Below are 115343 nucleotides of genomic sequence, written 5' to 3'. Positions count from 1 at the left end.
CAAGCTCTTCTTTTCCCAAAACAGCACCTCTGACTGGGTGCATAATGCAGTTCCGTAGATAATTCAGCTTTCTAAAGTCCTCTTTTAAGTGCCTCTTGTTCGCAGCTAACACCTGGGGTAGAACTTGTGTAAAGAGTGACCAGTTTTGGTCCATGATATCAAAGAGGTCAATAAAAGTTGTGTAGTTGTAAGGGTTATCCATAGGGACCACATCTTCCTCACGCTTCGAAATGCATTGCTTTCGAATCTCCGTTGGAACGCCCTTTCGCCACCAGCCCAATTCGTCGGGGCCATATTCTGTGACGAGAATCGTCCTGATCTTAGAATGCAAAAACGTTTCAAGGTCTGCTACAGATACGTACAGGTCTCCTCGAGGTGCATCACAGGAGATGCGGAATAGATCAAGCTCGCCCGGGTCTAGACGGCGGGCGATAGCACTTCGGTGCATTGCGGACTTTGTACTGAAACGCTGAACTATATCCTTGTATGCCTGCCTCCTGTCGGGCGGAATACTGTAGAGGATGTTAGATAATCGGAGTTCGTGCTCACCCACCTGGAGAAGTAGAAAACGTTTTATTTCGTCGGTTTTCTTCCCCATCTTACGAGCAATTTCTAATGGGGACATACCCTCCATCAATAGTTGGGCCGCTATTTGGCGGACTGACATTTTATTGGCACCTCTGGTCCCAAGGTTGTCTGATTAAGTCTAAGCTTCCTTCTGATAAATGCGTTTAGAAAGAAGCGTAAACATTGTTACGATTACAGAATGAACTTTGCATTTGTTCTATTTCTATAAGTGCGCGAGTTTCAGGGAGTACTCTTCGTTTGAGTTTTACTATCTTTACGTGGATTTCAGTATCGTTTCAAGGAATGTTTCTTTTTTGCGGGATTCCAGTTCTTCCTGAGTATAGCCGAGAGCCTCGATTGGTTCAAAGTCCCTGCCTGCCGCGATACCCAGAAGCTCAAGCCGTTCTCTCAGGTTCATGGCCTTGAAGTCATCGGCTATCACAATAACGTCGATATCGCTGCGTCTGAATATTTTGACCAAACTTGTTGGCGCTATCCGCTGCCGGGATAAACGGTAAAGCGTCCGTATTGCCTGAAATGTTCATCAAAAGCGAATGCAGCGCGGATTTTGAGCCGTTCCATGACAGCAAACGAAGTGCAATCGGTAAAGCTGAATCCCTTATCTTTATACTGCTGAAGGATTCTCCAAGCGCGGGCGATGTCCTCGTCCGATACTTTGATTACATCGGTGACCGCCGGATCAAACAGCTTTTTGCCGATCTCAACTGCCTGACGGTGGCCAAGACGCTGGTTGACCAGATTCAAGGTTTCAATAATGATGAGATCAGTAGTTGCTACCGGGGATTCGTTTGTCTGAATAAAAAGAAGGGCGAGCGTATGAAAGGCATCATCCTTGTCCTTAAGGGCATAATAGGCGGACGTGTCAACAAGGATCGTTGGGGCCGGAGCCATCTATTTACTCCCACAGGGTTTGCCATAGAGGTATTTGTCATGATTCGCGCTTACATCGCTGAGGCCGCCGGACGCTGTTCCCGCGATTGCAAGAAGCGCTTTTTTCTGTTTCTCAGTATGTTTTTTCGCAGCTCGTTCTTCCTCTTCAATGGACGTGATGACAAGTTTGAACCGCTCATGAAGTGGGAGCTTCAGTTTTTTTACCGGTTTAAAGACGCCGTGTTCATATATGGCCTCGATGGTTTTTGTCATTCTTAACCCTTTCTCAGCATGCTGATTATTGTGTAATGATAGCTATTTCAACGCGGGCCGTCAAGCGAAAAAAGGCTGAGCGGAACTCGTATGGTGAAAGAACTCATGTAGCCTCAGGCACGTAATCATCAAGTCTATTCCATTGCATTTCCATCTTCAACAACAATGATGGTTTCGTTAGAAGTCGTCATACCCGCGAAAGCGGGTATCCAAGGGTCAAGCATATGCCTGAAAAGACTGGATTCCCGTTTGCACGGGAAGGACGGAATTTGCGAGATTTCGACTTTATTCGAGTTCAACAACGATAGCCCGGGATTATTTTAATGAGTGCGGTCACTTTTCCAAAAGCTCTCGTGCGCTTTTGAGAAAACGTTCCGCGGCGCTTGCTACACGGTTGGCGTCGGCCTTTGTCGGTTCTCCCTGGGGCAATAGCCCTTCGTCAGTCGGATACCGCCCTTTATAAATGCTGTTCAATAATACCGCATCATCCATCGGAAGAGCGACTTCATAACCAAGGCGTTGGACCCTGGACAGCATTTCTACAATGTCGTGGGTCTTATCCGGTTTGTCTCCCTTTTCGAGGATCAACGCTTTCAGACCTTTTTCGACGGACTGCTGGCAGTGGTAGCATGCAGCTTTATATTTTCCATGATCTAGAAGTATGGAGGCTGATGAAAGTTCCTCTTCAGCTTCACGTATCCAGCTTTCAGTGGCTTTTCTCATGTAGAGTACCCTCCCGGTTTCAATAACTTCCTCCACAAACGGACTGCCGATGGAAAACAGATAGTTCATTTCCTGCGGTGTGTAAACCACGATATCGATCGGGACGGCGCGGTCGGCGAGCAGTGTTTCCACCTGAATGCGGCGATCGAGCGGCCTGTCCCTGGTGTCTTTCAGGATAAGGAGGTCAATATCGCTGGTTTCTGTTGCCGTACCTGTCGCGCGTGACCCGAAAAGAATGATCCGATCCGGCTCATATTTGCTGATAATTGTGTCTCGTATTTCGTCGATGGTTTTCAGCATGTAAAAAGTGTATCTGAAAGGTATGGGAGAGTCAAGAAGTTGTTTCGGTTCGAACTGTTGCTCATGTATGTGGCCGAGTTCATCTTTGCGAAGAAGTAGTCGTTGGGTAGAACCCTCGATATAATCATTCGAGGGCAGGCTTAGTGAAACCCAACAGAATCAAAATAATTCTTCGTAAAGATGGTTCAACGTTGATGCATCGGGTTTTGCACAGCCTGCCCCAGCATGCCTAAGGCAGGGGCTCTATCCGACCGGCTGAACAGCCAGACCCGGTAATTTGCTTATTGAATACTTCTTTGGTAGTCGCAGGAGGGGCACCGCCAGGCCTTCTCGATCTCATGCCAATCCATTCTCTTATTTTGATTCCTCGTATGCGCAGGAATAACACTGCCATATTCCCTCATGAAGGCTGAAGTCCATTCGCCCCCCGCACATAGGGCATTTTTTCTGCAATTCCGTATCCTGCGGTGCCGAAGACTCACTGATCTCACTTTTCTTCCCGCCGCCTTTCTTTTTCTCGCCGGGAATCGTACTTTTCATGGGATCTCTGGGCGGGATTGGCTCAGAGGCCGCACTTTCAGCAGTAAATTCCTCTATTCTATTTTTGATAGTGGTTATCTCCGCCCCGATATCCGTGAAGATCTCCCCAACTGCCTTCTCGACGAGTTCCATTTCCTTTTCCCGTGCCGCCATACTACTGAGGATCCCTTTTTCTTCGCTCTCAAGCCGCCCTATTTTATCGCGCAGTTTCGATATCTCGTCTCTCATCTCCCTCGATCTGGTTTCCATGGCCTTAAACTCGTCGCGCCAGCCGGGTGGCAGTAAACCCTTCTCGAGTATCTTAAGCTCCTCAAACTGATCGTTGACGGCCTTAACAATCTCTTGCCGGCTTAGCTTCGAAGTCGTCGACAACGCTTTGATAGCGGCATTATAACGCTGCTTCTCCTCAGGAATGATTTCCTCAAACGATGCCATGAGCTCACTGAATTTTCCGAATATTGTATCCTTACCTTCGATCACTTTTTTAACTTCATCGCGGAGACGCTCGATTTTGGATGACAGTTCTTCGCCACCTCTCGTTTTCACAAAGAGATCGGCGGCTATCCGGGAAAGGATTTCATTCCTGTTTTTCTTCTCAACGCCCATTCATTTTCTCCTTGTAAAGCCTAATAAAAAACGGAATTAGCGGAACGGCAATACGTTTAGTCATCTGAAACGAATATATGCCTGATTCGAGGCGATGTCAATAACCGTTAATGTATATTTTTATGGTAGAAGCTGATAGTTCCCGAATGAAATGTTAATGAGTCATCTCCTCAGCCCGATAAAGCAAAAGCAAAATTCCTTAACTCTGCGTCGGGAAAATCGCTTCCGCGCGCTTCTCTTCTTTACATCCTCCATCCCTTTTGCTACACTACCCGCCTTATCCCGCCCAAGAAGGAACACCATGACAACAGGACATATCAGTATCATTGCCGCGGAACTCAACGTACACGAAAAACAGGTGCAAGCCTGCGCGGCGCTTCTCGACGAGGGCGCCACGGTGCCGTTCATCTCACGCTACCGGAAGGAAGCCACGGGTTCGCTTGACGAGGTCGCGGTATTCGCGATACGCGACAGGCTGGAACAGCTTCGGGAACTGGACAAACGGCGTGAGGCTGTTTTGAAGTCCCTTGAAGAGAGGGGTTTACTCACCGAGGAACTGAAGGCGAAGGTCCTTGGAGCGGATACCCTGACGGTGCTTGAGGACATCTATCTTCCCTACCGGCCCAAGCGGCGCACAAAGGCGACGATCGCCCGGGAGAAGGGGCTTGAGCCGTTGGCCCTGCGGTTGTTCTCGCAGGAGGCATCCGTGGACCCCGCTGCCGAGGCTGTTGCTTTCGTGGACAAGGAGAAGGGCGTTGAGACCGCTGACGACGCCCTGAGCGGCGCGCGCGACATCATCGCGGAATGGGTGAACGAGGACCAGAACGCCCGCGCGAAGATGCGCGAGTTGTATGCTTCCAAGGGTCAGTTCCGGACCAGGGTACTGACGGGAAAAGAAGAAGAGGGGATCAAATACAAGGACTACTTTGAATGGCAGGAGCCGATCTCGTCCGCTCCGTCTCACCGGGTCCTTGCGATGAGGCGGGGAGAGAAGGAAGGATTCCTGATCCTGCGCGCCACTCCGCCCGAGGAGGACGCCCTTGCTTTGATCGAGGACCTGGTGGTAAAGGGGGACAATCCTGCTGCGCAGCAGGTCAAGCTCGCGGTCCATGACTGCTATAAACGGCTCCTGTCGTTGTCCATGGAAACTGAGATTCGGGTCGCGACCAAGGAACGGGCCGATGCAGAGGCGATCCGTGTCTTTGCGGAGAATATACGGCAGCTTTTGCTTTCCCCGCCCCTGGGCCAAAAGAACATTCTTGCCATTGATCCGGGGTTCCGCACGGGGTGCAAAGTGGTCTGCATCGACCGGCAGGGAAAACTGCTGCACACTGATGTCATCTATCCGCATTTCTCTGAAAAGAACACGGGAGAGGCGGGAACAAAGCTCATTGAACTTTGCAAAAAATATGAAATAGAAGCGATCGCTATCGGCAACGGGACCGCGGGCCGCGAGACCGAGGCCTTTGTAAGGCAACTCGGCCTGTTGGCCTCGATCCAGATCGTGATGGTGAACGAGAGCGGCGCATCTATCTATTCAGCATCCGAGGTCGCGAGGGAAGAGTTCCCTGATCAGGACCTTACGGTACGCGGCTCTGTATCGATCGGCCGCAGGCTCATGGACCCGCTGGCGGAGCTGGTAAAGATCGACCCCAAGTCCATCGGCGTGGGGCAGTACCAGCACGATGTGGACCAGCCTGCGCTCAGGCGGAGCCTCGATGATGTGGTGATGAGCTGCGTGAACTTTGTCGGCGTTGAGGTCAATACCGCGAGCAAACAGCTGTTGATGTACGTTTCCGGCCTTGGGCCGCAGCTTGCCGGGAATGTCGTTGAACATCGCAATCAGCATGGCCCGTTCCAATCCCGCGACGAATTGAAAAATGTGAGCAAGCTGGGGCCGAAGACCTTTGAGCAGGCGGCAGGTTTTCTGCGCATCCAGGGCGGCATCAATCCGCTTGATGCGAGCGCGGTGCATCCTGAAACCTATCACATCGTGGATGCCATGGCAAAGGACCTGAACTGCGCAATGCCGGACCTGATGCGGAATGATGCACTTCGCAAGAAGATCGATCTCAACAAATATGTGACCGATACAATCGGCCTGCCGACGTTAAAGGACATCATGGCAGAGCTTGCCAGGCCGGGCAGGGACCCCCGGGAACAGTTCGAGAGCTTCAGTTTTGCCGACGGCGTGGAGAAGATCGAGGACGTGCTGCCCGGCATGAAGCTGCCGGGCGTGGTGACGAACATCACCGCGTTCGGAGCGTTCATCGATATCGGCGTGCACCAGGACGGCCTCGCGCATATCAGCCAGCTATCTGACCGGTACATTAAAGATCCGAACGAGGCGGTGAAGGTCAATCAGAGGGTAATGGCAACGGTGCTTGAGGTCGATATAAAGAGGAAAAGGATATCACTGTCATTAAAGAAGAACCCGGATAGGCCGAGGCAGGACCAGCCGCAGACACAGCCAAAGCAGAAAAGTCAGCCCCCAAAACCGCAGCCGGATATCAACGACCTGAAGCAGGCTTTTATGAAGAACCGGACATGATGGCAGAGAAGATCGTTCCAAGTTGATGCGTCGGATTTCGCACAGCCTGCCCCAGCATACCTAAGACAGGAGTTCTACCAGACCTATCGACTTTAAGGTTTTGATTTAACTCTGCGTTCTCCGCGAGCTTTGCGAGAGACGCCTTTTCGGTTTTAAGCTTGTCCGGGTTAGGGAATCGCGGCGGGCACCCGCACTTTGCGGAAATCCGCCCAGATGTCCACGATGCCGAGGGCGATCACGAACACGATGGACGGCATGGCCAGAATGAGCGCGAGCAGCAGTCCCCGGCCAAAGGCCCTGATGCCCGCTTTTCGGAGATAGTGTTCCACGATAGCGATCCCCTGTACGAGATAGAGCACGGCAAAGAGGATCGCGAGGTTCCATCCGATGAGCCTTGCCGTCTCCTGGGGGACCACGATGAGGGCGAGGGCCGCGATGAGGCCCCATACCCACGAGTCCGGCGCGTGCCAGAGAGCGAGCGAGGGCTGCGCGGTCAACGGTTCCGTTCCCGGTTTTCGCAGGAGGATGGCGCGGGCAATGCCGAAGCAACAGGCGGCTTGCGTCACCGAGGTGGCGATGGTGATGCTGGGGAGGAGCCTGGAGAGGTAATAGATAAAATTGTCCGGGATCGATGAGACCATGGCCGCCATTTCCGTGAGCCCCATGGTTGTGTAGGTTTTCGCAGAACTGGTAATGATCTCCCGGAGATAGACCTCGACTTCCGTGATCGGGTTCTTGCCGACCCGGACCAGATAGAAGACGACGATACCCGCCAGCACCGCTATCGGCAGGAGCCCGCCCAGAAGAGAGGTTTGTTCGGGTTTCAGGCTTCTGCGCATGCCTTCCGCCGTGCCGATGGCCATCAGACCGAAACTGAGAAAGAGAATGGCCGCGGCCTGCCAACCGCCGAGGACAGCCATGATGAGGCTTGACGCGACAAGCGTTATAAATCCTGCCCGCTCGCCATTCCGGAGGTAGACGAGGATAAGCGGCACGGGCGTGAACAGAGCGAGCATCTGGCCAAGCAGGGGAATGACGAACCCAGCAACAAAAAGCCCGAGGGTCTGTGCGGTGGCGATGAGAATGGCGCGGTAGTTCATGATGATCTCCAGAAAGCCAATTTTTCACACGAAGGCATCCCCGATGAAAGCAGTCGAGGACAGGCGCCGGCACGAAGAAAGGCATAATGAAAACATTCAGGTTTCTCTTTGTGGCTTCGTGGCTTTGTGTGAGACAGGACTTTTTTCGATTTTATCAAAAAAAGGGAAACTCAAGGTCACTGATGAGTAACCCCTGAGTTCCCCTGTTCAAGGTGTCAAACTGTATGCGCCGACGCGCGACTTACTTCTCGCCCGAGAACGGCAGGAGTGCGATGTTTCTGCACCGCTGCACCGCGACGGTGACCTCGCGCTGATGCCGCGCGCAGTTGCCGGAGATGCGGCGGGGAAGGATCTTGCCGCGCTCGGTGATGAAGAATCTGAGCGTCTTGATGTCCTTGTAATCTATGAAAGGCGTCTTGTCAACGCAGAACCGGCACACCTTTTTCCGGACCTGAAAGCGTCTCTTGTTCGGTCCGCCGGCGCCTCTGCTGTCTCCTCTGCTGCCTCTCGAGTCAGAAGACCGTTCTGATGATCTTGCTGGGTACTCTGCCATAGTATTGAACTCCTCGTGTAATAGTTTTTAATAACAGGTCGTGCCGCCTTAGAAGGGGATCTCTCCCTCATCCACGGGTGTTTCGGACACGGGCTCGGACTGGCTGGGAGCGCCGCCCGGGCCGGACGCCGAGCGCTTCGGCATGAAGTGCACCGACTGCGCCGCCACTTCGATCTTGCTCCGCTTCTGGCCGGAATCTTTGTCTTCCCACCGGCGCTGCTGCAGCCTGCCTTCGATCAGTGCCCCGTCTCCCTTATTGAGATATTGCCCGCAGTTCTCAGCCTGTTTGCCGAAGACCACGATATCAAAGTAGCTGACCTCTTCCTTGGTCTCTTCGCCCTGCTTGTACTTGCGGTTGATCGCGACGGCAAAGCTCGCGACCGCGGCACCGTTCGGCGTGTAGCGCACCTCGGGATCGCGGGTGAGATTGCCCAACAGGATCACTTTATTAAAGCTTGTCATGGATTACCTCGATTTTCCATCCTCCTGTATCTGTTCCAGAGCAGGAGGGGGAGTCGTACGATTGTGACCCCGCCTGGGCGGGGCTACGCCGCGGGACGTCCTGCCTCTGCCGCTGCCTTGGCGAGGTCCTTCTTTTTCGGTTTGGGGGCCGGCCTGGTGCGCAATTCCTTTTCGAGCTTTACCGTCAGGAACTTTATCACCGAATCGGTGAGCTTGAACGTGCGCTCGAGTTCGCTTACCGCGACGGGCGCCGACTTGAACTGGAAGAACACATAGTGGCCGCGCTTCTGCTTCTTGATCTCGTAGGCAAGTTTCTTTTTGCCCCAGTCCTCAAACTTGATCATTTCTCCGCCCTGTTTCGCGACCACGTCCTGCATCTTCTTGATCACGTTGGCGATCTCTTCGTCGGTCTGGTTGGCGTTGATGATGAATATTGATTCGTACAGCTGCATTGTTGTTTGCCTCCTCATGGGTTATAGCCCCCTGCTGAAGCACAGGGAGCAAGGAGTAATCCCGTTTCGTAATCCTGTCCGGGAATCGACCTTACTCAATTTTTTAGAGATGAAACATTATCACAGGCGGGCTGATAAATCAAGCTTTTTCTTGGAGGTCCCGGCTTCAAAAGTCCTTGCTGACCGTGTTCTATAAGTATTTTTTATTGACAAAAGGTACATAGTGTTTTATTATCAGTTTCACTTTTTTAATAAATAGGGTTGGAAAAATTTCTTTGAAAAAGAATGGGTTAGAATGAAGTCTTTGTTTCTCTCATCACTATCATCTCTGGGAAAGGGGATCAGAACTTGACCAAGAAATCAATCAACGTAGGTATCATCGGTTTCGGCACCGTGGGCACGGGTACGGCGCGCATCCTGATCGAGAACGCGGAGATTATTAAACGAAGGCTCGGCGCCCCTGTTGTCCTGAAAAAGATATCGGACCTCGATCTCAAACGCGACCGGGGTATTACATTGGGCGACGTGAAGCTCACGAACGATGCACAATCGCTGATCAATGATCCTGACATCGACATCGTGGTCGAGCTGATCGGCGGGTACAAGCCCGCCAGGGAATTCATTCTCGAGGCGCTCAGGAACAAAAAGCATGTGGTGACGGCGAACAAGGCCCTCCTTGCAGTGCACGGCGAGGAGATCTACGCGGCGGCGGAGAAGGCCGGCGTCACGGTCGGGTTCGAGGCCTCGGTTGCCGGCGGCATCCCGATCCTTGCGGCCATCAGGAACGGACTCGCCGCGAACAATATAAAGTCAATCTACGGCATCGTGAACGGCACCTGCAACTACATCCTGACGCTCATGACGAACGAGGGCAGGAAGTTCGATGAGGTTCTGAAAGAGGCCCAGGCCAAGGGTTATGCCGAGGCTGATCCCACGTTTGATATCGAAGGCATCGATTCGGCTCATAAGCTGGCGGTGCTCACCATGCTTGCCTACGGCACGCCGGTGAAGTTCAACGATATCTATACCGAGGGGATCTCGAAGATCACGCCGGTGGATATTGATTTCGCAAAAGAGCTCGGTTACAAGATCAAACTGCTGGCGATCACCAAGATGGTGAATGGCGAGGTAGAGGCGCGGGTGCACCCGACCATGCTTCCCGGGGAGTACCCCATTGCCGCGGTGGATGGTGTTTTCAACGCGCTTTCGATCGTGGGCGACGCTGTTGGTTCCACGATGTTCTATGGGCGCGGCGCGGGCGACATGCCTACGGGCAGCGCGGTGGTGGGGGATATCATCGATATCGGCAGGGACATTCTCGCGGGCAGCGCGAACCGGGCGCCGCTCACGGCCTTCCGTGAACGATCAGAGCTCAGGATTCGCAAGATGGACGATATCACCTCCTGCTATTATTTGCGCTTCTCGGTCATGGACAAGCCCGGCGTTCTGTCGCGGGTCTCCGGCGTGCTCGGCAAGAACAATATCAGCATTTCGTCGGTCATACAAAAGGGCCGTGGCGCTGCCGAGGCCGTTCCCCTGGTAATGATGAGCCATGAGGCGGTTGAGCGAGACGTAAACAGGGCGCTCGCTGAGATCAACAAGATGGACTGCGTGGCGGGGCCGACGATGGTGATCAGGGTGGAAGAGGGGAAACAAGGATAGTTCGGAGTGTGGAGTTCGGAGTGCGGAGCGCCCCTCTCCCCAGCGGGGAGAGGATAAAGGTGAGGGGACGTTAGATTTTTTACTCCGCAATCCGCAATCGTCACTTCGCACTTGTATTGGGGATCTCATGACTGACGACATCAAAATAGACAAGACCATCGACCTCAAGGGTCAGGTTTGCCCGTACACCTTTGTGCGGTCCAAACTCGCGATCGAGAAGATGAACCTCGGCGAGGTGCTCGAGATTATTTTTGACCACCAGCCGGCGATCGAGAACGTGCCCAAGAGCATGGAGAACGAGGGACAGAAGGTCCTGAGGATCGACAAGACCGGGGAAAAAGAGTGGCACGTGTTTATCCGCAAGGACAAGGAAAAGAAAAAACCGTAAGGGGTAAGGGGGAAGGGGTGAGGGGATAAGCGGGAGAGAAAGTTTCCTTTTCGCCTTACGCTACACGCCTCACGGAATCAATATGGATTTTACTGAAGACCAGATACTGCGATACAGCAGACATATCCTGCTCCCCGAAGTCGGGGGAGAAGGCCAGGAGAAGATACTGAAGGCCAAAGTTGTGCTCGTGGGCGCCGGCGGTCTTGGCTCTCCGGTGGGGTATTATCTCGCCGCGGCAGGCGTCGGCACCATCGGCGTGATCGACAATGACCACGTGGAGCTCTCGAACCTGCAGCGCCAGATCGCGCATAACACCAGCCGCATCGGGGTGTCCAAGGCCGATTCGGCAAAAGAGACGTTCGAGACGCTGAACCATGATGTCAGGGTCGTGACGCACAAGGAGCGGCTTTCGTCTAAGAATATCATGGACATTATCAAGGACTATGATATCGTGGTGGACGGAAGCGACAATTTTCCGACCCGCTACCTCGTGAACGATGCCTGCGTGATGCAGGGGAAAACGCTGATCAGCGCGGCGGTCTTCCGGTTCGAAGGCCAGGTAATGAGCATCTACCCCGGTGACGGACCGTGCTACCGCTGTTTGTTCGAGGTCCCGCCGCCGCCGGGCATGGTGCCATCGTGCCAGGAGGCGGGCATCCTCGGCGTGGTCACCGGCGTCGTGGGGACGCTCCAGGCCACCGAGGTGATCAAGGCGATCCTGGGGATCGGGCAGCCGTTGAAGGGCAAGCTCCTCTTATGGAATGCGCTTGATATGAGCTTCCGCACGGTGAAAGTGCCCCGGAACAAAGAGTGTCCCGTGTGCGGTGAGCATCCGACGATCAAAGAATTGATCGATTATGAGCAGTTCTGCTCGATGAGCCATTAGGAAGTGCGGAGTGCGGAGTTCGGAATGATGAATAGCAAAGATCAGGGAAGTGGAAAAAATTCTTCTTGCGTCTCCTGAGGTAAATGGCATGGAATTGATCGTTAAAAAATCAGATTTGCAAACTATTTTCAACCACTGTCTTGCGGCAGTGCCGAACGAGGCATGCGGGATGCTGGGCGGCAAAGACGGCAGGGTGGAAAAGGCCTACTGCATGAAGAACGCGAAGCCGGGCACGGACTATTATGAAATGGACCCGGAAGAGCAGTTTCGCGTGATGAAGGACATCAGGGATTCGGGCCTCAACATGATCGGACTGTTCCATTCCCATCCGCACAGCCAGGCCTATCCGTCGAGCGTGGATGTGGATCAGGCGTACTGGCCCGGAACACAGCTCCCGAACTATCCCGATGCCGTGTATGTCATTGTGACCCTGATGGACCGGGCGAAGCCGGTCGCAAGGGGTTTTTCGATCGAAGAGGGAAAAGTAACAGAGATCACGGTGACGGTTGTATAGCAGGCTGTTGAAAAATACCATTCTACCGTCAGTCATCCTGAACGGAGTGAAGGATCTCAAGTCTCCGGAAAAGCAGGATTCTTCGCGGAGTTTATCCTGAGTAACTTCGAGATCCTTCGTTTCACTCAGGATGACGGGCGAAGGACTCAGAATGACATTCTTGGTGTTTGTTGAATTTTTCAATAGCCTGACGGGGGCGAATATCGGTCACGGGGGAATTTGAAAGACCGCTGAAACAGACACCATTAAGAAGAATGAAATCAGGAGGAGTGATATGGCGATCACCGTGAGGATTCCCACACCGCTGCAGAGGCTGACGGACGGAAAAGCGGAAGTGGAGTGCAGTGTAAAGAATGTCAAAGAGCTTGTTGACGCGCTCGAGAGGGACTACCCTGGCATGCAGGAGCGGCTTTCGGAAGGCGGCAAGATCCGGAGATTCATCAACGTCTATGTGAATGACGAGGACATCCGTTTTCTCAACAAGGAAGAGACCGTGCTGAAGGACGGCGATACGATCTCGATCGTACCGGCTATCGCGGGAGGATCGTAAGACCACAAAGTCAAATTTCAAAATGCACATTGCAGAATGAGGGTCAACGACGGTGCGCTCAATAATTTTGCATTTTGCACTTTGCCTTTAGCATTCCGCGAAGCGAGGAGCGGTCTATGGCGACGAAGAGGGTTAAACTGACCTTTCCGAAGGACCTGATCAAGGAGCCTGTGATCTTCACCATGGCAAAGAAGTTCAACGTGATGCCGAATATCAGGCACGCCAGGATCACGGACTCGATGGGCGAGGTGGTGCTGGAGTTCGAAGGCACGGAGAAGCTGCTCGAACAGGGAATCGCGTATCTCAGGGAACGCGGCGTCAAGGTTGAAGCCATTGAAGGTGATTTTGAAAGCCTTTAAAGAGATGACCAAGGGTCAAGCAGCAAAGGTCATGGTATCTGCTCAAGAATCTTAAAACCGACCTCTGATCCTTGCTCCATGATCTATAAGGCCTACGTGTCGGCCGGGACTTCGCCCGGCAGACATGGCCCCTTCGGGGCAGTTCGAATTTAACGTTTTTGTAGGGCAAGGCTTCAGCCTTGCTGATACCGAAAATCCGCAACCCTGAAGGGTTGCCCTACAACTCAATGAAAACATAAAAAACCCAAACATCGACAATCTTTTGTCGATGTTATAGGCGTAAGCACCTATTATGAAATACATTATTCTCCTTGGTGATGGAATGGCCGACAGGCCGAATGCGGAACTTGGGGGCAGGACGTGCCTGCAGGCGGCGAAGACGCCGAACCTCGACCAGCTCGCGACACTCGGACAGGTGGGCATGGTGCACACGGTGCCGGAAGGATTTCACCCGGGCAGTGACGTGGCCAACCTCTCGGTGATGGGCTATGACCCGCGGAAGTATTATACCGGCCGGTCTCCGCTCGAAGCGGCAAGTATCGGCGTGGAACTCGCGCCGGACGATATCGCGTTTCGCTGCAATCTCGTGACCTTGCGCATTATCAGCAGCAAGTCGTCCGCAACAGGCAAGGGACGGCGCGCGATCATGGAGGACTTCAGCGCCGGTCACATCACAACGCAGGAGGCACGGCTGCTCATTGAGGAGATCGACAGCAAGCTCGGCAGTGACTTTATCCGTTTCTATCCCGGTGTAAGCTACCGCCATCTCATGGTATGGAAGGGCGGGAAAGAAAAGATCGAATGTACTCCGCCCCACGATATTCTGGACAAGGACATCCAGGACTATCTTCCGAGCGGCGAAGGCGATGAAACCATCAATGCACTGATGGATGCGTCCCTCGACCTGCTTCTCGCCCATCCGGTGAACAAGGCGCGCCAGGAGAACGGGAAACGGCAGGCGAACAGCATCTGGTTCTGGGGGCAGGGAAAGCGGCCATCCATGCCGACCTTCAAGGAGAAGTACGGCCTCGAAGGGTCCATGATCTCGGCGGTCGACCTTACGAAGGGCCTCGGTATTTATGCCGGATTTGATGTCATCAACGTACCGGGCGCCACGGGCTGGATCGACACGAACTACGTGGGCAAGGCTGAGCACGCGCTCTGGGCGCTCAAGACCAAAGACATTGTTTACCTCCACGTAGAGGCGCCCGACGAAGCGGGCCATACTGGCGATCTTAAGAACAAGCTCAAGGCCATTGAGGATTTTGATGAATTCGTGGTCGGCAACATCATCCATGGCATGAAGCAGTTCGACGAATACCGTATCCTGTCGCTTCCGGACCACCCCACGCCGGTCGAGCTCAGGACCCATACGGCGGATCCCGTTCCGTTCGTGATCTACGATAACACCGCGGAGCGCAAGGGCGGACCCGTTACCTACGATGAGAAGATAGCGGACCGCAAAGATACGCTGGTGTTCAAAGACGGTTATACGTTGATGGATTATTTTTTGAAACGTTAAAGAATTTACCACAGAGGACACAGAGGAAAGCACGCAGTATTTTAAGATCATGCATTAAAATTTTCATTTTTACTCTCTGTGATCTCTGTGGTTAAAACAGTTTAACTTTGCAACGGAGGGAAGTAAGTGCTTATCGTTCAGAAATACGGCGGTACATCCGTGGCGAACCCCGAACGGATCAAGAATGTGGCAAAGCGTGTTGTTCGGACCAGGGAAGAAGGCAATGATGTGGTGGTGGTCCTGTCGGCCATGAGCGGAGAGACCGACAAACTCATCAACCTGGCCAGTCAGGTGAGCGAGAACCCTGACCCCCGGGAGATGGACATGCTGGTGTCCACGGGCGAGCGCGTGACCATCGCGCTCCTTGCCATGGCGATCCAGTCGCTGGGGCACCAGGCGCAGTCCTTTACCGGCAGGCAGGCGGGGATCATTTCCGACTGCGTCCATACCAAGGCGAGGATCGAAAAGATCAGCGGTGAACGCATCAAACACGCTCTCAAGGAAGGAAAAATCGCGGTGGTGGCGGGCTTCCAGGGGATCAACGAACGGGACGATGTGACGACCCTGGGTCGCGGCGGGTCGGACCTTTCAGCCGTGGCGGTCGCCGCCGCGCTCAAGGCGGACCTCTGTGACATCTACACGGACGTTGACGGTGTATATACCACGGACCCGAACATGGTTCCCCAGGCCAGGAAACTGGACAAGATCTCATATGAGGAGATGCTTGAATTGGCGAGTCTCGGGGCCAAGGTTCTCCAGACCCGGTCCGTCGAGTTCGCAAAAAAATATAATGTTCCGCTAAGGGTGCTCTCGAGTTTCAACGACAACCCGGGGACCCTCGTGACCAAGGAGGATTCTGATATGGAAAGAGTGGCGGTATCCGGCGTGGCATACGACAAAAACCAGGTAAAAGTGACGGTTACCGGTGTACCGGACAAACCCGGTGTGGCAGCGAAGATATTCAATGAAATATCGACAAACAACATCATCGTTGATATGATCATCCAGAACATCGGCGAGGGCGGGCTCACGGACATGTCCTTTACCGTACCGAAGACCGATTCCAAAAAAATAGCAGAGCTCATGAAGAAGGTCGTTGCCGAGATCGGCGCCAGGGGGGTGACCGTAAAGGAGGATATCTCCAAGATCTCGATCGTCGGTGTGGGTATGCGTTCCCACTCGGGTGTGGCCGCCAAGATGTTCTCCTCCATGGCCAAAGAGGGGATCAATATCATGATGATCAGCACCTCGGAGATCAAGATCTCCATCGTGATCGAAGCCAAGTACACGGAACTCGCCGTTCGGGTGCTGCACGAGACCTTTGAGATGGATAAGGCGGCGTAGGAAGTGCGGAGCGGCGAGTGCGGAATGCGGAGTATACGAACAACCTTGTTCCAAGGGTTTTCATTCCGCACTCCGCATTCCGAATTCCGTACTACCGTATTTGAAAGCCAGAACGGATAATTTACTGCACGTTATGAAACCAATTCTCTTCATATACGACACCACGCTCCGCGACGGGGCGCAGGCCGAGGACGTGAACTTCTCGGTCGAGGACAAGGTCCGTGTCGCCCGGAAGCTGGACCAGTTCGGCGTCCATTATATCGAGGGCGGCTGGCCGGGTTCGAACCCGCGCGATATCGATTTTTTCAAGGAGATGAGGCGCGTCAAGCTCAGGAAGGCGAAGCTTGCGGCTTTCGGGTCGACCCGCCGCGCGAAGATGAAGGTCTCCGACGACCCGAGCATGAAGGCGCTGGTCGCGTCCGGCGCGCCGGTCGCGACCATTTTCGGCAAGACCTGGGACCTGCATGTGCTCAAGGCGCTCAAGACCACGCTCGGCGAAAACCTCGATATGATCGAAGAATCGGTAGCATTCCTCAGGAAGCGCATGGATGAGGTGGTGTATGATGCCGAGCATTTTTTCGACGGGTATAAGGCAAATCCCGATTATGCTGTTCAGACGCTTCTTGCCGCGGAGGGCGCGGGCGCGGATTGTCTTGTCTTGTGTGATACAAACGGCGGCACCATGCCTCATGAGGTCGAGGAGATCATCAGCCGGGTGAAAAAAACGATCGCCATCCCGTTCGGGATCCACGCGCACAATGATGCGGAGCTCGCAGTGGCGAACTCACTGTCAGCGATCAGACTGGGAGCGGTCCAGGTCCACGGGACGGTCAATGGCTACGGTGAGCGCTGCGGAAATGCCAATCTCTGCTCTCTGATCCCGACCCTGAAGCTCAAGTTGGGGATAGACTGCGTCTCGGACGCCAATCTGGCGAAGCTCCGTGACGTGTCCCGCTATGTGGACGAGATCGCCAATATGCAGCATCGCAAGCGGCAACCCTACATTGGCGACAGCGCCTTTGCGCATAAGGCGGGCATCCATGTGGACGCAATGTCGAAGAATGCTCTCACCTATGAACATGTCATGCCGGGATTGGTAGGGAACCGAAGACGCATTCTGGTGTCCGACATGGCGGGGAAGAGCAATATCCTCCAGAAAGCGGCAGAACTCGGAATCCCGCTCACCCGGGAAAGTCCGGAACTCGGCGTGATTCTCAAGAAGATCAAAGAACTCGAGAACGAGGGATACGAATTCGAAGGAGCGGAAGGGTCGCTTGAACTCCTCATGCTGCGCGCGGGTCACAGCTACGAGTCGGTGTTCTCCATGTTCGACCGTATCGACTATCGTATCCTGACGGAAAAGCGGAAGGTAGACCCCAATCCGGTGAGCGAGGCCACGGTCACTGTCGAAGTTGGTGGAAACGTGGAGCACACAGCCGCATGGGGGAATGGCCCGGTGAATGCGCTCGACAAGGCGCTTCGCAAGGTCCTGCCCAAGTACTTCCCGGGCAAGGGCCTGGAGAATGTCCGGCTCCTCGATTATAAAGTGCGTGTTCTGACCGCGGCGGAGGGCACGGCCGCGCGGGTGCGGGTGCTGATCGAGTCCGGCGACGGCAAGAACAAGTGGGGCACGGTGGGTGTGTCCGAGAACGTGATCGAAGCCAGCTGGCAGGCGCTGGTGGACAGCATCGAGTATAAGCTGTTAAGATCGAAGAAAAAAAGCTAACATAAAAACGGTTTACCACAAAGACACGAAGGCACGAAGAAATAAAAGAACGGATTTTTTTACTTAGTGTCTTGGTGCCTTAGTGGTAAGAGTATTTTGAGGTTGCATCGTGATAGAAGAAGAAGGCATCGTGGCTGAAGTGATAGGCGACATCGCCAGGGTGTCCATTGTGGCTAAGAGCGCGTGCGAGAAATGTTCCGCATCCGGGGTATGCCATCCCGGGGAGCAGGAGTACATGGAAGCGTCGAACCCGCTCGGGGCAAAAAAGGGGCAGAAGGTGAAGGTGGTGCTTGCCCCGCAGGTATATCTGAAGGCGTCCATCATTCTCTACGGCATCCCGATGACGGTCTTCGTCGCGGCGGCCATTCTCGGCAAGAACCTGGGTCTGTGGTATGGGACGGAATCTTCTTCCGATCTCTGGGCATTCATCGCAGGGATGCTGAGCATGGTGGTATCTTTTCTCTTTATCAGGATGTATAATAAAAAAGTTGAAAAAACACAGCAGTATAAACCGATAATCGTCGAGATACTGGACTAACATAACCGGACAAACAGCGCCAAATCACAAGAAACAAATGGAAAATAAATTCCAAAGCACCAGGGACCAGGCTTCAATCGTTGCGGAAATTGAAATTATTGTATTTACATTTTATTTGGGATGTGCCTGTTTAGAGAGCATCTGATATTTGGAATCTGGTCATGGTAACCTGGCCGTACGAGGGGTGTTCAGCATGAGATTGATTACAAAACCTGACGAAGCCAAGAGGCTGGCGCGGACCATCCTTTCCGACATCCTGCTGTACAACCAGGCAAAGGTCAAGGAGGGCATCGAAAAGGACAGCCTGTTTGAAATCCTGACCGATGAACTTGCGGAAGGAAAGAAATATTACGAAAGCATGGTGGACGCGGAGATCCGCAAGGACTCAAACCTATTCAATGAAGCGGTTGTTGATGTCCTGATCAAGCAGGCAGGAAAAATAAAGTCCGACATATGGTAGTGATCGACCACCGTTTGCCGATCGTAGGGGTGTAAGCGATAAAATTCTTGTTCACGGGAGGAGTTGGCTATGCCGAATGTTGACGTCAAGGAAGTCCGCAATATCGCGATCCTGTCTCACGGAGCAGCCGGTAAAAGCTCGCTTGCCGATGCGCTGTTGTTCACTGCCGGCGCTGTTGACCTCATGGGAAGCGTGGACGCGGGGAACTCCGTATTCATGCACGAACCGGAGGAGATGGCCCGGAAGATAAGCATAACCTCCTCCCTTGGATTTGCAGACTGGAAAGGCGTTCGCATCAATATCATCGACACCCCCGGATACATCAATTTTCTTGAAGAAGCGAGAGGCACCCTTCGCGCCGTCGACGGCGCCGTCCTCATTATTTCAGCCATCTCAGGCGTAAAAGCCGAAACCGAAAAGATCTACAAGTTCGCCTGCGATTACGAGATCCCGCGCATAGCGTATGTCAGCAAGCTCGACAAGGAGCGGGCGGACTTCTTCCGCGCCGTGGGCGACATGGAAAAGTATTTCTGCAAGAACTCCCTCGTGCTCCAGCTGCCGATCGGTCTTGAGGAGAAATTCAGCGGCGTTGTGGATCTTATTAAAATGAAGGCGCTGCTGTTCGCCGGGGATGGAAGCGGAAAAATCGAGGAAAAAGACATTCCCGCGGACATGAAGGAAGATGCGGCAGCCTACCGGAAAAAAATGGTGGAGCAGATCGCCGAGACCGAGGACAGCCTTCTTGAGAAGTATCTGGACAAGGGGGATCTGTCCCGGGATGACATCATCGCCGGCCTCAAGCATGGCACCATCGGAGGCGGTCTCCTGCCGGTGCTTTGCGGTTCGCCGGTCAAGAACATGGGGACCCAGCCGCTTTTTGACATGATACTCATGTGCCTCCCGTCGCCGGTGGAGCATGCCAACGCCGTGCAGATCAAAGGCGTCGATCCCAAGACAGGCAATGAAACAGTGCGCAAGCCGTTCCCGGATGAACCCCTGGCCGCACTGGTGTTCAAAACCATCAACGATCCCTTTGCCGGCAAGCTTTCCCTGGTCCGTGTCTACTCGGGAACGCTCAAGGCGGATTCGAGCGTGTACAATTCCTCGAAACAGCTGAAAGAAAAGGTCGGGACCCTGTTCCATGTCCAGGGTAAAAAGCAGGTAACCGTCCAGGTGCTCACGGCCGGGCAGATCGGCGCCATTGCGAAGATGAAAGAGACGCTCACCGGCGACACGCTGTGCTCCGAGAGCAATCCGATCGTGATGCCCTTCGCGAAGTTCGCCGACCCGGTCATGTCGTACGCTATTGTGCCGAAGTCCCGCGGGGACGAGGACAAGGTGAGCATCGGCGTCCACAAGCTGCTTGAAGAGGACCCCACGCTCAAGTTCGCCTATGACGATCAGACCAAGGAAATGGTGCTCTCCGGCATGGGGCAGGTCCACCTTGAAGTGACGCTTGAGAAACTGAAACGGAAGTTCGGCGCCGAGGTGACGATGAAGACGCCCAAGGTGCCGTACAAGGAGACCATCCGGGCGAAGTCCAAGGCGCAGGGCAAGTATAAAAAACAGTCCGGCGGCCATGGTCAGTACGGGGACGCGTGGCTCGAGATCGAACCGCTCCCTCGCGACAGCGGTTTTGAGTTCGTGGACAAGATCGTGGGCGGCGTGGTCCCGCGGCAGTACATCCCGGCCGTGGAAAAAGGCGTGATCGAGGCCATGCACGAGGGTGTTCTCGCGGGGTATCCCATGGTGGACGTCCGCGTCACGCTTTTCGACGGCTCGTATCATGCCGTTGACTCGTCTGAAATGGCATTCAAGGTCGCGGCGTCCATGGGCTTCAAGAAGGCCATGGAGGGGGCCAAGCCGGTGCTGCTCGAACCGATTATGAGCGTGGAGGTCATTGCTTCCGATGATACGCTCGGGGCCGTGATCGGGGACCTGAACTCGCGGCGCGGCAAGGTGCAGGGCGTTACTCCCCAGTCGGGCGGCCAGTCGATCAAGGCGCTCGTGCCCATGTCCGAGATGCTCACCTATGCCCCCACCCTCAACTCCCTCACGAGCGGCAGGGGCATGTATACCATGGAGTTTTTCGGCTACGAGGACGTCCCGAGCCACCTTGCGCAGAAGATCACCCAGGAGCGGGCCGCTCAGCACGCACAGAACCAGAAAGAGAAATAAGGATAAATTTCAAAACTCAAATTCCAAATTTCAAATAAGCACCAAATTCCAAAATTCAAACATCAATCGTTTGGAGATTGGTTTTTGGTGCTTGTAATTTATTTGGGATTTGCCTGCACCCAGCGGTAACGAGCGCTTGCCGCGAGTGCAGGGTGATGCTTGCTATTTGGTGCTAACGTTATGTACAGAAAAGACACCCTTACGAACGGGATACGGGTCGTGTCCGAAACCCTTCCCAAGTCACGCTCCATATCCATCGGCGTATGGGTAAAGGTGGGATCACGCCACGAGCCGGAGGAGATCGGCGGCATATCTCATTTCATCGAGCACCTCTTCTTTAAAGGCACGGAGAAGAGGAGCGCCAAGGACATCGCGATCGAGATGGATTCCATCGGCGGAGAGATGAACGCCTTCACGTCGCAGGAAACGACCACCTACTACGCCAAGGTCGTGGACGAACATCTGCCGGTTGCCATCGATATCCTGTCGGACATCCTCTTACGCTCCAAATTCGATCCCCAGGAGATGGAAAAGGAGCGCAAGGTCATTCTCGAGGAGATCAAGAGTGTGGAGGACACACCCGACGACTACATCCACGAGCTTTTTACCAACACGGTCTGGGCAGGCAACTCGCTTGGCCGTCCCATCCTGGGGACCAGGGACACCATCAAGGCGCTTAAGCATAAGGACATTGTTTCCTATGTTGATAATTATTACAGCCCGAAGGAGATCGTCATTTCCGTGGCCGGTAATTTCGAGCATGCACGGCTGATCGAGCTTTTGAACGAGAGCTTTGGGAAACTTGCGAGAGGCGGAGAGACAAAAAAAGAGATCACCCCTGTATTTAACCAGGCCATAGCGGTGAAGAAAAAGCAGCTCGAACAGGTGCAGATCTGTGTTGGATGCAAGGGAATGCAGTATACGCACGAAGACCGCTTTGTGATCTCGGCGCTCAATACGGTGCTCGGAAACAGCATGAGCTCGCGTCTGTTCCAGGAGATCCGTGAGCAGAACGCCCTTGCGTACTCCATCTATTCCTACGTGACCTCGTACCGGGATACCGGGCTCCTGACGGTCTATGCCGGAGCGGACCCCTTGAACGCACTTGAAGTGGTCCGTCTCGTGACCAGGGAGTTCGGGAAGATCAAAGATGAGGGGATCACACCCGCCGAAGAAACAAGGGTGAGGAACCAGATCAAGGGAAGCCTGGTCCTGTCGCTCGAAAGCAGCACCAGCCACATGAGCAGGCTCGCGCGGCAGGAGATCTACTTCGGCAAGTACCTGTCCATGGACGATATCATCAAGGGCGTGGAGAAGGTGACCGCCGAGCAGGTGAAACATGTGGCCGGGCAGCTCTTTACCCGGGAGAACATATCACTCACCATCCTCGGTCCGCTGAACAAATCCGATGTGCCGGATGGGGTGTTGGAGATTTAGTTCCGCATAGAGCAGAGACGCTTTGTCTCGCGACATCCCCACTAAGCCGTCATTCCCGAACGTTCCTATCGGGAATCCGGTTTTCCTTTCAACACCAGATCCCCGATAAAGGCATTCGGGGATGACAGACTTTATGCTTTACGGATTTGAGGCCGCACTATTATATTTACTATGTCCGATCATCTTATCGTTCACATAACACAACTCAACAACGCCAAAGGTCTTCCGGTCCCTCACTATCAGACCGAACATTCCGCGGGCGTCGATCTCTACGCAGCGGTGGAAAGTGAGGCCATTCTCGATGCCGGAACGTGGAAGCTTATTCCCACGGGGATCGCTGTCGCCATTCCCGAGGGACATGAGGGTCAGGTGCGGCCCCGCAGCGGGCTTTCGCTCAAGCATGGTATCGGCATGCTGAACGCGCCCGGAACGATCGATGCGGACTATCGCGGCGAGATCGGGATCATTCTGTTCAATTTCAGTGATAAGCCGTTTACGATCAATCGTGGCGACCGGATCGCGCAGCTGGTTTTCGCCCGGCACGAGAAGGCGAAGTTTGTCACGGTGGACGCTCTGGCCGGGACTACACGCGGCGCCGGGGGGTTCGGGCATACGGGGGTGTGATTCAGTTCGGAGTTCGGAGTTTGGAGTACTGCAGCAACACTTGTTCGTCATTCCCGAACGTTCCTATCGGGAATCCAGATTTTTATTTTACACCAGATCCCCGATAAAGGCTTTCGGGGATGACAGGTTTATTGGTTGCAGCAGGAGGCTGTGTTATGAGATATCTATTGAGAATATTTCTGGTTGTCCTGGTTGTTTTATTTGCGGCGGGCGTGAGTTTTGCTCAGGACCTCAAGGTCATTGAGAAGGTCCTGCCGAACGGGCTCAAGGTGCTGCTCAAGGAAGAACACAAGGCGCCGGTGGTCACGTTCCAGATCTGGTACAAGGTCGGCTCGCGGAATGAACGACTCGGCATCACCGGTATGTCGCACCTGCTCGAGCATATGATGTTCAAAGGCACGAAAAAGAACGGACCGAAGACCTTCTCGCAAACCGTGCAGCGGAACGGCGGGAACGACAACGCCTTTACGTCAAAGGATTATACTGCCTATTTTGAGAATTTTGCCTCGGACCGACTGGGTATTTCCCTCGACCTCGAATCCGACCGTATGCAGAACCTGCTTATCGAACCCAGGGAATTTTTGTCGGAGCGCGACGTGGTGAAGGAAGAGCGCCGCATGCGCTACGAGGACGACCCGGTCAACACGATGGTGGAACAGATGATGTCGGTGGCGTTCAGCGCACACCCGTACCAGTGGCCGGTGATCGGCTGGATGGCGGATATCAGCAGTATTACCCGGGATGACCTGAATAAACACTACCGCACCTACTATGCGCCGAACAATGCAACGATCGTCGTGGCGGGAGATTTTGATGCAAAGACGCTGCTTCCCCGGATCGAGAAATACTTCGGGACCATACCCCGGGGTTTGGCGGTGCCCCTCGTGAGTGCCGTTGAACCGAAGCATCTTGGCGAACGGAGAGTTATCGTAAAGAAGCAGGCCGAGCTGCCCGCGGTCTTTGCCGGCTACAATGTGCCGACCCTGAAACATGCCGACTCCTATGCGCTCGAGGTCCTGCAGGGCGTCCTTTCTTCGGGCAAAAGTTCGCGGCTCTACAAATCGCTGGTATATGAAAAACAGCTTGCGCTGTACGCGGGCGGCGATTATGACAATATCTCCGCGGACCCGAACCTGTTCACGGTCTATGCCGGCGTGATGCCCGGCAAGACCATCGAGGAAGTGGAGAAGGCGTTGTATCTGGAGCTCGACAAGTTGAAAAACGAACCAATCGCGGATGAAGAGCTTCAGAAGGCCAAGAACCAGATCGAAGCGAGCTTCATCATGAGTCAGGACTCGATCTTCTACCAGGCAATGCTTCTGGGCCAGTTTGAGACCGTTGCGGACTGGAAACTGCTGGAGAAATACATAGACCGCATCCGCGCGGTAACCAGGGATGACGTGATGCGGGTGGCAAAGGAGTATTTCTTTGAGGACAATAGGACTGTGGGAATTTTGGTGCCGGTGAAAGAATAATGCGGAATGCGGAGTGTGGAATGCGGAATGTTAAAAGAACATATGACGTAATCCTGATGATAGCGGTATTGTCGTTGCTGATTATCGAACCGGCCGCCGCCGAGCCGATCGGCAAGCGCTTCGTGCTCGACAATGGCATGATCCTTCTCCTGTCTGAAAAGCATGACATCCCCATGGTCACGATGAACATGGCGATCAAGGCGGGGAGCATGGTTGAGCCGGCTGACAAACCAGGACTGGCATCGATCACGGCATCGCTCCTCATGCAGGGGACGGCAAGGCGTACGGCGAGCCAGATCAGCCGCGAGATCGATTTCGTGGGAGGCTCTCTTTCGGTCTCGGGCGGAGACGACTTCGCATCAGCAAGCCTCCGGATGCTTAAAAAGGACCTTCGCACGGGACTTGATCTGCTCTCCGATGTTCTTCTGAACCCGGTCTTTGACCAGAAGGAGATCGACCGCAAGATCAAGGAGACCCTGGCAGAAATCCAGCGGCAGAAGGAAGAACCGGACAGTATTGCGGGAGAGGCATTTGCTAAAATGGTCTTTGGAGATCATCCCTACGGCAAAACCAACGATGACGTGGCAGCCTATCTGCCGAAGCTGGTGCGCCGGCAGGTCATTGATTTCCATGCAGCACGGTACAGCCCGAACAATACGATCATCGCTGTGGTCGGGGACGTAAGCGAGCAGGAGATCAAACAGCAGTTGGACGAGCATTTCAAGTCCTGGAAGAAAAAGGAACAGCCCCTGCAGGCTCCTGCGCAGCTGCCGGCCGGGGATAAGGCGATCGTACAGAAGATCGAGAAGAACATTACGCAGGCAAATATTGCGATGGGGCACATCGGCATCAGCAGGGAGAATCCTGATTACTATGCCGTGCTGATCATGAACTATATCCTGGGTGGCGGGGGGTTCTCCTCGCGTCTCATGGACAATATCCGGGACAACAAGGGACTGGCATATGATGTTCACAGCGGTTTTTCCGCCCGCAAGGATCCGGGGGCGTTCTCTGTGTCCATCCAGACGAAGAACGAGTCGGCGAATGCGGTGATCGATGAGACGTTCAAGGAGATCCGCAGGATACAAAAGGAGCTTGTTTCCGGGAACGAACTTGCTGACGCGAAGGCGTACCTTACCGGCAGTTTCCCGCTCAAGATGGACACCTATTCCAAGATCGCCGGCATTCTTACTGCCGTCGAGATATACGGGCTCGGCCTCGATTATCCGCAAAAATATCCCGGCCTGATAAACTCGGTCACCCGGGAAGATATCCAGAGGGTAGCGGTGAAGTACCTCCATCCCGATACCATGGCAATCGTGGTGGTGGCCAACCAGGAAAAAGCGAAGCTGAAGTACTGAATTCTGGTTTCTGACTCCTGAATTTCTATGTCCTCAATAATCAAAATTCTTCCCGACCATGTCATCAATAAGATCGCCGCGGGCGAGGTCGTGGAGCGGCCCGCGTCCGTGGTCAAGGAATTGGTCGAGAACTCGATCGACGCCGGAGCTACTGAAATCCACATCGACATCGAAGAGTCCGGCAGGCGGCTCATTCGCCTTACGGACAACGGCAGCGGCATGTCGAAAGAGGACGCCCGGACCGCGTTCCTGCGCCACGCCACGAGCAAAATATCAGACGATACGGACCTGGAATCGATTCGTACCATGGGTTTTCGGGGAGAGGCCCTCTCCAGCATCGCTTCGGTGTCCCATGTACGGCTGCAGAGCGCGATGAAGGGCGCGACTTCCGGCGCGCTGATCGAGATCGAGGGCGGTATGGTCAAGACCGTGTCCGAGGCCGCCGCGCCGCAGGGTACGGTCCTGGAGATCAGCCATCTTTTTTTCAATACGCCGGCCCGACGCAAGTTCCTGAAGAGCCCGGCAACAGAGTTTTCACACATCATGACCGCGGTATCGCGTCAGGCCATGGCTCATCCTTCCGTCCGTTTCAGGCTTACCCATAACAAAAAAACAGTGCTTGAACTTTCTCCCTCCGGGAACCTCAGGGACCGGACGCTCCAGCTTTACGGCGAAGAGATAGCCGAAAACCTGATCGAGTTCGCCGGCGGCGATGACCGTGTTCATGTCCATGGTCTCATCGGCCGTCCCGGCACGAGCCGGGCGGATAAAACCTATCAGGAATTCTTCGTGAACCGCCGCGCGGTCAAGAACGCTTCGCTCACGCACGCGCTTTACAGCGCCTGCGGCGACACGCTTATGCGCGATCGACATCCCGTGGCGTTCATCTTTATCGAGATCGATCCAACCCTCGTGGACGTAAATGTCCATCCTGCCAAGGCCGAGGTCCGTTTTCGCAACCAGTCACAGCTTCATGATCTGGTCCGTGACGTGATCAGGGAGGGATTGCGGGGAAGCGGAGAGGCTGTTCGAATTGAGAGCGCGGACAGGGTCAGGGAAGCCATTGCGGATTTCGGAATGCGGAATGCGGGAAGACCCCTCACCCCAACCCTCTCCCCGGAAGGGAGAGGAGGGTTCAGTCATCCTCTCCCCCTGAGGGAGAGGACCGAGGTGAGGGGTGGTGCACAGATTGATTCTCAAAACGGTGCACTCTTTCACTCCGCACTTCTCTACCCCCTCGCGCAGATTCACGACTCGTTCATCATCGCCCAGTCGCAGGAGGGAATGGCGCTTATCGACCAGCATGCCGCCCACGAGCGGGTGCTGTTCGAGAGGCTGCAGGACCAGTTCGGTGCCGGTCGCGTTCCTGAACAGCATCTCCTGGTGCCGGACCAGGTTGAACTCGGTCCCGCGCAGAGCATGGTGCTTGCTGAATATCTGCCGGAGCTTTCCAAACTCGGGTTCCTGGTGGAGGATTTCGGGAATGGCACGTTTGTGATCAAGGCAGTGCCCGCATTGCTGGTCGGCGCCGATACCAAGCAGTTGCTGCTCGATATCCTCGATGAAGTGAATGTCCACGGCAAAAGCGGAAGAATGGATGAAGTGCGGGATGAGATGCTGAGCGTGATGGCCTGCCATCCCGCGATCAAGGTGCATCGACACCTCGACCAACAGGAGATGGAAAAGCTGCTTGCCGATCTGTTCAAATGCCGCATGCCGCATACCTGTCCTCACGGGAGGCCGACGATCGTTCGATTTTCCCTGGTTGAGATCATGAAGATGTTCAAGAGGATGTAGCAATCCAATGAAGCAGCTTCCCGGGGTTTATTAAGAAAAGAGGCAGATGTCGGATTTTCGAAGCTATCGATGTTCCATAACGCTGGTTATTCTTGCCCTTATCATCAGCACTCCTGTTGTCGGCTGTGCCAAGAACATTACCCGTGACGATCTCCTCAGACAGATGATGACGGAGAGGCCGCCGCTGGTCGTGGATGTCCGTTCGCAGGGCGAATATGACCGGGACCATGTGCCGGGAGCGCTCCATATCCCGTTTTACTCGATCGGCTCCGGTCTGAAAGGGCTGGGATATCCCAAAGAGGACCCTGTTGTTCTGTATTGCGAGCACGGTCCGCGCTCCGGCATTGCCGGAATATCTCTGTATCTCTCGGGCTATGAAAAGGTGTATTCCCTGGAAGGGCACATGAAAGCCTGGAGAAAGAACGAGTTCCCGATCGAGATCATCACTCATTAATCCATGCCGAACGACAAACCCATCCTTATCATCGCCGGGCCTACTGCCGTGGGCAAGACCGATGCATCCATCCAGCTCGCCCGGGAACTCGGGGCTGAGATCGTGAGCGCCGATTCCATGCAGATCTACCGCGGCATGGACATCGGTACAGCCAAACCCACTTTGGAACAGCGAAAGCTCGTGTATCACCATATGATCGATATCGCGGCGCCTGACCAGCCCTACAGCGTCGGCGACTACCTCCGTGACGCCCGGACAGCCATCGACGGGATTCTCGCATCAGGCGGCACGCCCATAGTTGTGGGGGGCACGGGACTCTATATTCGTGCGCTCACGAGGGGCCTGTTCCACGGGCCGCCAGCAGACCTTGAACTGCGTGAGCGGTTGTTCCTGCGTGAGGGTGAGGGAGAACCGGGCATCCTCTACTCAGACCTGGTGAGGGTCGATCCCGAGGCGGCGGTCAAGATCCATCCGAACGATCTCCGGCGCACGGTCAGGGCGCTCGAAGTGTATTATCTGCGCGACAGAAAACTCTCGGATTTTCAGCGAGAGCACTCATTTCTGGACAGACCATACCGGTACCGGTTGATGTTCCTTGTCAGGAGCAGGAGCGAACTGTATGCCCGCATCGAACAGCGTGTGGACCAGATGATCGCCGCGGGGCTCGAGGCGGAAGTGAGAGCGTTGATGGAGCAGGGGTATCTTCCGGGGCTTTCCTCCATGCAGGGACTGGGATATAAACACTTTCTGGATCATTTCCTCGGCAAGACGTCCCGGGAGGAGGCAGTGATGCTTCTCAAAAGAGATACCAGGCGGTTTGCCAAGCGTCAGTTCACCTGGTTCCGTCGCGAGCCCGAGTCGATATGGGTAGACGTCACGGGACTCACGGACGCGGGTGAAATCCTTGAGAGAATAAAGAAAAACATTGAAATTTGAAACAAGGTGGTATAAGATTACTCACATTAACAAGTAGCAGCGCTGGACCGATATGCAGCACGTTTATGACAGCTACTCGGAGGGTTGGATGGGTAAGTCTCAGGTAAATCTTCAGGACATTTTTTTAAACCAGATGCGCAAGGAGAAGATTCCCGTAACGATGTATCTCGTGAACGGGGCGCGTCTCACGGGGATGATAAAGGGGTTTGATAACTTCGTCATCCTGTTGAAACAGGAGAGCCAGCAGCTTGTTTACAAACACGCCATCTCAACCATCATCCCTGATAAGCCTGTGGAACTTGTTGAGAACATGGAGATGAAAAAAGAAGTAGAGCAGGGTGCGGTTCAAAGCTAAAGCAACAGAAAAAAATGTTTGGACGCAGATACGTGCGGAAATGCGGATATACAATCATTGTATCATGTGCTTTGATCCGCAAACATCTGTGTCCCCTGCATTTTCTAAGGAATTTCATTCCATGGTAAGGCGATCTTCAAAGACGGAAAAAATCAGTATCGGCGTGATCGGCGGCAGCGGCCTGTATGACATGGAAGGGTTGACGCAGATCAAAACTGTAACGATGACGACGCCGTTCGGCAAGCCCTCGGACGAATACCGCATCGGCACGCTGCATGGCAAACGGGTCGCTTTTCTCCCAAGGCATGGCCGCGGCCACCGCATCTTTCCCACGGACATCAACTACCGGGCGAACATCTACGGCATGAAGAAACTCGGCGTTGATCGCATCATCTCCGTGAGCGCCGTGGGCAGCATGAAGGAAGAGATAAAACCCGGTGAAATCGTGATCCCGGACCAGTTCTACGATCATACGAAGCACCGCAGGAGCACGTTCTTCGGCAACGGTGTTGTGGCGCATGTGGGAATGGCAGATCCGGTCTGTTCCGACCTCTGCAGAATTCTGAGTGAGGCCGGTACAGCGGTCGGGGCAACCGTGCACCGCGGCGGGACGTACCTCTGCATGGAAGGGCCCCAGTTTTCGACCCGCGCCGAGTCGCTCATCTACCGGATGTGGAACGTCGATGTCATCGGCATGACGAACGCCACCGAGGCCAAACTTGCGCGCGAGGCTGAGATCTGCTACAGCACCATCGCCCTCGCAACCGACTACGATTGCTGGCACCACAGCGAGGAGGCCGTTACCGTCGAAGCCGTGCTCGCGGTCATGAAGCATAACATCGAAACGTCAAAGGACATGATCCGAGAGGCCGTGCGCATCCTGCCGGAAACACGCACCTGCGGGTGCGGCGAGGCGCTCCGAAACACGATCATGACGCCGGAGAAACTGATACCGGCGAAAACGAAGAAGGACCTGGCGTTGATCATCGGGAAATACTTGAAGTCAAAATGATAAGTGCAAAATGCAAAAGGAAGGGCAACTACTCAGATTGGCCGCAAAAGAACGCAAAGAACTCAAAGAAAAAACGTGAAGCCATGTATCAGTTGTAATTCTCTCTGCGATCCTTGCGTTCTTTCGCGGCTAACAGATTTTGACCTGATTTGGCCTGAATAGTTACACATGAATTAAACAAATTTGCACTTTGCTTTTTGCACTTTGCATTGGAGGTTATTGAGTGAGTCTTCTGGTTGTCGGTACGGTCGCTCTTGATTCGGTCAAGACCCCTTTTGGAAACGTTGAAAATGCCCTCGGCGGCTCAGCCACCTATTTCTCAACTTCGGCGAGCTATTTTTCCGATGTCCGGCTTGTGGCCGTGATCGGTGAAGATTTTCCCCGGGAGCACATTCAGTTTCTTAAAAGCAAGAATATCGATACGCGGGGTCTTGAGGTCCAAAAGGGAGAGACTTTTCGCTGGAAGGGCGAATACGGCTATGATCTGAACGAAGCGCACACCCTTGCCACGCACCTGAATGTTCTGGCGACCTTCAAACCGAACATCGTGGAGGACTATAAAAACTCGGACGTCGTGTTCCTGGCGAACGTGGACCCCGAGATCCAGCTCGATGTTTTACGGCAGGTCAAGAAACCGAAGCTGGTGGCCTGCGATACCATGAATTACTGGATATCGAGCAAGCCCGATGCGCTCAAACGAACACTGAAAGAAGTGGATTTGCTGACCATCAATGAATCTGAGGTCAGGCAGCTATCCGGCGAGGCAAGTCTGGTCAAAGCGGCGAAGAGTGTGCAGGCCATGGGACCGAAAACGATCGTGGTCAAGCAGGGAAGCTATGGCGCACTTATGTTCAACGGCCACAGTGTATTCAGCGCTCCCGCCTATCCGCTCGAAGCCGTGTTCGATCCCACGGGCGCCGGAGACACGTTTGCCGGCGGTTTTATTGGATATCTGGCGAGCACCATGAATTTCGCTGAAGAGAGCATGAGAAAGGCCGTGATCTTCGGCAGCGTCATGGCTTCGCTGAACGTGGAGTCCTTCAGTCTTGACCGTCTCCGAAGCCTGGATTACAAAGAGATCGAAGGCAGGTTTCGGGAGTTCAAGAAGCTCACCCATTTCGAGGATATATAACAGAACAATAACAAGTTCCAAATAACAAGCATCAAATAACAAATAAGCTCCAAAAATTAGAAGACAAGCTCCAAACAATTTGGATATTGGGATTTGGTATTTGAATATTAGTTGTAATTTGGGATTTGATATTTGGAATTTTAACGTGGAGGTTGAATCAACCCATGTTTACGATCGACCCGAAAACAACCGAGAAAGACCTGAAGAAAAAGAATATATACAAGGTGCTCCTTTCCATGAACAGCCACCAGGTTGCCACTCCGGAAACGAGTCTCGAGGAGGCGCGAAGCTACGTGTTTATTTTCCGCGAGGGGAGAAACAGGCTCTCGGCTTATATCGGGCTTCATTTACTCCTTACCGACCGGAAACTTATTTACAAACATTCCGCGAACCCTTTCTTGGAGAACGAACTGTCGGAAATCGAGGACGAGGCGCGCGACTTTGCCGAGTACATGGGTGCGATGATGGATGAGGTCGATTTAGCGGGCATGTCCGATTCGGAGCAGGACAGCTGGATCGAGAGTCAGGGTATCTTCAGCACGAAAACAGAGCCGGAGGCTGTACCGGTGGAACAGCCTCCCGTGCCGGAAGTCGTTGTTTCCGCTCCTGCTCCGCAGCCGCCGACAGCACCGGGGCAGCCCGCGCCCGCACCGGCAGCCGAGGCAATAAGCGCGCCAGAACCTCCGGCAGCACCGATAAAAACTCTTAAACCTCTGCCCAAGGCCTATCCTGCGGAGACAAAGGAGCGGCCACGCCAGGCTCCGGTGACGGAGACGGTCCAGCTGGAAGTTCAGGCCACTCCGCCTGCAGAGACAAAGCGCAGCGGGGAGACAGCGCAGAAAGAGGCGACGACCGGCATCGAAACACCGCCAAAGAAGACGGCAAAAAAGACATCTTTTATCGTGACCAGCGTTGTGAGCAGGGACCGGGAGGCACTCGCGCGTCTACTCACATCGTTTTGAGAGGGGGCTTAACGTTATGAGAACATTTGTATTGATAGTACTTCTGCTGTTGACGGGCTGCGTTACGACCGGTAACACGGTAGATAAAGCCAAGATGGCTGAAGGGTATTATATGAAGGGCTTGTCTCACCTTCAGGAAAAAAACTACGAGATGGCGTCCGTTGAATTCAACCGTTCTCTCCAGAACGACAGCACCTTCAAGCAGTCCTATTACGGACTGGGCATTATCAGCGACTATCAGGGTAAACTGGAAGACGCGGCTAAATACTATCAAAAAGCGATCGACCAGGACCCCGATTATTCTGAGGCATACAATGCCCTCGGTGTTGTTTATTCGAAGCAGAAGAAATGGAAAGAGGCTGTCAAGGCCTTAAATAAGGCCCTTGCCAATAAGCTGTATACAACTCCCCACATTCCCTACCTGAACCTTGGTGATCTGTACATGGAGCAGAAGGAGTACGAAAAAGCGGCAGAAGCATACCGCGAGTCCAAGCGGTTCGTCAACATCGAGTGGACCGTTATCAAGCTTGGTACGGCTTTGATGGAAGCGGGGAAAATAAAAGAGGCGATCAGCGAGTTCCAGGAAGGCGTCGGGCTTGCTCCTCAGAATGCGAATATGCGATATAGCCTTGGTCTCGCCTACCTCAAGGAAGGGAACAAAAAGTCCGCGCTTACGGAGTTTAAAAAAGCGGCCGAACTGGCCCCGAAGAGCGACCTGGCACAGAAGGCGAACGAATATATCAAGATCCTGAGGTGACACGGATGGGGACGTTAGGACAATACTTACGCAGTGCCCGGGAGGCACGCGGCATCGATCTGCATGACGCTGCGCAGCAGACCCGTATCGGCATCGCATACCTCAAGGCCCTCGAAGAAGAGGATTTTTCCAGACTGCCCGGCGAGGTTTTCGTTAAGGGTTTTTTGAAGAACTACGGGAAGTTTCTCCGTCTTGATGAATCGCAGGTCATGAAAAAATATGGGGAATTGAAGGACCCGAAGTCTGAAACAAGCTCTGTTGTGGAGAAAGAACCGGCAGTTGCAGGCGGCGACCAGAAAAAACCGCGTTCGACCACGATCGAGCCGTTCCTTTGGGGCGCCGGCATCGTGATCGCGCTCATTCTTTTCATGTTCACGGCACTGCCGGATCGGCGTCCACGGGAAACAAAGCAGGTTGTAACGCCGATGTCCACCGGTCAAACAGTTACCGCCCCGGGCCCGGTCATGCAAATGGACAAGCTTTACCTTGAAGTAGTAGCCCTGGAAGACACCTGGCTTCTGGTGCGCACCGATAACAGCCCTCAGAAGAAAGCCTTGCTGAAAAAAGACGAGAGTCTCATTTGGAGCGCCGATGAAAGGTTTTTACTGAGCTACGGCAGCGCAAAGTCTCTCAAGCTGATGCTCAACGGCCGGGAACTGATTGTGAATGAACCCAAAAATGAAGTGGTCAGGGATATGTCCATCATTGCCTCGGGCATTGTGAACAGAAATATTCAGCCGGAAAAACCAAAAAGAAAGCCGGCTGTGGACCCTCAGCAGACTCAGCCTGCAGCCCCGAATGAAAAGCATGGGCCTATCGCGCCGGCACCATTGTGATTTGACTCGCGTTCCGATCTGCATCCTCGTGACGGTGCCGATCATAGTACCGTAGAATTTTCCCTCAATACGTTACGTTGTAAATAAAAAAGGCTGTCCATACGGTATCCTGTATGAACAGCCTTTTGATTGTCGCGGATTCTTACTGCCTGACATCAACTTACGCAGATATATCCGGCCTTCACTTCGTTATATACTAGTGACCGTCTTACTATCGAAGCGCGGCTCATGGAGCTTGAAGTGTCGTCGCTGAAACTTGCATGCTGTTAAGCGACTCATTCGGGTACCCGTCAAATGCCCTAACCACGTAATAGTATGTTGTGGCTCCTGTCAGGCCGGTATCGGTATAGGATGTCGTGGTCGAAGTACCGATTATTGTGGGCGTATTGGATGCGGATGTTGCACGATAGATATTGTAACCAGATACACCAATATTGTCATTGGAGGGACTCCAGCTGAGGGATATCTTACTCGAGCTTGATGCAGTGGCCGTCAGATTCGCAGGTGCAGAAGGTGTTGCCGATGTTGACGTTGGAGAGTAGTCCGAAGTCCCGGGAGCAAGAGTAGTTGTCGATGCGCTTGAAGAAGGCGTGGAGGTATTGCCTGCGGCATCATAAGCGGCCACTGTATAAGTATACGCGGAAGAGGCGGTACACCCGGTATTGGAATAAAGTGTTTCCGTCGTTGTCCCTATCTGTGTGCTACCCCGATAAATCTTATACCCCGTGACGCCGACATTGTCGGTAGAAGCAGACCATCGTAGACTTACCTTGGTGTCGCTTGCGGCAACAGCCGTCAAATAAGTCGGCGCTGTAGGCGCGGTTGTATCAGGAGGTGTGCTGTCCGAAGAACTTGATGATCCGCAACCACTGATCAGTAAAACCGCCGACAATGCCACTAGTAATTGCATTTTGCAGAAGAATATATTTCCCCTCATTGAATCACCCTCCCTGTTTAATAGTAAGATTTCAAGCTAACCTTGCGGTTCAAACTGATTTACGCTGAATTATACTCTGGTATACAACCTCTGTCAATTCTTGAAAAATGAAACAAAAGATTATTTTGCGCTGTTATTGCTCTTTTTGATCCATGTTCAGCTGTTCTTAGCCGTTTGTTTCTTTCGTCCCAATATAGCCATCCTCATCACATGGGTGCCGTGCCAGTAGAGTCTATTGCATCGCGGACAGCGCAGGAACACCTCCTGGTTCTCGAAAACATGGTGCGGCACAAGGTCCCGAACTTCCTCCCGCAAAATACGGTCGAGGAGATCATTGCACTCGGAACAACGGGAGAGGGGATTAAGGGGTGTTTCAAGGGGAACGGTTAAGAGTACCTGCTCAACCTGTTCCTGCACGAGGTCGCTTTTGATGAACAGATGGTTCTCGGCCAGGGGCCTGTCACTGAGTGCCATATCCCGGGTCAGAATCACGCGGTCCTGCTCGAGCGAAAGGCGGATTATCTCGTTGTTATTCAACGTTCGAACGTAGAGGACGTCGAATCCGAGGAGACGGAGCCGTTTCGCGAGCCTTCCCAACATGACGTCAGCGATGAATTTCATGTTAACACCACGAAGAAATATAAATAATATCACCACTAAGACACGAAGTCACGAAGGAAAGAATGGTCAAAGAATTATCCTTTTAATGCCGTTCTTAATCAGGACAACGTTGAAGTTGATTAGAAAGCCGAGACGTTTATTAGTTAGCTTGAGGTAAGTAATCAGTTGGGCTTCCCATATGGACTTCAATTCATCAACTGCCTTCAATTCGCAAATTACCAGATCATCGACCAAAACATCTAAACGTAGGTCTTCATCAAGAAGTGTACCATCATATACAATCGGCACCGTTACCTGTCTTTGATACGGCGTTCCCTGTTTGGACAACTCGTGGCAGAAACAGGCCTCATATACTTTCTCGATCAAACCTGGTCCCAGGTTCTTATGCACTTTAAAAGCAGCATCGACAATGTGTTTCGCAATCATTTCTTCTTTTTCAGATAGGGGTAAATGTTCCATCTTCTCGCCTTTCTTCGTGACTTCGTGCCTTGGTGGTGAAATCAGTTGAATCTTCTCAGTCGAAGAGAATTCGACACCACGCTCACGGAGCTGAATGCCATGGCTGCCGACGCATACATCGGGTTCAAGAGTCCCGCGGTCCCCAGGAAGGGGTAGAGAACGCCTGCGGCGACCGGGATTCCGACGATATTGTAGAAGAACGCCCAGAACAGGTTCACCTTTATCGTCTGCATGGTCCTGCGAGATAGCCGCATCGCGGTCGCCACAACCCGGAGATCGTCCTTGATCAGCGTGACGTCCGATGCTTCGATGGCCACATCAGTTCCCGTGCCGATAGCGATGCCGACATCGGCCTGCGTGAGGGCGGGGGCGTCGTTGATCCCGTCCCCGACCATGGCGACCACCCGTCCCTCGGCCTGCAGTTTTTTCACCGTGTCCATCTTGTCCTGCGGCAGAACCTCGGCCAGCACGCGGGTGATCCCGAGCTCGTCGGCTATGGCCTGGGCCGTGCGGCGGTTGTCGCCCGTCAGCATGACGACCTCGAGTCCCAGCGCTTTGAGTCCGGCCACGGCCTCTTTTGAATGTTCCTTGACCGTGTCCGCGACCGCGATGATCCCGGCAGCCTCGCCGTCAACAGCCACGAACATGGGTGTTTTCCCGAGAGTTGAAAGCCGTTCCGCTTCAATGAGCAGTTTTCCAAAATCGATCTTTCGTCCGGACATAAGCCGTTCATTGCCGAGGATGATCTCTTTCCCTTTCAGCATCGCCCGAATGCCATGGCCCGGGAGTGCTTCAAATTCGTCCGCTTGTTCCAGGACAATATTCATTTCGATTGCCTTGCGCACGATCGCTTCGCCGAGAGGATGTTCGGAGCCTTTTTCCGCAGACCCCGCGAAAAAGAGGATTTCCTTTTCGCTCATGCCGTCTCGAATAACATCCGTGACCATTGGTTCACCGCGCGTGAGCGTACCGGTCTTATCCAGCACAATGGTATCGATCTTCTGGGCCCGCTCGAGGCTCTCGGCGTTCTTGAACAGGATGCCCAGTTCCGCACCTTTGCCGGTACCGACCATGATGGCCGTGGGCGTGGCAAGCCCCATGGCGCAGGGACAAGCGATGATCAGCACGGCGATGAAGTTCACCAGTGCAAAGGTGAACCACGTTTCCGCTGGACCGAAGAAATACCAGATGCAGAAGGTCACGAGGCCGATGGAAATGACGGTGGGCACGAAGATGCTCGAAATGTAATCCGCGAGCCGCTGGATCGGCGCCTTGGAGCCCTGGGCCTCCTGGACCATGCGAATGATCTGGGAGAGCATGGTATCCTTGCCCACCTTGGTCGCCTCGAAGGTAAAGGCGCCGGTCTTGTTGATCGTTGCGCCGATGACCATGTCCCCGGTTTTCTTCTCCACCGGCAGGCTCTCTCCGGTCAGCATGGCTTCGTCGATCGATGAATAACCATTGCGGATGACACCGTCAACGGGAATCTTTTCTCCCGGTCTTACCATGACGAGGTCGCCTGCTTCAACATCTTCGATTGGGATATCGAGTTCTTTGCCGTCCCGGACCACGCGGGCAATGCGCGGCTGAAGCCCCATGAGCTTTTTGATCGCTTCACCGGCCCGGGACTTCGCCCGCGCCTCGAGATATTTCCCGAACAAGATCAGCGTGATGATCATCGCGGCAGTATCATAATAAGCGCCGCCGTGGGCCGCGTGATGGCCCAGCAGCGCGGGAAAGAACGTAAGTACCACGCTGTAGCCATAGGCAGCGCTCGTGCCTACAACAACGAGGGTGTTCATATTAGTGCTGCCGTGCTTGATCGAAGACCAGGCATTCTGGTAGAAGTGACGGCCTGCCCAGAACTGGACCGGAGTGGCAAGCAGAAAGAGGATGTACCACATGGTCTGGCGGGGGAGGATGGTGATGAAGGGGAGCATGTCCTGGAAGCTGCCGATCATCACGAGAGCGGACAGAACGGCGCTCACGATGAGCTTGTTTCGGATCTCCGAGAGTTCCCGTTCCCGGGCTTCCTTCTCGATGTCGAGCGCTGAGCGGCCTTCGATCTGCCGGGGCACGCGGAAGCCGGCTTGCTCGATGGCTCTCCTGATATCCCTGAGTCCGATCTGGCCGGGAACGTATTCCACTTCCACGGTCCCGGCCGCGGGGTTTACGGCGGCCTTGAGCACGCCGTCGATAGCTCCTGCGATGCGCTCGAGTTCCTGCGAACGTGAAACATCAAGGTCAATGATCGGGATGAAGACCGTTTCCGTTACCGCCTGATAGCCTGATTCATGAATGCTCGATATGAACGTATCCAGACCAATAACGGCGGGATCGAACTCGACGACCGCTTTTTCATTGGCATAATTGACATTTGCACTTTTTACGCCCACGAGCCTTGAGATGTCCTTCTGTATCGCCGCGGCGCAGTTCACGCAGGTCATTCCTTTGACCGGGATAACAACTTTTTTGGTTTCCATAGAATGATTTTACCACAAAGTCGGGTAAGGACAAAGAAGGAAGAGAGAAGGAAAAGAGAACGAGTACTGGCGGTAAAACGACTTTTGATCGTGAAGGAGAGTTGGCAGGCAGGGTCGCGTTTTTTAATCTTGCGCAGTGCTTCCCCGGGTTGCCGGGTTATGTACTGCTCTTCCCGATCTGCCAGGCTCAACAGGCCAAACAATCAACAAATTCCGGATGGAGGGCAATGACATCCGAATCGAGCGGCGATGAAGTCCGCTCGAATGAAGGCTCATGTAGTGGTCTTCGTCGAATACTTGAGCGGAATATATGCCGGACAGAAGGCAAAAATTCCCGTTAGCAATCTGATAAGGCCATATGCTCCTAAAATATATTGCCAAATGCCGCTAACGAGAAATACTGCTATCAGAATAAATGCGGCACCATGGAATATCCGCTCCAGCCTGTCTGTTCCTCCGACGTTGCATTTCACGATGCCAGCTCCTTTATAAAATTACAATGACTGTTGAACCCGGATTAATCTGCTCAGTTCACCTTCATGAATTGATATTGCATTTTTAGATGGTGAGTGCAAGTTAGTTTTCTTTGGGTGTATCAGATGTATCATGGGGTATGTCCATGGGTATATCTTTGGGTGAATCTGTTGGTGTATCTGTTGGCGTTTCTGCCGGTGTATCTTTGGGTGTATCGGCTGGTGCATCTGCCGGCGTATCAGCGCGCGAGGCTTGCAAACAATTATCCAGGCAACTTTTTAACGTTTGCCGGCTCTCCTGCAGGCATTGAGTATGCGCTTCTTCACCGGATGGTGGACAATTTGCGGTGTCTGATTTCATATCGGCATAACAGCTTGTTCGACATTCGTCGAAGGTCTCTGCTAAGATTGCGCCGGGCTGAAGCAACAGTATCCCGAATACGGCGAGAATGAAAACCGGCATCATTATTCCTCCTGTTGTTTTAGCAGGTTGTTGAAAAAGTCTTTTTGTGGTTCGACAGGCTCACCACGAACGGATAAACAGGAATAAATTCAATACACGCTCCGTTCGCCCTGAGCTTGCCGAAGGGTCGAAGGGTAAACGGAGCATTTTCCAACAGCCTGCTGGAAGCGCAGGTACGAAAACCGTCTTTTATCACGACAAGAATGTTCATTCACTACTGGCAGCTATGCAGTGATGGCCGCGTTGATTGCCGACTGAACACCTGGATCGACATTGGTGAACCTGATCCCGTAAAGAAAGAAACCCGGTGTTGTCTCAGGCCGGAAGATCCTTTTAATTTCACCATATCCACTGATGTGATTTCCATCATTCAGAAAGAAGGAGAAAAAGATCCCATCGCCTTTTGAAAGGGGCTCCTCTGTCCTGATCAGTATGCCGCTTGAGCTGATATTTTCAGTCCAAAACGGCAGCGGACTGCTCTGAAATTTACCCTGGATAGCGACCGCGAGTGAAGCACGGTAGGATTTCCTCGGCGCAATATTGAGGAGCTGCTGCATCTTCATATGCAGTAAGGTACTATCAACCGGCATGGTAAAAACAGCATTGGCGCGGCATTCTTTGCTGCGTTCGCGGTGGGTAAGCGTATCGTTGCAGATTATGATGGTAGAGACTTCCTGCAGTTCTTTGCTTTTTTTAATGGTGTCGAAGAGCACCTCACTCTTGATACCCGGTGTGTCCAAATTTGCGACAATGAGATCAACCTTTTCCATCCGGTGGATCTTCAGCACCTCGGCATTTGTGGCTGCTGATAAGACCTTAATATCGGCACGATCAAGAAAACTGTTTTTCTCGAAAAAGAGATTTTTCAGGTCATTCGTTAAAAGTATCTTCTGCATTTTCTGACTCGCCCTCACTGATGAAACACTGAAAATATTATACGTTAGGGTTGCCGTGAGCGTCAAGCATAAAAGCGCTGTGCGCGCTCACAAAAAATGAAACTCATGGTCCCGAAGCCGATCCTGCCTTTTTCCGGTAAAATGGAAGGTCCACGATCTTTGCCGCGATCTCCTTATCGCGGACCTCGATCTCAATCTCCTGTCCCGCCTGCGCGTAGCGGCTCACGACATAGCCGAGCCCGATGCCCGCGCGGCGGTGGGGCGATTGGACGCCGCTGGTCACGACTCCGATCTCACGGCTTTCTGAAAAGATGCTGCCACCGCTCTTCGGCATACCCTTGTCGAGGAGGATGAAACCAGCCAGTTTTCGCTTTGATCCTTCGGCCTGGAGCTTAAGCAATGCCGCTTTGCCGACAAACTCCTTTTTGAAATAGACGAACGATCCCAGCCCGGCTTCGAGCGGAGTGCGCGTTTCATCAAGGTCTTTTCCCTGCAAAAGATGTCCTGTCTCCATGCGCAGAATATCCCTGCAGGCAAAGCCGCAGGGAAGAAGACCCTTTTCGTTTCCAACGGCCATGATCGCGCCCCAGAGCGCCTCGGCGCGGTCAGCGGGTACGAAGAGCTCATACCCCTGGTCTCCGGTGTAGCCGGTACGTGAGATCGTGACATCAATGCCCTGTATGGCAGCTTCCCGCACAACTTTAGGTTTCATTTTAGTCAGGTGGGGTCCGCTGAGCTTCTCGAGGACCGGGAACGCTTGCGGGCCCTGCAGCGCAAATTGAGCGAGAGCCTGCGATCTATCGGTTATGTCTACGTTCTCGATCGCATGCTTTTTGAGCCACAGGAGGATTTTGTCGGTATTACCCGCATTCGTGGTGATCAGGTAGCGGTTGACGGCCAGGTGCAGGATGAGAATATCATCAAGAATGAACCCGGATTCATTGCAGATGAGACCGTAGTGAACAGAGCCTATCGTTATCTTCGCAATATTTCCGGTGAGCATGTTCTGAAGAAAAGGTGTGCTTGCCAAACCGGCGATCTCGATCCTGCCCAGGTAACCGATATCGAACAGCCCGGCAGCGTTATGCACGGCATGGTATTCGGCCAGCGTATCGGAGAATTGGAGAGGGGTCTGCCAGTCCTGATATTCCGTCAACGGCGCATTTGCCTGAAGATGCTTCTGATGGAGAACGGTCTGTTTCATTCGGCCTCCGTTTTAAAAGACAGTTTGGAGTTCAGAGCTCGGAGTATGGAGAGTGCTGCAGACAGGTAAATAAAAATCCTTAGTCCGTTGGCTCAACTCCGGCAGCTGTTCTCTCGATTGATGCTACCTCAGTCTGATTTTTTCCGGATCGGTCAATCCATCGGCAAGCTTGTGGATGTCCTTCGGATGGAAGGCGCCGACTTCGGTGATGATGGCTGTGATGTAGCGGGCCGGCGTCACATCGAATGCCGGATTTGCCACCGTTACGCCGTCGGGCGCGATCTGGACCTTGCCGAAAACATGGGTGACCTCGCGGGGGTCGCGTTCTTCAATAGGGATAAGGAGCCCTGACTCCATGGTAAAGTCGATGGTCGAGAGCGGCGCGGCAACATAGAAGGGGATGCCGTGCTCCTTGCACAGGACCGCGAGACTGTAAGTGCCGATCTTGTTCGCCACATCACCGTTTGCGGCGATGCGGTCCGCGCCCACGATCGCCAGGTCGATCATATCGCGGTACATGAAGTAGCCGGCCATGCTGTCCGTGATCAGCGTGCAGGGAATGTTCTCCTGCATGAGCTCCCAGGCGGTAAGGCGCGCGCCCTGGAGCACGGGACGGGTTTCGTCCACGTATACATGGATCTTTTTCCCTTGTGCCACCGCGGAGCGCATGACGCCTTCGGCGGTCCCGTAGCCTGCCGTGGCGATGGCGCCCGCGTTGCAGTGGGTGATGATATTGTCGTCAGTGGCCACGAAGGCAGCACCAAAATCGCCCATACGCTTGTTGGTAGCTATGTCCTCGTCGTGCATGCGCTGGGATTCCTCAACAAGCATTGCTCGAAGAGCTTCAATGTCCTTGTCCTTGTTGGCCTGCACGAACTTTTTGATTCGCTCGATGGCCCAGAAGAGGTTCACCGCTGTCGGGCGCGTAGCCGCCATGTACGCGCAGATCTCTTCGAACTTCGGCCAGAACTCTTCGAAGGAACTAGCTGTGATCTGGCGCGAACCGAGAGCAAGTCCCATGGCCGCGGAGACGCCAATCGCCGGAGCGCCGCGAACCCAGAGCTCCTTGATGCCCTTTGCAACGGTCTGGTAGTCCCTGCAGTCGTTGTACACGGTCTCAAGGGGCAGTTTTGTCTGGTCCAGCATTCGAACAATGCCGTTCTTCCATTCAACGGTAGGGATCATTCATCAAACTCCTTCGGGTGTTGCAGCAGGACTGATAAGATTTCATGTTTATAATAATGGAATGGAGGGGGATTGTCAAAAAGAATATCCGCAAGGGGAGAATTATGGGCTTTTTTATCTACAAGGCGAGCGTGTTGTTACTGCCATTAACTTATTAGAAAACAATTGCATATACGATATAGCTGAAGAGTACTTCTCGAGGTCACAGGCAAAGGATTGCAACGTGATGACTCTGAACGATGTGGTTTCATAAAAAAGACCCCGCAGAGCGCTAAATGTTGTATGCGATATTACGCAGGATGTACATGAGACCGCATGTATTGTTTACGACTGACAGTTTTTATTACATGCTGCCATGATACTATAGACTTAAATTCCAATATGATATTTCAACTAAACAGTAATCACATTGTAATATAAGTATTTAATATTATAGATCATAAAATAACCTTATGTCGATTAAGTTTACACATAGTTAGTTGTACAACTAAAAATCTTTTAAAATCAAAATATTACAAATTAGCATAATACTTGCAAAAAATTGTGATATTGCATACTAATTCAATTAGAAACAATACTTCACCAAGGAGGGTAATAAAATGAACAAAGCATTGAAAATCAGTTTGATGGTTGTGTTATTTGGAGTATTTATTAGTAGCTCTGCATTTGCCACTCTAGTTAATCTTGGTCCAGGTTCCTTTTCACCATTAGCGACAGAGATTACCTTCAGTGAGCAAGCATATGGCACGGTGAATCCAGTTTACAACTACACGGGATTAACCGGATTGGGCAATGTGACCGTTGCATTTGGTGGCTATTTCGATGGACAAGCCCAGGGTGGAGGATTTCCGGTAACCTTAACAGATCCGACGCCAAATAGCCCACTGACACTGAGTGCGAACAATGATTCGATAACATTTATACAAAATGATGGTTCTAATCCAAGTAGTCCTGTCTTAAGTGGCACCCCCATCTTCAATGGTCCCATCTCAGTTTGGTTCAGTGTGCCAGTTGCAGGTGTCGGCCTCGATGGCGGTTATTTTGATAACATGAATTCTACAACCATAGAGGCTTACGATGCGATGGGAAATAGCCTGGGAACAATTACGAACAGCCAGATTGGCATAGAGTTTTTTGGACTCGCTGACATTACTGGTGCTAATGTTATAAAAGGTATTTCCTTCTATATCACTGGTCCCGAGGACGCAGGATTTGCTATTGACAACCTGACGTTTGGAGCAGCTTCAGTTATCGTAGATCCGGGAGTCAATCACAATGTGCCTGAACCATCCGCAATGCTTCTGTTTGCGAGTGGCATGCTCGGCTTAGCAGCATTCAGAAAAAAGTTTAATAAATAAAGAAGTAATAAATTCTGCCAAATTAGCTTATAAAAGCGGGGCGTTTCAAGCCCCGCTTTTTATTTGTGGTGCTATGTATGACGCTCCGTACTTCGGTACAGGAAGGCTCGGGTAGCATCTGATAGGATACTGAGGGGTGCAAGCAAGTCCTCTATTGACTTGATCTGATGGTTATTTTATTAAAGGTGCCCTACCTCAGAACTGCATAGCATCTTCTTATCCAGAGTAGAAAGCTCCGTGGCATCCGACGGATGTCCGTCCGAACAGCCTGTAAAGATCTGATCTGACAAGACGTTGTACATCTTTGTTTGATCCACGGTCATTGCCCGCATTGTTGGGTCGCAAGCGTGCCGCTTCTTCCATCGACCGTCCAGGAAACGAGGTCGCATACCGGTATAAAGGAAGGATCCTGCATAAGGTCTCGGGCGTAATCTTCAAGCTTGACGATGTGTATACGCCGGGATTTGATCTGCTCCAGGAAGGTGCGGAAGAGGGCGATCTTCTTCATGCCTTCGAGTTCCGCGTGGATCGTGAGTACGTTCAACTTGTCAGGTATCAGGAGCGCAAGGTAATGTGCGATGATGCGTCCCTCGGGATATTCAGGTCTGCCGAGTAACTCATCCAGCGTCGGAAGCGTTGTCGGTATCTGGGGTGTCTTATACACTACACCATTTACGCGCGGGGAAAATGGGTGAGTCCCGCGCGCATCGCTCGCATATAGCAGGTGTGCATCGTCGTAGGCCTCGAGACTGAAACTGTTTGCCTGCCAGCCTGCCGAACCGGCAGTCTGTGCCGGTTTTCCGAAGATCCGCTCGAATTCCTTCCGAGCCTTGCCGAACTCCTCGTAGACCTCGTTGCGGTCCATCTTCGCGAGGCCATCCTGCCAGCGAATATGATCATAGCAATGGATGCCGACCTCATGACCCCTGTCGCGCGCAAGACGCATCACCCCTTCATTTCGCCTGCCGACGTGCGGGCCGGGCAGAATCAGGCCGTTCAGAAGCGTGCGGATGCCGTAGGTGGAAACCACGCTGGTGCGGCTGACCTTGCTCAGGAACCCGGGCCGAAAGATGCGCTTGATCGCGCGGCCGGTGTTGTCGGGGCCGAGCGAGAAGAGGAACGTGGCCTTGATGTTGAACTCGTCGAAGAGGTCCAAAAGATTGGGCACGCCGATGCGCGTGCCCCGGTCGGTGTCCACGTCGATCTTGATGGCGAGAAGGGGTTTGGTCATATCGTAGTTCGGATTCCCCCTCACCCCGGCCCTCTCCCTCGGGGGGCGAGGGTATGCTTTTGCTTCCTCTCCCCTACGGGGAGAGGATTGAGGTGAGGGGAAAATTATTCGCTCAACTCGCTTGACGGCCTGCCGAGGTGATAGTCCAGCGTTTTCCGGAGCGCTGTCTTCAGGTCCGTGGTCGGTTTCCAGCCCAGGTATTTCTCCGCGTTCTTAACGGAAGGCACACGGGTCTGGATGTCCTGGTAGCCTTCGCCGTAATAGTCAGCGGACGTGACCGTGACGAGCTTGACGTTCTCGGCGAGCTTCGCATATTTCGGATAGGTCTTGATGAGCTCGATCAGCGTTTCGGCAAGCTCCCTGACGGACATATCGTTCCTGGGATTGCCGATATTGAAGATGCGGCTGTCGGCGGCATTGTCCTTGTTCTCGATGATGCGGACCAGTGCGTCGATACCGTCATCGATGAAGGTGAAGCTCCGGCGCTGGGCTCCTCCGTCCACGAGAAGTATGTCCCTGCCGCGGAGGATATTGCCGATGAACTGGGTAAGTACCCGTGAGCTGCCTTCCTTGGGTTCCAGGATATTATCGAGCTTGGGGCCGACCCAGTTGAAGGGCCTGAAAAGGGTATACTTCAGACCTTCTTTCATACCGTACGCGTGGATTACCCGGTCCAGGAGCTGCTTGGAGCAGGAGTAGATCCATCGCTGCTTGTTGATGGGGCCGAGAACGAGGTTTGAAGTATTCTCGTCGAATGCCGGATCCGCGCACATGCCGTATACCTCCGAAGTGGACGGAAAGAGCACCCGCTTTTTATAGCGTACGCATTTACGCACGATATCGAGATTCGCTTCGAAATCCAGCTCGAACACGCGAAGAGGATCGATCACATAGGTGGCCGGGGTGGCTATGGCTACGAGAGGCAGAACCACGTCACATTTTTTGACGTGATATTCGATCCATTCCTTGTTGATGGTGATATCGCCCTCGACGAAATGAAATCGATCATGCCCCAGGCACTGGTCGAGCTTGTCAGTACCCATGTCCATGCCATAGATTTCCCAGCCCCTGTTTTTCAGGATATATTCGGTCAGGCTGCTTCCGATAAATCCATTTACACCGAGGATCAATATTTTGAGGCTCATAATGTGCTCCATTTCTGTTCACGTTAATTATAGCAAACGAAATAATTGTTGTTATATCATTTGTAGGGCAACCCTTCAGGGTTGCTTAAAGCAAGGCTAAAGCCTTGCCCTACAGGTAACAATAATTTATGCATTTGCATTAGTTGGCTGCCTCCTTCTTGACAAGGGAGGATAGGTGAGGGTGGGTTTCGGCTGACGATCACCCTCCCGTCGGTCCACTCCCAACGTCGGAGGGAAAAGTTGAAGCAACGAAACTATGTGCCCAGTACCTGCCGCACGTTCAATTCACCCTCATCCTCATTCTCCCACTCATAATTCACGACCTCGAGGCTTCCTGAACCGGTCGCTATGACGAGCGGGTCACTTGAGGTGATCGTCCCGGGTTTCTCTCCCGCGTCCTTGCGGGGGGTCGCCCACCAGATCAGGAGCTTCTTACCGTTGACCATGGTGAACGCTCCGGGATAGGGTTGGGTGACGGCACGGACCAGATTATATATCTCGTCCGCGCTCCGGGTCCAGTCGATGCGACCGTCTTCCGGTTTTCTGCCGACGAACTTGGTCGCCTGCGACTCATCCTGCGTACGGCGCTGCGCTGTTCCCGAAGTCAACGGCCCGATTTGGCGTTCAATCACAAGACGCGCGGCCTTGACGCATTTGCCGAACACATCCCGGGCAGTGTCCTCCGGACCGATGGGCACCGCTTCCTGGTCCACGATGTCCCCGGCGTCGGCTTGTTTGACCATGTGATGCAAGGTCACGCCCGTAGACCGTTCTCCGTTCAGGATAGCCCAATTGATCGGCGCGCGACCGCGGTATTTCGGCAGGAGCGAGCCGTGCATGTTAAACGCGCCGAGACGCGGTATGCTCAGGATGTCCTCGTGGATCATGTTCCGGTAGTAAAACGAGAGAATGAGGTCCGGAGTCCAGGAACGTATCCGCTCGATCCAGTCGGACGTGTACACCGATTCAGGTGAATGCACGGGGATATCGTACTTCCTCGCGAGGGCCGCCACGGACCGGAACCAGATCTCTTCCTCCGGGTCGTCTTTGTGGGTGATGACGGCGAGAATGTACTCGTCGTTCTGGATCAGGGCATCGAGGCATTCATAGCCGACGTCATGGTATGCAAAAACAAGAATGGCGGGTTTACTCATCATTTTATTTCGTAGACCTTGCGGATCACGAACCGCGGTCTGCGCCTCACTTCCTTATAGATACGGCCGATGTATTCGCCGATGATACCGAGACCCATAATACCGATTCCCACGAGGAAGTAGAGGATCGCGAAGAGGGTGAACAACCCCTCGGCCTCGGGGCCGACGATAATGCGCCGGATAAAAAGGAAAACCACGAACAGGAGACTGAAGGCGGAGACGACCATGCCGAAAAGGGTGAATACCTGGAGCGGTACGACGGAGAACCCGGTCATGAGATCGAAGTTCAAACGGATCAGATCATAGAGGCGGTACTTTGATTCTCCGGCGGAGCGCGCCGCGTGTTCGACTTCCACCTCGGCGGGGCTGGCAGCAAAGCTGTACGCGAGGGCGGGGATGAAGGTCGAGGTCTCGCCGCTTGCAACGATGCTCTCGATGATGTTCTTACGGTAGGCGCGCAGCATGCACCCCTGATCGCGCATGCGGATGTTCGTTACCTTTGCGCGGATAGCGTTGATTATCTTTGAGGCAAACTTCCTGAAGACGGAGTCCTGCCGGTCCCTGCGATAGCCACCTACCGCATCGTGTCCTTCCTCGATCGCGGAGAGCAGTTTGGGGATCTCTTCGGGCGGGTTCTGGAGGTCCGCGTCCAGGGTCACGATAACGTCGCCGCGTACGCGCTCGAAGGCCGCCATGATGGCCATATGCTGGCCGAAATTGCCGTTGAATTCGATGACGCGCACCTCGTTGGGACGGCGTTCGTGGAATTCCTTCAGTATCGCGCCGGAGCGGTCACGGCTGCCGTCGTTCGTGAACAACACCTCAAAGGGCTTCCCGATCCTGTCCATCACCGCCATAAGACGCGAGAAGAGGGCTTCGAGATTCGCCTCCTCGTTATAAACCGGTATCACGATGCTTACGTAGGGTTTGCTCATGATCGTTTCCTCTTGAACAGGTCGGTCATCGCAGCGATCACCCGGTCCTGGTCCGCATCGGTCATGGCAGGGAAGAGCGGCAAACTCACGATGCGGTCTGAAATGGATTCTGCATTCGGGAAATCTCCGCGCTTGAAGCCAAAGTGCTCACGATAGTAAGGATAGAGGTGCACCGCCCGGTAGTGCAGACCGGTGCCGATATTGCGTTCTTTCATGCCCTGCATGAAGGCGTCGCGGTCCATCTTCGCCGCATCGGGGTTGATGAGCGGCGCGTAAAGGTGCCATGCATGAAGATGCTGATACGAGGGCGCCCTGGTGAGCGTCCACTCAGGCCAGTCCGCAAGGACCTGCTGATAGCGCAGGGCGATCGCGGTGCGGCGCTTGATAAAACCATCGAGCTGTTTGAGCTGGTGCAGTCCGAGCGCGGCCTGGATATCCATCATGTTGTACTTGTATCCCGGTGTTATGATCTCGTAGTGCTGGGTGCCTTTTTTGCCGAAGCGGTTCCAAGCCTCGCGGTCCATGCCGTGGAATCGAAGCAGCGCAACGTCCGAGGCAAGCTTCTCATCCCGCGTTGCAATGCATCCGCCTTCTCCGGTGGTCATATTCTTGTTGGGATGAAAGCTGAAGACCTGGACGTCGCCGAAGCTGCCGATGCGCCCACCCTTATACTCCGTGCCGATGGCGTGCGCCGCGTCCTCGATCACCCGCAGGTTGTGTTTTTTCGCAATGTCGTACAGCGGGTCAAGGTCAACAGGCAGCCCCGCAAAATGCACCGGCATAATGGCGCGGGTTCGTTTTGTGATGGCCTTCTCGATCTTCGTCACGTCGATGTTGTAGGTGCCGGGCTCGACGTCCACGAGCACGGGTCTGCCGCCGGCGAGCACGATGGTATTCAAAGTAGCCGCGAAGGTCATGGGAGTGGTGATTACCTCGTCGCCGGGTTTCATACGAAGCGCGACGAGCACGAGGTGCAGGCCTGCCGTGGCAGAGGTGAGGGCAAGCACATGCGGAGCGCCGAGGTAAGCTTTCAGATCCTCTTCGAACTGCTTGACCCGCGGACCGGTGGTGATCCAGCCGGATTTCAGGCAGGTCACGACCTCGTCAATGGCAGCCTCGCTGATGGACGGCCGTGAGAAGGGAAGGAAGTCTTCGTTTGGATTGTTGGACATAGAGTTCCTTTTTCAATTTGTCATCCCCGAACGTTTCAATCGGGGATCTGGTTTTATATTCTTGCCAAACTACAACGCCATATTCCCCCCGGCTTAAAAACGTACCGGGGCAGGCTTAAAAGGCCTCGGGAATGACGGCATGTGATTGCCTCTCTGTGCCCTCTGTGGTGAAAATTGTTTATAGCTATCTTCAGCTCTTCGTCACAAAATACACGCCCACACAAATGATCAGTATCCCCGTGATGCGGGTCATCGAAAGATTTTCCTGAAACAGGTAGTACCCCGCCACGGCGTTCACGATATATCCCACGGAGAGCAGGGGATAGGCGAAGCTCACCTCGACCCGCGACAGGACCAGGAGCCAGACCGCGACGCTGATGACGTAGCAGAGCAGGCCGCCCAGGACGAAGATATTTCCCGCCACCTGCATGGTGATGGGCACGATGTTGGCCCAGACGAACTCGAAGTGGCCGATCCGGCGCATTCCCTCCTTGAGGAATAACTGCGCAGCGGCGTTCAGCAGCACGCCCAGCATGATCAGGGGGAAATAGCTCATGGCTTGACCTCTCTATTGGACAACACGATATTCCTGTTGTTCCGGGCGATCGGGAACAACGGAAGATCCGGCGATGATTGCTTCAGGGCTTCGTAGTCCTCGATCGGGGTAAGCAAATACATCGTCGCCGGTCCCTGCCAGCGTTTCCAGAACGTGTCGCCATCGGTCATCCACGCTTTGGTATCTTCCACGCTGTTGCCGAAATTGAGCTCGCCGCCCCAGTCAACCACCGTGATTCGCTGCTCAAGGTACACCGGGAGGTCCTGATAGTATTCCCGGTAGCTGGCCACTTCGTTGCCGGATTTGAGACGGGCCTTGAGCTCGACCGCAAGCTGTTTGACCGACTTGGTATCGACGCGGGGCGCGGCTGCGTTCACTTGAGTGAGAAAAAGCGCCGAGGTCATGGCCAGTGCGATAAAGGCCCACCCGAGACCGCGATACCTCATCAGTACCCACGCTGCCGCGCCGCCGATGGCCAGCGTGAAGGCGATGGTATATCGGTATACACCGAGCATCTGCGCCTCGGCGGGTATGGGCCAGTAGTACGGCAGACCAAGGAAGGCCGCGGCAAGCAGCAGCGATGCGATCAGGACAATCGCGTATCCTGCCCGGAGGCCGGGAAAATTGCGGCTGTCCCAGGCTGCTGCGAGATAACGTCCGATCAAAAGCGCCAGGGGCGGAAAGACCGGCAGGATATAAGGCGCCAGCTTCGAGCCTGATGCCGAGAAAAAGAGAAACACCAGCCCTGCCCAGAGCATGAGAAAGAGCGCATCCCGGTGCTCATGGCGTTCCCGCCAGGTCGACGGGACGCTGTGCTTGATCGCCTGCACGAGGAAGGCGCTCCAGGGAAACAGCCCCAGCAGTACGATGGGCATGAAATACCAGAACGGCTGATAACGGCCATGTACTTTGGTCAAGAAGCGCTGGAAGTGTTCATGGATGAAATAGAATTGATAAAACTCGGGGTTGGCCATACCCACCATGATATGCCACGGCGCGGCAATGAGCAGGAACAGGGCAAGGCCCGAAGGAATATACAGCGTTTTGAGCATTCGCCATTCACCCAGGAGGAGGATCCAGGCGCCGGTCACCATGCCCGGGATGATGATGCCGATCAGGCCTTTGGTCAGGACCGCCAGCGCGGCGAAGGCATAAAAACCCCACAAATAAAGCCGGCGCTTTAGTCCCGGGGCCTCGTGTATGCCCATCAGAAAAGACAGAAGCCCCAGGGTGAGCAAAATAGAAACCGGCATGTCGAGGATGATCGCACGGCTCAGTCCGTAGTACAGGAGGCTCGTGGCAAGGACCGCCGCACTCAGCAGACCGGTCCTGCGTCCGAACAGGCGCGCGCCGGCAACGGCAACGGCAAGGCATCCAAAGAGCGCGAACAATGCCGGCCAGAGCCGGAGCGTAAATTCATTCAGCCCAAAGAGTTTGATCGAAAAGGCCTCGAGCCAGTAGAAAAAAACGGGTTTTTCAAAGTATTTTACGCTGTTCAGGCGGGGGGTAAGGTAGTTTCCCGAGGCCACCATCTCCCGGGGGATCTCGACATACCTGCCTTCATCCGGCACTGACAGGGGACGGTTTCCGAGCATAAACGTAAAAAGAAGGCAGATCAGGACAGTCAGGATAATGAGGTCGCGCATCTCAAGGCGGCCTGTTTGTTTGGAGACTGATGTCATGTATGCAGTTCTTTTCTCATGGAAACGGGCTTGAGCGTGTCCGGGGAAGAACATTCCGAGTTCCCTGTTCCGGCCCGGGATGCGGGATTTTCTGAAAGCTGATTTTACCTTGTGTGGTGGGGTTTGTCAAACATTTTATCTTTTCACTCAAGGGGTTATGGGCGCAGGGCCGGTTTTTTGTAACTATTCAGGTTGGCCGCAAAAGAACCCCCGATAAAACATTTCGAGGGCAGGCTCCAGGATCGCAGAGAGAATTAAAACTGAAGTATATGATTTCAGGCTTTTCTTTGAGTTCTTTGCGTTCTTTTGCGGCTAACAGATTTTGACCTGAGCAGATACGGTTTTTTTACCTGTCAGCCCTCATGCTTCTTTTGCGCCTCACACGCCATATGACGGATGACCTTTCCCTTGACCATGTACACGACCATCTCGGCAATGTTGGTGGCGTGGTCACCGACGCGCTCCAGGTACTTGGTAATATAGGACAGACGCACGGCCCGGGATATGTTTTTCGGGTCCTTGAGCATATACACGAGCAACTCGTTGAATATCTGCACGTTCAAATTATCAACGAAATCGTCGGCAGCGCAAACGGTCATGGCAAGGTCCGCATCCCCGGCCACAAAGGCATCGAGGCTGTCCTTGAGCATTTTCTGTGATGCCTCGGCCATGCGCGGGATGTCGATGTAGGGTTTGAGCGGCGGCTCTTCGAGCAGTTCCACGGCGCGTTCGCATATGTCCACGGCAAGGTCGCCCATGCGCTCAAGGTCGGTTATGATCTTGATGGCTGTGGTCACGAACCGGAGGTTGCTGCCTGTGGGCTGCCAGAGGGCGATGAATTTGATGCACTCCTCCTCGATCTCAACATCGAAGTTGTTGACAATGGCGTCTCCTTCCATCACCTTGATCGCAAGGGCCGGATCCCGCTCAACGAGGGCCTTGACGGATTTTCGGATTGAGTCCTCGACTAACCCTCCCATTGCGAGTATCCGTTCCTTGAGTTTTTCGAGTTCCTGTTCTTTCTGACTGGACATTGTTTTCTCCTTATCTCAATTTCGGATTTCAGATTGCGGATAGAAAGGCGAAAGATTAAGCCAGCTCTTATTCCGCATTCCGAAATCCGCATTCCGCAATGTTATTACCCAAACCTTCCCGTAATGTAATCATCGGTCTGTTTCTTGTCGGGATTCGTGAAGATCTTTTCCGTGGCGCCGAATTCTATGAGCTCGCCCAGGTAGAGGAACCCCGTCATGTCCGACACCCGGGCCGCCTGCTGCATGTTGTGGGTGACGATGATAATGGTAATGTTCTTCTTCAGGCTTGCGACAAGCTCTTCGATCTTTGCCGTCGAGATGGGGTCAAGGGCCGAGGTCGGCTCGTCGAAGAGGAGCACCTCGGGTTCAACGGCCAGCGCGCGCGCGATCACCAGCCGCTGCTGTTGGCCGCCTGAAAGATCATAGGCGCTGGCGTTCAATTTATCCCGTACCTCGCCCCAGAGGGCGGCGTTCTTGAGTGCCTCCTCGATGCGGCCGGTGAGCTCGGACTTGTTCTTGATCCCCTTCAGCCGCAGCCCGTAGGCGATATTTTCGGCGATGGACATGGGAAACGGGGTGGGTTTTTGGAACACCATGCCGATCCTGCTTCTGAGATTGATCAGATCGATGTTGTCCGCCAGGATGTTCTTCCCCTGAAAAACGATCTCCCCTTCATACCGGTGTTTCGGGTAGAGGTCGTGCATGCGGTTGAAACATCGGAGCAGCGTTGTTTTGCCGCATCCCGACGGGCCGATCAAAGCGGTGACCTGATTCTTATGGATTGGCAGCGATATTCCATTCAGGGCCTGCACGATCCCGTTGTAAAAAAAATCCAGGTCCTTGACCTCGAACTCGATCTGTGCCGTCAACGTTTATACCTCCAGCTGATGATTAATCTGCCTGCGATCGTGAGAGCGAGAATGAACAGCGTAATCACGAACGCCGCGCCCCATGCCTGAGAATGCCAGCTTTTATAGGGTCCCATGGCATACTGGAAAATCGTCACCGTCAGCGACGCCATGGGGCCGTTCATATTTGTTGAATGGAAGTTGTTGTTAAAGGAGGTGAACAGCAGGGGGGCTGTTTCTCCGGCAATGCGGGCGATCGACAGAAGTATCCCCGTGAAAATGCCTGTGGCTGCCGCTCGATAGACGACCTGAATGATCACCTTGTAATAGGGTGCCCCGAGGGCAAAGGCCGCTTCCCGGATGGTCCAGGGGACAAGGGACAGCATGTCCTCGGTCGTACGGAGAACCACGGGGATCATAATGATCGAGAGCGCGAAAGCGCCGGCCCATCCGCTGAAGTGATGGAGCGGCCGGACCATGATCGCATACACAAAAGCGCCGACGACGATGGAAGGAACACTCACCATGATATCCGAAAGAATGCTGATGATCCGTGCGATCTTTTTGCCCCGCGCGTACTCGGCAAGAAATGTCCCTCCCAGGACCCCGACCGGCACTCCGATCAGGACCGAGAACGCTGTTATCATCAATTGTCCGACAAACGCATTCCTGAGCCCGCCCCCTTCTTCGCCCGCGGGTGCGGGGTCATTGAAGAAAAGACCGATCGTAAGGGAGCCGATGCCGTGGATAAGGACATCGGTCAGGATATACACGAGCCAGAAGAGACCGATGGCAGCCGCGAGTCCGCTCAACGAAAGGGCGATTACCCCTTCTATTTTACGTTTTTGTTCTGTGGTCATAATGATTGAATTATGGAAAAACTCATCCGCAGATTTCGCCGATGGACGTCACGCCAAGGCGTGATGCAATCTGTGTAATCTGCGGAAAATATATCCCTTTCATCGTGAATACTTCCTCTCAGCCTTCAGCAGGAAGAACTTCGCGATTGCCAGGATGATAAAGCTCATCACGAACAGCACGAGCGCAAGGTAGTAGAGCGACGAGAGGTAGAGGTCGCTGTCGGCTTCCGTGAATTCATTCGCGAGGCTCACCGTGATGGTCGATGCCGCGTCAAAGAGCGATGTGGCGATCCTGTGATTGTTCCCGAGCACAAAGGCAACGGCCATGGTTTCGCCCAAAGCCCGGCCGAGGGACAGGGCCACTCCTCCGAACACGCCGAGCTTGGAGTAGGGGAGAACCACGTTCTTGACCACTTCCCATTTTGTTGCCCCGATGGCATAGGCGGACTCCTTGACCACCGAAGGTGTGAGATTGAACGCATCGCGGGATATGCTGGCGGTGAAGGGAATAATCATGATGGCCAGGATAATGCTCGCTGTCAGGAGGTCGATGCCCATGGGTGTACCTTTAAACAGCATGCCGACAACGGGCAGTTTTCCTACCGTGCTTTGGAGCGCCGGTTCAACGTACTTCGACATTATAGGCGCGAGCGTGAACAAGCCCCACATACCGTAGATGATGCTCGGGATCGCGGCCAGTAGTTCTATGGCGATCCCGATGGGACCTTTTAGAAAATTCGGCGCGATCTCGGTCACGAACACAGCAATGCCGATTGCCGTAGGAATGGCGAAGAGTAGCGCGAGGGCGGTTGTGACGAAGGTCCCGTAAATGGTGGTCGCGGCCCCGAAGATCCCCTTTACGGGGTTCCATGCGGTCGAAGTCAGAAATTCGATCACACCGAACTTCCCGATCGCGAGCGAAGACTCTTTAAAGAGCACGACCAGAATTCCAATGATGAAAATGATGACGGTTGCGGACGCAACAGCGGTGAGGGAGTAAAAAAACAGATCGAAAACATTTTTCCTGGGGGAAATGGCCAAGGAACGGACCTTTCTGTTATGCAGGAGATGATGAAACTTAGACGAGTCTTGTATGGAATAAGTATATCACAGCGCTTCTCAACAGCATATCAAAAAATGCCGTCATCCCCGAATAATGTGATCGGGGATCTGGTGTTTAATCTGAGCGCCTGAGAAACCAGATCCCCGATAAAGGACCTCGGGAATGACAGCATGTAAGTTATGCAGCGTTAACAGTGACAGATTCTACATTACTGGATGCCGTTCGACTTCCAATAACCTTCAACCTTGGCTTTCAGCGATTTTGGGAGGGGGACATAGACCAGTTCCTTTGCCTTGCTGTCGCCGTTCTTGAACGCCCAGTCGTAGAATTTTACCACCTTCATGTTTGAATCTTTTTTCTCCTTGGCGAGAAGGATGAACGTGGCGCCTGCGATGGGCCATGCCTTCTTGCCCGGCGCATTGTTCAACCAGAGGTAGAAATGCTTCGTTGGATCGAAACCGGCCGTTGCGGCCGCATTCTCGAAGCTCTCAAAGCTCGGTTCCACGAAGGTGCCTGCAAGGTTCTTAAGGATCGCATGGCTGAGGTTGTTCTGCTTGGCATAGGCGAATTCCACGTACCCGATCGAGTTCTTCTGCTGCTGTACGTAGTTGGCCACACCTTCGTTCCCCTTGCCGCCGATGCCTGCGGGCCAGCTTACCGAGGTTCCGGCGCCGACCTTTTCCTTCCAGGCAGGGCACACATCGCTTAAATAATCCGTGAAGATCGCCGTCGTACCGGACCCGTCGGAGCGGTGGACCACGGTGATCTCACTGGCCGGGAGGTTGAGCTTAGGATTCATCTCTTTGATCTTCGGATCGTTCCAGTTTTTGATCTCGCCCAGGTAGATCTTGCAAACTGCGTCTGAATCGAGTCTCAATTCTCCGGCCTTTATCCCGGGGATATTGATAACCGGAACAACGCCGCCGATGACTGCCGGGAACTGGAGCAGATTGTCCTTGGCCAGCTCTTCCGGCTTGAGCGGTTTGTCCGATGCGCCGAAGTCCACTGTCCGTTCGGTGATCTGCTTGATCCCGCCGCCTGAGCCGATGGACTGGTAGTTGAGTTTTATCCCGGTGATCTTGTTATACTCATGCGCCCACGCGGAATACACAGGGTAAGGGAATGTGGCCCCCGCGCCGTTCAGCATCTCGTCCGCATACACACCGGATGCTAGTGCAAGAACAGCGGTGAGTGCTAATACTAATACTTTTTTCATTTTAATTCCTCCTTGTTTTAAATGTTTTCTCTAGTATGCAAAATTATATCATGGAATTATTACAAGTATGTTACAATTCTGTTACATTGTGATGAAACATTATCATCTGTCGGTTAAATAATTCCGAACGGTACCGGATACTTTTTAGGAAGTGGCTTTTGTAACTGCCACAAGACGTGTCCGGTCCGGGTGTGTGGTCAGCGTTTGGTTTTCTGTATATCAATCTTCACGGATTCCTTCGGCATGCCGTGGTGAGGTGGATTTCCGGAGGGCTCCAGCGGGAGAGAAACAGCAACGATCGTCCCTTCGCCGAGCTTGCTTGAAACGGAGATGCCTCCCGCTTAAGCAGCGCCGGCCCTTATGTTTTGTGTGATCCGGTACCCCCAAGACCTGAATCCGGTCTCCGAACAGGGCGAAAGCCGTGAATCTTTCCCGATAACATACCGGTTACCGCGCCAGACTATTGTTGAACTGAGGAGCGGCACGAACCACACAATGCCGATGATAAGATCCTTGAGGGGAGATAAAAAGTAGGTAAACGGTGACGGCGTATGCACTCCCTGTTCCCCGGACCATGAGGAGATCCTTCTTCCCATCACGAAATCTCCCAGGATCTTGATCAATCCGACAATGGCAGCAAAGGAGAGAGCCTCTCGCGACGGCCCCGTGAACAATACCGGCAGGACGGCGACAAAGACCGGATTGGCAAGAATTTCAGAAAAATATTTGATCCCGCCGATCTGCCATCGGAGCTTTCCCCATCGAGTATGGCGGTTCAGGAAGCGTTTGATGTCCCAGTATTCATTGACATTACTGATCAGATAGTTCGACAGAACAACTTTTTTACCGGCACGCTGCATCTCCCGGCCGATGATAAAATCCTCCGCGAGGATATCTTTGAAAGCTGCGAGCCCTCCCAGCGCCTCCAGATCGTTCTTCTTCATGAGCATGGACTTTCCAATAACGCAGGGCATTCCGAGGAACCGGTCGAGGAAGCTGACGCTTCCCATAATGAAAGAATTGAGATGGAGGTTCTCAAAGAGTGCGCCGAGACTGCGTCCGCCGACTCCATGGATGGGGTTGCTGACGAGCCCGACCAAGGGGTCCTGGGTATGCCTCATGATCTCCTTCAGGTAATTCCTGTCCACCAGGACATTGCTGTCGCTTATGAGCACGTAAGGATGACGGGCTTTTCGATAGGCTGGGATGAGGTTGTTTACTTTCGGATTGAGTCCGACATTGCACCTCTCAACGACAAGGGAAATATCCCGGTCGGGGTATTTGTCCCGAACTTTTTTTGCTACTTTGTAGGCCGGATCGTTGAAGTCCTGGAGGCAAAAAAGAATTTCGTGTTCAGGATAATCCTGGCTGCAAAAGCTTTCGAGGTTGTCAAAAAGATTGTCGTCAAGTCCCTTAAGGGGTTTCAGGATCGATACCGGCGGGGTATAATCCATAGTTGCTCGGGCGTCTGATTTCGGCCTCTTTCTCAAGAGTGAATGAGTTGCTCCAACCTGAAGCAGGTAGAGAATGATCCCTGCCATTGAGATCGCCGCACATAGGGCAAATATGGTCATGTGGCTCCTCCTGTATGATGATGCATGTTTATCGAGTGGTTTTTCATCGTTCAATTCCTGAAGAGCGTTATCGCGACTCCTTTATTGTGCCGAATGCAGTTCTTGACGGATTCAACGTTCTTTTCGCAGTTCAGCAGGGTCTTCCACGAGTAGAGGTGGTGCGCCTTGTGAAAATCGCTGTTGGCGATATAGGGATATTTCTTCAGGCTGATCACATTGAAAACGTCGTCCCGGTTCGCGATCTCCCAGGCATCGATGTATTTTGCGTACCGGTCGCGGTTGTTCCAGAGATAGAGCGTATCTTTGTTCCCCCTGTCCGGCGTATGGTGAGGGTGACAGGCAACGGTCAGGGTATCCTGGCGCTTTGCTTCGAGAAAGATCTCGTCGTAACTCATGCAGGCCGGAACGAATTGCTTGATATCCAGAAGAAGAAGGTGGGCTGACTCATCCTTGGATATATAATTTTTGCTGATCTCCACACCGGGGACCACGAGCATGCCGTATTTTTCCCCGGCCCGTTCCGCCTCTGCCCGGATTGCGGATAGATATTCATCGAAATTATCGTCCCGAATGGACAGATTGAACTGACGTGCAAACTTGCCCATCACGTTATCGCCGTTCACGACGTGGTCGGTAATGGCGATGACGTCAAAACCGGCTTGACCGAAAAGATCGATCGTCTTTCTCATCTCCAGCGAACCGTCCGAAAAGGTAGTGTGAATATGAAAATCGCAAAGAAGCATTGTAAATATCCTATGCTTTCGTTGTTACAGGAGCATGAAGATAACATTAAAATTGTGTTAAGAATATAATTTGTTTTTCACGAACAAGGACACGGACTGGTGGTTGGGGCGGGTTGAAAGGATGAAACGGGGGGGGCATGGCCGCCCCCCTCGTTATAGTTATAATTATCTTTACGCTGGTCGGGGAATGCCTGTTCTGTCACTGGCACGCTATCAAGTTCCCGATTATGTGTTACAACGCCGGTGCCTTGTTTCCGAGTGTTTTTGTCAGTCACCTGCAGTTAGTCACGGTCTTTGGAATGACCGTCTCGTTGCCGATGCTCCTCTCCCCGATATTCCCCGCCCTCCTGTTGAAACCGGGCGACGGCGAAATCGGCATTATAGTTGATGATCGCCCAGACAGTATGTGTTCTCAGGTCAATGCCGTAGGTACCAAATTCATAGCCGGGTTTCCAAGGGCCGAGGACGAATTTCTTGGCGCCGCCGAAGTTTCTATCCACAGCATTGATCCAATTGCCGTCCTGATCCCTGCTGGCAAGGCCGAACAACCCGCGTCCGAGATGAATCGGTGGCTGTCCGTGATGATCGTAGCTCATGGAGAGCGTATATACGTCGGTCTGCTCACAGCCGAGGTCCGCCATGCCCCACAGGGTAAGGATGTCGCTTGCAAGGTCGTCATTCCGCTTTGGGGTCCCCAAGTCCCGAGGGGTCCAGCCGGTGTCCACGGCCTTGGTCAGGGGACGGCTTGCGTAATCCGTTGCCGTGCTGCCGTTGATACCGTCCAGGATCCAGGCAGTTGTCCCGTGATAGCTGTCCTCAACTGTTGTATAAGCTCCTCCCTGAGGCACTAGGAATTCCCTGCCGTTCAGGCTGTAACCGAAGGTCTCGCGCTTGGTGAAGGTGAGGGTCGGCGTGGTGACGAGATCGCAGTCGCCATCGCAGCCGTTCGGCGAAGCGTAGTGCTCAACGGTCACCCGGGGCCCGTCCACCGTGAAGATGTAGTAGCCGACGGTGAAGAGCTCCTGCGCAATGGGGGTTTCCCGGGAGAATCCGAAGCCAGGAACGTTGTACTTTGCGTCGTTGCTCGGATTTTGCGGAATGTAGAACTTGTAGCTGTTGGAAGAGGCGATGATGTCCTGCACGAAGGCGCTGCCGTCAGGACTGGCGACAATCGAACGATTATGCACGTGATCGTGACCCCCCAGGTGGTAGCGCACGCCGTGGGCCGCCAGGCTGCCGATGAACGCATTCTGGGCGTCCGGGTTGGCCGCGGGGTTAGAGCCGAAGAGGCTGTCCGTGTGGTTTTGGCCGATCAGGTTCTTGTGACTGAAGACGAAGGCATGGGCTTTCCTGGGTCTGGTGGAGAGCCGGGCATCGATCCAGCCCAGCTGGTCGATGATGTTGTTGTTCGTGCTGTTCAGATAGCTGGTTCCATCGGTTCTGGTGAACTGGTCCAGGATCACAAAACGGGCATTGTGGTAATCGAAGGAGTAACTCAAGCCGCTCAGGTTGGGGAAGGGGCTGCTGAAATTTTCAGCGCCGAAGACATGCGGCCCGCTGCCGGTGGTCTGAGTATAGAGCGTCTGGAACTCCCCTGCAGCGGTCTGGGAACCCTCATGATTTCCCCTGAGGGGGTAAAAGCCGATGCCGGCGTCGTACAGGGGTTGTGCGGCAGCGGCCCGGGTGTCAATGGTGCGGTCCAAGGGGAGACCATTGGGACTGTTCGTTTCCTTATCCACCAGGTCGCCAACCTGGATCACGAATTTCACGTCATGGTTGATGAATTGCGTGTTAAGCTGGTTGATGATCCCGACCGCGACCGTTTCGGGGTTCTCACCGTCGACATTGGCCTTCCACTGGGTGTCGGACATGACACCGAATTTCCAGGGTCCGGCAAATGCAGAGGTCGCTGCGAAAAACATCACGAGTGCTAACGTGAGCGCTAACGCATACTCATTATTGATACGTAATAGTTTTTTCATCGTAGTATCTCCTTATCACGGTTTTGGATGTGCTGTTTCTGTGATTCATGTTGTGCCGGCTTCGCCTTGTTTATCAACGATAGGTAAATATCACCTCCTTATCGTGCATTTGATTCATCTCATCTTGCATGAGGGAACGCAACTCATCTGAGCATGAATGAGATGCTTATTGTCATGCATCGCATATTATGCAGTCGTACTCGTTTGACCGGTGATGCATGAATTGCCGCTAAAGTGTGGATCGTAGTGATCATTTTTTAAAAAAATGCCAGGCTTTCCTTATAGGAGCGATCCACTTCTTCCGGATCGAACCCAAGCTCCTGTAAGAGTATCCGAACTGCAAGAGCAAGTTGGATGGATTCTTTTTCATTGAGATGCAGCGCAGCATGATTTACATTTTGATCAGACATAGGAACCTCCTGGCCATGTTAAGGATATAAACACCCGCTTTCGCTATCTACCCGGTCAAATCCCTGACGTGTTCGTACCGGGCATCAGGGACTTTGCCTTGATTTTCCGTAAACCAGGAGATGTCCATTTTGTGTAACTTCATTGTGGTCATTTCTTTCGCAGAACCTTCGACAGGAACAACGGGCAACAATCGTAGTTGTCCGTCCAGCAATATTTCATCTTTTGATAACTATTGGTTGCTACTGTCATAATTGAGACAGCACAATAATTGCTGCTGCCTGTTTCGTAGGGGCACGTTGCCATATGAGCGTCTGCGCATAATGCACTGTGTTCAGATGCCAGGTTGATTAAATTCATACTTACCTCCTTCAATTACAGGGCCTTGAAACCGTTACACCTATCGCAAAACAGAACGGATTACTGTTGCCGTAATAAACGTTGTTTAACGACTCTGCTGACAAGAATAGGAAGAAAGGCTTTCACTTTGATGTCTTTTTTCAGCTCCTCCAGGACCTCCCTGTACGAATTGTTGACTTCTTCCGCGGAAATCCCGAGTTCGTGCGCAATTCCGTCAATAGCGCGGACGTGTGGTTCGTTTTCCTTGTCGTACAGGTGTTGTGGAGTATCTACTGCTGTCTGATTCTGCATGAGATTTCCTCCTTATTGGATTGAACCGATTTTCTTCATCAGGTTCGATGATTCTCACCTCTATTTTTTAAGTAAATAATACGGGACGATTATTACAGGAGTATGAAGAGAAAATGAATTTTTCATTACATTCTTGACCGGCTCTGGATCAGGTAGGCATAATAGGTCGCGGCGCTCGTCGGGGTGCGCTTGAGCGTTTTGAAGTCAACTCGGTAGAGGCCGAACCTGGCATCGAGACCCTGGAGCCATTCATAATTGTCGATGAGGGTCCAGTAGAAGTAACCGCGGACATCAAGCCCTTCTTTCAGGCATCGTTCAACAACATCCACGTGCTGTTTCATATACTTAACCTTCATTTCGGTATCATGGGTCGCAATGCCGTTCTCGGTGATGATGAGCGGCAGGTCGAGTCGTGACGCATAGCGAAGCACCTTTGCAAGGCCGCGTGGATGCACTTCCCACCCGATATTCGTAAGACCGTGTCCGTCGATGTCGGCATATCGCAGTTCCACGCCCATTTTCTTAAGTGGATTGAATCGGAGATGGATGCGCGTATAGTAGTTTACACCGAAAAAGTCGAGCTTGTCCTTGATCGGGACTTCGATTTTCACGACGCGGTAAAAGGGGAATTTGACGATGAAGATGCCGGTCAGGAACGCGTTAATGATCGAGTGATTGTAAAAGTAGTCTGCCGACTTCTTCAGGAGACGATCGAGGGGGTTCCATTTATTCCAGGGAGCGAATACGGACATGTTATGCGCGATGCTGACCCGGGCATCGGGGAGATATCGATGGATGATGTCGTAGGCCTTACCGTGGCAGGTGAATATGTTCTTCAGGGCGACGAGGGAACGGGGAACGTCTCGCAAACCCGGCGGTGTGCATCCGTCAAGGTACCCGCCGATCAGGATGACATAGGGTTCATTGAAAGTTATCCAATATCGCACGTTCCTGAGCGTTGAGACCATCTTTTCCGTGAATCTCAGGAATTTTTCAACGGAAGCGCTTCGGTGCCAGGGACAACGCTCCAGGAACCACCGGGGATGGGTAAAATGGTGGAGAGTGACCATGGGCTCGATGTTGTCGCTTCTCAGGATATCGATGATCTCCTGATAATGCGCAATGGCCTCCTCGTCCCAGGTATCCGGGAGCGGTTGGATCCTGCTCCATTCGACGGAGAAGCGATAGGAATTAACGCCCAATTCCTTCAGAAGTTTCAGGTCCTCCCTGAAAACGGCATAGTGATTCGTTATCTCGGGGATGTCGTTTAATACGGGGTCCCAGGTCGACCAGTCGGCATTCGGAGAGCCTTCGAGCTGAAAGGCAGACGTAGCAACGCCCCACTGAAAGTCTTCCGGAAAAGCCGGTTTCCTCATTGTATCATGCATCCCGATGGCACTGTCTCCCCCTGTTACCGCCAATAGAGAACCATGAGCACAAGTCCTGCTATGGAAGCGGCGAAAATCAGCATGTCCTCGATTCTTTCAGGAAACCGTTTCTGTGTATTGTTATGCATGGTTTAGCTCCCTTGTATCAGTGCATTTTTCCGGTGAATATACAACGGCAAGCGTCCTGATGCCGCCGATCACCAGGATCAGGGCCGCGAGCGCCATGATCATTCCAGCCTCCAGCATATGCTGATAAAGCCCGACCATGATCTCGCGCAGAACAAAGACCAGCGCCGCGTCGGTGATAAACGTGATCTTGAGCCGGTGCACGGTGAAGTATTCGATGAGGCTCCTGAGCAGTTCGATCACGATGAACATGGAAAGAATATTTGTTACGATCATGTCAAAGGCGGCCGCCAGCGTCTGGCTTCCGAACACTGCGCGAAGGTCGAGAATTACCCGAGCGATCCCCATCAAAAGGGCGATGATCACGATCGGGATCATGAATTTGATCATACTGTCGACTATCTTGGTGAAGTATTTCATGGGCATTGTCTCTTTATATCCTTGTCAGGACGCTGTCAGTTTTTCAAAGAACCATGTCGGCCGGATACTGCCACGAGAGAATGATGCCAGATGCGTTGATAAGACAGCGTTAAAAACTGTGATTCAAACCAAAGGCAATTACGGACGGGCTCTCACCGGCCTTGGGTGTATATGCCCCGCCCGCGCCGCTCTGGCCGAGGCCATAGGCGGCAGCCGCATCATTATTTGTCTTGGCATACAGAACGTAGGCGGTCGTGCGTTTGGAGAAGGAGTGGTCTACACCGACAGTCGTCAAGGTCGCCCCCGTCTTCGTATTCGGGTCTTTTCCGTCATCGGCTTTTCCGTAAGCGATCTTGATGGTTTCATCACCGAGCTTCTGGCTCGCCGCGATGTACAGCGCGTTCCGCGTGTTTTTGGAATCCGAAACCCCGTCCTTCAGTGCCTCATAAACCAGCCCGACCTTGGTGCCTCCAAGAGTAACACCCGCGCCTAATTTTGTTCCCTCGATATTGTAACCCAGTTTGTCCAAGCTTCCATACCCATTTTTATGAACCTCATTTGCCAGCGCGACATACACCGGCCCTCCGCTGTAGGACGCTGCAAAGGAATGTTCTGATTTGTTTCCAACAGTGCTGGTATCGGACTCCTGACCGGTCGTGCTGATCTGCGCCATGATCTGGACTCCACCGACTTTGGGAGAGGTGTACATGATCGTGTCTTTTGAACGCAGGTCGAAATCGGAGGTGCCGTTCACATTGCCCATAATGGCGTTATAATCGCCCATGGTGTCGCCAAACGCATCCAGAGAACCGGTCGACACCTTGTACGGTGTGTCGTGGATGCCAAAGAGAAGCATCCCGAAGGTCTTGCTTGAGAGCCCGGCGTAGGAGTTTCGGTACGTAATCTTATCGATGCTCGCCGATTTTGTATTCACGGTCGTCGCGCCGGTAGTAGTGTTCGTCGTGGCTGACGAAACGGATGCTACCGTCGAGGTCTGCGAGCCGTCGTAGTTGATCCCCAGCTCGATCTGCATGACAGCGCTCAGGTTGTCGCTCAGTTCTTCCTTTCCTTTAAATCCGAGGCGCGATGAGTTCGTTGAAACCTTCGTCAGGCTGTTGTCCGATCCCGCTGTCCTGGCGTCAGTGGTGATCATATCAACCGAGAGTTTTGCCGCACCATAGACTTCTATAGTGCCCTTCACAACCGGTGCTTCACCTTCTGCTGCAAAACCGATGGAGCCGAAACTACTTACCGCAATTACTGCCAGAGCCGCTAAAACCTTTTTCATCTTGTAACCTCCACGTTTTTGTTTTATTTATTATTCCGAATACTCGGAAGTGTTTCTCTGCATTCGCAGCTGTTGAGATTAATTACTGTTGTTCTTTTTGGCAACGCAGCCGATTTTTTAAGCTCCGGCTGACCAGCATGGGCAAAAAAGCCTTCGCGTTAGTGCTCTTTTGCAAATCGGACAGGATTTCCCGGTACGACTGGTCTACCACGTCGACAGGCAAATCCAGCTCATGCACGAGCTTATCAATCGCACGGATGTGCCGGCATAGTTCTTTTTCATCCATCAGCCGAGTGGTTCCATTGATGTTGTTTTCAGCCATATTTTTTCCTCGTCCTCCTCAGTGTGCAGGAAGAGGTCTTTATCATTATGGGTTCTTTAAAAAAAATGCAAAACTGTCCTCGTAAGACCGATTGACATCCTCGCGGGGAAACCCAAGCTCCTGTACAAGCTTCTCGACGGCGTAAGCAAGTTGCGCAGATTCTCTTTCATTCAGCCGCAAAGAAAGAATTTGTGAACATTGTTCTTGCATCTGTTCTTCCTCCCTTTTATGATATAGGTGTCGTCGATTTTCAAGGTGAGGCTAGTGGGCACCATACGTCGTTATCTGCCCCGCAATATCTTCGCCACGAACATCGGACAGCGAGAGTAATTGTCCGTCCAGCAGTAGGTTTTCTTTTGATGACTGCTCATGAAGACTGTCATGACCGCGGCGTGACAAAAATGCCCTGATTCCGACTCGAATGGACACGTTGCCTCATGAACACCTGCGGATGTCGGATCGTTTTCTATGGTTGATTGCGAATTCTGCATATGCGCCTCCTATAATCTAGTTGAGATCATACCCATCAAATGTTACAGCAATATTTCAGGAATATGAATTTTCTGTTACGGACCATGCGACGTATGCCGTTGACAGCTGTTGTCTGCTCTGATAGCATTATCATTATCGAACATTTACAGGATAGTGCTTCATAAACAATACGATGACGCGATTGCCTGCGTTTCGGATCTGAAAATTACCAAGAGGTGTATACTTAAGGGCAGCGGTGGGATTTTTTATCCAAGGAGGTGTGCGATGTCTTTCACAATAATGTTTAACAGTGCTCTGTTTTTCATGCTCATTTTTGCTCCACTGGTGCGGGCCGAAGACCGGATCGTGATCGCGGACTTCTCCTCCAGTATCGGCGCGCCGGGGGTCCCGGCGGGGTGGCAGCTCAAGGAAAAATCCGGCAAGGCGGACTTTGCCGTGGTCAAGGACGGTGATATAGCCGCGGGCAGGTTCCGGAGCGCCAACACGTCCTTCTCGCTCCAGAAAGAGGTGAAGGTGGACCTCAAACAATTTCCCTGGCTTACGTGGAAATGGAAAATAACCAAACTGCCCGCGGGCGGTGACTTCAGGAAGTCGAAGACCGATGACCAGGCGGCCCAACTCTTTGTGGCGTTTTCCAAGACCAAGGCGATCGTGTACATCTGGGACACAACAGCGCCCGCCGGGCTTATGGAGAACACGTCTCCGGTCCCCTTTATGACGGTCAAGGTCGTGGTGGTGCGTTCAGGCCCGGCTGAATTGGGGAAATGGATCACCGAGACCCGGAACGTATATGATGATTACAAAAAACTCTACGGTTCCGAGCCTCCGGCAGTGAACGGGATCAGGCTCCAGACAAATTCACAGCATACCGGGACATCGGGTGAAGGCTATTTTGCGGATGTGATGTTCAACAGGAAGTAGGGGTGGGCGGAGAGAGTCAAGCTTACCTGGTTCACGAATACATCGGGCGGTTCTGTAAAAAATTCGGGATTATACAAATTTCGTCATTCCCGTGCAAACGGGAATCCAGTCCTTGTTCGCAGTTTCTTGACCCTGGATACCCGCAGGAGCCTGCCCCAGCATGATTTAAGCCGGGGCGGGAATGACGACCTGTTATTTACACCACAAAGATCTTCACTTTCGTCCCTTTTCCAAGGGTACTTTCTATCTGCATATCCCATCCGTGCGCTTTCACCAGATGTTTCACGATGGCAAGACCGAGGCCGGTGCCGCCCATCTGCCTTGAACGACCGGCATCAACGCGGTAGAACCGTTCGCCGATACGTGAGAGGTGCTGTTTGGGGATTCCGATGCCCGTATCTTCAACAAAGATGACCGCCTTGCCGTTCTCCTTATCCATACCGAAGGTTACACCGCCCTGATCGGTAAACTTTATGCCGTTCTCGACAAGGTTCGTCACTATCTGCGTAAGGCGGTCGCGATCGGCAACGATCTCATTCATATCCGGGTTGATGAAGATCTTCAGTGAAAGATTCTTTGCCCCGGCCTTTTCCTTGAGGAGCTCCTGCACCGCTTTCGCAACCTCGACAAACCCAAGAGATGCTTTGTCGATCTTGACGACCCCCATCTCTATTTTGGAGATGGTCATGAGGTCGTCGACGAGGCTATTGATCCGTTCGCTGTTGGACTGAATTGATTTGAGGAATTTAACGGCATGTTCCTTGTCGTCCAGAGCGCCTTCCAGGAGCGTGTCCGCGAAACCTTTGATGGCGGTGATCGGTGTCTTGATCTCATGGGAGGCGTTGGCGACAAAATCTTTTCTGACCTGTTCCATTTTTTTGAGCTCGGTGATGTCATGGAAAATGGCGACAAAGCCTGTCAGCACATCCCTGTCATGAAAAAGAGGAGATATCCGGACGATGCAGTATCGTTCAGCGGGGTATTCGATCTTGAACTCGGAGACACCTGCCTTTCTGCTGGTCCGGACCTCATCAAGGAGCGAAAAGAATTCGCTGTTCCGGACAACCTGGATGAACGGTCTGCCCATGAGGGGGGTATCTCCAAAGAAATTCCCTGATGCGGCGCTTGACAGAAGGACAACCCCGTTGCTGTCCATGATGATCAGCGCATCGGGGATGCTCCTCAGTATCTCGTTGAGCCTTTTCCGCTCTTCTTCGTGTTCCCCGATGACCGTCTTCAATTCCATCGACATGGCGTTCAGGCTGTCGGCGATATCGCTGAACTCGCCGGCGTCTTTTAAATGTAATTTATTTCCAATGCCACGGGGGACGAGCGATCTGGCAAAGTCATTGATCTCACGGGTCAGCCTCCGCAGGTATTCAAATTGCCAGAGCGAGAACAGCCCCGTAGCCGCGAGGACGAATCCGACTATGAGGAGAATGTTCAGCCGGGCCGCATTCACTGCATGATCGACATCCTGAAGCGGGACGCTCAGCCGGATATACCCGCGCGGCGTTTTCCCGGAATCCACCCGGTGGGCAACATACAGGAAATCCTGCTTCAGCGTGTCGCTGCTGCGAATAAACATTCCTGCGCCATTCAGCGCCGCCTGCTGGATTTCAGGCCGGTGAGCGTGATTCTCCATGGTCGATGAACTGCTGTCAGAATCGCCGATGACCCGGCCGTCGAGCTCGATGACCGTGACGCGCGCGCCGGTCTTTTCTTTCAGCTGTTTGCACTGGACGTCGATGCTGCGTCTGGTGTCGAACGATATGCTGTCAGCGATCAGGGATGCCTGAACGGAAAGGTTCTGCTTCAGACCGGCAAGGTAATGTTCGCGAATGGCGCTGGCGATGGTGACTTCAACGAAGAGGAACGCCAGAAGAATAAGGACGGCATAGAGGATGAATATTCGTTTAAAGACCCCGCGGTTCATTCGGTCTCCACGTAATAGCCGACTCCCCGCCGTGTCTTGAGATAGCGGGGATTGGACGGGTCATCTTCGATCCGCGTGCGGAGCCTCCTGATGTGCACATCAATGGTACGGGACTCGACGAAGGCCTCTTCCTTCCATACCGCATCAAGGAGCTGGTCGCGGCTGAAGACCCGCCCTCTCCGCTGGACGAGATAGAGCAGGAGCTTGAATTCCGTCGCGCTCAGGTTGAGCGGAGCGCCGCCTTTGGAGACGGAGAAGGTCTCAAGGTCGATCGTCAGATCGCCGAGCTGGATCGTTTTGTCCTCCGTTGTCCGCTCTCTCGATCTGCGCAGGACCGCCTTCACGCGCGCGATGAGTTCCCGGGGACTGAACGGTTTTGTCATGTAATCGTCGGCGCCGGTCTCGAGGCCGCGGACCTTGTCCGACTCCTCGCCGCTGGCAGTCAGCATGATGATGGGCACGTGCGCGGTCTTCGGATTATTTCTCAGGATACGGCAAAGCTCCATGCCATGGATGCCGGGCAGCATGAGGTCAAGAATGATGAGGTCGAGATGACCCGCACGCACCTTCTTGAGCGCCTCTTCGCCGTCCAACGCCGTGGAGATGTGAAAACCCTCTTTTTTCAGGTTGTACGAGATGAGTTCCACAATGTCAGGCTCGTCATCGACGATAAGTATCTTTTTTGTGGTCATGGTGTACAGACTCGCTGATCATGGAGATTGATGATCCGGTAATTTCTATCGTTCGAACTTCATTATTACCTATTTAATCTATTTTGTCAAAAAAGATATTATTGTCATGGTTGGAATTGCAGTCAGGGTTATGCTACAATAATTGTCATGATTCTATTTTCCGGTCACCTCTCTGATTCTATGCATCGACCGGTTCTGTACTGCGCTCGGCAAAGGTAAATATACTCTATGTTGGAGAGGAAACAGGGAAAAGGCATCAATTTGGTGATATACTAGAGGACAATAATCATTTCATCCGCAAAGGAGGTACCGTATGAAGTATATCAAGTATTTAGTTGTATCGCTGGTTGTATTGCTTTCATTCAGCATTGCCGCATTCGCCGAGGAGGCCGGGCCTAAGGTGAAATCTGAAGTCAAATCAGCAATGACGCCGACTGCGGAGGTAGCGCAGCATGAACATGCGATGGGGAAGGAAAAGCGCGTGGTCGCTACCGTGGACGCGGATGGTGTGCAGCGAGTAGAGGTCATCGGCGGTGAATACTATTTTGATCCGAACTACATTGTGGTGAAGGTGAACAAACCGGTCGAGCTGACGGTCAGGAAAGCGCCGGGATATATCCCGCACGATATGGTAGTGAAAGCGCCGGAAGCAGGAATCGACTTTAAAGTGGATCTCGATGCTAAAAAAACGGATATCGTCAAATTTACTCCGACAAAAATCGGGAAGTACGAAATGTTCTGCGACAAAAAAATGTTGTTCTTCAAGAGCCATAAAGACAAGGGCATGGATGGTATGATAGAAGTGGTGGAGTAGGGGGATTAACGAGGGACGATAGACGATAGACGAGGGACGAATGATGATGGACTAAGGAGTATCCGGTCTGATGCCTGAATGTCTGACGTCTGCCATATCTTTTCTGATTAAACTATGCAATATCCTTTGATCGATAGACAATTGCTTTCTGATCTTCGGCTGGTGCACGGCGTCTTTAACGCGATCGTGATGCTGTTCTTCCTGTATCAGGGAAGGCTCGGCTTCAGGATCCGGCGGGATAGAGGGACAGGCGCCCCGCTGCCTGTTCCCGTGATCAAGCGTCACCGGAGGATGGGTCCTGTTCTGGCGATCCTGGGTGGGCTCGGATTTTTGGCCGGGCTCACCCTTGTTCTGCTCGATACGGGAAATGTTCTTGAATATCCGCTTCATTTCATTGCCGGGCTCACTATCGTTGTCCTGCTGATAGCGACCTACAAAATATCACGGGACATCAAAGGTCCTGACTCTCCTTTTCGCACGCCCCATTTCGTTCTCGGTGTTGCCATCCTCTGCCTTTATCTCGTGAATGTCATGATAGGGATCGGGGCGTTGCTCTAAGACAGCGGTCTTTTACGACGTCTTTCCCTTTTCATCCTCGTTGTCTTTCACTGCACGCGGAGTTTTCTCCATTTTCAGGCTTTCCTTATACACGTCTTTTTTGGGCAACCCGAGCTCCTCTGCGGCGACCGAAACAGCATCTTTTTTGCTCAGACCCCGGTGGAGGATGAGATTCTTGAGATATTCGGCGGTGTCGATATCCTGCATCTTAGGGTCCGTCGTAGCGCCGTGAACGATGACGGTGAACTCGCCTTTGATGGTCCCCTCGTGCAGGCGTTTGAGGCATTCCGAAAGCGTGCCCCGGATCGATTCTTCATATACCTTGGTAAGCTCGCGGGTGATCACAACGCGACGGTTGCCGAAGACCTCGAGCATGTCCTCGATCGCCCTGATGATCTTGTGCGGCGCTTCGTAAAAAACAAGCGTGCGTTCTTCCCTGGCAAGTTCCTGCAAACGCTTGAGCCGGGCCAGATGTTTTGCCGGGAGAAAACCTTCAAAGACAAATCGATCGGTCGGCATGCCCGAAATTGAGAGCGCGGCGATAGCCGCGGTTGCCCCGGGGATGGGGACGACGGGGATCTTCCGGTCTATGGCGAGGTTGATCAGAAAATACCCAGGGTCCGAGATGCCGGGAGTCCCCGCGTCGGATACGAGGGCCACATTCTTTCCCTCGAGCATTCGCGCGACGAGGATGGGGGCCTTTTCTTCCTTGTTGTGGTCGTGGTAGCTGGTGAGCTGGGTCGCTATCTGGTACCGGTCAAGCAGATGCCTGGAGTGGCGGGTGTCCTCGGCAGCGACGAGGTCGGCTTCCTTCAGCACGCGGACCGCCCTGAGGGTGATGTCCTCAAGGTTCCCGATGGGGGTGGCGACTATGTATAAGGTGCCTGTTGGCATGGGTTCAGGGTTCAAGGTTCACGGTTCACGGTTATAGACTAACGGTTTGATGCTGCATATTCAACACCGGATCTTTCTTATATTTCATCTTTTTGGGAATCGTTCAGCAATAGGTCCTTCTAATCGTTCATTGTTCGATCTTAATAGCTTTCCAACCCTGAACCGTGAACCTTGAACTTTGAACCTGAGCAGTTACCTTTCATCAATAACTGCGATATCTGTTCGTTATCGGGAACCTTCGGTCCTTGCCCAGTCCCCGCGGGGTGATCTTGACCCCGGGAGGGGCCTGGCGGCGTTTGTATTCGCTGGCATCCACAAGACGGATCACGCGCTGCACGGTCTTGCGGTCAAAGCCCATCTCGATTATCTCTTTCAGCTCCTTGTCATCCTCCACATAGGCCTTCAGGATGGGGTCGAGGATGTCATACACGGGCAGGGAGTCACTGTCCTTCTGGTTCGGCCTGAGTTCCGCCGTCGGCGCCTTGGTCATCACCCGCTTCGGGATCACGGTCTTCCCCGCAAGCTTGTTCACGCATCGCGATACCTCATAGACCAGGGTCTTGGGCACGTCCTTGATGACGGCAAAACCTCCCGCCATGTCGCCGTAGAGCGTTGCATACCCCACGGACATCTCGCTCTTGTTGCCCGTGGTAAGAACGAGCCAGCCGAACTTGTTCGAGAGGGCCATGAGGAGATTGCCCCGTATTCTGGCCTGAAGGTTCTCTTCGGTCACGTTGGTCTTTGTTTTCGCGAACACGCCGCGAAGCGTTGTGAGGTATGATTCAAAGGTCTGCTTGATGGGGATCTCCAGGATCCTGATGCCGAGGTTGCGCGCAAGATCATGGGCGTCTTCGCGGCTCTCGTTAGAGCTAAACTGCGACGGCATGAATACGCCGAACACGTTCTCTTTTCCCATGGCTTCCACGGCGACAGAGGCCACGAGCGATGAATCGATGCCGCCGGAGAGGCCGATGACCGCGGACTTGAAACTGTTCTTTCGCATATAATCCCGCGTGCCGAGCACGAGGGCATGGTACACTTCTTCGCACTCGGAGAGGGGTTTGGTCGGCCGTCCAACGGGAAGTTTTTTCTTTTTTCCCGACGATCGACCGGATACCAGGATACAATCCATGAAGTCCTGGAACCGGAGCCGTTCACCGGGGCAGGGTCCCGGTGACCCCGAAATGCCGACATCCACGGTCAGCAGTTCCTCCCCGAACTGTTTACCTCGGGCGATGACCTTGCCCTTCCTGTCGATAACAACGCTTTGGCCGTCAAACACAAGCTCGTCCTGTCCGCCGACGGTGTTGGCATAGAAGATGACGACATCATTTTCTTTCGCCCGCCCGGAAAGCATTTTCAGGCGTTCTTCGCCCTTTCCCTTGTGATAGGGAGATGCGTTGATGTTCACGATGACTTCCGCGCCTGCCAGCGCCTGGACACGGGCGGGCCCTTCATCGTACCAGATGTCTTCGCAGATATTGAGGCCCACGCGGACGCCGTTGATGAGGAACACGGGATACCGTCCTCCGGGGCTGAAGTAGCGGTATTCGTCGAACACGCCGTAGTTCGGCAGGAATATCTTATGATAGGTGTAGATATGCGTCCCGTCGGAGAGCAGTGCGGCGGCGTTGAAGAGGCGGTTGTGGTTGCTGTCAACGAACCCGACGATCGCCGTGATCCCTTTTGTCGCACGCCGGATCGTGTTGAGCGTTTTGATGGAGTCCTTCACAAATTGGGGCTTCAGGAGCAGGTCCTCCGGCGGATAGCCGGTAACGGCAAGCTCGGGCAAAGCGACAATGTCGGCATTGAGCTTTTTAGCGCTCTTGATCGCGTCGATGATCTTGTCGCGGTTGCCCGCGAGGTCGCCGACAATGGGGTTTATCTGGGCCATGGAAATGCGGATCGTTCTCATTTTTTTGTCTCTCGCAGAGGCGCAGAGCGCGCAGAGTTAAAAACGGATAAGATTCAAATGGTCAGGGGTTAAATACCATTCGCAATTCTTGTGATTCCATTTTTGATCAGTTCTTCGTTAAAGTTAATTAACAGGCCTACTTTCTTTTGTGATAATTTCAAATAGGTCAGAAGCTGTTTCTTGTGAACAGGGAGAATAGATTCGATAGATTTCAGTTCTATAATAACCTTGCCTTCTACTATGATATCAGCACGGAAACCAAGGTCCATAGTGAGTTCGTCATAACTGACTGGAATCCCAACTTGCCTCTCACAAAGGAGTCCTTTTTTCTTTAATTCGTACGCCAGCACTTCCTCATAAACCGATTCCAGGAGTCCAGGTCCTAATGTTCTATGAATTTTGATGCAGCAGTCTATAATATTACCTGTTATATCATTTTCTATCATTACTTTTCTCTGCGTGCTCTGCGCCTCTGCGAGAAAACAGGTTTTTCGCCTCTTCCATGACTTGTTTTAAAGGTATCTGTCGCTCCTCCGCGAGCTTTCTGCAGTCCTCATACTCCGGGGTTGCTGTAAGCACTTCATTATCCCGCCGGCTTATCTTAATCCTGACTTTACCATACATTGTATCAACGATCTGTATCTCCCGCGTGAGCTTCTTACGCCCCACCTCCTGGATGCGGACGCCGATGCTGGTAGTTTCCCGGAAGATCGTATCGAGCACGACATCACTCTTTGTTTTGTCGGTAAGCACCGAGAGCAGGATCGCGGGTCTGCCCTTTTTCATAATGATTGGCGTGAGGTATACGTCATGCGCTCCCTGCTGCATGAGCTTCTCGATGAGGTAATCATAGACCTGCGGATTCATGTCGTCAATATTCGTTTCGATGACGATGGACGTGTCCTCGTCGTACCCGGCAACTGGTTCCCCGATCATGAGCCGCAAGACATTCGGCTGTCCCGGGAAATCCTTGTCACCAGCGCCGTAGGCGACCCGCTCGATCTTCATCGGCGGCATCGGACCGAAGGAAGATCCGAGCGTGCTGATGATGACCGCGCCGGTCGGTGTGGTAAGCTCGAATTGGGTAGACGATTGATAAAAGGGAATGTTGGTAAGAAGCTCTGCCGTCGCCGGGGCAGGGATGGGAAGCATGCCGTGGGCGGTTTTGACCATGCCTGATCCGACATTGACCGCTGATGCCATGATCCGCGTGACACCCAGCAGTTCCAGGCCGATTACGGCCCCGACATTGTCCACGATGGAGTCCACGGCGCCGACCTCATGGAAGTGGATCATGTCGGGCGTTGTGCCGTGCACCTTTGCTTCTGCTTCTGCCAGTCGCGTGAATACGCGGCTGCTTTTTTCCTTCACTGTTGAAGAAAGTGTGGATTTCTCGATGATGCTCAAAATGTCGGACAGGTGGCGCGATTTCTGGTCCTTCTGGTCGATGATGACATGGACTTTGGTAGCGGCGATTCCTGAACGCTTGACCTTCTCGGCCTTGAGTTCGTAGCCGGGAAGGTTGAGCTTGGCCAGCTCAGCGCGAAGAACGTCGATCGAGACGCCCGCATCCACAAGCGCGCCGAGGGTCATGTCGCCGGATATACCGGAAAAGCAGTCGAAGTAGGCGAGGGTCATGGTTTTATTTGGATAACATCAATAGCATATTTCGATCCGAAAGCTTGCATTCATTAGGTGCTTGAACTTTAATGCTAACCTCTGCAAAGTACAAATCGAGACTATTGAGAATTACCGGCTGAAATACGCATAGGTTGTATGCTCAAAACTGGATCGATGGAAACCAACTATGCGGGTAGGTAAAGACGGGACTAAGCATCCCGTTTAGGCATATTTTTATAAAACAATTCGATCGCTTGTATTAGTTCCGGTACTTTATGCTGCACTACATCCCATAGGATGGCGTCATCAATTCCGAAATATGCATGGGCAATGACATCGCGTAAACCTGCGGTCTTTTTCCATTCTATACCGGGCATCTTCACCCGGATCGTTTCCGGGATATTCTTTGCGGCCTCCCCGATTATTTCCAGATTGCGCACGACAGCGTCATAGGTTTTGTCATCCTGCTTGAACTGTTCGAACGACACCTCTTTGGTATAACGGAGGATCTTACGGCAGCTCTCCAGGATGTCGTCAAGATAAAATGTCCAATCACGCGACATGAATCAACTCTTTCTCGATCATTGGACGCATGCGCGGTTTCAAGGCAGCACGGGTGACAAGATCCACTTTTACTTTCAATAGATCTTCAAGAAAGAACTTCAGGTCCATGAAACGGTCGAAGTCCGGCTGCTGTTCGAACTCTACGAGGACATCCACATCGCTTTCAGGACTGATCTCATCTCGTGCCGCAGACCCGAACAGCATCAGGTCTTTGACCCCGAAGGTCGCATGGATCATTTGCAAACGGGATCTGAGTAAACCTACTATTTCGCTTCGGCGCATAATGCCTCCTATGATTCGTTGCAATTAATCATAGCATTGAAAACCAAAACAATCAACGATTATAGGTTTGACAGTGGTAGGTTGGGTAGAACGAAGTGAAACCCAACGCCTGTCTCAGCCCTGCTAATACTCACAATCTGATCGGCTGGATTATCGTAAAAGATGTCGGGTTTCGTTCTGCTCTACCCGACCTACGAACTGCTGCAGAAAATATTGGCGATTCAATCGGCAGCGGGCAGTGTCGTATCCTCACCTTGTCCACCACCGTAATAGCATGCTCTAATTTATTCTCGGGGTAGTTTTCGAGAACTCGCTTTAGCAGCTGAAGCATCTGTTCGTCGCTGTAATTCCCTCCCCGGAACAGTATTACTCCGGGGTCCGCTGCGCGGCTTATAGCAAGTAATTGGGGGAAATCAAGATCGGCGGTGATGATGATCCTATTTTGCTGCCTTGCGGCTTCGATAATATGGTGGTCTTTGGCCTTGTGCAAACCGACGGAGGAAACATGGTCAGCGTCGTGACTATTCTCACGGTGCCAGACCGCGAGCAGCGGCGAAAGAGGCATGTCAACGAGGAACTTCATGCAAACTCCATGATCTCCTCATCAGCGAATGCCGCTGCATAGGCCAGCGCCTCATCAATGTCCTGAGACTCGAGATAGGGATATGACTTAAGGATGGATTCCTTTGTCTCGCCCGCTGACAACATGCCGAGAATGCGGGATACCGGGAACCGAAGCCCCCGTATGCAGGGTTTCCCGAAAAAAACCTCGGAGTTTACGGTTATTCGTGTGAATTTCATTTGGCACCTCCACGGGAAGGAATAACTAAGATAACTTTAACAAAGAACCGCTTAGAATGCAATCGGTCTTTACCGCCGGGGTGTCCGCAACGCCCGCGCGCTCAAATCGGGCAGCGAACGCCGGATCCTTCAGTTGCTCATGCAGATATCGGTCAAAATTGGTTTTCTTCATCGCGTTACTTTATTCCGCCTTATCGCGGTCTCAACCTTTCCGGCTAAGCCGTTGCCGAAAGGTTTTATTTGTGTGAGAATCAGCATGTCATCAACTTTTCTGATAGTCGTAGGTTGGGTAGAACGAAATGATACCCAACGGCTGTCTCAGCACTGCTAACACTCAAAGTCTGATAGGTTGGATCATCGTCAAAGTCGTTGGGTTTCGCTCTGCTCTACCTGTCCTACATGCTACCCATCCCCCTCCTAACCTCCCCCTTGAAAGGGGAGGAATAAAGAGCGCTACACTAGGATTTTTCACCCAACAGATTGATCCTGTGCGCCAGCACGCCCGCTCCGAAGCCGTTGTCGATGTTCATGACCGCGATGCCCGCTGCGCAGGAGTTGAGCATGGTCAGGAGGGGGGCCAGTCCCTGGAACCCCGCGCCGTAGCCGACGCTTGTGGGAACGGCGATCACGGGCTTGTCCACAAGCCCGCCCACGACCGACGGGAGCGCGCCGTCCATGCCGGCTACCACAACGATCACCCTGGCGGAGTCGAGTGTTTCCCGCTTGCTCAGGATGCGGTGAATCCCTGCTACTCCAACGTCGTACACGGTCTGCACGGTGCTGCCGAGCATCCCCGCGGTCACTGCGGCTTCCTCGGCCACGGGGATATCCGAAGTCCCGGCGGTCAGGACCAGCACAATACCTTTGGTCAGCGCCTTCTTCTTATCCTGTATCACGATGGCTCGTGAAGCTTTGTGATAGAGCGCGCGGCGATCGAGTTTTTTGACTGCCTTATATACTGTTTCCGATGCGCGGGTGGCAAGAATGTCGCTACCAACTTTCAACATGCGTCTGGTGATGCCAATGACCTGCTCCAGAGTTTTTCCCTCACAGTAAATGACCTCGGGCATGCCATGACGCAACTGGCGATGATGGTCGATGTGGGCGTATGACACGTCTTCGAACGGCATGTGCCTGAGCCGGTCGAGCGCGGTCTTGACATCGATCTTGCCGGATTGGACGCCCTGGAGAAGTTTAGAGATATCTGATTTGTTCATATATCCTTTGTACCTACATAGGTATTTAGGCTGAAGACTGAAGGCTGAAATGTATTTACTTGAACGCCTATCACTCCGCAATCCGAAATGGTTCGACATCTGCTCACCATCATGAGCGTCAGTCGAATGATCAGCATTCCGAAATCGATCATTCTCCCTTGAGCTCACGGTTCATCAAATCGTGCACTGCGCGCTTCGGGTCCTTGCCTTCGTACAGAAGCTGGTAGACCTCCTCTACGATCGGCATTGCGATGTCGTATTTCTGCGCAAGGTCCCGCGCGGCCCTGGCGGTCTTGACGCCTTCGGCAACGGTTTTTGTTTCACGCATGATCTCATCCAGTTTCTCGCCCTTGCCGAGCCGCGCTCCAAGGGTGCGATTCCTCGACAGGCCTCCCGTGCAGGTTAGGACCAGATCTCCCATGCCTGCAAGTCCGGAAAAGGTCTGGAGCTCTCCTCCCATGGCTACGCCGAGCCGCGCCATTTCCGCGAGCCCGCGGGTGAGCAGGGCGGCCATGGTGTTATATCCGAACCCCATGCCTTCAAGCACTCCCGCTGCAATGGCCACCACATTTTTGAGCGCGCCCGCGATCTCCACGCCAAGGACATCGGGATTTGTATAAACACGGAAGTAGGCGTTGCTGAAGACCTCCTGGGCCTTCTTGCCCACCGTCGGGTCGTACGAAGCGAGGGCAACAGCGGTGGGCATCTTTTGGGCTACCTCTTTGGCAAAGCTGGGGCCGGAAAGGAAACAGAGCCGGTCGTGAAATTCTTTGGGCAGGATGTCCTTGAACACCTCTGAGAGCGGCATGAGGGTGTCGATCTCGATGCCCTTGGAGGCGCTGATGATGATGACGTTCTTTGTCAGAAAAGGTGCGAACTGTTTTGCCACAATACGGACCGTGTGGGAGGGGACGACGGAAAGAATGATCTGCTTGTCCTTGACAGCGGTTTCAAGAGAAGAGGTCACTTTGACAGAGCCGGGCAGGGTAAACCCCGGAAGATAGACGCGGTTCTCGCGCGTGCGAGCTGTCTCCTCGGCCAGGTCTTTTTCATACATCCAGAGGGTCACGTCGTGCCCTTTGTCGGCAAGCAGCATGGAAAGGGCCGTGCCCCACGCCCCTGCTCCGATAACACCGATCTTTTCAGTCATAGTGCAGGAATTATAAAGGGAATGGGTGAAAGTGTCAAAAGAAATGTACGAAAGGCTGTTTCTCGCAGTAGCCTATAAAAGAAAAACGGCCACTTAGGACTTCCGCAGAGATCGCAGAGTAAAGAATTACTGAATAAAGCAATGCCTCAGCCTCTGTCTTAAAGCAAAGGAATTAGCCTTTCTCCGCGTACTCTGCGCCTCTGCGAGAGACAATTAATTGCTTCTGCCTTCGCTTCACGGGAACTCCTCATAATAATCCAGATCTTTATGGAACGTTTCTTCCAGTGAGGCAAGGGAAAAAAAGGCCACAACCACGCAGATGGCTCCGACGGCAAGGGCGCCGCCCTCCAGACCGAGGTATTGGCGGAACAATTGGAACAACAGGGTGATGGGGACCACCATCCCGCGCACGAAGTTCGGCACGGTCGTGGCGACCGTGGCGCGCAGGTTCGTGCCGAACTGCTCGGCAGCAACGGTCACGAAGATGGCCCAGTAACCACTGGCAAATCCGAGCACAAGGCACACGCCATAAAAGAATTCCGGGCTCCTGCTCCCTTGCAGGAAGTAGAGGCCGATGGCGGCAATGGTCAGGAGCATGAACAGGAAGACCACCTTTTTCCGGCTTTGCAAGGTCTGGCTCAGCAGGCCGCTTGAAAGATCGCCGAAGACCAGCCCCAGGTAGCAGAACATGACCGAATTCCCGGCAGAGATTGGTCCGGTCGTTCCGAATGCCCTGGCAAACTCCGGCGAGAAGGTGATCAGGATGGCGACGACGAACCAGATCGGGACTCCGATAAGGATCGAGTTGAGATAGCGGAGAAAACGCTTCCGTTCAGAGAAGAGGGCGAGCATGTTTCCCCTGCTGACTCCGGCCTTCTTGTTCATGGCCCGGAACATGCCTGACTCGGCCACGCTGATCCGGGTAATGAGCAGCACGAGACCGAGCGCTCCGCCGATGATGAAGGCATTCCGCCAGTCATACGTATTGGCGATGATGTTCGCGAGGATGGCGCCCGAGACGCCCACCGAGGCCACGAGCATGGTACCGTATCCACGGATGCTGGTGTGCAGGACCTCAGCCACGAGGGTGATGCCCGCACCGAGTTCGCCCGCCAGCCCGATGCCTGCGATGAAGCGCAGGGCGGCGTAGGCCGGAAGCGACGTGGCAAAGCCGTTAGCGATGTTCGCGATGGAATACAGGAAGATCGAGCCGAACATGATCTTGAGCCGGCCTTTCCGGTCGCCCAGGACCCCCCAGAGAATGCCGCCGATAAGCATGCCCGCCATCTGCATATTGAGAAGAAATACGCCGTTGTCGATGAGCTCCTGCCCGGAAAGGCCGAGGGACTTCAGGCTCGGCACACGGACAATGCTGAAGAGCACCAGATCATAGATGTCGACGAAGTAGCCAAGTGCGGCGACAATGACGGGCAGGCTGAAAATCTGGCGGAGGTCAGCAGTGGATTTCTGTTTCACACGTTCCTCCAAGCGGAAAGGGGGAATGGGGGGGAAATGGTTCTTTTGTAAATAAGTTGAAATTTGACACCCATTACAAAGAACTGGATTCCCGCTTTCGCGGGAATGACGAAAAAAAGAGCAGTTAGGAATGTCATCCCCGTGAAAACGGGGATCCAGATGACCTTTTCTACTTAAATACGAATGAGGGGTATATTTCACATTTCATCGGTTCGGCTCGATGATAATCTTAACGCAGCCATCGGGTTTTGCTCCGGTCATGAATGCCTCGCCGATCTTGTCGATGCCGAAACGGTGCGTTACCATATCGGTCACCGTTACCGTATTTTTACTGATGAGATCGAGGGCCTGCATATTATCGAGGGGAACGGCGCCGTAGCTGGTCTTGATCGTGATATCGTCCCGCCAGAAGGGATTGAAATCCACGTCCACGGTCTCGCCCGGTTTCGGCACGGCGAAGAACAGAAGGGTTCCGCCGCGTTCGATCGAATTAAGCGCGGTCGTGACCGCCGGCAGCGCGCCAACGCACAGACTGACTATGTCAGCCAACCGGCCGTCATTGACCTTTCTGATGAACGCGGGGATATCTTCATTGGCCGAGATCGTATGGTCGGCCCCGAATTGTCGGGCCTTCTCAAGACGGTACGGGCTGGCATCGGTCGCGATGATAGTGCCTGCGCCCATGGCGCGCGCAAGTTTGATGATGAGCAGCCCGGCGACCCCGCTGCCGAATACGAGCACGCTCTGGGATTGTTTCATCCCCACGGTCCGGAGTGCTCTTACCGCGGTTGCCAGTGGTTCGATAAAGGTAGCCTGTTCGAAACTCACGGACTCGGGAAGTACAAGGGTCCCTGTTTCAACGCTCTTACCGGTTACCAGCAAAAACTGGGAAAAACCGCCAGGCTCGAAATTATTGACGGTCTGAAACGTGGTGCAGGCGGTTTTGTGGCCGGTGCGGCATTGGTAACAGGCATTGCAGGGGACATGGTGGGTGACAAAGACGCGGTCTCCCGGTTTGACGTTGGTGACGAGTTTTCCAGTTTCGACAACGATGCCGGCCGGTTCGTGACCCAGCACCAGCGGAGCTCGTTTGATGCGGTACCACTCCAGAAGATCGGACCCGCACAGGCCGCAGGCCATGACCTTGATCAATATGTCGTGATCGTCGACCTTCGGGACTGGACGCTTTTCCATCCGGACATCACTGTTGCGGTAATAGACGCCGACGTTCATTTTTTGTTCTTCATTTCTTCGTAATATTGATATGCTTCCTTGACGCTGATGTTGTCGTGCACGATCTTGCGCACGGCCCCGATCATGGCAACCGGTGAATCGGATTGAAAAATGTTTCTGCCCATGTCCACTCCCGAGGCGCCCTGGTTGATCGCATCCCTGGCCATCTGAAGGGCCTCGCGTTCGGGAAGCTTTTTCCCGCCCGCGATAACGATAGGCACGGGGCATGCCGCGGCCACCTGCTCGAATCCCGGGACATGATAGGTCTTGACGATTGCCGCGCCCAGCTCCGCAAGGATCCGGGTTGCAAGGCTGATATACCGGATATCGCGCACGAGGTCCTTGCCTACGGCCGTGACCCCGAGAACGGGAATGCCGTAGCGCATGCCCTGGTCCACGAGGCGGGTCATGTTGTGCACGGACTGGGTTTCATATTCTCCGCCGATGAAGACCTGCACCGCGACGGCGGATACGTTCATGCGCAGCGCGTCTTCCATGTCAACGGCGATCTGTTCGTTCGAAAGTTCTTTCAGGATGCTGGGCCCGCCGCTTGCGCGCATGACTACGGAGTTGGTCACGGACGGCTCGATCATGGAACGCAGTACCCCGCGCGTCAGCATCAAGGCGTCTGCGTAGGGAATGAGCGGCCGGATCGTGACGTCGACTCGCTCGAGCCCGGTCGTGGGCCCTTGGAAGTATCCATGGTCGAACGCCAGCATCACGGTTTTTCCCGATTTCGGATTGAAGATGCGTGCCAGACGGTTCCTCATGCCCCAATCATAGCCGTTCGAACCCTTCAGGAAGAAAGCCTCGCTTTTTTGCGGGATGTCGGTATAATAATTTTTTTCTTTTTTTGAGAAGTCCTGCTCTGCCATTGAAATGCCTCCTTGCGAGCCCGTGAAGGGATTGATAATCAGGGATATAATCTAATGGAAGCATACAAATAAATCAAGGGGAAAAGTGGATCAGGGGACAGGGTACAGGGGTCAGGAATCAGGGGGGCAGAAGGAGTGAGAAGGTCGACACTTGATAAAATGAATCGAAAGTGTATATTAATGGTTATGCGAAAGCGAGTTTCATTAAAAAACTGTTGAGGTTTCGGATAAAAAGGGAAAGGGAATAAGCGTGTTATTCAAAAAAAAGGATACTGTTTTGGTAAAGTCGGATGAGGTCGAGCAAACAGTCGCATGTTTCAAGGAAGGATTTAATTGTACCCAGGCGGTGTTGTCCACCTACGGTCCGCAATTCGGCCTGGACCGCGAGAACGCGGTCAAGATCGCCAAGGCCTTTGGGTCCGGGATGGGAATGGGAGGGACCTGCGGCGCAGTGACCGGAGCGCTGATGGTCATCGGGCTGAAGCATGCCAGGCTGAAAGGCAGAAGTTTGTTTTCAAAAGACAGGACCGAGGAGATCGCCCGGGAGTTTGTGGCACGATTCAAAGCGAGGAACGAAACTACGGAGTGCAGGGAATTGCTCGGCTGCGATCTGGGCACGCCTGAAGGGATCAAGACGGCGAAAAAGGAAAAGCATTTCAAAAAACATTGTCCAAAGTTCGTCCAGGATGCGGCGGAAATATTGGAAGAGATATTAGAGGAAGAGCGAAAAAAGTAGGAAGGGAAAGGGGAAAAAACGCCACAGTGAGGGGCGCGTCGTTTAGCGACCCTCTCGACGGCGTGGATAGTAATATGTTGTGCCTTCTTCGTTTAAAAGCCTTTAAACGTCTTGAGCATTAATGTCGAACGCAATTTTATTCCCACGTTAATCATATGAAATAGCAGTAAAGGTACTATGACATCTAATGTCCAAATAATCAGTATTGAAAAGACTAGAGACAAGAAACTGTTTGAAAAAACTGCTTTCAAGTATTTACTATGTACACCAGCCAGAAAATACCAGGTAAATGATGTCGAGACCAAAAGACAAAAAAGAATTATCACTCTTCTGGCAGTGTTATATCCAAATACGGCGATACTTTCTGTGCTTAACTTTTTTAGATTTTCCCTTTTGTAGCCCGAAAAATATATGGAGATTGAATCAGAATCGTCCAAAGTTCTGCCAAATAATGAGGTCAAAGTCTTTGTTAATATACTAACGAAAATATTCAGGATAAAAATTCCAAAAGATTGGCTTCTCAGTTTAAGCCTAAGCTTCAGACCTTTTATCAGGTGAACAGTATCGCAGTGATCCTTATAAACCCTTTCTAATATTTCGACACCTGTAAGTGCTTGTCCCGTTGTCACCTCGTGAAATCGGCTATCACCATGATCGTAATAAAATGCATTTTCATAATTTAACTCAATTGGCGCCGGGGTCAGCTTGCTTTTTTCGACAGATTCTTTTGTTGGGCAGTTCTCGTCTGAAAAATTGTAGTCAAAGTGTGTAGCTGTGTATCTACTGAATCTGACAATTCTTACTACAAGTGGAACTCTAGAACCTTGCGCTTGCTGCTTTTTGTCTTCTTCTGGATGTTCATAAATAACATGAGTTAATGTAACTGTGTCATCATCGCCATTTCGTAGTTTTGGAGGTTTATATCGGATATCTTCAGGATATTTTTTCTGTATGCTAAAGCCAGCCTTGCAATCTTTTAATGGTATGATGCGATCATATAATGGATTGTTTATAATATTAAAAGCATTTATTAATATTTCCGCGGAATTAAAATACATGTAAGCTCCTCTGTTGCTGTATAACAACGTGAGGGACGCGTTTTGCAGCGACACTCACGACGGCATAGTTAAGTGCGGATCTTTGTGACGGGTTTCATTCTGTTCTACCCGACCTGATATGGTTAGGTGGCAAGGATATATTTTGATTATTCACTCACATCTAAATTACCCTTTGCAAGGTTATGTTCAGCACATAATACTTGCAAGTTTTCTAAAACTGTTTCGCCGCCCTTTGACCACGGTTTTATGTGATCAAAATGTATATCCTTGCCTGTAACCGTGATGCCACAAAGCTTACATTTATTGCCATCTTTAATTAATACATGCACTTTTAATCTATCACTAATATTTCTTTGTGTTTTATGTTTATAGATATTGAGCTCTTCTTTTTTTAGGTAAGTATGACTTTCAATATCCTGATCATCTTTCAGTTGAACTTGCTCCTCGTCGTTAATGTATTCAACAAATGCCCGAAGAGCTTTTCTCCATGTGCCAAACCTGTGTTCATAGGTACCGCTTGAATGCTTAGAAAGAGGCTTTTGGATTTCCCCGTATTTGGGCTGTCTTCCAAGCCTTATCCATACTTCTTCAAGGTTATGAAATAATTCTTCATTTGTGAAATACGAGATTTTCACAGGAGATAAACCAGCAGCTTTTAGTCCATTATTCCATGAACCGAATTTGCTTTGTACGGCAGCAGGTCTATGCTTGCCGTTATCAATATATTCGTTACATGTAAGCGAGCTCTTATTCAATTTGCGCGCCGTAAACTTTAAATCAGAAATAATGTCTGCTTTGCTGACGGCAGTGTTCTTTCTTTTTGTAGAAAGTCCAGCTTTTTCCAAAGCCTTAATCCAACTCCCAAATCGTCGACTCAATGTATTGCAATGAAATCTCCCAAGTTTGACATATTCTTCCATTGTTAGAGTTTTTTTGTTTAGTTTTCGCGCGACTAGTTGAAGATCGTCCAACAACAATTCGTCGGGTACGTCACGGTTATATTGTTCTAATTCAAATTTCATAGTTGGTTGTGTCGGCTTAACATTAAGTTAAGCAGCAAACGTTCTTGTCTCGTTTGTCAGCTTGAACTGGCTGTTGTCTTTTCTTGTTACGTCAAAGGCAACCTGGCAATTGGAGCTACAGTGACGCTGCTTGATGCTCCAGTTCCGTCTACATTGGTAGAATCCACAATTTCTGTCTCGCTAATGAGCAATTCAGGTTGCGATATTGCATCCAGATATTGGATGAAATCTACGATTTTCATTTCCCTTTTTTCTACGACTTTTTCGGCGATATACTTCTCATGGGATTGTGATAGAAAATCGCTCCGTGGCATTCGCATGTCTGCTGCTATGAGTTGTTTAATTATTATCCATGCATTATAGAAAACTTCCATAAATGATTGGTCATATGGCATTGGGCAAATAACGAGATTTTTACTTTCATCAAAAGATATTTTATCTGACTTACCGTGTTCACCGCCTATTATCCCTAGCCTAAGTCCTTTGGCGCCTTCTAGTGCTCCTTTGTGAACCTTCACAGTTGTCCCAACCCAACGATCTGAATCTTTGTTTCCAACAAACAAGTCGGCTTTCCAAAGTCCAGAAATACTAAAAGGAAGGTATATCCTAGTTTCTGGTCTCCTAAACGCCGCAGCGAGCATATTGATGTGCCTCTTCAGAAGAGGAGGTTGATTTTGCCCGCCCGTTAGAATTCTCGATTGATCTGTCAAAAGACTTTTAGAAGTGTTTATAAGAGATATCTTTCCTTCCTTTTCCACGCCAAACAAAATTGACGATAGGTCAGTCCCTGGTACACGACAATACTTCTTTACTGCATCACTTATTTTGTCAATCGTATACGTATCACGACGATTTATTGCATCATGAACAGCATATTCAAAACATATGCCGACATCACCATCGCCTGGACGATAGATTCTAGGAATCATAAATAGTGGAATGTTCTCATAGCCGCCAGCCTGTTTTGCAACTTCTTCTTTTACTGAATATAGAATCCCGTGTAAAATAGGACGAGTAACGGCAAAGAGTGCTGATACTATTTCTCCCACGTCATTCTGACGAATTTCTTTGTTAATTATCATATAGGTCCCCCATTCCTATCGTCTTATTTGTCAACGATTTTGCGTTGACCGTCGACCAGTTATTATCTAAACGGGACTATAGCACGGGAAATTTGAAATATCAATACGTTAGATAAAATCGAGACTTTGTGACATCATAGAGTATCCATATAATCATTTAAATCAACTAATCCGAAAATACGGAATAGTTAAATTGAAGGATTACATTACTTCCGAGATGAAACATTGAATGTCATCATGATTCTTAATGTAACAGCTACAGGAAAAAGTTTAATTTTATCTAGGTTCAGTATCAATGGGAGGCGATGTTGAATGAGAAGGGTTGCACGGTACATCTAAAGGTCGAGGCTAATCATTAAAAGTGTTTGCAATTCTTGAAAATGAAAATTTCAACTAATACAAATAATGGTTTCGAAGCAGTGTGACCTGTCTTTTGTACCGGTCTTATTTCTGCATTAACGACGCAATACCCTTGAGGATGAGCACCACCCAGGGCGTTCCGTGCATCACGAAGTCAAACCAGTCAATCGGCCTGACGAGCTGACCCCTGAACAGCATCTGCAGTTTTTCCCAGATATGGGGCGGAGAGAAGGGGGCAAGCCCAAGGGTCAGACAGGCGAGAATGACGAGTCCCCACGGCAATTTTGAGATATATTCCATTAGCCTAAGCCCTTATCTTGTTGATGACGGCCTTCAAAATATCTGCCCGTGTCAAGATCCCGATGAGTACGCCTTTATCATCCGTTACGGTCAACCTTCTGATCCTCTTCTCATCCATGATCCGCACTGCTTCTGCAATATTCGCGTCGGGTTTTATGGTGTGCGCCGGGGACGTCATAATGTCCCCCACATGGTCCCCGATCCGTCGTTCCGGCAGTGTTTCTCCCAGCATGTGTTTTAACAGGTCTTTGAAGGTGTGCTCCCTGCTCACCCCGATCATGGAAAGAATATCGGCCTGAGTAATAATGCCGATCACTTTTTTGTCCTTGTCCACCACCGGAAGTCCGCTTATGTTTTTTTCCGTTAAAATATCCGCCACCTGCATAACGGGTTCATATTTAGAAATGGAGATGACCCCTTTGGTCATCACATTTTTCACCAGCAGTTCGATCCCTATTGCTGATTTTATGTGTTTGCCATCATCATGGTCAGTAGACATAACACCCTCCGTTCATAAGGTTTGATCAAGATCGAAATGATACTAGTATACAAAAATAACGAGGGTAAATCAATCCTATCATGGTCTGGATTCCCGATAGAACCGTTCGGGAATGACGAATGAGAGAAAATGCGGCGCACTAAAATAGTACGTAACCATGTCAAGCTTTATGCTGTTACTATATCATAAAAAACATGTTTTCCATGGCAAAATCTTGATCTGTTAATGTTTTGTGAAAGGATTGCTGAAGAAATAACTTTTCAATGGCGCATGGTTTGGGTATACTTTGAACAAAATAAAATATCTCGTTTCAACAAAGGAACCTGATTTGATCTCCCCCTTTGACATCAATGCAATTACCGGCCTTTCCGAGCATGAAGCCGCAGCCCGGCTCCAGCGCGAAGGGTTGAATGAACTGCCTTCGTCAAAGCAGCGCAGCATCTTTGCCATTGCCCTGGACGTGGTGCGAGAACCCATGTTCCTGCTTCTCGTGGCCTGCGGTACCATCTACCTGTTCCTCGGTGATCAGCGGGAAGCGATCATGCTGCTCGGCTTTGTGTTCGTGGTCGTGGGGATCACCCTTTACCAGGAGCGCAAGACCGAACGTGCGCTCGAGGCCCTCCGCGATCTGTCGAGCCCGCGAGCGCTTGTCATCCGGGACGGCAGACAGAAGCGCATTGCCGGTCGCGAGGTGGCGAGGGGAGACGTCATTGTTCTGAACGAAGGCGACCGCGTACCTGCCGATGCCGTGCTCCTGTCCTGCTCCAACCTCGCGATCGATGAATCGCTCCTGACCGGTGAATCCGTATCCGTCCGCAAAACCGCGTGTGACGAAGTCCCCGCGATGACGCGTCCCGGTGGTGACGATCTGCCCTTTGTGTATTCCGGAACGCTCGTGGTCAAGGGGCAGGGGACCGCGACGGTTTTGGCCACGGGTGTGAATACCGAGATGGGCAGGATCGGAAAGGCGCTCCAGAGTGTCGAGATCGAGGAAACGCCGCTCCAGAAGGAGACCAGGAAATTAGTTCGCAATCTGGCGTTCATCGGTCTCTTCATGTGCGCCCTCGTGGTCATTGTGTACGGCCTCACCAGAGGCGACTGGCTGAACGGTTTCCTCGCGGGGATCACGCTCGCCATGGCATTGCTGCCCGAGGAATTTCCTGTTGTGCTCACCGTCTTTCTCGCCCTGGGCGCCTGGCGGATCTCCCGGAAGCGGGTGCTCACCCGCCGCGTGCCGGCGATCGAGACCCTTGGCGCGGCCACGGTGCTCTGCGTGGACAAGACCGGGACGATCACTCAGAACCGCATGTCGGTCAATATGATCTACTCACACGGCGCGTTCTATGGCGTGGATTATCTGACCGAGAAGGCCATCCCCGAGCAATTTCATGAGATCGTGGAGTTCAGCATCCTGGCGAGCCAGAAGGACCCCTTCGATCCCATGGAGAAGGCATTCAAAGAACTCGGCAGTCATTATCTTGCCCGCACCGAGCATCTCCATGACGACTGGACGCATGTCCGGGAATATCCGCTCTCGAACAACCTGCTTGCGCTGTCCCATGTCTGGAAGTCGCCCAGGGGCAACGAGTATGTGATAGCGGCCAAGGGATCACCCGAGGCGATCGCGGACCTGTGTCATTGTGATGCATCTCGAAAACAGGAGATCTCCAGCGCTATCGAGATCATGGCGAATAAGGGTCTGCGCATCCTCGGCGTGGCCAAGGCCTATTTCACGGTCACCGACCTGCCCGGTGAACAGCACGACTTTACCTTCGAGTTCCTGGGGCTCGTGGCGCTCGCCGATCCCGTCCGGTCCGGCGTTGCCGAGGCGGTGAAGGAATGTCATACCGCGGGCATCCGTGTCGTGATGATCACCGGTGATTACCCGGGCACCGCCGCGAACATAGCGGGTCAGATCGGTCTTAAGAACATCGACCAGATCATCACCGGACCGGAGCTCGATGGTATGGATGAGGAGCGGCTTCGGGATCGTATCAGGACCGTGAACATCTTCGCGCGGGTCGTGCCCGAGCAGAAGCTCAGGATCGTGAACGCGCTCAAGGATATCGGAGAGATCGTAGCCATGACCGGTGACGGGGTGAACGATGCGCCCGCGCTGAAGGCCGCGCACATCGGCATTGCCATGGGAGGCCGCGGCACGGACGTGGCGCGCGAGGCCTCGGCGCTCGTGCTGCTTGACGACGATTTTGCGTCCATCGTGCAGGCCGTGCGCATGGGACGCAGGATCTTCGACAATCTCAAAAAGGCCGTTGCCTATATTTTTTCCGTGCATGTACCGATCGCGGGAATGTCGCTCATCCCGGTGCTGATCAAGTGGCCGTTGGTGCTCCTGCCGATGCACATCGTGTTTCTCGAACTTATCATCGACCCGGCGTGTTCCGTGGTGTTCGAGGCCGAGCCGGAGGAGGCCGATGTGATGACCCGGCCTCCGCGCCGTCCTGATGCGCCGTTGTTCGGGAAACGAACCGTGATCCTGAGCCTGCTTCAGGGAATGAGCGTGCTCGCCATGCTCCTGATGGTATACGTCATTTCGCTGAAGCGCGGCCAGAGCGAGGCGGACTCCCGGGCCCTCACCTTTACCACGCTCATCATCGCCAACCTGGGACTCATCTTTGTAAACCGCTCCTGGACGCGCACCGTCCTTGCCACGCTGCGTTCGCCGAATACCGCGCTGTGGTGGGTGACGGGGGGCGCGGTCGTCTTGCTCGGACTGGTTCTGAACATTCCTTTTCTTCGGGACCTGTTCCGGTTCTCGGTCCTGCACCCGATCGACATCTTCATCTGTGTTGCGGCAGGGGTGTTCAGCGTACTATGGTTCGAGGTCCTGAAGATGGTGAATCCCCTCGTGAGCGCGGGAAATCGGTCCACTTCATGAGCGAAGATCGCCGGTTTTCAGACGCGATGCTCAGACAGAGGCATTTCACATGAAGTGGCCTGTTGCACTGTTCAAGAAAGCGGGATTCGATTCAGTGCCTAGGGTTGGCTTTTATATTTATCGATGAGATCGTGCGGCCACTTCTGAAGATTCGGTTGTTTTTGGGTGCCACCGGGTGTACCGCTTGGGAAGCCGCATCTACCTTCTGCCGCCACCAAAAGGAAAGCCTGTGCCACCTGGAGTGAAGCCGCCGCCACCCGGGGGAATGCCGCCGCCACCTGGGGGAATGCCGCCGCCACCCGGGGGAACGCCGCCACCACCCGGGGGAATGCCGCCGCCACCCGGGGGAACGCCGCCCATACTGCTTGTGATGGTCGACGAAAGAAATAACCAGTCACTGTATTTCATCTTATCTGAGGCCACACTCGCTTCATCTGAGGCAGGACTCTCATTATCAAAGGAAAAATCCGCTGACTCTGAAGTTTTTTGAGCTATGAAAGGAAGCGGTATTGAATAAGTGCCTGCGGATATGGGAACCAGCACGTCAGGTGGGAATTCCGCCTGTTTAAGAGACGCTTTGTTGCTCGTACTGCGCACACCGATGATGCGTTTGGTTGCGGGATGTTTTATTTCCTCAAAATCTTCGCCGGTTATCGGGTCTTTGTACTGCTGTCGCAGGTGGCGTTTGCCTGCCGCGGACCTGCTGTCCTTGAGCAGATCGTCGATGCTCTGGGGATACTGCTTTTTCCCGAGGTAATAAAAATATCGATCGATGGCCTGCCGGTATTGTTGACCCCGAAAAAGCAGTTCTTCCTCCTTCTCCCTGAGCATCACGTTGCTCCAGTACTTGCCTGCGGCCCCCATGCTGATCCCGATGATAATGATGGTCACGAGCAGTGCGATGTAGGCGAAGCCGGGGGATGAGGAACCCCCGATTAGATCCTTCGGGGGCAGGCTTAGGACGAGGGACCCCCGATTAGATCCTTCGGGGGCAGGCTTAGGACGAGGGAGGAAGGACGAAAGAAAAGATGCTTGGGAAGAATAAGTAGGTCCTTGGACCTTGAACCTTGAACGTCTCATTCAATCTTTCCCTGACTCACGAGTTTCTCATTGCATTCGTAGAATACTTCTGTGACGGCAGGGGTCTTGTTCCCGGCCGGAGGCTGGCACACATACAGCAGCTTCTGCGGCTCGTTGTCGGCATTCAGGTCATAGAGGATGACATTGTTCTTCACGGTCCCCTCGGTGTTCGTCCAGATGACCCTGGTTCCCGGAGGAAGCGTTTCCACCACGTGTGCCCTGACCGGACCCGACGGTGCGGAGACCAGCAACTCGACCGAGGATATGCCCAAGGATACGTCGGTCTGCTCATCGTTCTCCGGCTCGGCGGCGAGGACGGCTGCGCGGAGCAAAAGGCTGTAAAGCAAGGTCGACCCCGTATCGAGCGCCGAGCGAGTGAAGGAAAAGGGCATCACGATCACCCGGCCCTTCCCTGCATCGTCGATGAGAATTGCAGGTCTATTATCTCCCGCGAAGAGAGCCGCCGGCCTCGCGTTTTTCTTTCGCGGCAGCAGGATCCGGCCGCTTACGGGTACGGTACCCGAAAGTCCCATCCCCGTGTCTTCAGTCAGTTGGAGCATGGCGCCAGCGGTGGTCAGGGTCTCGCTGAACTTGAAACCGAAAGTCTCTGCGATCATTCTGGTCCTGTTCTCCGATCCGATGATCACCAGTCCCTGACCGCGTGTGATGCGGTCCATCAACCAGTAGGACTGATCGAGGAGTTCGTCGGGTTCGAACAGCACCGTGATACTGAAGGCCCCGCTCATGGCCTGGTTCGTGAAATCCTCCGCCGAGTTCACGGTCGTATAGTAGACGCCGTCATCGTCAAATGCCTGTTTCAATATCTTTTCGGCAAATGCCTGCTGGACCGCGGTGCCGGTCCGGCTGAGCCAGACGAGGACGCGATGCGTTGCACCATTCCCTTTTTTGACCTGGATCGGCGCAAGAACCGTCAATGCCTGCTCGGCGAGGGTGTATTCACGGACGCTCTGAGGCTCCAGGTTCCAGACCTTTGCCTTCAGGGTAATGGTATACGCGCCCTGAGGAAAGTCCACGTTCTCGATCATGACCGAGTTTGGTTCCATGGCAAAAGGGAGTAGTTGGGCAAAGACCGATTGACCGGTGAGAGCGGTCTTGATCTCGATAGTGAGTTCTCCGCTTGATACGGGGAACGTGCCCTTGTTCTTGACGCGGTACTGGATGTTCAAAGGCGCGCAGACCGTAGCGGTCTGAGGAGTGTCGTCGAGTGTTCCGCTCAGCAACTGGTCAGGGAATGGTTTGCCCGCAGAGGAATCAGCCGCACTCGAAAAGACGGGAAACCAGAAGACGCAGAGCATCATGGTGGAGGCAAAAAAAACCTTAAATTTTGATAATCGTAATCCCATCTGCATGCCCTATTCTATGAACGTAACCCGGTTGATCTCCTTCAACGTCGTATCGCCTGCAAGAATTTTTGTGATTGCTGACTGGCGGAGCGTGGTCATGCCTTCCGCGAGGGCAGCCTTCCGGATCTCCGATGGCGGCCGTTTATCGAGGATCATTTCCCTGACGTGGTCGGAGAGGTCGAGGAATTCCGTGATGGCCTTCCTGCCCCGGAACCCGGTGTAATTGCATTCCTTGCATCCGCCGGCATCATAGAAGTTCCGGTCCTTGTATTTTTCGTAGTCCAGCGCCGATTCGTCGAGCTCTTTACGAGAGAGCCTGACCGGCTTTTTGCACCGGGGACAGAGGATCCTCACGAGCCGCTGCGCCAGGATGCAGTTGAGCGATGAAACGAAGTTGTAGGCCTCGATGCCCATGTTCAGGAAGCGGCCGAGCACGTCGAAGGCATTGTTCGCGTGCACCGTGGTGAAGACGAGGTGTCCGGTGAGCGCGGATTGCACGGCGATCTGGGCTGTCTCGGCGTCGCGGATCTCGCCGACCATGATCTTGTCCGGGTCGTGCCGCAGGATCGACCGGAGCCCGCGCGCGAAGGTGAGGCCTTTTTTCTCGTTCACCGGGATCTGCACCACGCCCCGGAGCTGGTACTCCACCGGGTCCTCGATCGTGATGAACTTGTCCTCGCCGGTGTTGATCTCCGTCAGGGCGGCGTAGAGGGTGGTGGTCTTGCCGCTTCCGGTCGGTCCGGTCACGAGAACCATGCCGTAGGGCTCGCGGATGCTTTTCCGGAATCTGCGCAGGTCGTTCTCGTCGAACCCGAGGCTCTCGAGCCTGAGCGTGTTGACCCCGGCGGTGATGGATTCCTTGTCCAGGATACGGATGCACATGTCCTCTCCGAAAGCGGAGGGCAGGATCGAAACACGAAAGTCGATCGTCTTGCCGCCGGTCCGGAGCTTGAACCTGCCGTCCTGCGGCACCCGGCGCTCGGCAATATCGAGGTCGCTCATGACCTTGATACGGGACACCATGGCGCTGTGGAACTTGATATCGATGGGCTCGGTGGCCGGATAGAGCACGCCGTCGATGCGATACTTGATCAGGACATTCTTGTCCGTGGATTCGATGTGGATGTCGCTTGCCCGGCGCTGGATGGCGTCGAAGATCGTCGTGTGCATGAGCCTGATGATCGGACTCTCGTCCTTGTCGATGCTCTCGATCGACAGGACTTCCTCTCCCTCGCCGTTCTCCTGTTCCTTGACGATATGAAACTTGAAATCCTCCGAGACCGCGTGCATGACCTGCTCCGAGCTGCCGCTTATCTTCAGGACGGCCTGGATGGCGGAGGGTGTGCTCACGCGGATCTCGATCTGCCGGTTCAGGATCATCTCGAGCTCATCGATGGCGGGGATGTTATTGGGATCGCTCATGGCCACGGTAAGCGTTTCGTCGGCATCTTCCATCGGTATGAACTGGTATCGTTGCATCAATTCGACGGGAATGGTTTCAAAGAATTTCGGCGTGACGCGGTAGTCCGTGAGGTCGGCGTAGCGCAGGTCGCGCTGCTCCGCGAGCGCCTGGGCCAGGACCACTTCGGTGATCAGACCCTCGTCCAGCAGACGTTCTCCGATGCGCTTCTCGCGTCCGTCAGGCCGGAGCAGGATCTCGTTGATCTGCTCCTGGGTAACAAGCCCCTTGGCCACGATGATATCGCATAACCGTTTTCTTCTGGACGATGTCATTTCAATCGCGCCCCCATTTCGAATATCGGAAGGTAAAGAGCCACCACGATGACGGCCATCACGAGCCCCATTGACAGCATCAGTACCGGCTCGATCATGGTCGTGAGCACCGACAGCCTGTTCTCGACCTCCTGGTCATAGAAATCCGCCACGTCCTCAAGCATCTGCGGAAGGTCGCCGGACGACTCTCCCACCTCGATCATGCGTATGGTCATATCCGGCGCGAGTTTGGTCCGCTCGAACGCATCGGCGAGGCTCACGCCCTCGGTTACGAGCGCCCGGGCTTCCGCCAATTGCCGGGCCATGACCCTGTTGCTGATCACTCCGGCGGTGGTGTCGAGGGCCTGCACCAGCGGGATGCCGCCCCGGAGCACTGTGGCGAGGGTCCGCGTGATCTGTGCGAGCAGGTACTGCAGCATCAGCGACCTGACAAGCGGTATCCTGAGCTTCAGGCCGTCGATCGTTTCTCTGCCCTTGTCCGTCTTCTGCCAGAGGTATATTCCCGTGCCCGCTCCCAGGAAACCGATGAAAAGAAACGGCGCGTATCGGGTGAGTCCCGAAGTGAACGCCACCAGCATCGCGGTCAAGAACGGGAGCGAGCCTGCCTGGTCGCTGTACATTTGGGTGAAATTGGGGATGATATAGAGGAAGAAGAGCAGGAGAACCGCTATCAGCGCGACGACCAGAAAGATCGGATACGCGAGCGACATCTTCAACTTGCTCAGCACGGAGATCATTCTTTTCTGATACGTAATGAAGCGTTTCAGCACGTCGACGAGTGCGCCGCTTTTTTCACCGGCCCGCACCGTGGAGGTGTAGAGGGGGGAGAAGTACGCCGGGTGCCGGGCCATGGCGTCCGAGAGCGCCAACCCGCCCTTGATATCGTGGATGACGCTCTCGAGGGTGCTCCGGAATCCCGGGTTTTCCGTTCGCTTGTGCAGCAGTTCGATCGACTGAAGGATGGGCAGACCCGCCTTTATGAGGGTGGAGAATTCCTGGTTGAAAATGAGGAAATTTTTTGAGCTTCCGCGTCCGCGCTGCAGTGACGAACGTTTTTTCTCAAGGCTCAGGATCAGGTAACCCCGGCCCTCGAGCTCCTGACGGAGTTCCGCGGCATCTTCTGCCACGGCCTCGTCAATGACCGAGGTTCCATCTTCGCGAACGGCTTTATAGGTGAAAAATGCCATACAATTATAATACCAGAAGAGAGCAACACAAGTCAACAAAACGTATGGCATCCAGGGTACATGCTGGGGGTGTTTTCAGCAAATGTGTTCCGGCGGGAGAGGGGAATTATTGCAGGCTTTTCCAGTATTTTTTATGAACGCTGACGATCCGCTCCATCACGCCATCGACGCCTGCTGACAAGGCGTCCTTTGGCGCGGGAGCGGGTCTGCCGAGAAGGGTCTGGAGCACGGCTCGCACCCCGTTCCGCAGGCCTTCGGGACTGTAACCGCCTTCGAGCGTGATCAGTACCCTGCCATCGCAGGTCCGGCGCGCGATATCCTGTATCAGTCCGGCAAGCGCGCCGAAGCCTTCCCCGGTCATTTTCATCCCCCCAAGCGGGTCCTTCACGAACGTGTCGAAGCCGGCGGATACGAGGATAAGTTCAGGCATATACTCGAGCGCGACGGGTTCGAGTATATTAGTATACACGGTAAGATAATCCGCGTCGCCGAACCCCGGGGGGAAAGGCGCGTTTATGGTGAAGCCCTCCCCCTTGCCGCTCCCGACCTCATTGAATCCGCCGCTGCCCGGATAATGAGGATACTGGTGGGAGGAAAAATAAAGGACACCCGGATCGTCATTGAACGCATGCTGGGTCCCGTTGCCGTGGTGCAGGTCCCAGTCCACGATCAGGATCCTTTTCAATCCATATTTCTCCTTTGCGTACTCCGCGGCGATCGCCACATTGTTGAAGAGGCAGAAACCCATGCCGCGGTCCGGCTCAGCGTGGTGGCCGGGGGGGCGGACGAAGGCGAAGATCGAGTGAGGAGCTTTGAATTCGGGACCACCCCTCACCCCAGCCCTCTCCCCTGATGGGAGAGGGGGCGTTCCGAGTAACGTATCCACTCCCTGGAGCAGGCCGCCGGCCGCAAGGCGGGCGATCTCGTAAGACCGCGCGGAAAGACCGGTATCAGGATCGAGCCGGGAGTGCATTCTCCCCTCGGTGTTCGCTACGGTCTGAATATAGAAGGGGTCGTGGACCAGGGCGAGTTCGCTCTCCGATGCGAAACGGGGAGGGATAAGCGGCAGACTGCTGAATTCCCGGTCAATGAGTTCGTGGATCACGCGCAGCCGGTCCGGGCTCTCGGGATGGCCGTCGCCGGGGTTGTGCTCCATATAACGGTCGTCTTTGATAAGCGCGAGGGATGACATTCTCTTAAGCTTCGCGAGAAGATCTCAACGTTCCAGTCGAAGAGGTCAGGTGGGATCCTTCTTCAGCCGGTGATCAGTCATTTTGTGTCCCGGTCCTGCGGTCTCGCGATCGGCGGCGGCGCCATTTCCTTGTAATTCGCGACACTCAGAGACTCAAGATACTTCTGCATCTGCGGCGGGTTCGGAAGCCTGGCCGGGAGCTTGGCATCCGGGGCGCAGATGGCAAGGACCGTCTTCACCAGGTCCCTGACGCTGAACTCCAGTATTTTCTGAACGGCTTTTGGAGAAGCCGAGACGATCAAGAGCGTGTTCTCACGGTACCATCCGTTCCCTTTCCGGGGGGACATGGGACCGCAGGGGATCTGTTCAGCATTTTTCGTCTGGATGCCCAGTTTCAGCCCGAATGCCGATACATCGGCCCGCAGCAACTGCAGGCCCTTGAATGCCGGGTTCGAGCAAATACCCGCCTTGCCCCAGCAGATGGGATCGAACCGGGCTATGTTGATTCCGCAGCAGTAGATGTAGGCCTTCGGCCCCAGTTCCGGCGCCTGGCGGATGATGATGTACAGATAATCATTCTTATATTCAAAGGAACGCACAGACTGCGGGTTTTTCATGATGAACTCCTTGTTCGCTATACTATAGAACAAATAAAAAGACACAGGGAATACCGCTGAACGAACATTGACGGGTCCCTGTGGCTGGTCGCAGACTACCGGGTCTTTTTTGACTTGGATGACTTCTTGGTCGTGCTTTTGGACGCGGTCTTTTTCACGACCGGCTTGGGTTTTGGCCTGGACTCGCACACCTGCAGTTTTTTCTTGAGATCATCGTTCATCAGACCCTGGTCTTTCAGCATCTGCTCGAGCTTGGCATTGTCCTGCCTGACCTGTTCGGTTTCCTGTCTGGCACTGTCACGTTCCTGTCTGGCTTTGTTCGCCGTATAAAAGCTCCAGATGAGGAGAATGGTCACCAGTACCCCGAGTGAAAGGAATATGAGCTTTGCCTTCTGTGCATCGTCTTTTTCGTTCCGATCCGGTCGTTCCATCAGTTTTTATGCCCTCCTAAAGTGAAAGATATTCGAAATATTATTGTTCATGATACCGTTTTACTTCAAACCGTGAAAGCTCTACCGGTGTTCCCGGCGGGATCCCGGCCTTCTGCATGGCGATGCTGATCTGATATTCCACGGTGTCCACGCCTTCGAGGTCAGGAAGAAGCAGGCCGCGGCGGCCTCCCGACCGCACGATCACCCCGTAGCGGCGGGGATCGAGTTCATCGGCATCCTGTATCCTTTCGGGAGGCGTGAGCACGTCCACCGAATACTCGAGGGTGTCCAGTTCTCCAACGCGCAATGCCGGAAAGCGGGGATCGCAGGTCGCGGCACTGATGGCATTTCGGACCACTTCGTGCGCCACATCGGGCTCTGTCGGCTGGAACGTGCCGATGCACCCCCGCAGCATGCCCCGGACCTTCAGGGATACGAAGACCCCGGCTTGCTCTTTCATTTCCGGAGTAAGATCCTCTTCACGTACCTGAAGTACCTTGTCCTCGCGGATGTAAAGCTCTATGGTGTCCTTCGCCAGTTTAACAAGAGGATGCATCAACGCTCCCGATGAACGACCAAGTTTGTAAGGGTCGTGAGCACCATGCGAGGCATCACATTTCCCGCTGCACCACGAAGTCGGCAAGCGCCAGGAGAGCCCGGCGCGGCATTGAATCGGGGAACACGGCGAGAGCGGCTTTCGCATCATTGGAAAGCGACTGCGCAACGCAAAGCGCTTCATCAACAGCGCCGTATTTCGTCATCAAGCCGAGCGTATACGTCAGATCGTCCTCGCTGACGGCGTCGGCATCCAGAATATTTCTCAGGTTGTCCCTCTCCCCGGCGTCCGCCTTGCGCATGAGGTAGATGAGGGGGAGGGTGACCTTGCCTTCATCCAGGTCCTTGCCGAGGACCTTGCCGAGCTGCTTCTGGTCGGCCGCGTAGTCAAGGGTGTCGTCGGTGATCTGGAACGAAAGTCCGAGCTTTTTGCCGTAGGCGGTGATGGCGTCCTCCTGCGAAAGCGGCGCCTTGCTGATGATCGCGCCGAGCCGGCACGCGGCTGAAATGAGCACTCCGGTCTTGCATTCCACGAGCCGGAAATATTCCGCCTCGGTGAGGTCCGCGTTCTGGATCTGGGTAAGCTGGAGGACCTCTCCCTCGGACATGGTGGTCGTGGTCTCGGACAGGACGTCCATGATGCGCTGATTCTGGATCCTGACTGCGTGATAGAGCGCCTTGGAGTAGAGGTAGTCGCCGACGAGAATGCTGGCCTGGTTCCCCCAGAGGGAGTTAGCGGAAGACCGGCCCCGTCGGACCTTGGCCTCATCAACAACATCATCGTGCAGGAGCGAGGAGGTGTGAATGTATTCCACGACGCTGCCGAGTATATATTCGGCGTTATGTTCGCGGCAGCCGCACAGCCGCGCCGAGAGCAGGAGCAGCAAGGGCCGGAACCGTTTTCCGCCGGCGCCGAGGATATATTTGCTGACCTGCTGGATGAGCGGAACGTCGGTGCCCAGGCTCTCATGGATCCGGTGTTCCATGCGCTCCATGTCGGACTTGTACTCTCTTAATATATCCTGAAGGGTTGTCGTCATGCGGTTTTTCCTGAGTGAAATCTGGATGAATAATAGGGGAGACGCCGGGTATTGTCAAGGGTTTTTGTGGATGGGATACACCGGGGAGAATAGAAAACAGATGGATCTCGCAGCGCGCAGCGCACATTGTCCATGAGCGGGGCACCATGATCGCGAACCCTCGCAGAAGCAGGCAGATCGTTGATATGTTTGCTCAAACAAAGCAGGAATGGTGTGTGCACACAGAAAAACGCTATAGACAAAATCTGAAACATCGTGCTAATATATCATCGCTAACATATCTGAACGGGGGGTGATTCTCATCAAGAGGAACAAACGTGACAACGGATTTCCATCACTGCTCGTAGTTCTCCTGTTCGTCCTTCTCGCCAATCTTACGCCGCTCGCGTATGCCGCAGAGCTTCCCCTTAAGATCGGCGTGGCCTCCATGATAACTCCTGTTGATTCGGTCAAATACTACCAGGACGTGATCGACTACATCGGAGAAGCTATCGGCCGGCCCGTCCAGATGGTCCACCGAAGAACGTATGCAGAAATGGACGCACTGCTTGAAAAAGGAGAAGTCAAGGTCGCGTTCATCTGCGCCGGTCCGTATGTCAAGGACCGCGAGCGCTTCGGCGTCGAATTGCTTGTCGCGCCGATCGTCCATGGAAAGTCCACCTATCACGCCTACATCATAGTCCATAGCGAAAGCTCAATCAGGTCCTTTGTGGAACTGAAGGGCAAGACCTTCGCGTTCACAGACCCCGAATCCAATACCGGGAAACTCTATCCGTCCTACCTGCTCTCAACCATGGGTACCGCACCGGAGAAGTTTTTTCAAAGTGTTCGTTACAGCTATAGCCACAACAAGTCCGTTGAGATGGTCGCGAAAAAGATGGTGGACGGCGCCGCCGTGCAGAGTCCTGTCTATGACTACATGCTGAAAACAGGCTCACCATTCGCCAAACAGACGAAAATAATCAAACGTTCTCCTCCCTACGGTAATCCTCCTGTGGTCGTCACGCGGAACATCGACCCGGTTTTGAAAGACAAGTTGAAAGAAGCCTTTCTCGGTATGGGGAAGAAGAGCAAAGGAAGGGCGATTCTCGAGGCCATGATGATCGACGGGTTCGTGAAAGTCCCTGATGGGAGCTACGACACGGTCCGTGCAATGGAGAAAGCGATAGTCGACGTTCCCATAACGGCATCGCACACGAAGGACAGAAAAACGGTCTCTGTTGGGGTCATTCCCTGTGAAAATCCCCGCATCATGTATGAACAGTACCAGCCGCTGCTCGACTACCTCGCCGACCATACCCCCTATGCCTATGAGTTGGTGTTGAAGAGAACGTATGAAGACACGCTCACTGCCCTGGGAAGCGGCGAAATGAACGTGGCCCTGCTGGGACCGCTGACCTATCTGGAGGCGCGCGCTCAATACGGCGCTGTCTGCTTTTTGAAGCCGAAAGGAGCGAACGGCGACGCTTCCTATCGGAGTGTGATCATCGTGAAAAAGGGGTCTGCGATCAGGAAGCTCTCCGAATTAAAGGGCAGGAGTTTTGCGTTTTCCGCTTCTAAATTCACATCAGAAAACCTTTTTCCCTGCTATCTCCTGGCAAACGCGGGGATACGGCTCGACGATTTTTCCCGATACGTTAACTACGACTACCACGATTCCGTGGTGAAGGCGGTTCTGAGGGGGCAACAGGACGCGGGTACGGTCCATGACTCCATTGCACGAAAATACAGCAGGCTCGGCATCGATGTTATTGCCGAATCCTCCCCGATCCCGACAGGACCTTTGGTGGCAGGACCGGGGACACCCGTTGACGTGATAGATACTATCAAGCGGGCGCTTCTCGCCTTAAGCCCGGACGATACAGGCCACCGAAAGATACTGCAAAAGCTTGACGAAGACTTGAAGAATGGCTTTACGGACGCGACGGATGCCGACTATGGCGACATTCGAGCCAGGATAAACGCCGTGCCCCGGACCTGCGGCCTGGGGTGCCATCCAAAAATACAATTGTGAGCCCGGTAAAAACATGAGAATCATAAACGTCTTTGAAAGATTGCGCCTGCAATCAAAATTCATTCTCATCACCACATTGGCTATCATACTCCTGATGGGTATTCTCGGCTATGTTTCCGTGGAACATGATAGGGCACTTCTGTATCGCGAGGTCGAACGGCAAAGTAAACAGCTCGGAGAGACTCTCGCCATTCCCATTCTGAACGACCTCATCTACGAACGGCTCGGACTGGTCGAGGAGGGCGGGCTCCGCGACAACTACATCATGGAGATATTTAACCGCCACGACCTGGATATTCTGTATCTGGTGGTCATCGACAAGGACGGCAGGGTCATATCCCACAATGACATCACGGAATACGGGAAGATCTATTCCGATCCTCTCACGGAAAAGGCGTTTTCATCGGAAAACACCATCATCCAGCGATTTGCAAGCAAGGGACACGCGGCACTTGACATCGGGGTCCCCCTATCGATCGGCAAAAAACGGTGGGGTACGCTCAAGATCGGCGTTTCGCTTGAAGAGGTCGAAAACAAGGTCATTGCCACGATACACGAGATCGTCCTGCTGACCCTGGTTCTTGTGGCTATCGGATTTTCCCTCATCCTGCTGCTCACCAGAGGATTCATCAATCCCATCACGCAGCTCGCGCGCACCATGGAGCAGACCGGCTGCGAAAATCTGGACGTCAAAGTCAACGTCAAGGGCCATGACGAACTGGCCATGCTGGGTGAGCGCTTCAACAGCATGATCGAGCGCCTTCAGCAGGCCAGAGAAGAACTCATGAAAACCGATGAAAAATTGATCCAGTCCGCGAAACTTGCATCCATAGGCACTCTCGCCTCAGGCGTGGCCCATGAGATTAATAATCCTCTCGCAGGTCTTTTCAACTGTGTCGAAATGCTTAAACAGAACGATGGCAATCCTGAATTGCGGGAGCGGTACCTCGGTCTCATAAAAGAAGGCCTTGACAGGATAGAAATAACGGTGAGCAAGCTGCTCTGGATGCCCCGGAAGTCCGAGCATGCGCTGAGGGACGTTAATGTCCTGGATGCCGTGGACAGCATCTATCCGTTTCTGGAATTTAAATTGCAAAAAGACAACGTCAAATTCGTCAATGAAATACCGCATGACCTTCAGGTAACCGTGGATCTCCACGATTTTCAGCAGATGATGATGAACCTCATGATCAACGCTGTTCAGGCAATGCAGAACGGAGGTCGTCTAACGGTCAGGGGGCATCAGGATGACGGCTCGATCAAGATCGATGTCCTTGACACGGGGACCGGCATAGCGCCGGAGGATGTCGGCAGCATATTCGACCCTTTTTTTACTACAAAACCGACCGGGGAAGGGACAGGCCTCGGCTTGTGGCTTACCTACGTTATTATGAAAAACTATAACGGTGAGCTCACCGTGGAAAGCGAAATGGGGAAAGGGAGCAGGTTCACCCTGAGCTTTCCCGCGGCCGTGAAAGGATGAAGTGAAGATGAATGCGGCGATCCTTGTCATAGAAGACGAAAAATTGATGCGCGTGACCATTGAGGATTCGCTCAAAGCGTCGGGCTACCGTGTTACTACCTGTGAGAACGGCTTGGAAGGCCTTGACACATTCAAGGAGGGTCTTTTCGACGTGGTGGTGACGGATATCCGGCTTCCTGACAAGAACGGACTTGACATCCTTGAGGCTATCGTTCGGTTGTCCGACGTGCCCGTGATCGTCATGACCGCCTTCGGGACCATTAAAGACGCTGTTGAGGCCATGAGACTCGGCGCTTTCGACTTCATCACCAAACCGTTCTCCCTGGACGAGTTCCGTTTGCTCATCGAACGGTCTTTGGAAATGAAGAGGCTCCGGGACGACAACATCCGTCTGAGAAAGGACCTCAATCGTTATTTCAGCCTTCCCAACATAATCGGCGAAAGCGCCGCAATGAAGAAGGTATTTTCACTGATCGAGAAGGTTGCGGCAACGGATTCCACGGTGTTGATCCTCGGAGAGAGCGGGACCGGCAAGGAGCTGGTCGCGACAACAATACACTACCAGAGCGCCCGGAAGGACAAGCCGCTTATCAAGATCAACTGCGCGGTCCTGCCGGAGACACTCATTGAGAGCGAGCTGTTCGGACACGAAAGGGGCGCATTTACCGGTGCAATCAGGAGAAAACCGGGCAGGTTCGAGCTGGCGAATGGCGGGTCGATCTTTCTTGATGAGATCGGGGATCTGCCGCTCTCTACGCAAATAAGACTGTTGCGGGTGATCCAGGAGAGGACCTTTGAGCGTGTGGGCGGGACCGAAACGCTGCATATAGATGTGCGGGTGCTGACGGCAACGAATAAAAATCTTGAAGACGAAGTAAAGTCCGGGCGCTTTCGGGAAGACCTGTATTACCGCTTGCATGTGATCCCTGTCGTCATCCCTGCTCTCCGGGAGCGGAGAGAGGACATCCCCGCGCTCGTCGATTTCGCCCTTGGCAAATACCGGGACAAGACCGCGAAAACCTTGCGTGTCTCAAAGGACGCCATGACGGCGCTCCTGCAGTATGACTATCCCGGTAATGTGAGAGAGCTGGAGAATATCGTGGAATGGGGCGCTACCCTGGCGGCCTCAGATATAATAGAGAAGGACGATCTTCCTTCAGTTATTTTCAAGAAATCCGAAAGCAGTGGGTCTTTGTCCCTGGCGAAAGTTGCGGCTGGAGCAGAGAAGGAGCACATCATCCGCATCCTTGCGATCGCGCAGGGAAACAAAACAAAGGCAGCGGAGTTGCTCGGCATCAGCCGGAAAACCCTCTGGGGAAAAATAAACACCTACCGTTTAAAGGCATAAATCGCAGGAACCATACCTCATCCAAGCACCTACCGAACGAGCTGTCTTCCCATTGCCATATCATCACAACATTTACGAACTATAAAACCGTTACGAAAACGTAACAATGCGTGAATTACACGGTGTTTAATATAATACAGTTATATTAGATAGATATTGATATTATCCCACCAAAGTGTTACTCAGACGTAACAATCATAGTAATATAACTCATTGTTAATTTAGGTGTTAGTAACGGCATTAAACTTGTATACAGTATTGCTTAGTCATATTGTAACTTTAACTTATTAGCTTTTTTATATTTATATTGAATATTAATTGAAAGTAGAACCTCATGATGATAAACAATGTTATCAGTTTTGATTGTCAGTTGAGAATGAAATGCAGGCTGCTGTTCCTCGCTGTTTTTGCCATATCGCCAATCGTTGACGCCTATGCGGATTCTTTGTGTTCTTCTCACGCTATCTTTAATGACCTCAATGACGAAGATTCGCCCGTCAGCATGAATGACCTGAAACTGAATGATGCCCGCAAAGCCATCCAGTCACTGAACCGCGCATCCAGGCAGAATCATGATACTCGCGCGCTCTTGCTGTGTTCCCCGGCAACAGATGGCCCGGCTGGTCGTATTACAAGACCGCAGTTGCCCGCAAAAGATAGTTGTTCTTTCCAACGATGTTCCCTTGCGTCTTCCGGTTGCTCGCCTCCCGTCATCTAAATTAATATTTCAGTGCCTGCCGACATGGAAGTTATTCACTGAATGCTGCTGGTAGTTTCAACATACGACTGTGAAGTCCGTGCGGAGCGGTTCTCGCGCCATACCACCATGGCATAGTTATCATTTTGAGAGAAGGGAGGTGGACGTTTAATTACATTGGAGTGATTTGGTATAAACAAAAACAAATAAAGGAGAATAACATGAAGAAAGTGATATTTGCAGCTCTGATTCTTGTCTGTGCAATCGCGTTCGTGAGCTGGATAATCGGGACGCCCACGGCAGACGCAAGAAGTGCGTATTACACTGAAATGGGGTGCGAGGCCTGCCACGGCGCGAGCGACACGTGCAACGGCTGTCATTCGCACGGCACCCATTCATCGAGTTCAAAAACTGATATCTACCTCACCGGTACTACGAACAAAACCTCCTATAACGCCGGTGAAACAGTGAGCGTCACCATCGACGGCGGATATAAAACGGGATGGGTACGCGCTATCCTCTATAATCAAACGATGACACAAGTAGCGATAAGCAAGGGTACCATAGCCTCGGGCGCAAGCGCGCCGAGCGACGGCCCGGGCTTCCCCATCACGCTGTCCGCACCCGCACCAACTGCAGCCGGGACGTATACATGGAACGTTTCCTGGTACGGCAACAAGTATGATGCGGCAGGAGCTTATTTCCAGCCCAATTGTTCAAGCTCTGTCACCACCAATTGCTGGAAGGCCTCGACCAATGCCAACCATGGAGAAGCAATCCGCGCCACCAACTCCTTCACGGTGGTAAGCACCCCCTGTACGAGAAACGCCCCGACGGTGACCTTCAATACAGCTTCCCAGACCGTGAGTGCCGGAGGGACTGTTACGTACACGGCGACTGTGACCAACAAAGACACCGCTACGTGCAGCAACTCCACATTTGCGCTTTCGATAGCATCCGAGACGGGCACTGCGGCCAACTTCGTATTGCCGTCAACGCTCTCGGCATCAAGCCCGAATCCGTGCGCCCTGGCGCCCGGAGGCACCTGCATAACCACCCTTTCGGTCAAGGCGCAAACCGCTGCCACGGCCGGAGCGACCGATGTTACCACGGTTAGGGCTGCTGATACTACAAATCACGGCACCCTTCCCGGAACAGGCTCTGTCACAACCACGGTGGCAAGCGCGAGTTCGACTTACATATTGACCGTTGCTTCTGTGAATCCGGCCAGCGGCGTCAACATCACCGTCAGCCCTCGCGACGTCAATAGAAAGACGAGCGGGACAACGACGTTTACCCGGACCTATACCAACGGCACGGTTGTGACCCTTACCGCGCCTGCAACATCAACCGGGGGTAATTTCTTAAAATGGCAGAAAAATGGAGTCGATTATGCCGCCACCGCGAAGACTACCGTCACCATGAGCGCCGCTACAACAATGACGGCGGCGTTCGGCTCACCTCCCACGGCGGAAAAGTGTCAGGACGGAATCGACAATGATCAGGATGGATCGATCGACTGCGCTGATTCTGATTGCGTTGCTGATGCCTCATGCACCGGCGCGGCAAATTCAGCGCACGCCGGCATCAACGCATATAACGGACCCACGACGTGCATCGCCTGCCACAGCACAGCGGGGACGCAGGTGATGAATTCAATGCATGGCTCCTGGAGCGGTCCCACGCCGAATGTCACCAATATTTCCGGAAACTCCGGCAAGTGGAAACAGACGAACAACTACTGCACTGATCCGGAATTGGCCGACTACGGCTGTGTGAAATGCCATGTTACCACAGCAGCAAAGGTGCTGAACAATGATGGCATGGTGGACTTGTCAGTGAAAAATCTGAACGCGAATGAAATGGACTGTCTGATATGTCATCAGACCAATTATTATTCAACCTTTACGCCGACCTCCTCAAGGACTTTCACTTCATGCGTAGACGGCTCGGTTCGTTCTTACATGGTACCCGTGGCGGAAGCCGACGGCAAGATTCATAAAGCAATACGTCTGGACCTCGCGCCGGCGGGCACGACCGTGCTTGCTCTTGCCAGGACCGCGCATCGGCCGAATAACGCCACCTGCGTAACGAAATGCCATGCGGCGGCGGGCGGCGCCGACGGCGTCAAGCGCGGCGATATCGATTCTACGATGGCGAATCCTCCGGTAACCACGGATATCCATCTCAGCTCCGCGGGCACTGCAAAACTGACCTGCACCTCCTGCCATGCCGGCACGGGCCATCAGATCCCCGGTCGCGGCAATGACATGCGGGGCGAGGACACCGGCGCCGTGATAAAAAAATGCGTTGATTGCCATACCTCGATGGCCGGCACAGGCGGCCACGGGACATCCACAGCGAATCGAGCGGCCGCCGACAGGCATATCGCCCACGTTGACTGCACCGCCTGTCACATCGATTCTTACGGCAAAGGCATACCAACGGAAATGAGCCGTGACTGGACCAAACCGATGTGGAGCGCCGGCGGATGCGAAGGCCAGGGCGCCTGGGTCGGAACATCGGTGAAAGCATCCAAAGTTCTTCCGGAATACCGATTCTGGAACAAGACCAGCTGGGTCTACGACCGGAATGGCAGCTTCGGATTGACTACCGATCTTATCGACGGCGGGCTCGCCTTCTCCTATCCACTTGGCGGCATCAATGACGGCAAACTCTATCCGTTCAAGGTGCATACGTCCAACAACCCGATGGATGACGGCTCCGGCAAGACCAACTTTGATGTTTTGAAAATGTTCATGACCGGCTGCTTTGACGAGGCGGCTGTTTCGGGCCTGTCATATATCGGCGAGCGGGGTACGTACACCTGGAAGAGCAACAAGGCCTTCCAGCTGATCACCCACGGTGTTGTCGCGAAAACAGAGGGCAATAACTGCGCAAAATGCCATAGCGGTACGCTTGATACGAGCACGGTCTCGAAGCTGGACAAGCTCGGATACAAAACAGCGAAACCGACATCAGACCTGTGTAATGACTGTCATAGCCTTAGAACTCAGACTAACCACTACACGTTACATGACACACATAGAAATAATGGCACCGGCTGCTCCGGCTGCCACAGTTTCACGCGCTAGAGCGAAGTGATTCTGCGAGACAGGTAAAGAGCAAGGAGTTGTAATAAAATTCCTGGAGTACATTTTAGGCGGGTGGGCATAGTGCCCACCCGCTTTTTTATGTGCGCCCAGCATGGGCGCACTCTTGTGGGTGTAAGTCCCACCGTAAGTTGATCACGACGAACGAAGCGAAGCGCAACTGCATGAGGGCGACCGAGTGTGGGGAGGAAGCGCGGAGCGAAGCTGCGAGCCGATGAACAAGAACCGGATAGAAGGCGTTGCCGAGCAGGGCGAGCGGGCATAAAACCGAGAAGCTCTCGTGGTCAAGGCAAGGCGGCGTAGATCCGGCGGTTGTACAGCGAAGGAGTGCGTTCTTACCTGGGGAGATCTCGCCTCATGGCTGAAAGGCCGACGTGGCGACACGGAGCGAGAAGTCAGCAGAGGCCGTAGTAGCTGCCAGCAGGGAGCGAAGGGCCGAACGAGAAGGGGTGTTCAAGGACATACCGATGGTGCACGCAAGGCGTCAGAAGTCCGCATCAGCGGAGCGGTCAGGGGAAGCGCCCGGTGAAGCCGGGAGAGAACCGGACAGCGACGAAGCGGGCACCCCGCGGCATGAACCGAGAGCATAGGGCAACCTCAACTTCTCGAACCGCCAGGTGCGGACCCGCATGCCGGGTGGTGTGGCAGGGGAGCGGCCTTCATGGCCGCCCCCTATGCCGATCAATAGTCCATTCAATTTGTATAAGCGAATAGAGCGCCCATGGGTGCATTTCACTTATTGGCTGTCCCCTGTTTGGGGCAGCCAATTTATTGTGTACGACCTTCCGGACTCAAACAGAATTGGCCCGTCGGTGATATGACGGGCCATTCCGTGATGAACAACAATTGTTCGTCTTATTTACGGAGAACGACGTGAGCCTAAATGGTCCTGTATCTCATCCCCGAATGATGGTATTGGGGATATGATCCTGTTCATTTGCCCTCAAGCAAAACCGGATGCTTCCTGGCTTAAAGCATACCGGGGCAGGCTTATAAATTCTCGGGAATAACAGGAGAAAGAGGGCAGGCTACAATTTCATCGCCTCATTGGCCTCGGCTAATGTCCTGGCGGCAATGACGCGGGCTTTGCGCGAACCCTCCTGGATGATTTCAGATATCTTCTTTGGATGAGCCAATAGCTCTTTCCGTTGATCCTGAATAGGCTTGAGATAGGTGAGAAGATGCTTTAACAGTTCTCTCTTATCATCCACGCACCCGATGCCGGCGCGCGGGCACTCAACAGTAACATGATCGCACCACTCTTTTGGGGCGAATATTTTATTGAGGGCAAAAAGCGGGCAGATATCGGGATTACCGGGATCCTGTCTGCGGACACGCGCCGGGTCCGTGATCATCTGCATCACTTTTTTAGTGATGGCTTCAGGGCTGTCGGAAAGGTAGAGACAGTTGTTGTAGCTCTTGCTCATCTTGCGGCCGTCCGTGCCCGGCAGCTTGGGGTACTCCGTCATGAGCGGCTGAGGCTCGGGGAAGACCCCGCCGTAGAGCTGGTTGAACCTGCGGCAGATCTCCCGCGTGAGTTCCAGGTGAGGGAGCTGGTCGATGCCGACCGGCACGAAATGCGCCTTGTAGATGAGGATGTCGGCGGCCTGGAGCACGGGATAGCCGAGAAAACCGTAGGTGTTCATGTCCCGGTCCTGGATCTGGTCCATCTTTTCCTTGTACGACGGAACGCGTTCGAGCCAGGGGAGGGGCGTTGACATGGACAACAACACATGAAGCACGGCATGTTCGGGCACAAGCGACTGCTGAAAGAGCACTGACTTCTCCGGATCGAGCCCGGCCGCGAGCCAGTCGATCACCATCTCGCGGCTATGCGCGCGAATGTTCGACGTGTCGGCGTAGTTCGTGGTGAGCGCGTGCCAGTCCGCGATGAAGTAGTAACACTCGTATTGGTCCTGGAGCCTGCGCCAGTTGTCCAGGGCGCCCATGAGGTTCCCGAGGTGCAGGAGACCGCTCGGCTGCATTCCGCTTAAGACACGTTGTTTAGACATTAAAAAACCCTCTTTGTTTAACCACTGATGGACATCCCCGATTAAACCATTCGGGGACAGGCTTATTAACACGGATAAAGATCAAATCTTAACTTAGAAATATCGCTGCGCAAAGAGTCAGCTAAACTTATTTCTGGCCCCTGAACTATGAACTTTGAACCCTGAACCCGTCTTAAAAAATATCCCCGCCGAGCAATAGCGACAGGATCGGCCGGAGGACAGGCGTCATGATCTTTCCGAGCGCACCGAACATGATGAGCGCCATGAGAATGAGCGTGCCATAGGGCTCGAGCCGGTAGTAGACGGCCGCTGGTTTGTCAGGGAGGAGCCAGTACACAACCCTGCTCCCATCGAGCGGCGGGATGGGGATCATGTTCAGTACGGCAAGCACGACATTGATGACGACCCCGTAACCCAGCATCAGGGTGATGGGCAGCGCAAACCACTCCCATGAAGCCTTGGGGAACAGGGGTTCCAGCGGAGGCACGGCGACGCGCAGGAGAAAAGAGAACGTCAATGCCATGATCACGTTGATCCCCGGCCCGGCAAGCGATGAGAAGGCCATGTCCTTTTTTGGGTTTTTGAAGTTATACGGATTGATCGGTACCGGTTTGGCGTAGCCGAACACCATCTTGCCGTTCGTGATCACAAAGAGGAGGAGCGGCATGATGATCGTGCCGAAGAGATCGATATGCGATATGGGGTTCAGCGTGAGCCTGCCCATGCTGCGGGCTGTGTTGTCGCCGAGCTTGTTCGCAACCCAGCCATGCGCCACTTCATGCAGCACGATGGCGAATATGAGCGGCGGGGCCATGATTACGATCTTTTGTATAATAGTCAGTTCATCCATAATATTTTATCCGGTCTTATCCTGCCCGTGGTATTTAATTGCTTATGCCTATTTCATCGACAACGGATTGTCTATAGTTGGATTTTCTTATGTTCTTATTGAGTTGTAGGGCTACCCTTCAGGGTTGCGGTTTTTCGGTGTCAGCAAGGCTGAAGCCTTGCCCTACAATGGCGTTTAATTCAAACAGCACCAAAGTGGCCATATCTTCCTTTTGGTTCCCGCCTGTCCCGGTTAGGCTATTATCATCCGGCCAAATAAATCCGTCGGGATTTAATATACGTCGCTATTTTCCGTTGGTGTACGGCGCGAACTTCCCGTCCTGAATCGTAATGATGAATAGTTTCTTCAGCGCCTCGCCGTTTCCCGGGAACGTGATCGTACCCGAGATTCCGGGATAGTCCTTCATCGCGAGCAGGCCGTCCCTGATTGCCTGTGGCGTGTCCTTGCGCTCTTTCAGGAGCGAGAGGACCATCATGGCCGCGTCGTAGGCCTGGGCCGCGAGAATGTCCGGCTCTTCCTGGTATGCAGAACGGTAGGCCTCGATGACCGGCTTGATCAACGGGTCCGTACTCTCGGGAAAGAACCCGTCTATGAAGACCGCTCCCTCAGCATGCCGGTCGGCCCGCTCGATCAGGTCCGGCGTATGCCAGTTGTTCGACCCGATCATAACGATGCCCTTGATATTGTAAAAGGCGAGCTGGGGGATGAGCAATCCGACCTTCTCGGCATGGCCGGGGAGGTACAGGGCATCGAAGCTCGGCAGATACTCATTGAAGAGCTTTTTCCTCTCGAGGTCGTCCTCCGGAATGATTATCTTCCGGGAGCGAAGATCGGTCTCGATGATCTTTCTCACATACGGGCCGAAGTCCTTTACGTCAGGCGGATAGGCTATGACAGCGAGGATCTCGGCCTTCTGTTCCAGGTCCCTGGCGAAGAGGCGCGCCAGGTCCCTGCCATAGGCATCATCGGGGTGGACGATCACGAACTTTTTAAGGTTGAGCCCAAGCGCGAACTGGGCGGCTGCCGTTGCCTGGATGGAATTCGTCAGGGCGTTTCGAAACAGCCAGGGACTGATCGTTCCGAGACCTTCGCCCGAGGCTGCGGGCGTGATTACGGGGATCTTCAGCTTTTCAAGGGAGGGAACGAGCGCTTCCGCCTCCTTGGTCAGCAAAGGCCCGATGGCCGCCACGATGTTTTTGGATGAGAGCTCGGCGAGCGCTGCCACGGTTTTTTCGGGAGAACCTTCGGTGTCCTTCACCAGAAGTTCCACCCGGTCATCGGGGGCCTGGAGATTATACGTATGCACCGCGAGCTGGATGCCCTTCAGCACCCGGTCTCCGAAAAAGGCAAGCTGGCCCGATTGGGGCAGGAGCGCGGCCAGATGGTATCTTGGCGAGGAGAGCCCGGAGGTGGCCTCATTCAGGAGCATTTCCCCCCGCATTCTCTCGGGGTGAGCAGGAAATTTTTCGAGGAAGTCCCTGCTCACCGATATGGCTTCCCGGTACTGCCGCTGTTCGATCATGAGTGCAGCCAACCGCAACCGGGCGATGTCAGCGGGATACGAGGAGCCATCAGCAAGGGTCCTGAGTTCCTCTTCCGCCAGGTTCCTGTCAACGATCTCCCGGATCCTGTCACGGTATCCGGTTTTCTGGCGTTCGTTCTGCGCAATCTCGGTGAGCGACAAGAGCTCCTTCACCGCAGGCAGAAAGTTCTTTTTTGTCACATACGCGGCGGAGAGGACCTCCGCGCTGCGCTTGAGCTGCGCCGGATCAATGACCTTGCTCCGGTCCTCAAGGTTGGCAATGGCGAGGTCATATTCCTTGAGCTCAAAGTAGCATAGTCCGAGTTTGTAGCGCGCCAGGACAATGAACGAAGACGAGGGGAATTTCTCGATGATATCCTTGTAATAGCTCAGCGCCTGCGGGTAGTCTCGCTGCGTAAAACGGATCTCGCCCAGAAGATAGAGCGCCCGGTCCCGGTGTTTGCTTTCCGGGAAACGGGAGAAAAAAACATCCACGGTCTTCGAGGACTGCTCGTACTGTTTTTTGGAGAACAGGGAGTCGGCCTGGTCGAGGAGTTCGCGGGCATTTTTTTCCCATGTTGGTTCCGGTGACAGTTTGGGAGCGCAACCCGCGGGAATCAGCACAGACAAACAGAGTAGTACGGGCAGGATAAATGCGGCTGTACAACGAATACGCCTGAACGGCATGTGCTAGTTCCCTTTTTTTGCCACAGCCTCGGCTTTTGCCGCCTTGGTCTTGATTTTCAGGGTTTCGTCTTTGCGTTTACGTTTGCGTTTCAGTTCCTTCTGTCTCTCACGCATGGGATGGTTCTCCTTTCAATGAAAAGTCGTATCGTAAGCCTGCACACTATAGCCAAAGTGGACGTGTTTGTCAATCCTTGTTTGTCGGCAGGGCATCCCGGAATCCCCGGCTTACTTAATGCCGGGGCAGGCTCTTCGGGAATGATGGATCAGCGGGAATGCCACGCTTCAAAGCTTCGCGCGTCTCCGTCAAGTTCTGAACGGAAATAACAGGCACGCTTTTTCTCTCAGGTATCCAGGACATTCCGCACCATTCGCAGGAGTTCAGCAGGGGCAACGGGTTTTGAAATAAAATTCAGGTCTTTTTCAAGGATCCCTTTTTTATGAATGATGTTTGCGGTATAGCCGCTCATGAACAGCGCTTTTATCACAGGATGGGTCTTGCGGATTTCCTCGTATACCGCCTTGCCGTCTTTCTTCGGCATTATCACGTCAAGGAGAAGGAGACGGATGCTGCTTTCATTCTCCTTGAACTTGTTCAGCGCTTCCTCGCCGTCCTCCGCTTCGATGACCGTATAACCGGCCTCCTCAAGCACGTTTTTCGTGAGTTTTCTGACATCTGCATCGTCTTCCGACAGCAGGATGGACTCCACTCCGCCCATCATACTCGTATGTTCTCTTGATTTTGTTTCTTCATCAGCCGCTGCTTTTACCAGCGGCAGATATATTTTGAATGTTGTTCCCCTCCCGGATTCACTATAGACATTGATATGGCCCTTATGCTGCTTTATCATCCCATATACCATTGAG

Annotated in this window: 111 protein-coding genes (1 of these 111 running past the window's edge); 38 read left to right on the top strand and 73 right to left on the bottom strand. The window is 53.2% G+C overall.

What is annotated here, in order from left to right:
- From M0R70_03565 to M0R70_03540, 6 genes are all read right to left on the bottom strand, one after another.
- A protein-coding gene (locus M0R70_03565; protein ID MCK9418441.1) for a hypothetical protein crosses the window boundary here: on the bottom strand, positions 1-625 show its 5' portion. Its footprint begins 62 nt before the window's first position; the window shows 625 of its 687 coding nt (coding positions 1-625); the start codon lies at positions 623-625; its stop codon lies off the left edge, out of view.
- 216 nt (positions 626-841) lie between these two features.
- Complete coding sequence (locus M0R70_03560) at positions 842-1048, bottom strand: hypothetical protein (GenBank protein MCK9418440.1); 207 nt, start codon at positions 1046-1048, stop codon at positions 842-844.
- 11 nt (positions 1049-1059) lie between these two features.
- Complete coding sequence (locus M0R70_03555; GenBank protein ID MCK9418439.1) at positions 1060-1479, bottom strand: PIN domain-containing protein; 420 nt, start codon at positions 1477-1479, stop codon at positions 1060-1062.
- Positions 1480-1731, bottom strand: coding sequence for an antitoxin family protein (locus M0R70_03550; GenBank protein MCK9418438.1), 252 nt, complete (start codon positions 1729-1731; stop codon positions 1480-1482).
- A gap of 333 nt (positions 1732-2064) precedes the next feature.
- Positions 2065-2754, bottom strand: coding sequence for a HEPN domain-containing protein (locus M0R70_03545; GenBank protein MCK9418437.1), 690 nt, complete (start codon positions 2752-2754; stop codon positions 2065-2067).
- Between the two features lie 354 nt (positions 2755-3108).
- On the bottom strand, positions 3109-3900 hold the full coding sequence (locus M0R70_03540; GenBank protein MCK9418436.1) for a hypothetical protein: 792 nt from the start codon (positions 3898-3900) through the stop codon (positions 3109-3111).
- Positions 3901-4201: 301 nt separating this feature from the next.
- On the opposite strand from M0R70_03540, the gene M0R70_03535 reads away from it, so the two are divergent.
- On the top strand, positions 4202-6451 hold the full coding sequence (locus M0R70_03535) for an RNA-binding transcriptional accessory protein (GenBank protein ID MCK9418435.1): 2250 nt from the start codon (positions 4202-4204) through the stop codon (positions 6449-6451).
- A 167-nt stretch (positions 6452-6618) separates the two neighbouring features.
- Here the strand turns inward: M0R70_03535 and M0R70_03530 are convergent, their stop codons facing one another.
- From M0R70_03530 to rpsF, 4 genes are all read right to left on the bottom strand, one after another.
- The gene (locus M0R70_03530; protein MCK9418434.1) at positions 6619-7551 is read right to left on the bottom strand and encodes a YybS family protein; all 933 of its coding nucleotides are present in this window, start codon (positions 7549-7551) and stop codon (positions 6619-6621) included.
- Positions 7552-7792: 241 nt separating this feature from the next.
- Entirely contained in the window at positions 7793-8104 is a 312-nt protein-coding gene (gene rpsR / locus M0R70_03525; protein ID MCK9418433.1) for a 30S ribosomal protein S18, read from the bottom strand.
- A gap of 48 nt (positions 8105-8152) precedes the next feature.
- Positions 8153-8566: a single-stranded DNA-binding protein gene (ssb, locus tag M0R70_03520; GenBank protein ID MCK9418432.1), complete on the bottom strand. Its 414-nt coding sequence runs from the start codon at positions 8564-8566 to the stop codon at positions 8153-8155.
- 83 nt (positions 8567-8649) lie between these two features.
- Positions 8650-9018 carry a 30S ribosomal protein S6 gene (gene rpsF / locus M0R70_03515; GenBank protein MCK9418431.1) on the bottom strand — a complete coding sequence of 123 codons (369 nt, stop codon included), beginning with the start codon at positions 9016-9018 and terminating at the stop codon, positions 8650-8652.
- Positions 9019-9366: 348 nt separating this feature from the next.
- Here rpsF and M0R70_03510 point away from each other — a divergent pair, with 348 nt between their 5' ends.
- From M0R70_03510 to M0R70_03390, 25 genes are all read left to right on the top strand, one after another.
- Entirely contained in the window at positions 9367-10680 is a 1314-nt protein-coding gene (locus M0R70_03510) for a homoserine dehydrogenase (protein ID MCK9418430.1), read from the top strand.
- Positions 10681-10807: 127 nt separating this feature from the next.
- Positions 10808-11068, top strand: a complete 261-nt coding sequence (locus M0R70_03505; GenBank protein ID MCK9418429.1) for a sulfurtransferase TusA family protein — start codon at positions 10808-10810, stop codon at positions 11066-11068.
- An 82-nt stretch (positions 11069-11150) separates the two neighbouring features.
- Positions 11151-11954 carry a molybdopterin-synthase adenylyltransferase MoeB gene (moeB, locus tag M0R70_03500; GenBank protein ID MCK9418428.1) on the top strand — a complete coding sequence of 268 codons (804 nt, stop codon included), beginning with the start codon at positions 11151-11153 and terminating at the stop codon, positions 11952-11954.
- An 88-nt stretch (positions 11955-12042) separates the two neighbouring features.
- Entirely contained in the window at positions 12043-12468 is a 426-nt protein-coding gene (locus M0R70_03495) for a M67 family metallopeptidase (GenBank protein MCK9418427.1), read from the top strand.
- A 274-nt stretch (positions 12469-12742) separates the two neighbouring features.
- The gene (locus tag M0R70_03490) at positions 12743-13018 is read left to right on the top strand and encodes a MoaD/ThiS family protein (protein ID MCK9418426.1); all 276 of its coding nucleotides are present in this window, start codon (positions 12743-12745) and stop codon (positions 13016-13018) included.
- Between the two features lie 116 nt (positions 13019-13134).
- Positions 13135-13377 (top strand): NIL domain-containing protein, encoded by a 243-nt coding sequence (locus M0R70_03485; protein ID MCK9418425.1) that lies wholly within the window; start codon positions 13135-13137, stop codon positions 13375-13377.
- 292 nt (positions 13378-13669) lie between these two features.
- On the top strand, positions 13670-14899 hold the full coding sequence (locus tag M0R70_03480) for a cofactor-independent phosphoglycerate mutase (protein ID MCK9418424.1): 1230 nt from the start codon (positions 13670-13672) through the stop codon (positions 14897-14899).
- Between the two features lie 126 nt (positions 14900-15025).
- Positions 15026-16243, top strand: a complete 1218-nt coding sequence (locus M0R70_03475; GenBank protein MCK9418423.1) for an aspartate kinase — start codon at positions 15026-15028, stop codon at positions 16241-16243.
- Positions 16244-16376: 133 nt separating this feature from the next.
- On the top strand, positions 16377-17969 hold the full coding sequence (gene cimA, locus M0R70_03470) for a citramalate synthase (GenBank protein ID MCK9418422.1): 1593 nt from the start codon (positions 16377-16379) through the stop codon (positions 17967-17969).
- 109 nt (positions 17970-18078) lie between these two features.
- Positions 18079-18507, top strand: a complete 429-nt coding sequence (locus M0R70_03465) for a SoxR reducing system RseC family protein (GenBank protein MCK9418421.1) — start codon at positions 18079-18081, stop codon at positions 18505-18507.
- Positions 18508-18700: 193 nt separating this feature from the next.
- Positions 18701-18967 carry a hypothetical protein gene (locus tag M0R70_03460; GenBank protein ID MCK9418420.1) on the top strand — a complete coding sequence of 89 codons (267 nt, stop codon included), beginning with the start codon at positions 18701-18703 and terminating at the stop codon, positions 18965-18967.
- A gap of 69 nt (positions 18968-19036) precedes the next feature.
- Positions 19037-21145, top strand: a complete 2109-nt coding sequence (gene fusA / locus M0R70_03455; protein MCK9418419.1) for an elongation factor G — start codon at positions 19037-19039, stop codon at positions 21143-21145.
- A 180-nt stretch (positions 21146-21325) separates the two neighbouring features.
- A complete protein-coding gene (locus M0R70_03450) occupies positions 21326-22582 on the top strand; it encodes an insulinase family protein (GenBank protein ID MCK9418418.1) in 1257 nt (418 codons plus the stop codon).
- Between the two features lie 171 nt (positions 22583-22753).
- Positions 22754-23206, top strand: coding sequence for a dUTP diphosphatase (gene dut, locus M0R70_03445; protein MCK9418417.1), 453 nt, complete (start codon positions 22754-22756; stop codon positions 23204-23206).
- A 155-nt stretch (positions 23207-23361) separates the two neighbouring features.
- Entirely contained in the window at positions 23362-24681 is a 1320-nt protein-coding gene (locus M0R70_03440) for an insulinase family protein (GenBank protein ID MCK9418416.1), read from the top strand.
- Between the two features lie 20 nt (positions 24682-24701).
- Complete coding sequence (locus M0R70_03435; GenBank protein MCK9418415.1) at positions 24702-26042, top strand: insulinase family protein; 1341 nt, start codon at positions 24702-24704, stop codon at positions 26040-26042.
- Between the two features lie 27 nt (positions 26043-26069).
- On the top strand, positions 26070-27839 hold the full coding sequence (gene mutL / locus M0R70_03430; protein ID MCK9418414.1) for a DNA mismatch repair endonuclease MutL: 1770 nt from the start codon (positions 26070-26072) through the stop codon (positions 27837-27839).
- 46 nt (positions 27840-27885) lie between these two features.
- Positions 27886-28293, top strand: a complete 408-nt coding sequence (locus tag M0R70_03425; protein MCK9418413.1) for a rhodanese-like domain-containing protein — start codon at positions 27886-27888, stop codon at positions 28291-28293.
- Between the two features lie 3 nt (positions 28294-28296).
- A complete protein-coding gene (gene miaA, locus M0R70_03420) occupies positions 28297-29229 on the top strand; it encodes a tRNA (adenosine(37)-N6)-dimethylallyltransferase MiaA (protein ID MCK9418412.1) in 933 nt (310 codons plus the stop codon).
- Positions 29230-29317: 88 nt separating this feature from the next.
- On the top strand, positions 29318-29584 hold the full coding sequence (hfq, locus tag M0R70_03415) for an RNA chaperone Hfq (GenBank protein ID MCK9418411.1): 267 nt from the start codon (positions 29318-29320) through the stop codon (positions 29582-29584).
- 121 nt (positions 29585-29705) lie between these two features.
- Positions 29706-30596 carry an S-methyl-5'-thioadenosine phosphorylase gene (gene mtnP, locus M0R70_03410; protein MCK9418410.1) on the top strand — a complete coding sequence of 297 codons (891 nt, stop codon included), beginning with the start codon at positions 29706-29708 and terminating at the stop codon, positions 30594-30596.
- 223 nt (positions 30597-30819) lie between these two features.
- Positions 30820-31728 carry a PfkB family carbohydrate kinase gene (locus M0R70_03405; GenBank protein MCK9418409.1) on the top strand — a complete coding sequence of 303 codons (909 nt, stop codon included), beginning with the start codon at positions 30820-30822 and terminating at the stop codon, positions 31726-31728.
- A gap of 164 nt (positions 31729-31892) precedes the next feature.
- A complete protein-coding gene (locus M0R70_03400) occupies positions 31893-32690 on the top strand; it encodes a hypothetical protein (GenBank protein MCK9418408.1) in 798 nt (265 codons plus the stop codon).
- A gap of 16 nt (positions 32691-32706) precedes the next feature.
- Positions 32707-33447 (top strand): tetratricopeptide repeat protein, encoded by a 741-nt coding sequence (locus M0R70_03395; protein ID MCK9418407.1) that lies wholly within the window; start codon positions 32707-32709, stop codon positions 33445-33447.
- Between the two features lie 5 nt (positions 33448-33452).
- Complete coding sequence (locus M0R70_03390; GenBank protein ID MCK9418406.1) at positions 33453-34283, top strand: DUF4115 domain-containing protein; 831 nt, start codon at positions 33453-33455, stop codon at positions 34281-34283.
- A 1093-nt stretch (positions 34284-35376) separates the two neighbouring features.
- Here M0R70_03390 and M0R70_03385 read toward each other — a convergent pair.
- The 8 genes from M0R70_03385 to mtnA form a co-directional block, all read right to left on the bottom strand.
- Positions 35377-35841 carry a Mut7-C RNAse domain-containing protein gene (locus M0R70_03385; protein ID MCK9418405.1) on the bottom strand — a complete coding sequence of 155 codons (465 nt, stop codon included), beginning with the start codon at positions 35839-35841 and terminating at the stop codon, positions 35377-35379.
- A gap of 66 nt (positions 35842-35907) precedes the next feature.
- Positions 35908-36300 (bottom strand): GxxExxY protein, encoded by a 393-nt coding sequence (locus tag M0R70_03380; protein ID MCK9418404.1) that lies wholly within the window; start codon positions 36298-36300, stop codon positions 35908-35910.
- 41 nt (positions 36301-36341) lie between these two features.
- Positions 36342-38783 carry a heavy metal translocating P-type ATPase gene (locus M0R70_03375; protein MCK9418403.1) on the bottom strand — a complete coding sequence of 814 codons (2442 nt, stop codon included), beginning with the start codon at positions 38781-38783 and terminating at the stop codon, positions 36342-36344.
- 272 nt (positions 38784-39055) lie between these two features.
- Positions 39056-39256, bottom strand: a complete 201-nt coding sequence (locus tag M0R70_03370; GenBank protein ID MCK9418402.1) for a DUF2892 domain-containing protein — start codon at positions 39254-39256, stop codon at positions 39056-39058.
- Positions 39257-39359: 103 nt separating this feature from the next.
- A complete protein-coding gene (locus tag M0R70_03365; GenBank protein ID MCK9418401.1) occupies positions 39360-39722 on the bottom strand; it encodes a hypothetical protein in 363 nt (120 codons plus the stop codon).
- Between the two features lie 221 nt (positions 39723-39943).
- Positions 39944-40615, bottom strand: coding sequence for a PilZ domain-containing protein (locus tag M0R70_03360; protein MCK9418400.1), 672 nt, complete (start codon positions 40613-40615; stop codon positions 39944-39946).
- Between the two features lie 103 nt (positions 40616-40718).
- Positions 40719-41819: a glycine cleavage system aminomethyltransferase GcvT gene (gcvT, locus tag M0R70_03355; GenBank protein ID MCK9418399.1), complete on the bottom strand. Its 1101-nt coding sequence runs from the start codon at positions 41817-41819 to the stop codon at positions 40719-40721.
- Between the two features lie 123 nt (positions 41820-41942).
- Entirely contained in the window at positions 41943-43004 is a 1062-nt protein-coding gene (gene mtnA / locus M0R70_03350; GenBank protein MCK9418398.1) for an S-methyl-5-thioribose-1-phosphate isomerase, read from the bottom strand.
- A 599-nt stretch (positions 43005-43603) separates the two neighbouring features.
- Between mtnA and M0R70_03345 the strand changes: the two genes are divergently transcribed.
- Entirely contained in the window at positions 43604-44362 is a 759-nt protein-coding gene (locus tag M0R70_03345) for a PEP-CTERM sorting domain-containing protein (protein MCK9418397.1), read from the top strand.
- A gap of 319 nt (positions 44363-44681) precedes the next feature.
- Here the strand turns inward: M0R70_03345 and M0R70_03340 are convergent, their stop codons facing one another.
- From M0R70_03340 to M0R70_03235, 22 genes are all read right to left on the bottom strand, one after another.
- Complete coding sequence (locus tag M0R70_03340; GenBank protein ID MCK9418396.1) at positions 44682-45593, bottom strand: polysaccharide deacetylase family protein; 912 nt, start codon at positions 45591-45593, stop codon at positions 44682-44684.
- Positions 45594-45697: 104 nt separating this feature from the next.
- A complete protein-coding gene (locus M0R70_03335; GenBank protein ID MCK9418395.1) occupies positions 45698-46738 on the bottom strand; it encodes a bifunctional UDP-4-keto-pentose/UDP-xylose synthase in 1041 nt (346 codons plus the stop codon).
- 254 nt (positions 46739-46992) lie between these two features.
- Complete coding sequence (locus M0R70_03330; protein MCK9418394.1) at positions 46993-47895, bottom strand: formyltransferase; 903 nt, start codon at positions 47893-47895, stop codon at positions 46993-46995.
- The gene (locus M0R70_03325; protein MCK9418393.1) at positions 47892-48827 is read right to left on the bottom strand and encodes a glycosyltransferase; all 936 of its coding nucleotides are present in this window, start codon (positions 48825-48827) and stop codon (positions 47892-47894) included. Before M0R70_03325 ends, M0R70_03330 begins: the two co-directional genes overlap by 4 nt.
- Positions 48824-49999, bottom strand: coding sequence for a DegT/DnrJ/EryC1/StrS aminotransferase family protein (locus M0R70_03320; GenBank protein MCK9418392.1), 1176 nt, complete (start codon positions 49997-49999; stop codon positions 48824-48826). Before M0R70_03320 ends, M0R70_03325 begins: the two co-directional genes overlap by 4 nt.
- Positions 50000-50189: 190 nt before the next feature.
- Positions 50190-50555 (bottom strand): SMR family transporter, encoded by a 366-nt coding sequence (locus M0R70_03315; protein ID MCK9418391.1) that lies wholly within the window; start codon positions 50553-50555, stop codon positions 50190-50192.
- The gene (locus tag M0R70_03310; protein ID MCK9418390.1) at positions 50552-52237 is read right to left on the bottom strand and encodes a glycosyltransferase family 39 protein; all 1686 of its coding nucleotides are present in this window, start codon (positions 52235-52237) and stop codon (positions 50552-50554) included. Before M0R70_03310 ends, M0R70_03315 begins: the two co-directional genes overlap by 4 nt.
- Before the next feature lie 353 nt (positions 52238-52590).
- Positions 52591-53271: a phosphate signaling complex protein PhoU gene (gene phoU / locus M0R70_03305; GenBank protein MCK9418389.1), complete on the bottom strand. Its 681-nt coding sequence runs from the start codon at positions 53269-53271 to the stop codon at positions 52591-52593.
- A gap of 104 nt (positions 53272-53375) precedes the next feature.
- The gene (pstB, locus tag M0R70_03300) at positions 53376-54140 is read right to left on the bottom strand and encodes a phosphate ABC transporter ATP-binding protein PstB (GenBank protein ID MCK9418388.1); all 765 of its coding nucleotides are present in this window, start codon (positions 54138-54140) and stop codon (positions 53376-53378) included.
- Positions 54137-54979, bottom strand: coding sequence for a phosphate ABC transporter permease PstA (pstA, locus tag M0R70_03295; protein ID MCK9418387.1), 843 nt, complete (start codon positions 54977-54979; stop codon positions 54137-54139). Before pstA ends, pstB begins: the two co-directional genes overlap by 4 nt.
- Positions 54980-55078: 99 nt before the next feature.
- Positions 55079-56020, bottom strand: coding sequence for a phosphate ABC transporter permease subunit PstC (pstC, locus tag M0R70_03290; protein MCK9418386.1), 942 nt, complete (start codon positions 56018-56020; stop codon positions 55079-55081).
- A gap of 230 nt (positions 56021-56250) precedes the next feature.
- Positions 56251-57258, bottom strand: coding sequence for a phosphate ABC transporter substrate-binding protein PstS (gene pstS, locus M0R70_03285; GenBank protein MCK9418385.1), 1008 nt, complete (start codon positions 57256-57258; stop codon positions 56251-56253).
- A gap of 341 nt (positions 57259-57599) precedes the next feature.
- The gene (locus M0R70_03280) at positions 57600-58832 is read right to left on the bottom strand and encodes a ceramide glucosyltransferase (GenBank protein ID MCK9418384.1); all 1233 of its coding nucleotides are present in this window, start codon (positions 58830-58832) and stop codon (positions 57600-57602) included.
- 50 nt (positions 58833-58882) lie between these two features.
- Positions 58883-59575 (bottom strand): PHP domain-containing protein, encoded by a 693-nt coding sequence (locus M0R70_03275; GenBank protein ID MCK9418383.1) that lies wholly within the window; start codon positions 59573-59575, stop codon positions 58883-58885.
- Positions 59576-59856: 281 nt separating this feature from the next.
- Entirely contained in the window at positions 59857-61557 is a 1701-nt protein-coding gene (locus tag M0R70_03270; protein ID MCK9418382.1) for a metallophosphoesterase, read from the bottom strand.
- A 257-nt stretch (positions 61558-61814) separates the two neighbouring features.
- Positions 61815-61967 (bottom strand): hypothetical protein, encoded by a 153-nt coding sequence (locus M0R70_03265; GenBank protein ID MCK9418381.1) that lies wholly within the window; start codon positions 61965-61967, stop codon positions 61815-61817.
- Positions 61968-62385: 418 nt separating this feature from the next.
- On the bottom strand, positions 62386-62616 hold the full coding sequence (locus tag M0R70_03260; GenBank protein ID MCK9418380.1) for a hypothetical protein: 231 nt from the start codon (positions 62614-62616) through the stop codon (positions 62386-62388).
- Between the two features lie 125 nt (positions 62617-62741).
- Positions 62742-64004 (bottom strand): glycoside hydrolase family 1 protein, encoded by a 1263-nt coding sequence (locus M0R70_03255; protein ID MCK9418379.1) that lies wholly within the window; start codon positions 64002-64004, stop codon positions 62742-62744.
- A gap of 120 nt (positions 64005-64124) precedes the next feature.
- A complete protein-coding gene (locus M0R70_03250) occupies positions 64125-64550 on the bottom strand; it encodes a phosphate-starvation-inducible PsiE family protein (protein MCK9418378.1) in 426 nt (141 codons plus the stop codon).
- Positions 64551-64659: 109 nt separating this feature from the next.
- Complete coding sequence (locus tag M0R70_03245; GenBank protein MCK9418377.1) at positions 64660-65838, bottom strand: porin; 1179 nt, start codon at positions 65836-65838, stop codon at positions 64660-64662.
- 82 nt (positions 65839-65920) lie between these two features.
- The gene (locus M0R70_03240; GenBank protein ID MCK9418376.1) at positions 65921-66160 is read right to left on the bottom strand and encodes a DUF742 domain-containing protein; all 240 of its coding nucleotides are present in this window, start codon (positions 66158-66160) and stop codon (positions 65921-65923) included.
- A 281-nt stretch (positions 66161-66441) separates the two neighbouring features.
- Positions 66442-66651, bottom strand: a complete 210-nt coding sequence (locus M0R70_03235) for a hypothetical protein (protein ID MCK9418375.1) — start codon at positions 66649-66651, stop codon at positions 66442-66444.
- A gap of 265 nt (positions 66652-66916) precedes the next feature.
- Here M0R70_03235 and M0R70_03230 point away from each other — a divergent pair, with 265 nt between their 5' ends.
- Positions 66917-67573, top strand: coding sequence for a DUF3047 domain-containing protein (locus tag M0R70_03230; GenBank protein MCK9418374.1), 657 nt, complete (start codon positions 66917-66919; stop codon positions 67571-67573).
- Between the two features lie 196 nt (positions 67574-67769).
- On the opposite strand, the gene M0R70_03225 is transcribed toward M0R70_03230, so the two are convergent.
- Positions 67770-69509 (bottom strand): ATP-binding protein, encoded by a 1740-nt coding sequence (locus tag M0R70_03225; protein MCK9418373.1) that lies wholly within the window; start codon positions 69507-69509, stop codon positions 67770-67772.
- Positions 69506-70201 carry a response regulator gene (locus M0R70_03220; protein ID MCK9418372.1) on the bottom strand — a complete coding sequence of 232 codons (696 nt, stop codon included), beginning with the start codon at positions 70199-70201 and terminating at the stop codon, positions 69506-69508. The genes M0R70_03225 and M0R70_03220 overlap by 4 nt, the downstream gene beginning before the upstream one ends.
- A gap of 313 nt (positions 70202-70514) precedes the next feature.
- Here M0R70_03220 and M0R70_03215 point away from each other — a divergent pair, with 313 nt between their 5' ends.
- Both M0R70_03215 and M0R70_03210 read left to right on the top strand, forming a co-directional pair.
- Positions 70515-71015, top strand: a complete 501-nt coding sequence (locus M0R70_03215; GenBank protein ID MCK9418371.1) for a cupredoxin domain-containing protein — start codon at positions 70515-70517, stop codon at positions 71013-71015.
- 141 nt (positions 71016-71156) lie between these two features.
- Positions 71157-71573, top strand: coding sequence for a DUF4079 domain-containing protein (locus M0R70_03210; protein ID MCK9418370.1), 417 nt, complete (start codon positions 71157-71159; stop codon positions 71571-71573).
- Positions 71574-71585: 12 nt separating this feature from the next.
- Here M0R70_03210 and rsmI read toward each other — a convergent pair whose 3' ends face one another.
- From rsmI to lsrF, 13 genes are all read right to left on the bottom strand, one after another.
- The gene (gene rsmI / locus M0R70_03205; GenBank protein ID MCK9418369.1) at positions 71586-72467 is read right to left on the bottom strand and encodes a 16S rRNA (cytidine(1402)-2'-O)-methyltransferase; all 882 of its coding nucleotides are present in this window, start codon (positions 72465-72467) and stop codon (positions 71586-71588) included.
- A gap of 202 nt (positions 72468-72669) precedes the next feature.
- Positions 72670-74382 carry an NAD+ synthase gene (locus M0R70_03200; GenBank protein MCK9418368.1) on the bottom strand — a complete coding sequence of 571 codons (1713 nt, stop codon included), beginning with the start codon at positions 74380-74382 and terminating at the stop codon, positions 72670-72672.
- Between the two features lie 68 nt (positions 74383-74450).
- The gene (locus tag M0R70_03195) at positions 74451-74828 is read right to left on the bottom strand and encodes a GxxExxY protein (GenBank protein ID MCK9418367.1); all 378 of its coding nucleotides are present in this window, start codon (positions 74826-74828) and stop codon (positions 74451-74453) included.
- Entirely contained in the window at positions 74815-76020 is a 1206-nt protein-coding gene (gene larC / locus M0R70_03190) for a nickel pincer cofactor biosynthesis protein LarC (GenBank protein ID MCK9418366.1), read from the bottom strand. The genes M0R70_03195 and larC overlap by 14 nt, the downstream gene beginning before the upstream one ends.
- Positions 76021-76211: 191 nt before the next feature.
- Positions 76212-76565 carry a DUF86 domain-containing protein gene (locus tag M0R70_03185; protein ID MCK9418365.1) on the bottom strand — a complete coding sequence of 118 codons (354 nt, stop codon included), beginning with the start codon at positions 76563-76565 and terminating at the stop codon, positions 76212-76214.
- Positions 76555-76848, bottom strand: coding sequence for a nucleotidyltransferase family protein (locus M0R70_03180; protein MCK9418364.1), 294 nt, complete (start codon positions 76846-76848; stop codon positions 76555-76557). The genes M0R70_03185 and M0R70_03180 overlap by 11 nt, the downstream gene beginning before the upstream one ends.
- Positions 76849-76978: 130 nt before the next feature.
- Positions 76979-77431, bottom strand: coding sequence for a DUF5615 family PIN-like protein (locus M0R70_03175; GenBank protein ID MCK9418363.1), 453 nt, complete (start codon positions 77429-77431; stop codon positions 76979-76981).
- Positions 77428-77649: a DUF433 domain-containing protein gene (locus M0R70_03170; protein MCK9418362.1), complete on the bottom strand. Its 222-nt coding sequence runs from the start codon at positions 77647-77649 to the stop codon at positions 77428-77430. The genes M0R70_03175 and M0R70_03170 overlap by 4 nt, the downstream gene beginning before the upstream one ends.
- A gap of 458 nt (positions 77650-78107) precedes the next feature.
- Positions 78108-78866, bottom strand: coding sequence for a nickel pincer cofactor biosynthesis protein LarB (larB, locus tag M0R70_03165; GenBank protein ID MCK9418361.1), 759 nt, complete (start codon positions 78864-78866; stop codon positions 78108-78110).
- A 148-nt stretch (positions 78867-79014) separates the two neighbouring features.
- A complete protein-coding gene (locus tag M0R70_03160; protein ID MCK9418360.1) occupies positions 79015-80016 on the bottom strand; it encodes an NAD(P)H-dependent glycerol-3-phosphate dehydrogenase in 1002 nt (333 codons plus the stop codon).
- A gap of 234 nt (positions 80017-80250) precedes the next feature.
- A complete protein-coding gene (locus tag M0R70_03155; protein ID MCK9418359.1) occupies positions 80251-81492 on the bottom strand; it encodes an MFS transporter in 1242 nt (413 codons plus the stop codon).
- Positions 81493-81696: 204 nt separating this feature from the next.
- Positions 81697-82725, bottom strand: a complete 1029-nt coding sequence (locus M0R70_03150; protein MCK9418358.1) for an alcohol dehydrogenase catalytic domain-containing protein — start codon at positions 82723-82725, stop codon at positions 81697-81699.
- The gene (lsrF, locus tag M0R70_03145) at positions 82722-83600 is read right to left on the bottom strand and encodes a 3-hydroxy-5-phosphonooxypentane-2,4-dione thiolase (GenBank protein MCK9418357.1); all 879 of its coding nucleotides are present in this window, start codon (positions 83598-83600) and stop codon (positions 82722-82724) included. Before lsrF ends, M0R70_03150 begins: the two co-directional genes overlap by 4 nt.
- Before the next feature lie 277 nt (positions 83601-83877).
- On the opposite strand from lsrF, the gene M0R70_03140 reads away from it, so the two are divergent.
- The gene (locus M0R70_03140; GenBank protein MCK9418356.1) at positions 83878-84336 is read left to right on the top strand and encodes a C-GCAxxG-C-C family protein; all 459 of its coding nucleotides are present in this window, start codon (positions 83878-83880) and stop codon (positions 84334-84336) included.
- 92 nt (positions 84337-84428) lie between these two features.
- Here M0R70_03140 and M0R70_03135 read toward each other — a convergent pair whose 3' ends face one another.
- From M0R70_03135 to M0R70_03115, 5 genes are all read right to left on the bottom strand, one after another.
- Positions 84429-85394, bottom strand: a complete 966-nt coding sequence (locus M0R70_03135; protein MCK9418355.1) for a hypothetical protein — start codon at positions 85392-85394, stop codon at positions 84429-84431.
- A 146-nt stretch (positions 85395-85540) separates the two neighbouring features.
- A complete protein-coding gene (locus M0R70_03130; GenBank protein MCK9418354.1) occupies positions 85541-86416 on the bottom strand; it encodes an HNH endonuclease in 876 nt (291 codons plus the stop codon).
- Positions 86417-86502: 86 nt separating this feature from the next.
- Positions 86503-87498: a hypothetical protein gene (locus tag M0R70_03125; GenBank protein MCK9418353.1), complete on the bottom strand. Its 996-nt coding sequence runs from the start codon at positions 87496-87498 to the stop codon at positions 86503-86505.
- A gap of 444 nt (positions 87499-87942) precedes the next feature.
- Positions 87943-88158: an RND transporter gene (locus M0R70_03120; GenBank protein MCK9418352.1), complete on the bottom strand. Its 216-nt coding sequence runs from the start codon at positions 88156-88158 to the stop codon at positions 87943-87945.
- Between the two features lie 4 nt (positions 88159-88162).
- Positions 88163-88657 (bottom strand): CBS domain-containing protein, encoded by a 495-nt coding sequence (locus tag M0R70_03115; GenBank protein MCK9418351.1) that lies wholly within the window; start codon positions 88655-88657, stop codon positions 88163-88165.
- A 328-nt stretch (positions 88658-88985) separates the two neighbouring features.
- Here M0R70_03115 and M0R70_03110 point away from each other — a divergent pair, with 328 nt between their 5' ends.
- Entirely contained in the window at positions 88986-91553 is a 2568-nt protein-coding gene (locus M0R70_03110) for a cation-translocating P-type ATPase (GenBank protein ID MCK9418350.1), read from the top strand.
- Positions 91554-91751: 198 nt separating this feature from the next.
- On the opposite strand, the gene M0R70_03105 is transcribed toward M0R70_03110, so the two are convergent.
- From M0R70_03105 to M0R70_03065, 9 genes are all read right to left on the bottom strand, one after another.
- Positions 91752-92444, bottom strand: a complete 693-nt coding sequence (locus tag M0R70_03105; protein ID MCK9418349.1) for a type II secretion system GspH family protein — start codon at positions 92442-92444, stop codon at positions 91752-91754.
- 185 nt (positions 92445-92629) lie between these two features.
- Positions 92630-94003 (bottom strand): hypothetical protein, encoded by a 1374-nt coding sequence (locus M0R70_03100; GenBank protein MCK9418348.1) that lies wholly within the window; start codon positions 94001-94003, stop codon positions 92630-92632.
- 3 nt (positions 94004-94006) lie between these two features.
- Positions 94007-95731, bottom strand: coding sequence for a Flp pilus assembly complex ATPase component TadA (tadA, locus tag M0R70_03095; protein ID MCK9418347.1), 1725 nt, complete (start codon positions 95729-95731; stop codon positions 94007-94009).
- The gene (locus M0R70_03090) at positions 95728-96918 is read right to left on the bottom strand and encodes a type II secretion system F family protein (protein MCK9418346.1); all 1191 of its coding nucleotides are present in this window, start codon (positions 96916-96918) and stop codon (positions 95728-95730) included. Before M0R70_03090 ends, tadA begins: the two co-directional genes overlap by 4 nt.
- A gap of 106 nt (positions 96919-97024) precedes the next feature.
- Positions 97025-98110, bottom strand: coding sequence for a histone deacetylase (locus M0R70_03085; GenBank protein MCK9418345.1), 1086 nt, complete (start codon positions 98108-98110; stop codon positions 97025-97027).
- A gap of 77 nt (positions 98111-98187) precedes the next feature.
- Positions 98188-98727, bottom strand: a complete 540-nt coding sequence (locus M0R70_03080; protein ID MCK9418344.1) for a hypothetical protein — start codon at positions 98725-98727, stop codon at positions 98188-98190.
- A gap of 95 nt (positions 98728-98822) precedes the next feature.
- Positions 98823-99158, bottom strand: a complete 336-nt coding sequence (locus tag M0R70_03075; protein ID MCK9418343.1) for a hypothetical protein — start codon at positions 99156-99158, stop codon at positions 98823-98825.
- A gap of 40 nt (positions 99159-99198) precedes the next feature.
- Positions 99199-99714, bottom strand: coding sequence for an AmmeMemoRadiSam system protein A (gene amrA, locus M0R70_03070; protein ID MCK9418342.1), 516 nt, complete (start codon positions 99712-99714; stop codon positions 99199-99201).
- A 55-nt stretch (positions 99715-99769) separates the two neighbouring features.
- Complete coding sequence (locus tag M0R70_03065; protein ID MCK9418341.1) at positions 99770-100753, bottom strand: polyprenyl synthetase family protein; 984 nt, start codon at positions 100751-100753, stop codon at positions 99770-99772.
- Between the two features lie 292 nt (positions 100754-101045).
- Here M0R70_03065 and phnD point away from each other — a divergent pair, with 292 nt between their 5' ends.
- The 6 genes from phnD to M0R70_03035 all read left to right on the top strand — a co-directional run bounded on the left by phnD (position 101046) and on the right by M0R70_03035 (position 109998).
- The gene (gene phnD / locus M0R70_03060) at positions 101046-102767 is read left to right on the top strand and encodes a phosphate/phosphite/phosphonate ABC transporter substrate-binding protein (GenBank protein ID MCK9418340.1); all 1722 of its coding nucleotides are present in this window, start codon (positions 101046-101048) and stop codon (positions 102765-102767) included.
- 13 nt (positions 102768-102780) lie between these two features.
- Positions 102781-104250, top strand: a complete 1470-nt coding sequence (locus M0R70_03055) for an ATP-binding protein (GenBank protein MCK9418339.1) — start codon at positions 102781-102783, stop codon at positions 104248-104250.
- Between the two features lie 7 nt (positions 104251-104257).
- Complete coding sequence (locus M0R70_03050) at positions 104258-105598, top strand: sigma-54 dependent transcriptional regulator (GenBank protein ID MCK9418338.1); 1341 nt, start codon at positions 104258-104260, stop codon at positions 105596-105598.
- A 334-nt stretch (positions 105599-105932) separates the two neighbouring features.
- Complete coding sequence (locus M0R70_03045) at positions 105933-106316, top strand: hypothetical protein (protein ID MCK9418337.1); 384 nt, start codon at positions 105933-105935, stop codon at positions 106314-106316.
- 200 nt (positions 106317-106516) lie between these two features.
- On the top strand, positions 106517-109390 hold the full coding sequence (locus M0R70_03040) for a hypothetical protein (protein ID MCK9418336.1): 2874 nt from the start codon (positions 106517-106519) through the stop codon (positions 109388-109390).
- A gap of 392 nt (positions 109391-109782) precedes the next feature.
- Positions 109783-109998, top strand: coding sequence for a hypothetical protein (locus M0R70_03035; GenBank protein ID MCK9418335.1), 216 nt, complete (start codon positions 109783-109785; stop codon positions 109996-109998).
- A gap of 438 nt (positions 109999-110436) precedes the next feature.
- Here M0R70_03035 and trpS read toward each other — a convergent pair whose 3' ends face one another.
- From trpS to M0R70_03015, 4 genes are all read right to left on the bottom strand, one after another.
- The gene (gene trpS / locus M0R70_03030) at positions 110437-111420 is read right to left on the bottom strand and encodes a tryptophan--tRNA ligase (protein MCK9418334.1); all 984 of its coding nucleotides are present in this window, start codon (positions 111418-111420) and stop codon (positions 110437-110439) included.
- A 172-nt stretch (positions 111421-111592) separates the two neighbouring features.
- Positions 111593-112270: a site-2 protease family protein gene (locus M0R70_03025; protein ID MCK9418333.1), complete on the bottom strand. Its 678-nt coding sequence runs from the start codon at positions 112268-112270 to the stop codon at positions 111593-111595.
- A 283-nt stretch (positions 112271-112553) separates the two neighbouring features.
- Positions 112554-114479 (bottom strand): penicillin-binding protein activator, encoded by a 1926-nt coding sequence (locus M0R70_03020; protein MCK9418332.1) that lies wholly within the window; start codon positions 114477-114479, stop codon positions 112554-112556.
- A gap of 341 nt (positions 114480-114820) precedes the next feature.
- Positions 114821-115343 (bottom strand): response regulator (locus tag M0R70_03015; GenBank protein MCK9418331.1); only part of this gene is annotated, 523 nt, incomplete at its 5' end.

This window comes from Nitrospirota bacterium (genome assembly GCA_023229435.1).
Taxonomy (GTDB): domain Bacteria; phylum Nitrospirota; class UBA9217; order UBA9217; family UBA9217; genus JALNZF01.
Note: the sequence above shows the minus strand (reverse complement) of the source record. Positions and strands in the feature narration are given on the sequence as shown.

What these genes read in the sequence shown, in the direction of transcription:
- M0R70_03065 (MCK9418341.1), bottom strand. Translation starts at nt 100,753, where the DNA reads ATGACGACAACCCTTCAGGATATATTAAGAGAGTACAAGTCCGACATG.
- M0R70_03535 (MCK9418435.1), top strand. Translation starts at nt 4,202, where the DNA reads ATGACAACAGGACATATCAGTATCATTGCCGCGGAACTCAACGTACAC.
- M0R70_03130 (MCK9418354.1), bottom strand. Translation starts at nt 86,416, where the DNA reads ATGAAATTTGAATTAGAACAATATAACCGTGACGTACCCGACGAATTG.
- M0R70_03050 (MCK9418338.1), top strand. Translation starts at nt 104,258, where the DNA reads ATGAATGCGGCGATCCTTGTCATAGAAGACGAAAAATTGATGCGCGTG.
- M0R70_03170 (MCK9418362.1), bottom strand. Translation starts at nt 77,649, where the DNA reads ATGAAATTCACACGAATAACCGTAAACTCCGAGGTTTTTTTCGGGAAA.
- M0R70_03435 (MCK9418415.1), top strand. Translation starts at nt 24,702, where the DNA reads ATGCGGAATGTTAAAAGAACATATGACGTAATCCTGATGATAGCGGTA.
- ssb (MCK9418432.1), bottom strand. Translation starts at nt 8,566, where the DNA reads ATGACAAGCTTTAATAAAGTGATCCTGTTGGGCAATCTCACCCGCGAT.
- M0R70_03400 (MCK9418408.1), top strand. Translation starts at nt 31,893, where the DNA reads ATGTTTACGATCGACCCGAAAACAACCGAGAAAGACCTGAAGAAAAAG.
- M0R70_03530 (MCK9418434.1), bottom strand. Translation starts at nt 7,551, where the DNA reads ATGAACTACCGCGCCATTCTCATCGCCACCGCACAGACCCTCGGGCTT.
- rpsR (MCK9418433.1), bottom strand. Translation starts at nt 8,104, where the DNA reads ATGGCAGAGTACCCAGCAAGATCATCAGAACGGTCTTCTGACTCGAGA.
- lsrF (MCK9418357.1), bottom strand. Translation starts at nt 83,600, where the DNA reads ATGGCAGAGCAGGACTTCTCAAAAAAAGAAAAAAATTATTATACCGAC.
- M0R70_03195 (MCK9418367.1), bottom strand. Translation starts at nt 74,828, where the DNA reads ATGATAGAAAATGATATAACAGGTAATATTATAGACTGCTGCATCAAA.
- trpS (MCK9418334.1), bottom strand. Translation starts at nt 111,420, where the DNA reads ATGTCTAAACAACGTGTCTTAAGCGGAATGCAGCCGAGCGGTCTCCTG.
- M0R70_03055 (MCK9418339.1), top strand. Translation starts at nt 102,781, where the DNA reads ATGAGAATCATAAACGTCTTTGAAAGATTGCGCCTGCAATCAAAATTC.
- dut (MCK9418417.1), top strand. Translation starts at nt 22,754, where the DNA reads ATGTCCGATCATCTTATCGTTCACATAACACAACTCAACAACGCCAAA.
- fusA (MCK9418419.1), top strand. Translation starts at nt 19,037, where the DNA reads ATGCCGAATGTTGACGTCAAGGAAGTCCGCAATATCGCGATCCTGTCT.
- M0R70_03045 (MCK9418337.1), top strand. Translation starts at nt 105,933, where the DNA reads ATGATGATAAACAATGTTATCAGTTTTGATTGTCAGTTGAGAATGAAA.
- mutL (MCK9418414.1), top strand. Translation starts at nt 26,070, where the DNA reads ATGTCCTCAATAATCAAAATTCTTCCCGACCATGTCATCAATAAGATC.
- gcvT (MCK9418399.1), bottom strand. Translation starts at nt 41,819, where the DNA reads ATGAAACAGACCGTTCTCCATCAGAAGCATCTTCAGGCAAATGCGCCG.
- M0R70_03090 (MCK9418346.1), bottom strand. Translation starts at nt 96,918, where the DNA reads ATGGCATTTTTCACCTATAAAGCCGTTCGCGAAGATGGAACCTCGGTC.
- M0R70_03450 (MCK9418418.1), top strand. Translation starts at nt 21,326, where the DNA reads ATGTACAGAAAAGACACCCTTACGAACGGGATACGGGTCGTGTCCGAA.
- M0R70_03490 (MCK9418426.1), top strand. Translation starts at nt 12,743, where the DNA reads ATGGCGATCACCGTGAGGATTCCCACACCGCTGCAGAGGCTGACGGAC.
- M0R70_03255 (MCK9418379.1), bottom strand. Translation starts at nt 64,004, where the DNA reads ATGCATGATACAATGAGGAAACCGGCTTTTCCGGAAGACTTTCAGTGG.
- M0R70_03270 (MCK9418382.1), bottom strand. Translation starts at nt 61,557, where the DNA reads ATGAAAAAACTATTACGTATCAATAATGAGTATGCGTTAGCGCTCACG.
- M0R70_03075 (MCK9418343.1), bottom strand. Translation starts at nt 99,158, where the DNA reads ATGGAACGACCGGATCGGAACGAAAAAGACGATGCACAGAAGGCAAAG.
- M0R70_03120 (MCK9418352.1), bottom strand. Translation starts at nt 88,158, where the DNA reads ATGGAATATATCTCAAAATTGCCGTGGGGACTCGTCATTCTCGCCTGT.
- hfq (MCK9418411.1), top strand. Translation starts at nt 29,318, where the DNA reads ATGGGTAAGTCTCAGGTAAATCTTCAGGACATTTTTTTAAACCAGATG.
- M0R70_03225 (MCK9418373.1), bottom strand. Translation starts at nt 69,509, where the DNA reads ATGAACCGCGGGGTCTTTAAACGAATATTCATCCTCTATGCCGTCCTT.
- amrA (MCK9418342.1), bottom strand. Translation starts at nt 99,714, where the DNA reads ATGCATCCTCTTGTTAAACTGGCGAAGGACACCATAGAGCTTTACATC.
- M0R70_03315 (MCK9418391.1), bottom strand. Translation starts at nt 50,555, where the DNA reads ATGAGCTATTTCCCCCTGATCATGCTGGGCGTGCTGCTGAACGCCGCT.
- larC (MCK9418366.1), bottom strand. Translation starts at nt 76,020, where the DNA reads ATGACCCTCGCCTACTTCGACTGCTTTTCCGGTATATCCGGCGACATG.
- tadA (MCK9418347.1), bottom strand. Translation starts at nt 95,731, where the DNA reads ATGACATCGTCCAGAAGAAAACGGTTATGCGATATCATCGTGGCCAAG.
- M0R70_03160 (MCK9418360.1), bottom strand. Translation starts at nt 80,016, where the DNA reads ATGACTGAAAAGATCGGTGTTATCGGAGCAGGGGCGTGGGGCACGGCC.
- M0R70_03340 (MCK9418396.1), bottom strand. Translation starts at nt 45,593, where the DNA reads ATGACCAAACCCCTTCTCGCCATCAAGATCGACGTGGACACCGACCGG.
- M0R70_03185 (MCK9418365.1), bottom strand. Translation starts at nt 76,565, where the DNA reads ATGTCGCGTGATTGGACATTTTATCTTGACGACATCCTGGAGAGCTGC.
- mtnA (MCK9418398.1), bottom strand. Translation starts at nt 43,004, where the DNA reads ATGATCCCTACCGTTGAATGGAAGAACGGCATTGTTCGAATGCTGGAC.
- M0R70_03460 (MCK9418420.1), top strand. Translation starts at nt 18,701, where the DNA reads ATGAGATTGATTACAAAACCTGACGAAGCCAAGAGGCTGGCGCGGACC.
- M0R70_03020 (MCK9418332.1), bottom strand. Translation starts at nt 114,479, where the DNA reads ATGCCGTTCAGGCGTATTCGTTGTACAGCCGCATTTATCCTGCCCGTA.
- M0R70_03505 (MCK9418429.1), top strand. Translation starts at nt 10,808, where the DNA reads ATGACTGACGACATCAAAATAGACAAGACCATCGACCTCAAGGGTCAG.
- M0R70_03390 (MCK9418406.1), top strand. Translation starts at nt 33,453, where the DNA reads ATGGGGACGTTAGGACAATACTTACGCAGTGCCCGGGAGGCACGCGGC.
- M0R70_03235 (MCK9418375.1), bottom strand. Translation starts at nt 66,651, where the DNA reads ATGCAGAATTCGCAATCAACCATAGAAAACGATCCGACATCCGCAGGT.
- M0R70_03175 (MCK9418363.1), bottom strand. Translation starts at nt 77,431, where the DNA reads ATGAAGTTCCTCGTTGACATGCCTCTTTCGCCGCTGCTCGCGGTCTGG.
- M0R70_03220 (MCK9418372.1), bottom strand. Translation starts at nt 70,201, where the DNA reads ATGACCACAAAAAAGATACTTATCGTCGATGACGAGCCTGACATTGTG.
- M0R70_03380 (MCK9418404.1), bottom strand. Translation starts at nt 36,300, where the DNA reads ATGGAACATTTACCCCTATCTGAAAAAGAAGAAATGATTGCGAAACAC.
- M0R70_03540 (MCK9418436.1), bottom strand. Translation starts at nt 3,900, where the DNA reads ATGGGCGTTGAGAAGAAAAACAGGAATGAAATCCTTTCCCGGATAGCC.
- M0R70_03395 (MCK9418407.1), top strand. Translation starts at nt 32,707, where the DNA reads ATGAGAACATTTGTATTGATAGTACTTCTGCTGTTGACGGGCTGCGTT.
- M0R70_03320 (MCK9418392.1), bottom strand. Translation starts at nt 49,999, where the DNA reads ATGTCCAACAATCCAAACGAAGACTTCCTTCCCTTCTCACGGCCGTCC.
- M0R70_03115 (MCK9418351.1), bottom strand. Translation starts at nt 88,657, where the DNA reads ATGTCTACTGACCATGATGATGGCAAACACATAAAATCAGCAATAGGG.
- M0R70_03545 (MCK9418437.1), bottom strand. Translation starts at nt 2,754, where the DNA reads ATGCTGAAAACCATCGACGAAATACGAGACACAATTATCAGCAAATAT.
- M0R70_03085 (MCK9418345.1), bottom strand. Translation starts at nt 98,110, where the DNA reads ATGTCATCCCTCGCGCTTATCAAAGACGACCGTTATATGGAGCACAAC.
- M0R70_03375 (MCK9418403.1), bottom strand. Translation starts at nt 38,783, where the DNA reads ATGGAAACCAAAAAAGTTGTTATCCCGGTCAAAGGAATGACCTGCGTG.
- M0R70_03440 (MCK9418416.1), top strand. Translation starts at nt 23,362, where the DNA reads ATGAGATATCTATTGAGAATATTTCTGGTTGTCCTGGTTGTTTTATTT.
- M0R70_03555 (MCK9418439.1), bottom strand. Translation starts at nt 1,479, where the DNA reads ATGGCTCCGGCCCCAACGATCCTTGTTGACACGTCCGCCTATTATGCC.
- M0R70_03025 (MCK9418333.1), bottom strand. Translation starts at nt 112,270, where the DNA reads ATGGATGAACTGACTATTATACAAAAGATCGTAATCATGGCCCCGCCG.
- larB (MCK9418361.1), bottom strand. Translation starts at nt 78,866, where the DNA reads ATGAACAAATCAGATATCTCTAAACTTCTCCAGGGCGTCCAATCCGGC.
- M0R70_03275 (MCK9418383.1), bottom strand. Translation starts at nt 59,575, where the DNA reads ATGCTTCTTTGCGATTTTCATATTCACACTACCTTTTCGGACGGTTCG.
- M0R70_03200 (MCK9418368.1), bottom strand. Translation starts at nt 74,382, where the DNA reads ATGAGAACGATCCGCATTTCCATGGCCCAGATAAACCCCATTGTCGGC.
- pstS (MCK9418385.1), bottom strand. Translation starts at nt 57,258, where the DNA reads ATGAAAAAAGTATTAGTATTAGCACTCACCGCTGTTCTTGCACTAGCA.
- M0R70_03495 (MCK9418427.1), top strand. Translation starts at nt 12,043, where the DNA reads ATGGAATTGATCGTTAAAAAATCAGATTTGCAAACTATTTTCAACCAC.
- M0R70_03040 (MCK9418336.1), top strand. Translation starts at nt 106,517, where the DNA reads ATGAAGAAAGTGATATTTGCAGCTCTGATTCTTGTCTGTGCAATCGCG.
- phoU (MCK9418389.1), bottom strand. Translation starts at nt 53,271, where the DNA reads ATGTCCAGTCAGAAAGAACAGGAACTCGAAAAACTCAAGGAACGGATA.
- M0R70_03245 (MCK9418377.1), bottom strand. Translation starts at nt 65,838, where the DNA reads ATGAAAAAGGTTTTAGCGGCTCTGGCAGTAATTGCGGTAAGTAGTTTC.
- M0R70_03365 (MCK9418401.1), bottom strand. Translation starts at nt 39,722, where the DNA reads ATGATGCCGGTTTTCATTCTCGCCGTATTCGGGATACTGTTGCTTCAG.
- M0R70_03330 (MCK9418394.1), bottom strand. Translation starts at nt 47,895, where the DNA reads ATGATGAGTAAACCCGCCATTCTTGTTTTTGCATACCATGACGTCGGC.
- rsmI (MCK9418369.1), bottom strand. Translation starts at nt 72,467, where the DNA reads ATGCCAACAGGCACCTTATACATAGTCGCCACCCCCATCGGGAACCTT.
- M0R70_03425 (MCK9418413.1), top strand. Translation starts at nt 27,886, where the DNA reads ATGTCGGATTTTCGAAGCTATCGATGTTCCATAACGCTGGTTATTCTT.
- cimA (MCK9418422.1), top strand. Translation starts at nt 16,377, where the DNA reads ATGAAACCAATTCTCTTCATATACGACACCACGCTCCGCGACGGGGCG.
- M0R70_03125 (MCK9418353.1), bottom strand. Translation starts at nt 87,498, where the DNA reads ATGATAATTAACAAAGAAATTCGTCAGAATGACGTGGGAGAAATAGTA.
- miaA (MCK9418412.1), top strand. Translation starts at nt 28,297, where the DNA reads ATGCCGAACGACAAACCCATCCTTATCATCGCCGGGCCTACTGCCGTG.
- M0R70_03310 (MCK9418390.1), bottom strand. Translation starts at nt 52,237, where the DNA reads ATGACATCAGTCTCCAAACAAACAGGCCGCCTTGAGATGCGCGACCTC.
- M0R70_03080 (MCK9418344.1), bottom strand. Translation starts at nt 98,727, where the DNA reads ATGAAAAACCCGCAGTCTGTGCGTTCCTTTGAATATAAGAATGATTAT.
- M0R70_03385 (MCK9418405.1), bottom strand. Translation starts at nt 35,841, where the DNA reads ATGAAATTCATCGCTGACGTCATGTTGGGAAGGCTCGCGAAACGGCTC.
- M0R70_03360 (MCK9418400.1), bottom strand. Translation starts at nt 40,615, where the DNA reads ATGCAGAAGATACTTTTAACGAATGACCTGAAAAATCTCTTTTTCGAG.
- M0R70_03325 (MCK9418393.1), bottom strand. Translation starts at nt 48,827, where the DNA reads ATGAGCAAACCCTACGTAAGCATCGTGATACCGGTTTATAACGAGGAG.
- M0R70_03100 (MCK9418348.1), bottom strand. Translation starts at nt 94,003, where the DNA reads ATGCAGATGGGATTACGATTATCAAAATTTAAGGTTTTTTTTGCCTCC.
- M0R70_03135 (MCK9418355.1), bottom strand. Translation starts at nt 85,394, where the DNA reads ATGTATTTTAATTCCGCGGAAATATTAATAAATGCTTTTAATATTATA.
- M0R70_03280 (MCK9418384.1), bottom strand. Translation starts at nt 58,832, where the DNA reads ATGACCATATTTGCCCTATGTGCGGCGATCTCAATGGCAGGGATCATT.
- M0R70_03345 (MCK9418397.1), top strand. Translation starts at nt 43,604, where the DNA reads ATGAACAAAGCATTGAAAATCAGTTTGATGGTTGTGTTATTTGGAGTA.
- pstA (MCK9418387.1), bottom strand. Translation starts at nt 54,979, where the DNA reads ATGACCACAGAACAAAAACGTAAAATAGAAGGGGTAATCGCCCTTTCG.
- mtnP (MCK9418410.1), top strand. Translation starts at nt 29,706, where the DNA reads ATGGTAAGGCGATCTTCAAAGACGGAAAAAATCAGTATCGGCGTGATC.
- M0R70_03180 (MCK9418364.1), bottom strand. Translation starts at nt 76,848, where the DNA reads ATGCGCCGAAGCGAAATAGTAGGTTTACTCAGATCCCGTTTGCAAATG.
- M0R70_03230 (MCK9418374.1), top strand. Translation starts at nt 66,917, where the DNA reads ATGTCTTTCACAATAATGTTTAACAGTGCTCTGTTTTTCATGCTCATT.
- M0R70_03260 (MCK9418380.1), bottom strand. Translation starts at nt 62,616, where the DNA reads ATGCAGAATCAGACAGCAGTAGATACTCCACAACACCTGTACGACAAG.
- rpsF (MCK9418431.1), bottom strand. Translation starts at nt 9,018, where the DNA reads ATGCAGCTGTACGAATCAATATTCATCATCAACGCCAACCAGACCGAC.
- M0R70_03265 (MCK9418381.1), bottom strand. Translation starts at nt 61,967, where the DNA reads ATGTCTGATCAAAATGTAAATCATGCTGCGCTGCATCTCAATGAAAAA.
- M0R70_03215 (MCK9418371.1), top strand. Translation starts at nt 70,515, where the DNA reads ATGAAGTATATCAAGTATTTAGTTGTATCGCTGGTTGTATTGCTTTCA.
- M0R70_03150 (MCK9418358.1), bottom strand. Translation starts at nt 82,725, where the DNA reads ATGAACGTCGGCGTCTATTACCGCAACAGTGATGTCCGGATGGAAAAG.
- M0R70_03250 (MCK9418378.1), bottom strand. Translation starts at nt 64,550, where the DNA reads ATGAAATACTTCACCAAGATAGTCGACAGTATGATCAAATTCATGATC.
- M0R70_03480 (MCK9418424.1), top strand. Translation starts at nt 13,670, where the DNA reads ATGAAATACATTATTCTCCTTGGTGATGGAATGGCCGACAGGCCGAAT.
- moeB (MCK9418428.1), top strand. Translation starts at nt 11,151, where the DNA reads ATGGATTTTACTGAAGACCAGATACTGCGATACAGCAGACATATCCTG.
- M0R70_03485 (MCK9418425.1), top strand. Translation starts at nt 13,135, where the DNA reads ATGGCGACGAAGAGGGTTAAACTGACCTTTCCGAAGGACCTGATCAAG.
- M0R70_03550 (MCK9418438.1), bottom strand. Translation starts at nt 1,731, where the DNA reads ATGACAAAAACCATCGAGGCCATATATGAACACGGCGTCTTTAAACCG.
- M0R70_03240 (MCK9418376.1), bottom strand. Translation starts at nt 66,160, where the DNA reads ATGGCTGAAAACAACATCAATGGAACCACTCGGCTGATGGATGAAAAA.
- M0R70_03335 (MCK9418395.1), bottom strand. Translation starts at nt 46,738, where the DNA reads ATGAGCCTCAAAATATTGATCCTCGGTGTAAATGGATTTATCGGAAGC.